The following is a 115,343-nucleotide window of genomic DNA, read 5'->3' as shown; positions in this document are numbered from 1 at the left end:
AAACCAGAACAGGGCACATTACCATATTTTCTTAGATCGAGATACCAGGCATAAACGGCTGGATCTAAATTAAAGGCCTTAATATTCTCTGCTAAAGTCTCATAATCGTCGATCCTTTGTGAACCACCAATAATCTCGCCATAACCTTCTGGCGCTATCATATCGGCACATAAAACGGTTTCTGGGTTGTCAGGATTGACTTTCATATAGAAAGGTTTGATAGAGCGTGGCCAGTTGACAATGAAGACTGGTTGTTCATGTTGGTTAGCAATAAAAGTCTCGTGTGGTGAACCGAAATCATCGCCCCACTCAATATCATCAAAACCATTATCTTTTAATAATTGAACGGCCTCAGTGTATTCAATACGTGGATAAGGAACTTGAGTATACTTTTCAAGCACATCAATATCACGCCCTAGTGTTTCCAAGGCCATGCTGCAGTTGTCAATCGTATTACGTACCAAGTAAGCCACATATTCTTCTTGGACTTTTAAGCTTTGTTCGTGGTCGGTAAAGGCCATTTCAGGCTCCATCATCCAGAACTCAATCAAGTGACGGCGAGTTTTAGATTTTTCCGCTCTAAAAGTTGGTCCGAATGAGAAGACTTTACCAAAGGACATAGCGGCTGCTTCCATATATAATTGACCAGATTGAGAAAGATAAGCATCTTCTTCAAAATACTTAGTGTGGAACAGTTCGGTGGTTCCTTCCGGTGCTGACCCAGTTAGAACGGGTGGGTCAATCTTAATGAAGCCACGGTCATTATAGAATTCATAAGTTGCACGGATAATTTCGTTACGAATTTGCATAATGGCATGCTGGCGACTAGAACGCAACCATAAATGACGGTGATCCATTAAAAAGTCTGTCCCGTGTTCTTTAGGTGTAATTGGATAGTCATGACTTTCGCCGATCACTTCCACTGAATGAACTAAAAGTTCATAGCCTAAAGCAGAACGGTCGTCAGCTTGAACAGTTCCGATTAGTTTTAGACTTGATTCCTGCCCCAAGCTCTTAACAGTATCAAATACTTCATCTCCCACTTCAGCTTTTAAGACGATTCCTTGGAAGTAAGTCTTGCCGTCACGTAGTTGTAAAAAGGCAATTTTACCGGAAGAGCGTTTGTTTGTTAACCAAGCGTTAATTTGTACTTTTTGGTTTAAGTGTGATGCCGCTTGGTTCATTGTGATAGTTTCCATTTTTTTCCTCCTACTTATATGTTTGATATGGTTTGAATCCACTTGCCGGTCTTGGCAGAGAGTAGAAAATAAGTGATGGTGTTGTTGTCATTCTTTAAAGTCATTTCCCAGACAGGTTCCGATTGATAAAGACCTAAGCGAGCTTGCATAATCTTTGGCTCTTCAATTTGGCTAGCTGTCACGGATTTTGCTTCTTCTTCAGTAAATAATTCGTTCACTGAATAGTAATGAATGTCTCCACCTTCTCGTTCAATAATAGCATAGTGTTGCTGATTATTCTCGTCAAAAAAATCAAGAGCAAAGGTTGCTTGATCAATGGTGGTCCAATAAAAATTATTAACCTTTTCTACCGCATAATCATATGTCACTAAAGCGATTGCTTCTTCTTGAGCCAAGTTATAAGCTGTCTGACTTTTCATAAAAACAGCTAATAAGGCTATCATGATTGACAAGGTGATGAATGTCAAGATTGAAACTGTCCGTTTACTCATAAGTTTCTATGCTTCCCCTCTAAAATATTCTATTCCTTATTGTAAATTAAATTCTACCAGATGTTCAAGCTTCTGTCTGATTTCTTTAGAATAATATTTGGTAAAGACACGATCGTCTAACAAACAGAAATTTTGACAGTTAAAGTGGCGGTCTAAATAGTCGAAAGCAATGGCAAAATCGACTAGCATTCGATCGATTAATAAGTGATCAAAGATTAGTTCGAACGGCAGATTCAAGTGGTCTGCTAATGCTAAAATATAAGCATCTTCTAACGATCTAAAAGGTAAGCGTAGCCAGAATATATGGCAAGGTCGCTTATCTAACAGCCAGTTTTCATTTAAGAGCGACTGCCATTGAATGACTAAAATGGTATCACAATCATCCATAGCCAACCGTCTGATTTTATTTAAGGATCCAGATACATGTTGACCCAACAATCGAACTTGTTCTTGATCTTTTAACTTGCCTTTTATTTGGCGATAAACATCAATAGCTTGCTGGCGATTGTTTACAATAATCAGACTTAAGGGTGGCAGCTGATCAGCTTCAATGCTTTCAAGCAAGTTTTCACCGATTAAGCGACCTTGCTCTTGATTTCTTTGAGAATCTTGACTTTTTTTAGCAATCCAATCGAATGGTACGTCAATGACTAACTTTTCCATTGGTTGTGGTAATTGCAAGTAGTTGTATAGATCGAGTCCTAACTGATAATAACTCCCGCTATTTAAGCGAAAATGCAGATCCCCTGGACTAAAGAGTAGGACTTGTTGAAAGCTTTCAAAGGCATGTTGATATTCTTGAACTAAACGAATGGGTTTCCATGTCAGTTGGAATTGATAATAACGATCTTCTATTTGGCTGACACGAATAGTTAAATAACCTTCGGACTGACTAATTTTAGCTTGAAAGTTGTCTAAATTATTTAAAAAGGCCTGTAGGTGCAGCATTTTTATCTTAAGATGATGTGGCTTGCTTGCTAAAAGATCTTTTAATGCTTGTTCTTGAAGCAGTGTTTTTAAAGCCTTATGCATTTGCTGTTGAATGCTTAAGATAGCTCGAGTAGTTGACAAGGACACCTTGACTTCTCTGCTGGACTCCCGCTCAACCGCTCGGAAGTGGTGATTTTGAATTTCACTTTCTAAAAGATTCAATACTTGCCGGATTAGATTAATTAAATGATCCATTCTTAAGATTGAAGCTTGAATAGCAGCATGCGTTCGATCCTGATGATATAAGATATCCAAGACTTGTTGGCACAAAATTAAGAGTTGACTATAAGCCAACTGTATTTGGTGGAAAAAGGACAATTGTCTGCTTAATAGACTGAGATTATCACACACTAGGAGCTGCTGTTTACTAAAACTGCCCTCTTGACTCGCTTCTTCCATCAAATAGCTGGTTTGAGTCAGTACGACTGCTTGTTTATCATGATTGGATAAAGCTTTTTGGTAAAAATAGGAGGCTCGATAATTGGGATAAAGCCCATGATTAAAGCGATTAATTTGATCGCTAATCTTCAATTCTTGGTTCATTTCCATCAGTAAGCCTGTTTGGGTCTCTTCTAGCCAGACTAAGGTTGAAGCAATCACTAAAATTTCTTGCTGATTTAATTGAGAAATCACCACTTGATCAAGGTAGCGTTTAAAATGATCTAAATGTAAATATTGACTCGGTCTCAATAAGTAAGAAAAAGGGATTTCTTCTTGCTTGAAGAAAGTAGCCCATTCTTCGAGAGCCGATTGACTAGAAACAGCTAATACCAGCGAAGACTTATTTTTAGCTAAAACTTCAAGCAACCAATATTTTACCACTAGTGGATCAATTGGCCGCCATTGTCCTTCTACTACTAATCGATTTGTAGTCTGCATTTTTTCTAACAACCAATTAATTTGAGCTTTTGCTTTCGTACTTAGAAGATTTTCTTGATCAAATGGTGGTTTTTTATCTAATTGAGTGTCTGCTGCTTGATTGAGTATGAATTGCTGCGGTTGTTGAAAGAAAATAATTTCCTGCTTATCTAAAGCCTGAGCTAAATCCAATAAGAGGGTTTGTGTCTTTTTAGGCAGTTGCATCCACTTGCTAGCCATCGCATTTAATATTTTTGCGGTTATTTTGGCATCTGCTAAAGCTTGATGTGCCTGGTTAAAGGGAATGTCTAAATAGAAGCTTAAATCTGTTAAATTGAATCCTGTGGCCTGAGGGAAGATAATTTTAGCTAACTTGACGGAATCGATGGCCAAAGGGTTAAAATCATAGCCACACGCTTGGAAATGGTGTTGCATAAAGGTCAAGTCATGGTTGAGATTATGCGCTACAAAAAGACAATCTTCTAAACGCTTGAACCATAAGTTTGCAACTGATTCAAAAAGAGGTGCTTGATCAACCTCTTCTTGTGAGATACCGGTTAATTGTTGGATGTTTTGTGGGACCTCACGTTCAGGATTAATCAGCATTTCATATTGACCAATGATTTGACCTTGATCAATAAGAACCGCCCCAATTTGAATAATTCGGTCTCCACTGTCTAGACGTGGTCCGGTTGATTCGAGGTCGACGATGGCATATTTCATGAAGTCCCTCCTCTCTTTTAATATATTTATTGGTCTTTGAGCCAGTCAATAATGGCAGCGGTTTGGTTAGTTAATTCTCCTCTAATAACCTTTGCTTCGATTTGATCGAGCAATTGTCCAATCACCGGCCCACCTTTTACCATTTTAAGTGCTTGCATAATTTGCTTACCATTAATGGCTAGTTCTTGCCGCTTTCTAATAGGTAAATTACTTATTAAAGCTTCTATTTCTTTTTTGGTAACCATTTGATCAGTGATTTCTAAATAAGTATTCATTTGATCAATCACTTCTTGAGCATAGCCATAGACGGTTTCGATGGTGAAGGTCTGCTGGCTAATTTCATGGTCAAGCTTTAAAAAAGCGACTACTTGATCCATTAAACGATTAGATAAGGTCCACTGCTTCATCAAGTGTCTTTGAGTCTTTTCATCATTAATTTCCATTCCCTTTAATAGCAAGGACCAAGTGATAAGTGGACTAAGGCCTGCTTGTCCTGTTGTTTGATTTACCAAGTAAGTCAAACCTTCTACATAATCAAATTGATTGGCTTGAGGGAAAGCTTGGTCTAGCTTAGCCTTTTTAAAGGATGAAATGGTTTGTGTTAAATAAGACCCTGCCATCATCTTTTCTAATTCAATGCGGATGCGTTCAATGGAAATTTTAGACAGATTGCTAGCTAATTGGCACATGGCTTGGAAAGTTTTTTCTTCTAATTGAAAGCCTAACTGAGAGGCAAAACGAATGCCACGCATGATTCTTAAGGCATCTTCTTGAAAACGTTCCAATGGCTCGCCGACAGCCCTCAGCAACTTATCTTTCAAATCTTGATAGCCCCCATGAAAATCATATAAATTGCCCTTGGCGTCTACTGCCATGGCGTTGATCGTGAAATCTCGTCTCAGAGTATCTAACTCAAGATTTCTGACAAATTCTACATGGTCGGGCCTTCGATAATCCGAATAAGTCGATTCGGTACGGAAAGTAGTTATTTCATAAGAGTTTCCTTGATATAAAACCACAATGGTGCCATGTTGGATGCCTACATCAAAGTGTTTGGGAAAGATGGTTTGAATTTCTTGAGGAAAGGCGGAAGTCGCAATGTCAATATCCCCTATTGATTTTTCTAATAGCACATCGCGAATGGCCCCTCCAACAAAATAAGCCTCATAGCCATGAGACTCAATTTTTTTTAATACAGGAATAGACGCTTGAAAAAGCGAATCCTCTAAAGATATTTGCATGCTATCACTCCAAACCGGATTGAAATTGATCAAGCCATTGCTCAATTTGATCGTAATTATTTGTTTCTAACGCACCGTCAATCTTTTCCATGATCATTTGTTTATAAGCTTGGCGACTAATTTGATGTAAGCTTTGATTGACTTGATCTAAAGCCTTCATTTGGATGGGGACAAATGGATTTTCTTTTAAAAGACCTCTTTGCATCGCCTCTAGTTGATAATCGGCTAAATCAAACTCTATGTAAAAGCTTTGACCCTTTTTAAGTGAGTTCAACCGGAAATCGTGAAAGGCTTGATCAATCTGATGGTAGATATAATCTTCTTTATAATAGACCAAGGGGGGCTCTTGCAAGGGGGGATAGGATATCTTTATTCCTCTTGGAGCATAGATGACATCATGCGAAAACTCAACCCATTGCAGCTCACTAGGCCTCATTTGTAAATAGGCTAAAAAGATCATTATCTCGCGATTGGGATGAGGATGGTTGAGAATCATCCAATTTAAAAATAAGTGTTTATCTTGAATATTTTCCATGGTCTTACCTCCCTCATGAGTTTTTAAGATTGACTAGAGATTGGACAATTGCTGGATCATGTCAGGTAAATCTTTAGCAAGAACTTGTTGATCCCATGCTAGATCTAAATAAGCCTTAGCTTGCTCTTTTTGTCCTTGATGAAATAAGATTTTGCCTTTTAAATAGGCCAAGAGTGACTCGTCAATGGCTTGTAAATCAAATTTTTCCATAAACAAGTTTGCCTGTTGATAGTCTTTTTGATCAAGATAATAAGCCACATAGGCCGAGAGAACTAAGAATTGATCCTCAGCATTATCCAATAAAGGGTAGTAATCCTCCAATAATTGAATGAGCTTGGCTGTAAAGACTCCCATTCGATCAGCCAAACGCAGGCAATCCATAACCACTCCATCATATGGAGGTAGGCTTTTTAATAGTTGATCTAACTGATTGGCAAATCGGCTAGTTTCTTGTAGATAGGTTAAATTTTCTAATTGTAAGAGTCTTAATTCAAAATGGTCGGGATCGATTTGAAGGCCTAACTCGCAGAAATGATTTGATCGATTGAAATTATTAATTTGGGCATAAAAATGCGCCAATAAATAACATTCATCAGCTGTTTCAATCGTCAAATCTTCATTATCTTGATCAAATAATGCACTGATTTTTTCAGTGTCGATTCTCTCACTACTTAAATAAAGGGCTAAGAGATCTGTTCGCCATTGGCGCCTTAAAGAATCATCCTCTGAGATAAAATATTCCATTAAGGTCTCAAGATAGTAGATTGCTTTTTCATTAATAGCCTGCATGCGATAGAATTCACTCATTTGATGATAAGCTCGATAATCTCTTGGATGGTCGTTAATGATAGCTTGTAATTCTTTGCGCGCTTCATTTAAATGTCCTAGCTTAAGATTGACATCCGCTAGCAATAAGCGACCTTCTAGGTCCAAGTCTTGCTTATCGACTTTATCCAACCATTGATAAGCCCTGTCATATTGACTAACTGCGGAATAACTATACCCTAAAAGAAAAGCTAACACTGAGGACGGAAATTTTTGATAAAGAGCTTCATAAGCTTGAATCTGCAGATGTCGGTAGCCTGATTGACCCCAAAAAGCCATTCGGTCTAATATTTGCGCTAAAAAAGCTTCATCCATTCCATCCATTCTTTTTAAATGGCGTTTAAAGAGCTTATATTGCTCCTCAATCTGATTAGTAGACTCCATTAAGCTGAAAAAATTATCCATTTTGGTTCCCTCCATGTCTAGCCTATTATACCATGCTAGACAAAGACAACCAAATAGATCATCCCTTTGAATCTATTTTCATATTACTATTAGAGGATAAAGACTGCTAAATAAAAAAGTGATGAAAGCCAGAAACTTTCATCACCAATCTAATGCTTAATTATTTAACTGCCTCTTTTAAAGCTTTACCAGCTTTGAAGCCAGGAACTTTAGTGGCTGCAATCTCAATTTCTTCACCAGTTTGTGGGTTGCGTCCTTTACGAGCTGCACGATCGCGAACTTCGAAAGTTCCGAAACCAATAATCTGAACTTTTTCACCTTCAGATAAAAATTCTTGAACTGATTCGAATAATGCTTCAACAGTGGCTGTTACATCTTTCTTTGTTAAGTTAGTTTTTCCAGCTACACGTTCTACTAATTCTGCTTTATTTGCCATTAATAAATCTCCTCCTTTATTTCTATAGATTGGAAAATAATCATCTGTTGATTATTTCTTGTATAGAATAACATAACATCAAGGTTAAGACAACGAATTGACCTTGATTTTACAACAAAATCTTCCTATCTCTTAATTTCGATTACGAATAATTAGATTGAGCGGTGTACCGTCAAAATAAAAGGAATCACGCATCCTGTTCTCTAAGAATCTTACATAAGAGAAGTGCATTAATTCTGTATCATTAACAAAGACGACAAAGGTTGGTGGATTGACAGCCACTTGAGTCATATAATAAATCTTAAGCCGACGTCCCTTATCAGTGGGTGTAGGGTTCATGGCAATCGCATCCATCAAAACATCATTCAAGACCGAAGATTGAATGCGACGATAGCGGTTTTCATAGATTTCTTCCAAAATAGCCGGTAGTTTCTCTAAGCGTTGGCCCGTCTTGGCAGAAACGAAAAGAATGGGCGCAAAAGATAAGTATTGGAATTCATTCCGGATATCATCGGTAAATTTCTCAAATAATTTGTCGGTCTTATCGACGGCATCCCATTTATTGACTAAAATAACCATGCCCTTATTGGCTTCAAAAGCGTATCCTGCTACCCTCTTATCCTGTTCACGAATGCCAGTCTCTGCATCGATTACTAGACAGACAATGTCTGAACGGTCAATGGCTGATAAGGCTCGCATGACAGAATATTTTTCGGTATTTTCATAAACCTTGCCTCGCTTACGAATACCTGCTGTGTCGATTGCTGTAAAATGGCGTCCAGATTGACTAACAAAATCGGTATCGACTGCTTCACGGGTTGTTCCCTCAATATTGGATACAATCACACGTTCTTCTTGTAATAAGGCATTAACCAGGCTAGACTTGCCGACATTTGGCCGTCCAATAAAAGAAAAACGAATGCGTTCGCGATCATCTGCATCCGGACTATCGGCTGGGAAGTGCGAAACTAATTGATCTAATAAATCCCCTGTTCCGGTTCCGTGCGAAGACGATATGGGATAGGGATCGCCATGACCTAAAGCATAAAATTCATAGACTTGCTGCCTTTGTTCTGGATTGTCCGCCTTATTGACTGCTAAAACCACCGGTTTATTGGTGCGGTGTAAATAATGGGCTATGGCTTCATCCGCATCGGTGACGCCTTCTCGACTTGAGGTCATAAAAATAATAACGTCGGCTTCTTCCATTGCAATTTCAGCTTGATATTTAATTTTATGCATGAGGGGTTCATCACTCATATCGATACCACCGGTATCAATCAGTCGAAATTCACGACCTAACCATGATCCTGTTGCATAAATTCGATCACGCGTCACCCCTTCATAATCGGCTACAATCGAAAGACGATCGCCAATTAAGCGATTAAATAAGGTGGACTTACCGACATTCGGTCGGCCCACAATAGCCACTACTGGTATTTCCATACTTTCACCTCCATAAATTAAAAACCAATTGTTTCTTCCATTAAGCTAATCAGCAAAATGGAAGAAACAATTGGAGTAAGTAATGTTATTAGAATCGATTACTCAGCATCGTCTTGTAAAGACTTGAATGCATCGCCTAACATGTCACCCAATGTGAAGCTTCCTTCATTGGCTGCATCATTAATTGAGTTAGTGTTTTGACGGGCTTGGTTAGAACGGTTAGCTGTTTGATTATTTGTATTACGGTTTCTTCTTGGACGACGTGGACGATCTGAATCATTTGATTCTTGACGTTCGCGACGAACTGGTTCTTCGTAACCTTCAGGCTTGTCTAATAAAGCTTTAATGGAAAGGGATAATCTTTGAGCTTCTGCATCTGTTGAAAGAACTTTCACTTCAACTTCTTGGCCTTCAGTTAAACGATCTTGAGGAGTTTCAATATGCTCATGAGCAATTTGAGAAATATGTACTAAACCTTCAACACCAGGGAATACTTCCACAAAGGCACCAAAGTTAGTTAAACGTTTAACAGTTCCTGTATGTACAGAACCTTCTGGTGCTTTTTCTTCAATATTTTCCCAAGGTCCTTCTAAGGTATCCTTGATTGAAAGTGAAATACGTCCTTCTTCCTTGTCGATTGACAAGATTTTAACTTCAATTGTTTCACCAACAGTTAATTTATCACTTGGATGTTTAACGTGTTCGTGAGCGATACGGCTGATGTGAACCAATCCGTCAACGCCACCTAAATCGATGAAAGCACCGAAGTTAGTTAGACGAGCTACTTTACCTTCTACAACTGTATTTTCTTCTAATTCTTCCATGCGTTGAGCACGTTCAGCTTCACGTTTTTCACGTGCAATTTCTTTATGAGATAAGATTAAACGGTTGTCGTTTTCATCAATTTCAATAATCTTGAACTCTAATGTTTGACCCTTATAAGGTGAGAAGTCATCCACAAAGAAATCTTCTACCATTGAAGCTGGTACAAATCCTCTAACGCCAGCGTCAACTACTAAACCACCCTTAACAACATCTTTAACAGGTGCTTCAATTGTTTCGCCATTTTCTGATTTTTCTTTTAATTCTGCCCACACTTTTTTAGCATCGACACGTTTTTTAGATAATAAGAAGTTACCATTTTCTTTATCTTGGATTGGCTTGATAACTACTAATTCGATTTCATCACCAATTGCTACAACTTCAGTAGGATCTTCAACGCGTGTTGCAGCTAGTTCGTTAGCTGGGATAACCCCTTCTAATCCACCACTGTTTTTAATTGCTACACGTACTTGATTATTTTCATCAAAAGCTAAAACATCACCGTAAACGGTATCGCCACTTTTAATATCTAAGACACTATCTAAAGCATCTTCCATTGTTTCAATAGTTTCTGAACCATTGCTTTCTTCTACTTGAGTAGTCTCAACCTCTTCCGTTGCTTCTACTTCTTCATTTACTTCATTATTCTCAACAAACTCTGACATTCTACCCGTTCCTCCTAAGCGTTACCTATAAAAATTGTTACTTACATAGAGTCTACTAATAGACACTATGCAAGCACTCTAAGAAACATTATAACAAAAGAAAGGGATATCGTCTAGCGAATATTGCGAATAAGGCCGATATTATCAATAAATTTATTATTACTGACTTTTATTCATTTAAACGAGATCTGATTATCTAGTTTCATCAAAATAAAAAAAGGCTCATCAGCCTCCTTTTTAAAATTATTTTATAGAATCGATATAGTCACTTAATTTTTCAACCACTTGATCAATGGATAAGTCTGAAGTATCCATTTCAATAGCATCTTCTGCTTTTTGCAAAGGACTGTGTTGACGATTGCTATCGTAGTGGTCGCGTTTAATAATCTCAGCTTCAATCTCTTCTAGGGATTGGGTCTCCATGCCCTTAGTTAGATTTTCTTCATAGCGTCTTTGAGCTCTTACTAGACTGGAAGCTACAAGATAAAACTTAAGACTGGCATCTGGTAGAACTACCGTGCCAATATCTCGTCCGTCCATCACCACTGCTTCTTCACTAGCTATAGCTTGTTGCTGCTTGACTAAGGCTTGTCTGACCCTTAGATTAGCAGAAACCTTAGAAACATTTTGTGTCACTTCCACCGAACGAATTTCTTGACTGACATCATGCCCATTGATTAAAACTTTTTGTTGGTCACCATCCATTTCAAAAGAAATTTTGACTGCTTGTAAAATTTCTCCTAAACGATGGGGATCATTAATATTTATTTTATTTAGCAAACAAGCTAGAGTGATTGCGCGATACATAGCGCCAGTATCGATATATGTCAGTTGGTATTTTTTTGCGATAAGTTTAGCGACGGTTGACTTACCAGAAGCCGCTGGGCCATCGATTGCAATTGAAAACATTGGTTAATTCCTTTCTCATAAAAAGGCTGAGAATTAACTCAGCCTTAACCTTCTTATTCTTTTATGGAATGACGATTTGTGAGCCTGGCATCAAAGTACCGTCAATTGTAGTTCCGTTGGCAGCAGCTAAGTCATAAACATCAACACCATAAGCTTGAGAGATTGACCACCATGATTCACCCGCACTTACGGTATGGTAAGTTGACGCTGCTTGTGGTTGAGCAGAAGTCTCAACTGGTGGTTGAGTCGGTACAGGCGCTTGAGTCGTAGTTGTTGCTTCGATTTCACGCGTAACAGCTTCAGTAGTTGTTGTCTTCTCTTCTTTGGTTGTCGTTGCTTCTTCAGTTGTGCTCTTACTTAGAACAACCTGTTCAGCCGTTTTACTTTCTAAAGGCTTATCACTCTTTTGTGAGTCGATATAAGCATACAATGCAAACGGGAAAATCAAAGTGAAAATTAAGAAGAATAGCAAAGCGTTTGATAAAACGGTTGCTTCCTGCTTCGGTTGATTTCTAGCCGAGCGTGAAAATTGACGATTCTTGAAATTTTCATCCTCACCAAACTTATTGTTCCATGGGGCAGTAAATTTTTTGGTTTTTGCTTTTTCATTTAAACCTTGATCCTTATCTTCAGGTTGATCAAAGCGTTCGTTATCCTTTGCCATCAAGCTTCCTCCTACACTAATCGATATTAAGATATCTATTCATAGCAACAAACCTAAAAAGGCTAGGTTAGCATATGAGTCCAATTTCTTATATTATAGCAAACTCTAAACTTGATGCAAACACAATTGACCTAAAAAAGTAAATTACTTATTGCTGTTGTAATATTCTAGTAGCAGAACGGTAACCTTTTCCTATGTAACCATCATAGAAGTTAATGCGGCGACCCAATATGGTCTTCATTGATTTAATGACAAAAATTTGACCGACAACCATGATTAAGCCCTTGATTAAATTGAATGGCACAATGACAGATAGGATATAAGTCATATAATCATCAATGGGAAAGTTCATGACTTTGACATAAATAGGTAAAGCCAGATAGTAATTAAAGCAAGCCATGGAGAGAGTTAAACTAAAGACAAGACTAAGAGAGATTAAAGAAAATTTAATAGCTTGCCCTTTTTCTTTTAAATACTTCAAAATGAAGTGGCTTGGTAAAAACATGGCTAAGGTCGCTGTCATACTCATTAACATCCCAATCGGAATACCAGCTTCCCCTCCCTTAAGGATATAATTAACCAAATCACGAATGAAGGCCACGGCAACTAGGCCTTGTGGTCCGTAAATTAACATACCAATTAAGGCCATAAGATCCGAAAAATCAACCTTAAGAAAAGGTGCAAATGGCAAGATTGGGAAGTCAAAAAAACGTAGAACGACTGCCCAAGCTCCTAAAATGGCTAAAAGTGTGACTTTCTGAACTTTTCGATTCTTCATAACGATTCTCCTTTTTTTACGTCTTTAGGAGGGTCCATTGATAAAAAAACCATCCACTCAAACTGAGAGGATGGTAGCCTAAATAAGCATAAACTTATCAATATCTTATCTTCTACCATCCAGACTTTACTGTCGGTACTGGAATTACACCAGTTCAACCTAGCCACAGCTAAGTTCGCGGACTCTACCGCCGGTCGGGAATTTCACCCTGCCCCGAAGACGTTATTTAATTTAAATGAATTATAGCATTTATCTCGGATTTAAGCAAGCTCTTATTCACTATCTAAAGCCATCTTACTTAATTTATCCACTTCAAAGGCAGTTAGCTCTCGCCACATACCCGGTTTCAAATTATCTAAGCCAAGAAAAGCAAAAGATTCGCGCTTCAATTTGAAGACGGGATATCCAATGGCTTCAAACATTTTCTTAACTTGATGGTTCCAGCCTTCATGGATGGTTAATTGGACAACGGCTGTACGATTATCTTGATTGCTAGAAATGAGACGAGCTCTAGCTTTGGAGGTCTTTTGACCATCAATCATTACGCCCTTTTCTAATTGTCTTAATTCCTTAGCTGTAGGAATGCCACCCAATTTCGCAATATATGTCTTATCAATCTGATGCTTAGGATGCATCATCTGATTGGCAAAGTCACCATCATTGGTTAATAAGAGTAAGCCTGTCGTATCAAAGTCTAATCTGCCAATCGGATAGATACGTTCTTCAATACCATGGATTAAATCGGTAACCACCGGACGGCCCTTGTCATCAGCCACAGCTGAAATATAGTTTTTTGGCTTGTAAAGTAAGATATAGCGCGGTTCTTCCTTATAAATAGGCACCTCGTCTACTTCAATACGGTCATTGCTGGTGACTTTGGTTCCTAATTCACGAACCACTTGACCATTTACTTTGACGCGACCTTCTTTAATCATGTCTTCACATTTGCGTCGACTGGCAACCCCTGCGTGAGCCATAACTTTTTGTAGTCTTTCCATAGTTCCTCCTTATTCTTCTTGATCAAATAAATTAATTTCCCATCTTTTTAATGAAAAAAGTTCTTCTGAAGCGGTTTGACTGTTGAGGGCTAAATCTTCAATAGGTGGTAGATCCTCTAAGGAAGATAGCGCAAAGTAATTGAGGAAGTAATCGGTGACTCCATAAAGTATGGGTCTACCAGGCGCTTCTAACTTACCTACCTCCTTAATGAGGTCTCGGCTGACTAATTTTTGTAGCATGGCTTGGGAAGAAACGCCCCGAATTTCATCAATGGTCATGCGTGTAATCGGTTGACGGTAAGCTACGATAGCCAAGGTCTCAATAGCCGGTCGACTTAACTTTTGTTGCAGTGGCGATTGAGCAAAATTTTCAATCAAGGGGTCTAAGTCTGCTTGGGTTACATACAAGAAGCGTTCGCCAAATTGGACCAAATCAATTGGCGATAGTGGATGGTCTTTTAAAGTTTGCTGGACTTCTTCAATCATAGGCTTAATTTCTGTTGGTGAGAGATTTAAAAGAGCGGCTAACTCATTCAAGGTCACGCCTTCTTCCCCGGCAACAAAAATAATGCCTGCTATTTTTCTAAGCATAACCTTCCTCCCTCAAACGCAGTTCAATGCTATCTAGATAACTTTCTTGTTGAAAAACCAGAACTTGCTTACGGACCATTTCTAAAACAGCAATAAATGTGGCAATAATTTCTGGTCGAGAGCCATTCGATAAAAGAGACGAAAAAGCAATGGATTGATTAGGCTTAATGGATTGAAATTGTTGCCGAATGAATTGCATTTTGTCCGTCACTGAAACTTGATCATGATGAACTTCTTTTTCTTTAGGTTGTCTTTGTTCTTGCGCTTGCAAAACGCTCTTCAAACTGGTTTGTAATTGCTCTAGCGAAAGCTCACCTTCTTCTAAGGGAATAAAAGCTATAAAGTTTGAAAGATCTGCCGCTGGTCTTGAATAGTGCTTACTACGATCCACTTGCATATCTTCTAAGGTGTCCGCTACTAGCTGAAATTGTTGATAAATGAGCAGTTGCTGAACCAGACCACTCCGCGGATCTTGGTCTTCTAAATCACCATCCAATTCATCCGGTTCAATGGGAATTAAGAGACGACTCTTGATCTCTAATAGAGTGGCCGCCATCACTAAATATTCTCCGACCTTATCGAGGTCTAATTCCTGCATCTGGTCAATATAAGCCAAATATTGGTCAGTAATTTCCGTCATGGGTATATCGTTAATATCGACTTCTAACTCTTTAATTAGGTGTAAAAGCAAATCAAACGGCCCTTGAAAGGCCGTTAATTTAAGGGTTAAGTCTTGATTGGTTCGATCCTCTTGCATTAATTGGCTTCCCCTTCACTATTTGCTTTTATCTGCTGACGATATTTCTCAGCAAACTGGGCAATCATATCTTGGGTTTCTGATTGAATGGAACCTGAGATTTGAATTTGTGGAAACATATCTTTAAGTTCTTTGAACAATTGATAATCCACGGACTCTCCTTCAAAGGAAGGAATAACCGATATAAGGTGAACGATTATTGTCGAAAGATTTTCTTGGGGATCCGTTTCAACTTTACGTTGCTCAATACCGATTAAACCAACGAAGTTGCTTGTTTCAGGATCTTTATATAAGTAAAGGTCGAAACCTTCTTGGTCGCGATATTTAGTTAAAATTTCGCCTGCTTGAGCCATTTGATCTTCACCTTCGCAAGTTAAACTTAAGAGTCCTAAGACAACTTTTTCATTCTTATGCGTTGAATGAACTAGCATTTTTTGCGACCTCCTATCTCTAATTAGATTTCCTTGAGATATTACCATGCAAAGACTGAAATTTCAACTTAAAGCTTTACAAAGTCCTATATTTGTTCAATCACTTGATAAATTAATTGCTTAAATCGTGGTTTCACTTCTCTAGAAACAGCCATCACTTCTTGGTGGTTAAGTGTCTCCTGCATACCGGCTGCATAGTTGGTAATACAAGACACTCCCAAGACTTCCAGCCCAGCATGTCTTGCTACAATAGCTTCGGGAACAGTAGACATTCCCACTGCATCGCCCCCCATCAAACGAATGGCTCTAATTTCAGCTGGGGTCTCATAAGAAGGACCGGTCATCCATGCATAAACTCCCTCTTGTAAACTAAAACCTAAACTTTTAGCTGTTTGATGTAGCAATTGAATGCCTCTTTTACTATAAGTTTGACTCATATCAACAAAGCGCGGACCTTGTGGATTGTTTTTACCAATCAAAGGATTTTCGCCTGTAAAATTAAGTTGATCCTTGATGACCATTAGATCTCCAGGTTTAAAACTATTATTAACCCCACCGGCTGCATTTGTAAGAATCAAACTTTCGACCCCTAATTCTTTAAAAATCCGAATCGGAAAGGTGATTGTTTCAAGGTCATAGCCTTCGTAATAGTGAAAACGTCCTTGTAATGCTATTACTTTTTGTCCAGCTAGGCTGCCATAGACCAATTGACCAGCATGACCTTCAACAGTTGATACTGGAAAACTTGGGATAGCTTCATAAGGGATTTTAACCGGATTTTTAATTTCATCTGCCAAATCTCCTAAACCAGAGCCTAGAATTAAACCAATTCGAGGGGCTACCATACCGTGGTCTTTTAAATATTCTAAGGTTTTTTGATACATAATCTTCTCCTATTTTAATTGTGCTAAAAACGACTGTCCTTGATCTGTCTGTTTAACACCAAAGTTATCAGAAATAGTGGCCGCGATATCAGCAAAGTGCTGCGCTTGTAGTTCACTTGCCGCTTTAAACTTTTTAGAATAGGCCAATAAAGGCACATATTCACGGGTATGATCGGTTCCCTTATAAGTCGGATCATTACCATGGTCGGCTGTGATTAATAACAAGTCCTCTTCATTCATGGCTTGAATTAGTTCAGGAATGCGGGCGTCGAAGTCTTCTAAGGCTTGACCATAGCCTTGAGGGTCACGACGGTGACCATATTTGGCATCGAAGTCCACTAAGTTGGTGAAGGATAGACCTTCAAAATCTTCCCCCATGACCTTGAGTAATTGATCGACACCGTCCATATTGGACTTAGTGCGAATCGCTTGAGTAATACCCGCTCCATTAAAGATGTCATTAATTTTGCCCACTGCAATGACCGATTTGCCGTCATCTTTTAAGAAATCAAGGGTCGTTTTGCCAAAGGGATCCAAGGCATAGTCATGACGATTGCTGGTTCTTTCGAAATTACCTATTTGACCGACATAAGGTCGGGCAATAATCCGACCAATCATGTAAGGATCTTCCAAAGTAATCTCACGGGCATATTCACAGACCTTGTAAAGTTCTTCTAAAGGAATGACTTCTTCGTGGGCAGCAATCTGTAAAACAGAATCGGCTGATGTATATACAATTAATGCCCCCGTTTCTAATTGCTCGGGTCCTAATTCTTTAATAATTTCGGTTCCAGAAGCCACCTTATTCCCAATTACCTTACGCTTAGCAAATTTTTCTAATTTTTCAATCAACTCTTGTGGGAAACCAGCTGGAAAGACTCTAAAGGGCTGGTCGATATAAAGACCCATCATTTCCCAGTGGCCAGTCATGGTGTCTTTACCAGCTGAACGTTCTTGTAATTTAGTCCAGTAGGCGGAAGTTTGATCGACGGCTTCTACCCCTTTGATGGTGTCAATTTTACCCAGACCCATTTGAGCCATATTTTTTAAGTTTAAATCAAAGTTTTCGGCAATGTGGCCTAAGGTGTGAACGTTAGAGTCTCCAAATTCTTCTGCATCGGGTGCTTGTCCAATTCCGACAGAGTCCATAACGATTAAGTGTATTCTTTTAAACATTTTATTTCCTCCTTTAATCGCATCAAGCGCGTGGAAAGTTCTTACGGTAAACTTCCTGTAAGCGGTGATGTGAAATATGTGTATAAATTTGAGTGGTCGATATGTCTGCATGACCCAACAGTTCTTGAACCATGCGTAAATCGGCACCATTTTCTAACAAATGAGTGGCAAAAGAGTGCCTCAACATGTGTGGTGAAACTCTTTGATTGACTCCTGCTTGTTGAACATACTTATTAAGATTTTTCCAGATGCCTTGGCGGGTGAAGGCCTTTCCTCTTTCTGTTAAGAAGAGAATCTGGCCTGCTTGAGCAGTCTTTTTACTAGCAAAAACACCTCGGGCATCTTGTAAGTATTGATCAACCCAATAGATGGCTTCATCCCCTAAGGGAATGATTCTTTCCTTATTGCCCTTACCTAAAGTTTGAACAAAACCCAAGTCTAAGTGTAAGTCAGCTAACTGAAGCTGAGTTAATTCACTCACACGTAGGCCACAAGCATAAAGGACTTCTAAGATGGCTCGGTCTCTTAAACCGGTTAAAGTGGCTATATTCGGTGCTTGAATAAGGGCTTCCACTTCTTCCATTGATAGAACTTTAGGTAGGCTTTTGGCTTGCTTGGGTCCTTGAACTAATTGCAAGGGGTTTTGCTGGATAACCCCTTCTTTTAACAAATAATGAAAAAACTGTTTCATAGCTGATAAAAGCCGTGAAGTAGAAGATGTGGCATAATTTTGCTGGTGTAAATGAGCTAAAAACCCTTGCATGTAGCTATAATCGATTTGGTCTAAGCTTTGTGTAGCATGGTCTTGATGGTAGTCTATAAACTTTTTTAAATCTCTTACATAGGCTTGGATTGTATTTTTTGATTTGACTTGATCAATTTGTAAATAGCGCTTAAAATCCGCTAAATAATTTTGTAACTGTTGATTGACCGCCTTATTCATTTTCTGACGTCACCAAGTAAATCCCCTGATTAGCCTCTTGACGAATTTGCTTATTCTTCATTAAGGAACCAACCGCGCGCTTAAATTGTCCCTTAGAAATACCAAATTCTCGCTTAATAGCTTCAGGATCAGACTTGTCGTGAAAAGGTAAGAAATGATTGGGCGTCTTTTCTAATAGACGTATTAACATAGTCGCATCATCGCTAATGGCTTCATGGGCTCTTGGTTTTAAGGACAAGTTTAAAGACCCATCACTTTGTACCTTGACTACCCGTCCCTTGATTTTTTGACCCAAACGCGGGGGTAACATCCATTCGCTCTCATGTATAAAGCTGCGGAAGTTCTCTTTAGAAATTGCCAAAGCTCCTACTAATTTCAATTGAAAAATGGTTACTTCTAAATCTTGATTCATCAAACGGTCAGCTGCCTTGATAAACAATTCTTCCATCTGGTCAAAACTTGCTAATTCGCCCCAAAAACGGTTCTTATTATCCACAGTCATTGTCAAGTAGAGCTGGTCCCCTTTTTGAGGCCATTGACTTTTATCATCTGGTAAATTATCCAAAGAAACTACTAGGTCCTTTTGATAAAGTCCAATATCCACAAACACACCCAAGTCTTTACGTACTTGAGTTACTGTGCCCCAATCATAGTGACCACTAGCTGCCTTAGGGATGTCTAATTGAATACGGGCCTCACGATTCATATCCTCATAAATAAGCCCTTTAATTTGGTCGCCTAAGTGATAACTTTGACCTTGGATTTGATCCTTGTCTAAGCGAAAGGTTATCCCTTCCACTTGCGCAAAATAACTGTTTTCATTCTCGTCACTTATCTTACATTCGGTAATTCTTCCTAATTTCATCTTTCATTCTCCTATCTGATCAAACTCTCTTCAAGCTGATTGAGCTATCCTAAAGTAAAGACCGACTCTATCCTAAGCAAAAGACAATTAATTCTAGTCGCTTAGTCTTCTATTAACAATTTTAACACATTCTGTAAGCAAAGAGAAAAGATGGCAAGCAAAAAGACATTTCTTCAGCCCATCAATAAATAAGCCAAGAAATGTCTTAAAATAAGTGTCTTAGATAGAACTCTGCTATACTAGATGGATACCGTTGCTCCGCGATAGATAATTCCACGACGAGCATCCACAGTAATCAGTTCATTTTGTTTAATAGCTTCCATAGCACCTTCTACTGCTACTACTACCGGTATGCCTCTTTCTAAGCCAAGAATAGCGGCATGGGAAGTAATACCTCCGCTTTCACAGATAATAGCGCCCACTCTTTCTAAGGCTGGAGTGTAATCACGGTCGGTCTGACTAGTGACTAATACAGTATCTTCTTTGACATAAGCATTAGCCTCTTCAGCGGTATGAGCAATCACTGCCTTACCAATGAAGTTACCACTGCCAACACCTTGTCCTTCAGCTAACTTGGTTCCAATTAATTGAATCTTCATAATGTTGGTCGTGCCTTTTTCACCAACTGGAACGCCCGCAGTAATGATAATCAAGTCGCCTTCTTTAGCAAAACCTTGCCTTACTGCCATGGCTGAAGCAGAATCTAACATCTCATCGGTTGAATCAGGCTTACCAATAACGAAAGGTTGAACCCCCCACACCAGTGTGAGTGAACGTTGTGCTTCTTCCTCAAAGGTAGCTGCTAAGATATTAGAAGACGGCCGGTATTTAGCAATCATGCGTGCCGTATAGCCAGAAGAGGTTGCTGCCACGATGGTTTGAATCCCCAGATTACGAGCAGTATGTCCCACCGCTTGACCAATAGCTTCAGTCAAGTCTGACTGATTGAATTTCTTCAAGGTAAAGGCATCCTGACCTAATAATTGTGATTCAGTCCGTTCACATATCTTAGCCATCATTTTCACAGCTTCTAAAGGATAATCCCCTGCCGCTGTTTCCCCAGAAAGCATGACAGCATCCGTTCCGTCAAAAATAGCATTGGCCACGTCTCCTGCTTCGGCTCGTGTAGGTCTAGGGTTTCTTTGCATAGAATCTAACATTTGTGTAGCTGTCACGACTGGAATACCTGCTCGATTACATTTCTTAATAATCATTTTTTGAATAAGGGGCACGTCTTCTGTTGGCACTTCGACCCCTAAATCTCCGCGGGCAACCATAATCCCATCCGATACTTCTATAATTTCATCAATATTATCGACACCCTGCCGGTTTTCAATTTTAGAGATAATCTTAATATTGGTCTTGTTTTCTTCTTCTAGAATAGCACGTATTTCCATCACATCATTTTGACGGCGCACAAAGGAGGCCGCTATAAAGTCAACATCTTGACGCGCGCCAAAACGAATATCTTGCTTGTCTTTTTCAGTGATACCCGCAATATTTAAAGAAATACCTGGTACATTAATACCCTTTTGTGATTTTAAGACACCTGAATTGACTACCACACAAGCAATTTCCTTGGCTTGATCATCAATGGCTTCAACTTCCAATTCAATTAAACCGTCATCGATTAGAATAAGCGAACCGATAGTCACATCATCAATTAAGCCTTCATAGGTGATAGAAAACTTATCAGCACTACCTAAAACCTCAGTCATCGCTATCCGGATTTTATGACCTTTTTCTAATAGAATGCCATTATTTTCCATCTTATGCGTTCTTATTTCAGGTCCCTTGGTATCTAATAAGATACCAGCTATAACACCGGCTTCTTGACGGGCCTCTTTAAATAAGTTGATATGGTTTAATTGCGATGCTTGATCACCGTGAGAAAAATTAAAACGGGCTACATTCATTCCTGCGTGAAGCAGATCGACCATTACTTTCTTTGATTGAGTTGCCGGCCCCATTGTGCCAACGATCTTTGTTTTCTTCATATTAACTCCTTTTCATGCTCAATAGCGATCCGTTAAGCTACGATTAATTTCGTACAAATCATCTCTTACTTTGTGCTTGGATTTGGTTAAGGTTTCAACGATGTCACAAACGGATAATTCTTCATTGGTAATGCCGACGAAAATACCCGATTGTCCGTGAAGAATTAAATCCACTGCCTTAGCACCCATTAATGTAGCAAAAACACGATCACGACCTGTTGGATTACCCCCTCTTTGAATGTGGGAGAGGTTAACCCCACGAACACTTTGATCAGGGGCTTCTTTTTTGTATTCTTTGATAAATTCTTCCACACCCATGACACCTTCAGCTAATACGATTAAAGCATGGTCTTTCCCATGACTAAGAGCCGTATTGACTCTGCGAGCAATGTCACCGATAAAGAAATCTTCTTCAGGAATAACAATGGCATCGGCTCCCACAGCCACTCCGGCCCATATAGCAATATCCCCCGCGTTACGTCCCATCACTTCGACTACAAAGGTACGGTTATGTGAGGCCGCTGTGTCAGAAATTTTATCGATGGCTTCAATCGCTGCCGACATGGCAGAGTCAAACCCTATCGTATATTCGGTCCCTGGAATATCATTATCAATGGTTCCTGGAATACCAATAGCTGGAAAACCTAATTTAGTAAGAGCTAGAGCTCCTTGGAAGGAGCCATCTCCTCCAATAACAATTAAGCCTTCAATTCCTAGGGATTCCATTTGTTGAATGGCTTTTTTTTGTACTTCTAACTGTTTAAATTCAGGGTACCTGGCTGAATAAAGGATGGTTCCTCCTCTACGAATGGCATGAGTGAGGTCGTTGATCCCTATTTTCCTATATTCACCTTCCACTAAACCTTTAAAACCGTGTTGAACACCTACTACCTCAATTTGATGATGGAGGCCCTGTTCAACAACAGCTCGAATAGCGGCGTTCATTCCGGGAGCGTCACCTCCACTTGTTAGCACTGCTAAACGTCTCATAAGTCACCTCTTCTTATTCATTAACTCTCTTAATAATATTTTAACATGAATTAAAAAGCCTGTCCGTTGATATGATTATCAGTCAGATTCATTATTTAAAATAGACATTATTTTCTCCAAAAAGAGCTTTTAACTCATCCACCACCCGATCTGCCATAGAAATATTATATAGAGCCTCTAATTTCCAAGCATTGCGGTTGGCATCGACCATGATTATTTCTAAAGGACCTGGGTTTTCTACTGCTAAAGCTTTTAATTTTTCCACTAATTGCTGACTAGAAGCCCCGGCTAGTAATTTAATAAATACTTGACGAATTGGTGATGAATGGGATTGCTTTTCATCTTCTGGTAAGGGCAGTAATTTATCCAAAACAATTTGTGGCTGACCTTGTCGATCTAGGCTTAGTTGGCCTTGCAAAGCCACCACTTGACCCTCTTTGAGCTGGTGGCCAAATCGTTGATAACTTTCAGGGAAACTAACCAGAGAAATATTTTGACTGCCATCATTGAGACGGTAAAAAGCCATCTGGTCTTTTTTCTTAGTTTCAATGACTTTCATGTGCTCGATATAGGCTAGAACTTTTACTTTTTTACCTTTAGGCATTTTTAAGGATTTTAAAGCTCCAATAGATAGAAAGCTTTGATCTCCTTCAATCAGTTTTAAAAACTCATCAATAGGATGGCCAGCTAATTGCAAGCCTAGTACTTCACGTTGACGCTTGAGTAAATGGGCTTTAGGCCACTCTCTGACCAAATTAATTTTAGGTTCAATCTCTTTTAATAAGTTAATATGATTGCCTGAAATCTTGCGAAATTGAATAAAATGTTCTAAGTTCTCGGTCAAGGTCGCTCGTGTGTAGCCAAAGGTGTCGAGTGCACCGGCATCTATTAGCGCTTGAATTAAATTGGTCTTTAGAAATTTAAGGGGCATCCGTGATAGAAAGTTTTGGAAATCGGTAAAAGGCCCAGCTAAATTGCGCTCATCTAAAATGACTTGACAAAAATCATGTCTGAGTCCATTGATAGCCATTAAACCAATTCGAATAGCCCCTTTTTCAATTTTAAAATTAGTATGTGAGCGATTGATATCCACCATTAAAAAGGGTCCTACCGTACGTTTGGCATCTAATAGGTATTCATCCAAACTTTGATGAATTGATCGCCCATGGTTTAAGAGGGCTGTAAAGAACTCTAATGGATAGTGAACCTTTAAATAAGCTAGTTGGTAGGCCAAAGTCGAATAAACAGCAGCGTGCGCCCGATTAAAACCATAATTGGCAAATTGATAAATATAATGGAAAACTTGCTGACTGGTTTGACTATCCAGTCCACGCTCTTGACAACCCTTTAGAAAAGCAACTTGTTGGTCTTTCATTAGGTCCATCTCTTTTTTACCCATGGCTCTTCTCAAGAGGTCGGCTTGCCCTAAACTAAAACCAGCCAACTTTTGGCAGATTTGCATAACTTGCTCTTGATAAACGATAATTCCGTAGGTTTTTTGTAAAATTCCTTCTAAAAGCGGATGGATATAATCAATTTTTTCCTTACCATGCTTGCGGTTGATAAAATGAGAAATTTGTTGCATAGGCCCCGGTCGGTATAAAGCATTGACTGCGATAATATCTTCAAAACTTTCCGGTTTTAATCTTCTTAAAACTTGGCGAATTCCTTCAGATTCAAACTGGAAGACTCCTTGGGTGTTAGCTTCTTGGAAAAGTCTTAAAGTGGCTGAATCCTCACGATCAATGGCATCGATGTCAATGGCTAAGCCTTGATTTTGCTTAATTAAATTCAAAATAGTATCTAGGATTTGTAAGTTTTTCAAGCCCAGAAAGTCCATTTTTAACAAACCTACTCGTTCGACATCTTCCATATCAAATTGCGTAAGCTGTATTTGGCCTTCTCTTGTTGTAACGGGCACCCAGCGACTCAAATCTTGATCGGCAATCACAACTCCTGAAGCATGGGTAGAAGTATGTCGTGGCAAGCCCTCAATGGTGAGAGCAGTTTTAAAAATTTGTTCATTTACAGAATCTTCAGCAATTAACTGTCTTAAAGCGCTAGACTTTTGATAAGCATCCTGCAAGCGGATGGACACTTCAGTTGGTATGGTCTTGGACCAGCGATCTTGCACCATTTTAGGATAGGACAAGACTCTGAGGGTGTCGCGTAGTGATTGCTTGGCCCCAAAACTACCGAAAGTCACCAATTGAGCTACCTGCTGGCTGCCATATTTTTGGGCGACATAACGAAGCACTTGGTCTCTTTTATCATCTGGAATATCGATATCAATATCGGGCATATTGTAGCGTTCAGGATTTAAAAAGCGTTCAAAGAGTAAATCATATTCTATCGGGTCTATCTTAGTAATTCCTAATAGATAGGCTACTAAAGAGCCAGCAGCAGACCCTCGCCCTGGACCCGTTCGGATATTATATTCATAACAAAAGGCCATAATTTCCCAAACAATTAAGAAATAATCATTGAAACCCATTTGATCGATGGTAGTTAATTCATGGTCTAAGCGTTCTTGATAAATGGGCACTTGATCAACTTTTAACTCTGCTAGCTTGTTTTGACATAGGTGTTTTAAATAGTCTTTAGCAGCTATATTATTTGGTGTTTTAAATTTAGGTAGGAGCGACTGATTAATGGGCAGCTGCACTTGCATACGTTCTTCCAAAGCATGACTATTGGTGACTACCTGCTCCAGTCCCTTTTGTAAATACAAGTCTTCTAATTCATTACGGCCGTATAAATAATGAGACGTCCGATAGGTCATAATTGAAGGATCCAAGCTTTCACCGCGATCAATCGCTTGTAAAATCCTTATAGCAAAACCTTCTTCACTGGTGAGACTTTCGACTGCTTGGTTACAAACCATCTTTAATTGGTGGTTTCGAGCAAATTGAGATAGCCATGAAACTTCTAATTCATTGAAGGGATAAATCGAAAGTCCTAGATAAAAATTGTCTTGCGGAAAAATATGAAGCCAAGACTGAAGAATCGCTTGTCCTGCTTCAAAATTCTCATGTAGAAGGGCTTGTTCTAATTCTCCCTTCTTGCCGGCAGTAATGATAACCAATGATTGGCTAGCTTCTTTCATCAGATGATCGATTTGCTGATAATCTGGATGGCTTTGGTTGATTAATTTAGAAAGTTGAATCAAAGCTAAATAGCCCTGGTAATTCAGGGCATAAAGAATTATAGGATAGCTTTGACTTTGGTCCAGGCGTCCCGGCAAGTTCAAGCTAAGCCCTATCATGGCATGAAGGTCTGCTTTTTGGCAGGCTAGGTAAAACTTAAGACTAGCATGTAAGACTCCTTGATCGGCTAAGCCAAGATGCGTGTAGCCTAGGGACTTAGCTTTAACTACATATTGATTTAAATCAAGGGTGGATTGCAATAAAGAATAAGAGCTACGAACATTGAATAGCATTTGCTTTTCTCACCTTCCACTGTGTTTATTTAGAGAATGAACATCGCATCTCCAAAACTAAAGAAACGATATTTATGATCCACTGCGTGTTGATAGGCTTGTAAAATTTTATCGCGATCATAAAAGGCTGAAACCAACATAACTAAGGTTGATTGCGGTAAGTGGAAATTAGTAATTAAATGGTCAACTGCTTGAAATTTAAAACCTGGCGTGATAAAAATATCCGTCCAACCAGAAGCTGGCACAATTTGCCCTTGATGGTCACGTGCAATTGTTTCCAAGGTGCGCACAGAGGTTGTACCGACTGCTGTGATCTTGCCACCTCTTTTACGAATGTTTTGAATTTTTTCAGCCGATTCTGGGCTGATTTGATAATATTCAGCGTGCATTTGGTGTTGGTCAATCTTTTCTACAAAAACAGGTCGGAAGGTTCCCAAGCCAACATGCAGCACAATCGGAATAATCTCAATGCCTTTATTTATTGCCTCTTGCATTAGTTCTTGAGTAAAGTGCAAGCCAGCTGTTGGAGCAGCGGCCGAACCATTTTGCTTGGCATAGACCGTTTGATAGCGATCTGGATCATCCAATTTTTCCTTTATATAAGGAGGTAAAGGCATTTGACCTAGGGATTCTAACACTTCTAGGAAAACACCTTGATAAGAAAACTCAATAACTCTTCCTCCGTCTTCCTTATGTTCGATAATTGTTCCCACTAATTGGGCTTGGTCGCCAAAATGTAAGACGGTCCCTAAACGAGCTCTTTTACCTGGTTTAACTAGACATTCCCATTGGTCACCTTGGGTGTTTTTTAATAAAAGGACCTCAATATGTCCCCCGGTATCCGGTTTAACACCAAATAAACGCGCGGGAATAACTCTGGTTTCATTAATTACTAAGCCATCCCCAGGCTTTAAATAGTCAAGCATATGTTTAAAGTCTGTATCGATTGTTTGCTGACTTTGACGGTCTAAGACCAACATACGCGATGATGAGCGGTCCTTTAAGGGAGTTTGAGCAATCAATTCTTCTGGTAAATGATAATCAAAATCTTTAGTTGTATAAGTCATCGTTTTCTTCTTTCTATTTTTCTTTCAGGGGATAATTTAAATGGCGATATGTTAATTCGGTAACCATCCGTCCTCGAGGCGTACGTTTAATAAAGCCTTGTTGGACAAGATAAGGTTCATACATATCTTCCAGGGTCACGATATCTTCTCCAATGTTGGCAGCAAGGGTGGCAATTCCAACCGGTCCTCCACCATAAAATTCAATCATCGTCTTTAAAAGTTTACGATCAAGCGGGTCTAAGCCTAAAGCATCAATTTGTAAGACTTTTAAAGCTTCTTTGGTATCTTTGATATGAATATTGCCATCGCCATGAACTTGTGCAAAATCGCGCACCCGTCTTAACATACGGTTAACTATTCTTGGCGTGCCACGACTTCTTACGGCCAATTCTTTACTGGCTTGATCATCGATGTCGATTTGAAAGACTCTGGCAGACCGTTTAACGATTTTTTCTAAATCTTTGACCTCATAGTACTGCATGTGGGCCATAATGCCAAAGCGATCACGCAGGGGTTGGGTAAGCATCCCCGCCCGTGTGGTTGCTCCTATTAAAGTAAAGGGTGGCAATTCAAAATGAATGGGCTGGGAACTAGCTCCTTGTCCAATAACAATATCGACATAATAATCTTCCATGGCTGAGTAAAGTACTTCTTCAACAATGCGAGGTAAGCGGTGAATTTCATCAATAAAAAGAATATCGCCAGCATCCAGTTCATTAAGAATGGCTAATAAATCACCCGGTCGCTCAATAGCTGGGCCTGAAGTTGTTTGAATTTTAACGTCTAACTCATTGGCAATCACCATGGCAAGAGTGGTTTTACCTAAGCCAGGAGGCCCATAGAGTAAGACATGATCGAGCGCTTCTGATCGCTTCAAGGCTGCTTGAATATAGACATTCAATTCGTTTTTAACCTTCGATTGACCGATATAATCTTTTAATAATTGGGGTCTCAAAGTGGTAAGCTGTTGATCATCTTCACTCAAGCTTTCACTTGATACAAATCTTTCTTGATCCATATTGATTCCTTTCTCTTGCTTATTTTATTAAGAGCTTAAAGGCTAAACTCAAACCTTCTTGGGTTGATTGGATGGCTTCTTTTTCTATTTTTGGCATGATGCGCTCAATCTCACGCTTAGAATAGCCTAAACCATCTAAGGCTTGTTTTACTTCTTCTAAATAACTATTTTTAGCTGTTGGTAAGTCTTCACTTTCTTTCATTTGACTCAAATCAAGCTTACCTTGTAAGTCTAAAATCATTTGCTGGGCTGTTTTTTTACCCACCCCTGGGAACTTCATTAAATACTTGGCATCAGCCGATTCAATAGCTTGCACCAAGCCCACTTGATCATCTAACGCTAGAATGGATAGAGCCGACTTGGGGCCAATACCGGAAACTTTATTCAATTGTAAAAAGAGGTTCTTTTCAGCCTCGTCCATAAAACCATATAGGAGCATTGCATCTTCTCTGACTACTAATTCGATAAAGAGTGTGATGCTTTCTTGCATCTTTTCTTGCCAACGGAAAGGATTAGCACACCAGATTTGGTAACCTATACCATTAGCTTCTAGAACTAAGTAAGTGGGTTGAATCTGCTTAACTTGTCCTTGAATGTATTGATACATTAACTATTCCACCCATTTCTTATAATCGCTATAACCTGCTTGGTCCATCTCCTCATAAGGAATAAAGCGTAAAGCGGCTGAGTTAATACAGTATCTCAAGCCTCCTTTATCCTTTGGCCCATCATTAAAGACATGGCCCAAATGAGAATCCGCTTGCTTGGAGCGAACTTCTGTTCGAGGTCTGGATAATTTATGGTCTTCTAATTCTTGCAATTCAGTTCCCTTAACTGGTTGAGTAAAGGATGGCCAGCCACAGCCAGCATCAAACTTATCCTTACTCGAAAATAAGGGCTCTCCTGACACAATATCAACGTAAATGCCTTTTTGGTCAAACTGGTCATATTTACCGCTAAAAGGTCTTTCAGTACCTGCTTCTTGTGTCACATGGTATTGAATGGGGTCTAAATTTTTAATTTTATCTTGATAATCTTTTTTAGTCATTTTCTCTTCCTCCTAAATGATGATCTTGAATACGTTTAAACAGTTTTTCAATAGTGGTCGGATCGAATTCGATAAATACTGGACGACCATGGGGACAATGCAATGGATCTTGCAAATCGTTCATTTCAGCAAGTAGATGAATGGCCTCACTGTCTGCTAGGCGATGGTTGGCCTTAATAGCACCACGACAAGACTGCATGATAATGCTCGCTTCTTTCAATTGATTAACTGAAAGATCTTCTTGCCGGCTCAAACGGTCTAATAAGTCTGGCACTATCTGGTCCAATTCATCGGCTTCTAACCAGGTGGGGTGACTTTGCATTTGATAGGATTTAGGACCAAAAGCTTGTAAGTGAATCCCTATTTCGGCCAAACGGTCGCTATATTCTTCTGCCATTTGCGCCGTTTTTAAATCAAAACTAAATAGCTTGGGCATCAAAAAATCCTGCTGCTGGTCAACATCCACTTGGTCAGCCATTAATTTTTCATAACGGACTCTCTCTTGGGCAGCGTGTTGATCAATTAAGTAGAAAGAAGAAGGACCTTCAGCAATTAAATAGGTGCCATGAATCTGACCTACATAGCGTAGCTGACTAAAATCAATCATCTTTGGTTTTTCTTGTTGATTCAATGCCTCTTTTTCTACTGCTTGAGAGCTTAATGCTTCCATCATCCCTTGAGTCTTTTCAGTTGGGAAGTCACTGACTTTTGTGTACTCATCCATTTTTATCTGGTTAGAATCAGGACGAGACAGCTCTATAGCTTGCTTATCTTCTGCTAGATGGGATGTTTGGCTGATCCAGTCTAATTGCCCCTTATTTTGTTGGTAGAAACGAGTAGGTCTAAATAGGCTGTCTCCTGCTTCAGGAATGGCGCGGTTTTGTAATAAGCTTGCTTGAACGGCTTGAGTTAATAGTTTAGCCAGTTCCGCTTCCTTACTTAAGCGAATAGTCTGTTTGGTAGGGTGCACATTGACATCTACCAAGCGAGGATCCGTTGTTATTTGAATAAAACTCAAAGGAAAACGACCGATCATTAACTGCTTGCCATAAGCCTTGATCAACACATTATTAAGAAAAGGACTCTTGACTGTTCGACCATTGACCATCCAGTGAATATAATTGCGACTAGTTCGAGTCAAGGTGGGTGGTGAGATCAATCCTTCTAGGCCAAACTCTATGTCCGATTGCTTGAAGGCTAGCATTTCTCTTGCTTGCTGGGGTGAGTACAGTTGAGCAATGGTTTGCTTCAAATCCCCCTTACCGACCGTTTGTAGCAAACGATCTCCATCTGAAATTAAAGTAAAAGAAATACTTGGATAGGCTATAGCTAAATTCTGGATTACCTTAAGAATATGACGCATTTCAGTTTGCAGACTGGCTAAATGCTTGAGTCGGGCTGGTGTATTATAAAAAATTGAATCCACTTGCACGGTAGTCCCATTACGGGGCGGGCAAGAACCTTGATTGATTATTTTTGAATTTTCAACTTCAATAAAATGACCACTTTGACTGGCTTGGTTTGCTTCATTCCAAGTCGACTCAATTCTGATTTTGGCTACTGAAGCTATAGAAGCTAGGGCCTCTCCTCTAAATCCTAAAGAAGTAATCTGAAAAAGGTCTGGTAGGGAATATATTTTACTGGTCGCATGAGCTAAAACGGATTGGTGAAGATCTTCTTCCACCATTCCTTGACCATTATCAATCACTATAATTTGTTGAATACCCGCTTCTTTTACTTCCACTTGAATCTGATCTGCTTTGGCATCAATGGCGTTTTCACACAATTCTTTAACGACTGAAGCCGGTCTTTCAACCACTTCTCCGGCTGCAATCTGATTGGCTAGAGCGATATCCATTTGTTTAATAATTCCCATTGTGGCCTCCTTTCTTTATTTCAATTCTTGTTTTAATTGGGCTAAGAAATTTAAAGCATCTAGGGGGGTCATTTGATTAACATCTACTGCTTCAAGAGCCATTTCAATCTTCGAAGAGCTTTCTTTAGTTTGCTCTTCTTCAGGGATTGGCAAGAGATCTATTGGATCAACTTGATGGTTGCGTAAATGCTTGGCATTAGCTTCTAACTCATCCAACACCACTTGACTTTGTCGCAAGACTGATTCCGGCAGGCCTGCTAAGCGTCCTACATGAATGCCGTAGGACTTATCCGCTGGTCCAGCTAAGATCTTATAGAGAAAGACTAAATGACCGGCTTCTTCCACTGCTCCAACATGAATGTTTTTTATTTGAGAAAGTGTTTGGTCAAGGTCCGTTAATTCATGATAATGGGTAGAGAAGATGGTAGCAGCCCCCACTTTTTGAGCAATATGGTAAAGAATCGCTTCCGCTAGGGCAATACCGTCGAAGGTGGCGGTTCCTCTACCAATCTCATCAAAGAGGATAAGACTGCGGTCTGTGGCGTTTTGTAAGGCATAATTGGTCTCTATCATTTCTACCATAAAGGTGGATTGCCCACTGGTTAAATCATCAGAAGATCCAATCCGAGTAAAGATTTGATCGACCAAGGGCAGTCTCGCCTCTTTAGCAGGGACAAAACAACCGATTTGATTAAGAATCACACTGTAGGCGATTTGACGCATATAAGTCGACTTGCCCGACATATTAGGTCCGGTTAATAGTAGAACAAATTGATCTTGGTCTAAGTCAAAGTCATTGGCGATAAACTTAGCGCGTCCGATTAACTTCTCCAAAACGGGATGACGACTTTCTTTTATTTCAAAATCTTTTCTTTGATCAGACAGATGAGCTTGGGTGAAGTTTTCTTCCTCACTTAATTCAGCAAAAGAACATAAAACATCTAGAGTGGCTACCGCTTGTGCCAATTCTTGCAGTTGGCTAGAATAGGTATTTAAACGATTGCGTAATTCAATAAAGAGATGGTACTCCAACTTTTCAGCCTTTTCCTGGGCCCCCAGAATGGTACTTTCTATTTGTTTAAGTTCGTCTGTAATATAGCGTTCATTGTTAGCTAACGTTTGCTTGCGGACATAAGTCGGATCGTCAAAGTCTTGTGCTTGCAGACGGCTCATCTCTAGGTAATAGCCAAAGACTTTATTATAGCCTACTTTCAGGGTTTTTAGGCCGGTTCTTTGACGTTCACGCTCTTGATAATCAATTAGCCAACTTTCACCATTATCTAAAGCATCACGATAACCATCCAACTGCTTATGATAGCGGTCTTTAATGATTCTACCTTCTGTTAATGAAATCGGTGGATTATCGACCAAAGCTTCATTAATAATAGCCAAAAGCTCATTAAATTCAGGCAAGGCTTGAAATTGATCCACTGAATCCATGCTTTCGTTCAATTGTTGGAGATACTGATTAAGAAGGGGTATTTGTTTTAAAGACTGGCGCAATTGGTCAACTTCTCTAGCATTGGCAGTCTGTAAAGATAGTTTTGTTACCAAGCGTTCAAGGTCATAGATATTTTTTAAAATATTGATTAATTCAAGGCGAAGAAAGTAATGATTAATTAAACCGGCTACCTTTTGATGGCGGCTAATTAAAGCTTGTTTTTGTAATAAGGGTTTATCCAACCACTGATGTAATAGTCTTCCTCCCATGGCCGTTTGCGTGCGGTCTATCAGCCACAATAAAGACCCCTTACGCTTTTGCGTTCTTAAAGATTCGGTTAATTCTAATTGCACCTTAGTGTATTGATTCATCTGTAAATAGGCAGATAGGGTGTATTCTTCTACCTCTTTTAAATAATCAAAAGCATGGGGTTGTATCGATTGGAGATAAGCTGATAAGTATTTTAAAAGTTCTGTTTGAACAGGGCTTGCCTCTTTTAGCTTAAAGAAATTTTCTGTTAAAGCGGCAGGTGTAAAGGTTGATTTAAAAGCCGTAATCCTTTCTTGCAGTAGGCTCAGTTCTTCTTGGCTAAAACCTGATCTTCCTTCCTCATCGATAATCCACTCACTGGGTTTAATCGTTTGAATTTCACTGACAAATTGATTCCAATCTTCTGTTTGAGTCATCCGACTTTGACCCGTTGAAATATCAACATAAACCAAATGGTAAGTGTTTTTTGCTTTTAAAAAAGCGGCTAGGTAATTATTTTCTTTGTGTTTGAGTGCTTGGTCGACCAAAATGGTTCCTGGTGTAATGATTTGAACAACATCTCTTTTGACCATCCCTTTGGTGAGTCGTGGTTCTTCTAATTGTTCACAAATAGCCACTTTATAGCCTTCTTGGATTAAACGACGGATATATTCGGTGGCTGAATGATAAGGAACCCCACACATGGGCACTGGATCTTGGGCTTTTTTATTACGGGAAGTCAGCGTGATTTCTAATACTCTTGCAGCAGTAATAGCATCTTCATAAAACATTTCATAAAAATCGCCTAAACGAAAAAACAAGATGGAATCTTGATGCTTGGCTTTAATGGATAGATATTGTTGCATCATAGGGGTTTCTTTACTTGACATGGCTACTCATCCTCTAGTTCATTTAATCGTTGATTGGTTTTGAATTGATATCATAATAATGACATAAGCCAAATAAGCTTTCTTTCTACTTGCTTGTTAATAATTAATTAATAACAATTTGAGATTTAAGCAAACGTTCTCTTAGAAGTAAAGGTTTTGACTAGTTCTATTTTAGCAAAAGCTCTCATCATTATCATGATATAAAAAGCACAACTCCAAAAGGGGTTGTGCCTTGTCTTTATTTCGCATACTCTACGGCTCGTATTTCGCGTATCACCGTTACTTTAATATTTCCTGGATATTTCATTTCATTTTCAATGCGTTGTTTCACACTTCTTGCTAAAGCAGCCGCTTTAGCATCATTGATCTTGTCTGGAGCGACAATCACACGTACTTCTCGACCTGCTTGGATAGCATAGGATTGAGTAACGCCTTCATTTTCATTGGCGATTTCTTCCAATTGTTTCAAGCGACGAATGTAGTTTTCTAAGGATTCACTTCGTGCACCTGGTCTTGCAGCAGATAAGGCATCAGCCGCTGCGACTAGTTCTGAAATAACAGAAGTTGCTTTAGTATCGCCATGGTGAGAAGCAATTGCATTAATAACTACCTCATTTTCTTTATAACGATTAGCAATTTCTGCACCAATTTCAACGTGAGAACCTTCAATTTCTTGGTCTAATGCTTTACCAATATCATGAAGTAAGCCCGCTCTTTTGGCTAAGACTACATCTTCATTCAATTCACCGGCCATTACCCCTGCTAACTTTGCAACTTCAACAGAGTGTTTTAAGACATTTTGACCATAGGAAGTCCGGTAAGCTAAACGACCGATAATTTTAATTAGATCAGGATGAATAGCGTGAATACCAACATCAAAGGCAGCTTCTTCACCGACTTCGCGGATGCGCTCATCCATTTCCTTACGTGCCCGCTCAACCATTTCTTCAATCCTAGCAGGATGAATTCGGCCATCTTGAATTAAATGTTCAAGAGCGAGCTTAGCAATTTCTCGACGAATTGGATCAAAGCCACTTAAAACGACTGTTTCAGGTGTATCATCTACAATTAAATCGATACCTGTTAGACTTTCTAAGGTACGAATATTCCGTCCTTCTCGACCAATAATCCGACCCTTCATATCATCATTTGGCAAGTGCACAACCGATACAGAATTATCTGTGACTAGGTCTGTTGCCGAACGTTGAATAGCTTGAAGAATGATTTCTTTCGCATTACGGTCCGCTTCTTCTTTAGCTTTTTGATCAGCATCACGTATCATGACAGCCATTTCGTTAGAAAGTGTCTCTTCTGTCTCTTTAAGAATGATTTCTTTTGCATCATCTCTTGACATCATAGCAATTCTTTCTAATTCTTCTTGGCCTTTTAAGATAAGTTGTTCAATTTCACTTTCCTTTTCAACCAATTCATCTTTACGTTTTAAATAATCTGCTTCTTTATTTTCTAATAGAGATTCACGATTATCTAAAGTATTGCTTTTCTTATCCAGGTTTTCTTCTTTTTGAATTAAACGATTTTCAAATTTTGTCGCTTCTTGGCGACGATCTTTCAGCTCGTTTTCAATCTCATTACGGTATTTGATATTTTCTTCCTTCGCTTCAAAAAGCGCTTCGCGTTTTAAAGTTTGGGCTTGATTTATCGCATCATCAATAATTGCTTCGGCATTTGCTTTTGCACCCGCAATATTTTTTTCATCTGATTTTTGTTTAACGATATAACCAATAACAAAACCAGCAATTAAAGCAACGATAGCGAAGGCGAGTGGAATCAAATTTTCCATAAGAGTCACCTCCGTATCTATTTAGTTTTTTCATTAATTAATATGGTGTAAAAATTAATCGTGGCTTTCCACAACTTTTATAATACTTTTAATCGCAGCCATAGTCAAATAATTCAAAGGATCATTATGACTATTTAGCCTCATATTTTCTGACGCTTTTTTATAAAAAAGAAGACCCTCATTGGATTGAGGGGCCTTTTTAAGCTTTATAATTTGCGTTTTGCTAGTTTTAAAAAAATATCTCAAAAAATTATTTTTTAATTTCTTTAATTTTTTCTAGTGCTTCTTCATCGGCTTCTTCAGAAGTTACTGCCGAATGTCCACCAATTTGATAATGCTGTCTAACTTGTTGATCAATCTCTTCAAAGATGTGTGGGTTATCTTCTAAGAATTGTTTAGCACTTTCGCGTCCTTGACCAATTCTTTCTTCTTTATATGAATACCAAGAACCTGCCTTGTTAATAATATCCAAATCAGATGCCATGTCTACAAGCTCTCCAATTTGCGAAATACCGTAACCATAAACAATGTCGACCATGGCTTCTTTAAACGGTGGTGCCAGTTTATTTTTAACGACTTTAATTCGTGTCCGGTTACCATACACATCACCGCCTTGCTTAAGGCTTTCAGTTCTTCTGACTTCAAGACGAATAGAAGAATAAAACTTCAAGGCACGACCACCAGGGGTTACTTCTGGGTTACCGAACATTACACCCACCTTTTCACGAATCTGGTTAATAAAGAAAGCAATCGTATTGGTTTTGTTAATTGAGCCGGACAATTTACGCATGGCTTGCGACATCAAACGCGCTTGCAAACCAATGTGCGAATCTCCCATCTCTCCTTCAATCTCAGCTCGTGGTACTAAGGCTGCTACAGAGTCAACCACTACAATATCGACTGCTCCTGATGAGACCAAGGCATCTGCTATTTCTAAAGCTTGTTCTCCTGTATCTGGTTGAGAGAGTAATAATTCGTTAATATCAACTCCTAATTTCTCAGCGTAAACAGGATCTAAAGCATGCTCAGCATCGATAAAGGCAGCCAAGCCCCCCTTCTTTTGGACAGATGCAATGGCATGTAGGGCAACAGTAGTCTTACCAGAAGATTCCGGTCCATAACATTCAATGACCCGTCCTCTTGGATAACCACCAATTCCAAGGGCCACATCTAGGGCGAGGGAGCCTGAAGGAACTGTATCAATTTCAACGCTTGTTCGATCACCCAAACGCATGATTGCACCTTTTCCATAACTTTTTTCTATATTTTTTAGCGCTTGATCTAAGGCTTTTTGTCTGTTGGCATCTACCATATTATTTCCTCCGTTCATCAAGGTAATCTTATCTTAACAATTATTTAGTCCAAACTCAAGTTTTTTGCGAACTTTTGTTCGACTACTCTCTTAATTAATTCATAACCATAATTAGTGGCCAAGTCCCGTACATAGTCGCGCCCTCGATTGGGAAGCATGAGTTTCTGCCATTCGGTCGGACGATTTTTACTTGCACAAGCCAGATAGACTTCTCCAGCTGGATGTCCTTGATCAGAGCCCGGACCCGCTACTCCGCTTAAAGCCAGAGCGAGGTCACTGCCACTTAATTTTAAGCATTGTTCGGCCATAGCACAAGCGCATTGCTCACTATAGACTGAATATTCTTCAATTATCATAGGATCAACCGATAACAAATCTACCTTGGTTTGCGCTTGATAGACCACAAAGCCACCCTTTATGACTGTTGAAGCACCTGGAATCTGAGTGAGGCGACTGAGCATTTTACCTCCTGTTAAACTCTCAGCACCAGAAAGAGTGAGATTCAGCTGCTTCAATCGATCAATCAAATAAGCTTCTATAGTATGTTCTCTTCCTTCACCTATGTAATAGTCTTTTAATTTAGCGATTATTTGCTGGGCTGTTTTATCTAATAATTGGTTATTGTCAGCTGTTTTTTCTTGCTTTTGATTCAAGACTAGGCGAATATGTCTAGGCTTAGCATAAATCGCGATTTCCAGCTCTTTTGTTTTTTTAATAATTGGATCTAATATATGGGCCACTTGCGACTCGCCAATCCCATAAAAATTTAAATAGATGGATTTAATTGCTATGGTCTGGTCAATTTTTTCTTTAAAATAAGGTAAAACTTCTTTTTCAAGCATGGCCTTTAACTCACTAGGTGGGCCTGGTAAACATAGGTAATATTGATTAGCATCAGCAGCAAAATATAAGCTGCCACAGGCTAAGCCATCTTCTGTATGAAAACAATACCCCTCTTTAAAGGTTAAAGCTTGTTTATACTCTAAGGGTGAAAGTTGACGATTTTGTTTTTTAAAATAATCTTGAATGTATTGCCATTGTTGAAAATCAACAATTAATTCTTGACCAAGAAAGTGGGCTAAACTTTCTTTGGTTAAATCATCATGGGTCGGCCCTATCCCACCAGCTAAAACAATTAGTTCTGCTCTAGTCGCAGCGATTCTAATTGCTTCTTCAAGTCGCGTTGGATTGTCGTCTACCACTTGTTGGTTGAAAGACAAAATACCTATTGAAGCAAATGCTTGAGCTAGTAGTGCTGCGTTGGTATTAATGGTCTGTCCTTGAACCAATTCGGTCCCCACTGTGATAATTTCTAACTTCATTGCAGGCCCTCCATTTTATATATACCTATTAAAATTAAAAAAGGTGTTTTCTTTAAAAAAAAGCCATCAAAACGATGACTTTTAATGAAAATAATCTACTTAATATCGGTAAAAAGATGTCTCGCTTTATAAAAATATTCTACACCTGAATATACAGTAAAGAATAAAGCAACTCCCATTAAAAAATGTGCCAATGAGAAAGGCAACCATGTAAAGCCAGCATTATTCCAAAGAAAGAACAAAATGGCAAACATTTGACTGAAGGTTTTAACTTTTCCAGGCCAGGCCGCTGCCATTACTTTACCATTAGATTGAGCGAGTAGAACTCTTAAACCGGTCACTAATAACTCACGACTAATAATAATAATAACGATCCAAGCTGGGATGAATTGGTGTTCAACCAACAGGATAAGTGCTGCAATGACTAACAGCTTGTCTGCCATTGGATCCGCAAAGACACCAAAGGAAGTGACTAAATGTAATTTTCGCGCTAAGTAACCATCCAAATAGTCCGTAAAGGATGCTATGGCAAATACGAGCCCCCCAATAAAGTAAGGGGTAGCAAGAGTCGTTCCTAACAGTGTTAGATTGCCCCAATCCAAAGGTAAAGTTAAAAGACAAACAAAGATAGGGATTAAGAATATTCTAAAAACAGTTAAACGATTAGCAATGTTCATAATTTACTCTCCTGATGAATAATTGGGGTCTAATACCGCTGGACCCTCATAAGAAGTTTCTTCATTCTTTTCTCCCAGCTCATTAATGGCTAGCTCTTCAGTTGAAGAGGCGGTTTCATCTTTAACTTTAAAGATAATAACGCCAGGAACACTCGGATCAGGCTCAACTGTTTTACCGTTGACTATAAATTGAGCCCCTTCTGGATAACCTAATTCCATCCGCACAGTCTTGGTTGTATCATTGGCTTGATGTTCTAAAACTTCATCTTTAGAAATCGTTTGGTCAACTACCATACTTCCTTCTTCATAAATACCGACCCAAACAAAGGCATTTCCTTTGGCACCAAATTGATAATTTTCAATTGGACCTTCTAATTGGTAGGTTTTAATCTCGCCAGCTTGAGAGATTTCAGTAATTACTTCTTTTCCAACTAAAAGCTGGTTTTCCGCTAAGTCTTTTTTGTTATTAGCTTTTTCAGTCACCTCTGGCTCTTTTGTCGATCCATCGACTGGATTAGCCGACGGCTTAACAATTTCTAAGACATCAGCATTATTATTGGTTTGAGCGACTTGATTATCTTCCGTTGAAATCTGACGAATGGTATAAATTAAGATGCCGATAATACAGATAATAATTGCTGATAGAATAGCCATGGGAATATAAGAGAGGATTTTCTCCATCCGATTCGATTCATCATTTAAATGACGGCTACGTAACCGACTTGGCATTTCAGCCTCTTCTTCTCTTATCGGACTGCTTTCATTGTTTTGCACTTCCAACTCATTAGCATATTCCTTTAAAAGAGTATCTCCATCTAAACCTACCATATCGGCATACTGTTTCACAAAGGCTCGGGCATAGAAGTTTCCCGGTAGTTCTTCCAGTTGGCCTTCTTCGATCGCTTGTAAATATTTTTTTTGAATTTTAGTCATTTGTTGCAGGGTATTAAGTGTATACCCTTTATTTACGCGTGCTTCACGTAATCTTGTTCCTAATTCACTCATAATTATGACCCCTTCTATCTCTATCATTCACATTATAGCACAGTTAAAAGCCTTGGGTCAGATAAAAGTCCCTAATTAAGTTTAGTTGGCTTCTTTCTCAAGTAACTCACGAATAAGCGTATACATATATTTCTCAGCGTCAAAAGCTTGTAGGTCACTCGCTTGTTCACCCAAACCAATATATTTAACTGGAATATCTAATTCATGGCGAATAGAAAGAATGACGCCCCCCTTAGCTGTCCCATCTAATTTTGTTAAGACTAGTCCACTGATCTCGGTTGCTTCATTAAATTGTTTCGCTTGAATTAAGGCGTTTTGTCCGGTTGTTGCATCTAAAACCAAGAGAACTTCTTGTACGCCATTCGGATTTTCTCTTTCGATAATCCGTTTCATTTTAGCTAATTCAGCCATGAGATTTGCTTTAGTTTGTAAACGCCCTGCTGTATCAACTAAAAGGTAATCGTACTCTTCCGCATTGGCTTTTTTCACAGCGTCGAAAACTACAGAAGCAGGGTCTCCTTGGTCCGCTCCGGTCACTACTGGTATTCCTAAGCGCTCTCCCCAAACATTTAGTTGCTCAACTGCACCTGCTCTAAAAGTATCGGCAGCAGCCATTAAAACCTTATGTCCGGATTGTTTTAAATTATAAGCAATTTTACCGACAGAAGTCGTCTTGCCTACCCCGTTGACCCCCACAAATAAGACTACGGTTGGCCCGTTTGGATTTTCAATTAAATCAGGATTGACTGGTTGGTCTTTTTCATAAATTGCCACCATTTGTTCTAACATAACACGCTTAACATCTTGAGCTTTATGAACATTTTCAGCTTCTACTGCATCACGAATAGCATCCGTTAAAGCTAGAGTCATTTTGAAGCCAACATCGGCTGAAATTAAGATTTCTTCTAGATCATCGTAGAATTCATCATCTAATTCGCGCCAAGAAGTAAATAAATCCGTGATGCGGTCAGAAAAGGATTTACGTGTTTTTTCCATCCCCTTATCATACTTCTCAAAGACAATCTGTTCTTCTTGGTCTAAAATTTCTTCTTTTACAACCTTATCTTCACCTGTGAAAGCACGTTTGATGCGATCAAATAATCCCATATGACTTCCTCCATTCTATTGAATAAATTGATAAATTGCATGAGCGACACCTTCTTGATCATTGGATAAAGTAATGAAATCAGCCCTCTGCTTTAAAGTCTCTGCGCCGTTTCCCATCACCACTCCAAGACCAGCAAATTCAATCATGCGCTCATCATTCATCTGATCTCCTATTGCCATTATAGCAGAAGGTTGAATATTTAACTGATCAGACAACTTTTTTAAAGCATTTCCTTTATTGACTCCCGCTTTCATAATTTCTAATTGGAAAGGATGGGATCTTGATAGGGTATATTGACTGACAAGTTCTTTATTTAACAGTGGAATTTGCCGCGATAAATGGGCTTCATCAATCGTGACCACAAATTTCATAAAACGATGGGCTTCATCAAAATCATTAAAATCAATTTTGGTATGGGGGGCTGTAGAAACATTGCCCACATAAAAACTTTCATAACCTTTTGGGTAAGTTAAGGGTTCATAAACTAAATCCTGGTCTAGAACGTTTAAAGGTAAATTTAAAGTTGTTAACTCTCGATACCATGAGTGAAGATCTTGGCTACTTAACTCTTCTTGTATTAAGACTTGCCCATCACTAATTCTTTGAACAAAGGCACCGTTATATAGAATTAAATAATCATCCTCACTTTTTAAGCCGATTTGATCGATTAAATGATGCATGGTTGAATAAGGTCTACCTGTACATATTACGACTTTAACACCTCGCTCTTGAGCGTAATCAAGTGCTTCAAGGTTTTTAGCTGTAACTTCTTTGGAACTATTTAATAAGGTTCCATCTAAATCGATGGCTAGTAATTGAATCATTTTATCTACTCCTGATGGTCTAATGCTACAAAATCATTCATTTTCACCGCTGCTAGTTTAGAAATACCGGTTTGTTCCATAGTCACTCCATATAGAATATCGGCATATTCCATGGTCCCTTTGCGGTGGGTAATGACAATAAATTGCGTTTCTTGGGTAAAGTTTTGAATGTATTCCCCATAACGGTAAACATTGGCATCATCTAAAGCTGCCTCCACTTCGTCTAGAACCACAAATGGAACGGTCTTTGTTTCCAAAATAGCAAATAATAAAGCAATGGCCGTTAAAGCTCTTTCGCCTCCTGATAAGAGGGCTAAGTTTTGCTTACGCTTACCGGGTGGTTGAGCAATAATATCGACACCGGTAGTTAATAAATCGGTCGGGTCGGTTAATTCTAACTTGGCCTTACCGCCAGCAAATAAACGAGTGAAGGTCTTTTGAAATTGATGGTTAATAGCTTGAAAGGCTTCTTTAAAGCGACTACCCACTTCTGAATCCATTTCATCAATGGTATTATTTAGCTGCTCCATAGCTGTTAACAGGTCATTTTCTTGCTCAAATAACAATTGATAACGTTCATCCACTTCTTGATAGTCTTGAATTGCTGCTAAGTTGATAGGTCCTAATTGATCAATTTCCTTACGCAACTTTTTAACCACTTCTTTTACCTGAGCAACAGATTCTACAGGCTGGGCTAATTGAGTAGCTGCTTCGAACGACAAGGCGTAGGTTTCATTAAGATAGAGTAAATCTTGATCCATCTGATCTTCATATCTTTCAATCTTGGCTTGGCATTTGGCCTCTGCTTGGTATTGATATTGAAGCTGATCTTCGCTATTTTTTAAGGCCTGCTGATGACTCCTTAAACTTTCATTTAAACTCTGGCGGTCTTGGCGTAGAACGCTTAAATCAGCGTTGACTTGGTCTAAATCGCCTTCTGCTTGGCTTAAATCCATTTTAAATTGACTGATTGAATTTTCTAAGTTTTGAACTTCATTCCAGTCACTTTCTTCTAACTGTTGACTGGAAGCAATTAATTCTTCTAAATTTTGTGCTTGCTTAATTTCATTTTGCAGGCTTTCTCTTTTTTGTTTGGTTTCCATTTCCAAAAGCGCTAAATTGGTTTTGCTTTCATTCAAGTCGGCTTGAAGTTGTCCAATCTTCAGTTGTTTTTCCGATTGAGACAATTGCATGGATTGAATGGTTTGATGGACTTCTTCAATTTTAGCCTTTAGAGCTTGTAAGTCTTGCTCAGCTGCTTGAAAATCTTGGTGAGAAGCCTCAAAATCTTGAGTCATTTGCTTGAATTCATCGGTTAAAATCAATAGATGTTTATTTTTTTGATCTCGCTGTGACTGTATATTTTCAATTAAATTCAGCAATTTTTGGTGGTCTTGACTAAGTTGTTGGTGATCTGATAAAGCTTTTTGATAAGCCGTTTGAAATTGCGAAACCTTCTGATCACAACTTTCAAAAGTTGCCACTTGTTCTTTTTGACTCTTTTTTAGTTCTTTCAACTCTTTTTCAAGGCTTGCAATCTCTTGAGAGCGCCCCATTACAGATTGTGACTTATGCTTATTTCTTCCCCCTGTAACAGAGCCTCCAGGAAGGATCAAGTCGCCTTCAAGTGTTACGATTTTTAACTGTTGATGGCTAGCCTTAGCAAGTGACTGGGCATTTTCAAGTGTATCAACAATCACTGTAGACCCTAATAACTGCTGAATCACTAACTGATTTTCTGCTTTATAAGAAACTCGTTCACTAGCAATCCCCACCACACCTTGGTTTTGTTGGAGTAGCTCTTGGTGATGGGCCTTTAGGGTCCGAGCTTTCATATTACTTCTTGGTAAAAAGGTGGCTCGTCCGGCTCTTTTATTTTTTAAAAGTGATATGGCTTGCTTAGCAGCTTGGTCATTTTCTACAACAATATTTTGCAAACCAGCTCCTAAAGCAATGTCGATAGCAACTTGATCGTTTTTTTCAACTTCGATTAATTCGGCTACCGTTCCAATGATTCCTTGTAGTTGATCACGGTGGTTCATCACGACTCGGACTCCTTGGTAATAGCCGGCATATTCCACTTGCATTTGTAGCAAGCTTTGATACTTGGAGTGGAGCATTTGGATTTGGTGGTCTGCTTGGTAGATTACTTTCCTTAATTGATCACGATTGGCTTGGGCTTGATCCAATGCTTGGTGGGCCTTTTCCCCTTCAGTTTGAAGGCTTTCTAAGTCTGCTTTCACTTGTTTTATTTGATCGTGATAGCTAACTTCTTGGTCTTCAAGAGCTTGGATTTGAATTTGATTTTCCTTGATTTGGTCTTGATAGCTTTCCTTGCGTTGATCGAATTGTTGGCTAAATTTATCAAATTGTTGCAAGCGATTCTTTATAGCCGACTCTTGACGATAATAGTCAATCAATTCTCCCCTTAACTGATCTAACTCTTCATTCTTTAGCGCTTGAAAGTCATTAAGTTGTTGATTATATGCTTTTACTTCTTCTTTTGCTTTTCGAATACCTTCTTCTAATGAGTTTAAATTTTGATTAAGGGCCTCTTGTTGTTTTTGGTGGTCAACCCATTGATTTTGGTAGCGATCTTGATTTAGTTTTCTTTCTTGACTGGATTGATTGGCATAAAGCGTTTTTTGCTGAAACACTTCAATTTGGCCCTTTAATCTCTCAATCAATTGGATAAGTTTTCGACTTTCCATCTCTTCTTGATCAATGCTTTGATTTATCAAGTCTAATTGGTTCTGTTTATCATCGATTGATTGCGAAAAAGTTTTTTGATCATTCTTAACTCGGTCTAATTCAGCTTTTATTTGTTGGTAGTGGTCCTTGGCTTGTTGCCATTTAGCTTTAAAGTCTTGTATTTGAAAGGTATATAAGGATATTTCTTCTTCTTTCAATTGGGCCGCTTTCTCTTGGTAGGTCAAAGCCTTTTCTCTTTGTTCTTTAAGTGGCTGCAGTTGATTTTTTAATTCATGTAAAATATCCCTGACACGGTTCAAATGGTCTTGTGACCGCAGCAATTTTCTTTGAGCTTCTTGTTTGCGGTATTGATATTTTTGTACACCAGCTGCTTCTTCAAAAATTCCTCGTCTTTCTTCTGGTTTACTTAAAAAGATGGACTCGACTTTACCTTGGGAAATCATGGCGAAAGAATTTTTACCTAAGCCTGTATCCAACAGCAAATCAGTGATATCTTTTAAGCGAACATTTTTTTGATTGATAAAAAAATAACTCTCACCATTACGGTTATATTGACGCGTTATCGTAATCGTTTTGGGGTCCATATCAATATAACGATCCTCATTATTTAAAACCAAGGATACTTTAGCAATATTGACTGGCTTTCGATCGAGTGAACCATTAAAGATAACATCTTCCATCTTGTTACCACGCAAGGATTTAGCCGATTGTTCTCCTAAGACCCAACGAATGGCTTCAGATAAATTCGATTTACCTGAACCGTTGGGACCGACTATTGCTGTCATGCCCTGATCAAAATTAATGACTGTTTTATCAGCAAAAGATTTGAAACCAGTCATTTCGATTCTTTCTAAATACAAACAGCTACACTCCTTTTTGAAGATGGTGAATGGCTTTTTTAGCGGCCTTCATTTCTGCTTCTTTTTTACTTTTGCCACTGGCCTTAGCTATTAAGTCGTTTTCTAAATACAGCCCAATGGTAAAGGTTTGTGCATGAGAAGGTCCTTGAGTTGCTAGAAGACGGTATTCAATCTTAACTGTTCCCTTGACTTGAACCATTTCTTGGAACTTGGTCTTATAATCTTGCACGGTTAGTGTCAAAATTTCTTGATGGTGATCAAAGAGGACTCTACTCAGAAAGTTTTCAACCATATCCATACCAGTATCCAAATAAACTGCCCCCAAAAAGGCTTCAAATGTATCTGCTAAAATGGAATCTCTTTCTTTACCTCCCGACAATCTTTCCCCCTTACCTAATTGGATAAATTGAGGAAAGTCTACTTGTCTAGCTAAATAAGCCAGGCTTGGTTCCCTGACGAGCTGAGCTCGCATGCGTGAAAGATCTCCTTCAGGCTTATGGGGGTATTGTCCATATAAAAATTGACTAACCAGAATCTCAAGCACAGCATCGCCTAAAAATTCTAATCGTTCATTGGACTGAATTAAGTTCTCACCTTGCTCATTAATATATGACCGATGGTAGAAAGCTTGCTGAATAATCTTCTGGTTAGTAACTTTAATTTTTAATTCTTTTTCGATGTGTTCTATTAACTGATGCATGGCTTCGACTCCTATCAAATATACACTGATTTTACCAAAAATCCCTTGATTACACAAAGTCATTCAGCAATACAAAAATGAAATACCGTATATAAATAAAAAGATCAAGCAAAGCTATGCTTGATCTTCATCTTTTAAAATTTTAAATTATTCAGCAATTGGACTTTCAGCAGTTAAGCCTACTTGTGTCCAATCAAGATTTGCTCCAATTTCAACATCCCAATTCGTCACACGCTTATTAACGGCTGTTAATTCATATCTCCAAAGCGTTGGAATAACAGGAAGCTCTTCATGCATAAATTCTTGCCAAGCGTAGAAGGCTTTTTGACGGTAGTCATCATCAAACGATTCGTCTGATTCAATATCCGCTAATAATTGGTTATGTTCTTCATTCACATAGCGACTGTAGTTGAATTGTGCTCGTTCACCAAATAATCCATTTGGATTTGGATCGCCACCAGTACCAAAAGCAGCTTGGAAAATATGTATTTCTGGATCATCCTTCTTAATACGTTCATAGAAAGAATTAAACTCTAGTAATTGTCCATCTAATAGCTCTACAGGAATACCGACTGCGTTCCATGCTTGTACATAGTACTGAGCCAATGGAGCAGCTGTTTCACCACCTGACATTGAAGCGAAGTTCAAGGTGAATTTCTCGCCATTAGGATCTTCCACTAGACCATCACCATCCACATCCTTAAAGCCAGCTTCTGCTAGAATTTCCTTAGCTTTTTCTGGATTGTATTCATAGGCCTTAACGTCAGGATTTAAGTATTCTACAAAGTTCGGTGTAATCATTGAGTCTGCAGCACGACGCAATCCTTGATAGAATTCACGGCCGACTGAATCATTATCCATGGCATAAGCCATCGCTTGACGAAGAGCTTTATTGGATGTAACTAATTCAGGATCAAATTCGTTTTTACCTTCTTCTTCATTCCATTTACCCATCTTGAAGCCAATGTATGTATAAGCATTCTGCTCATAACCAATGGTAGTAAAGTTCGTTGCATCTTTATAAGTATCATACTTATCAGTTGGTAAGGTTGCAATATCAAAATTACCAGCCTTTAATTCAGCAACAATTGAATTAGGGTTGATGACATTCATTGTCATTCCATCTAATTTAGGACGCCCCTTATAATAATTTTCATTTACAGTATAAGTGACTGCTTCACCTGGTGTCATTGATTCCACCTTAAAAGGTCCAAAGCCTACTGGTTTCTCACGTACAGGTGCAGAGTCTTCCATATCAGCTACTTCGATACCTTCAAAGACATGCTCAGGTTCGATATAAGAAGAAATTCCTCCACCAGCTTGAACCATTGAGTTCGGAAAAGCCTTATAAGTAACGGTTAGGGTATAATCATCGACACGTTCCAACCCAGAAATTTCCTCGGCTTCGCCGTTATGATACTCGTCCATTCCTACCACATTCTCAAAATCGCTACCATAACGAATGCCGGTATAATCAGGGTGTCCTACTACATAGTAAGGAAAAATAACGTCATCTATCGTAATCGGTTCGCCATCATCCCACTTAACTCCTTCTGGGATTGTGATAGTTACTTGTTTATTTTCAACATCCATTTCCACTTTGGCAAAACCGGAATCATCGATCTTGAAGTTATTGTCGTAGCCGTATAGGCCAGGGTTAAAGTAAGCAATTACGGTTGCATCTGGGTTTCCTGTGTAAAACATATTATTGAAGACACCTGCAAATGCGGTATCGGAAACAAAGGCTACCTTAAGTGTTCCACCCTCCATGACTTCACCTTCATGCTCTACAGAAGTCGAAATGTCCGGTGCGGGGGCTCCTTCTCCATCTGCTTCCTCAGCTTGGACCATAGGTAGGGAACTCAATACCAAGGAACCGATTGTCATTGTTGTCATAAACTGTATAAGATGTTTTTCTAATGATTTTCTCATACTAAGCCTCCTCTAAATGTGATAATCCTATCATATAGAAATTATATGATTAAATCAAGTCTTTTCTAATTTTTTTTTAATATTTTTATCTTTTTCTAATAAAAACAAGCTTTATTAGGGGTTTATTTATGAAAAGTTTCCAAAGCTCACTTGTCTTAAAGGTTTTTCATGAAAATGTCTTTTCATTATTTTAAAGCTTATGACCCAACTAGTAATTTCTAGCAGAAAATCTTTTGATTTTTATTTAGCACTTACAAGATATAATAAAATTTCAAAACGAAAACTTTTCTGTAAGATTAAAATTTTCTCATAAAAAAAGAGCCCCACTTCTTACTCATCGCTTAACGCTAAAGTAAATAAAGGGTAAAGCTCTTAAAATTTTTATCCTCTTCTTTGTTTTGAATCTGCTACACGTTGGAAAGCTTGTCCGATATAGTTAATTGATAACATCATGATCAATACTAACAAGGCAGCTGGCAACCAAACCCACCATTTGTTTTCAATAATATCTGGTGTTCTAGCGTAACCAATTAGCGTTCCTAAAGAAGGTGTTCCAACAGGCAAACCAAAGCCCAAGAAAGAAAGTCCTGTTTCTAAACCAATATTACCGGCAAAGGATAGGGTTAAGTTGGTGATCATTAGCGAAGAAAGATTCGGTAATAAGGAGCCGAGCATAATTTTCCAATCTCTAGTCCCCATGGTTTTTGATGCCTTGATATAATCCTTGGATGCTTCTGATAAAGAAGCTGTTCGAATCAAACGGGTCTGCCCCATCCAACCAAATAAAGATATAATCCAAATCAAAGTCCAAGGGTCGAAGCGTTTAACGATTGTTACGACCGCAATAATAATCATGATTCTCGGTAAAACGATTAAAAAGTCTACCACACGCATAATAAAATCATCCACTCGACCCCCATAATAACCGGCAATCAAACCAATAATCGTCCCAAAACCTGCTGTTAATATAGTGACAGCCCAAGCGATAATTAAGGAATTTTTTGTTCCTAGTAAAAGCTGTTCAAAAATACCTTTTCCACCCTCATCGGTACCTAAAAGATAGCCTTTTTCGCCTGGCGGTGTAAAGCGGTCAAAAATGTTAACTATGCCTGCAGCATCGGAATCAATAAAGAATGCTGATAAGACCGCCGCTACGACAATAATTAATAAAAGAATTAATGATAAAACAGCAATTTTATCACGTGCAAACTCTCGACGAATAACTTCCCAACCCATCGGTGGAGTGGAAACTTGGTCTTGCAATAGTTCTTCATTTACTGTTACCTGTGTATTATTTTCAGCCATTATTCCACCTCCTATTTAATTCGAATTCTAGGGTCAACAAAAACCATAATGATGTCTGATAATAACGAACCTAAAAGGGTTGTAAATCCGTAGATCAATGTAATAGCTATCATTACAGAAAAATCACGTAAAGCGATTGATTCGACAAATAATTTTCCCATTCCTGGATAATTAAAGACTGTCTCAGTGAAGACAGATCCGCCTAACAAACCAGTGATGGTAAAGCCTAAAAAGGCAGCAATTGGTAGGATTGAATTCCGGAAGATGTGCTTGCGATAAACAACATTTTCTGGAACGCCTTTAGCCTTAGCTGTGCGAACATAATCTTCCGTTTTAGCATCAATGACTCCTGTTCTTAAGTATTGAATAGTAGAGGTTGTTGATAAAAGTGCCATTGTAATAGCTGGTAAAATAATGTGTTTAAATCTTGACAAAGCAAAATCAAGCGTTCCAGGCTCAAGACCCGGGTCTACTGTTCCAGTTGTAGGGAACCAGCCAAGAATATAACCAAATAACCAAATCATAAATAAACCCAATACGAAAGATGGAATAGCATAAGTTACAAAGGTATATAAGTTAACGGTTTTATCAAAAACGGAATTTTGATAACGACCAGAAAACAGACCTAATGGTAAAGCGATTCCGTACGAAATGATCACTGTTAATAAAGATAATTGTAAGGTGGGCCAAACTCTTTGACCAATAATCTTTAGAGTCGGTTGACGGTGATGCCAAGACCGTCCCCAATCACCTTGAAAGATACCAGTAATCCAATCAACATAACGCTCTGGCCACGGTTTATCTAGTCCTAGTTGCTCCCGCATGGCTGCTATTTGAGCAGGGTCCACATTTGGATCTTGTAAACCCGTCAACGCATCCCCTGGCATCAAAGCAGCCAAAACAAAGACAATGATACTTAAAAGAAAAATTTGAGGAATCATCAAAATGACCCTTCTTAAAATCGTCTTCCACATTTATTTCACTTCCTCTCTTTGAGCAAAGCCGACTTCTTTTAAAGCCACTTGGTGGTGATCATTAATCTTCTTCAGATCATAAACCCGTCCACTTTCCTCAAAATATTGACTGGCATTTTCATGATATTCTTTCTCCACTCGGAGACGCTCTATATGGTGCTCTCTTCGATTGTTTGGATCAACATGCGGTATAGCTGATAAAAGCCTTTTAGTATATATGTGTTGAGGATTTTTATAAATTTCATAATTAGAGCCATATTCAGTAAATCTTCCACGATACATAATGGCCAATTCGTCAGACATGTGTTTCACCACGCCTAAATCATGCGAAATAAACAAGTAAGAAACATTAAATTCTTCTTGAATACGTTTCATAAAGTTTAAGACTTGAGCTTGAACCGATAAGTCTAAAGCTGAAACCGGTTCGTCAGCAATGACTAATTTAGGGTTCAGCGCAACAGCTCTAGCTACCCCAATTCTTTGTCTTTGTCCTCCTGAAAATTCATGCGGATACTTGACTAAAGCTTCTGAAGTCAAACCGACTATTTCTAAGAGTTCACTTGCTTTTCTCTTTTCTTCTTCAATCGTTAAATGGGTGAAATTACGCAAGGGCTCCGCCATAATATCTAGAATCCTCTTCTTCGGATTAAAAGAAGAATATGAATCTTGGAAGATCATCTGAACATTGCGCCGATAATTTGACCTGCGACTGGATGCAGCATTCGAAACGTCTTCCCCTTCATAGATAATTTTACCCTCGGTCAATTTTTCTAAACCGATAATAGCTTTTCCAATAGTTGATTTACCTGAGCCTGATTCACCCACCAGGCCATAAGTTTTTCCTGCCTCAAAACTTAAGTCCACACCATCCACTGCGTAGACATGGTCAGTGATACGGTTAAAGAAACCGGATCGAATTGGATAGTGAACCTTTAAGTTTTCAATTGTAAGAAATTCTGACATTAGTCCACCTCCTCAGTGAAATAAAAGTGTTCATGACAAGTACAACGTACCCAATGTTCTGGTTTTACTTCATGGAGAACTGGATGCTCTTCATGATGTTCTTCAGGAATCCAAGGAATGCGAGGAGCAAAACGACAGCCTTTGCGTTCTAAACGGTTTAATGGAGGTACAACCCCATGTATTACATGTAGATCGCCCTTTTCATCAACTAAATCATTGGATTGCGGAATGGACTTTAAGAGTGAGCGGGTATAAGGATGTCTCGGATCATTGAAGAGTTCTTCGACACTTGCAACTTCAACAAATTGTCCTGCATACATAACTGCTACTCGATCAGCCGTCTCTGCAACTACTCCTAAATCGTGAGTAATCAAAATAATTCCTGATTCGGTTTCCTCTTGAATTTCATTCAAAAGATCCAAAATTTGTGCTTGAATAGTTACATCTAAAGCAGTTGTCGGCTCATCTGCAATAATTATTGGTGGTTTACAAGATAATGCAATGGCAATGATTACTCTCTGACGCATTCCACCTGATAATTCATGTGGATATTGCTTGGTCATTCTTTGAGGGTTTTCAATACCTACTTGGTCGAGTAATTCAAGTACGCGCTGAGTTCGTTGTTGTCCATCTAACTTGGTATGATAATACAAAGCTTCTTCAATCTGCTCACCTACTGTCATTAAAGGGTTTAATGACGCTAAAGGGTCTTGGAAGATCATGCCAATATCATTCCCGCGAATTTTGTCATAATCTGATTCATCATAATTAACGAGATTATCACCCTTGTAATTAATTTCCCCGGTAATTTTTGTATTCATGCGATTGTGTAAGCCTATGATTGAAGTGGCCAGGGTTGATTTTCCACAGCCTGACTCCCCAACAATGGCTAACTTTTCATTACGCGCTAGGGTAAAAGAAACCCCATCGACAGCATCGAAATACTGGTCTTTAATGCGAAAACCAGTGTGCAAATCTTTCACTTCTAATAATATCTCTTTTGATTCCATTTGAGGCCTCCTTTATCAATGACTATGACATCCATTTATTTTTCTGATCGTAATTGGTCGATATAAGAAACGGCGTCCTTAATATCTGAGAGCTTTTCAATTTTTTCATCTTCGAATTCTATATCAAATTCTTCCTCAATCTCCATCACGAATTCCACCATATCTAAAGAATCGGCGCCTAGGTCTTCAAAGGTTAGATTTTCAGTTACTTGATCTTCAGTAAGATCAAAATGCTCTACTAATAAAGTTTTAACTTTTTCAAATGTTTCTGTCTTCAAATTTTCCACTCCTTAATTAAAAAGTTATACCACAATGCCGGTTATATTATAATAACGATTATTTTCTAATCTGTCTATCATTTTTGTCACTATTTTCAAAAAAAGTGCTTATTTCTTCGGAAAAACCTGATAAAACGATTTCACGAGCTTGTCGAATAGCATGATAAATGGCGATGTCATTTGCTGATCCATGCGCTTTAATTACTGGCTTTTTAACCCCTAAAAGGACTGCTCCTCCTTGCTTGCTATCATCAAAATTTTCAGCCATCTTTTTTAATGAGGGTTTAATGAGAAGGCCACCAATTTTATTGGTGATACTACTCTCACTTAGAGTTCGTTTGAGTAATTTGAAGATGGATTTTAGGCTTCCTTCCAATGTTTTTAGGATAGCATTACCGGTAAAGCCATCTGTCACCGCAATATCTACCTGCCCATTTAAAAGATCTTTGGCTTCAATATTGCCTACAAAATTTAAACCACTCGCTTGATTGAGGAGTTGGTAAGCTTGTTTACGCAATTCATCTCCCTTTCCAGCCTCTGTTCCATTATTAACAAGCCCTACTCTTGCTTGCTCTATTTTTAAAACACTCTCAGCATAATAGCTAGCTAGTTGAGCATATTGTAAGAGGTGCTCTGCTTTTGATTCCGCATTGGCTCCGGCATCCATTAAAATTAAATGAGGAGATTTCTCATTAATAGTTGGGATGACCGGCATCAATCCCGGTCGATCGACACCTTTAATTCTACCAACCACCAATAAGCCGGTTGTTAATAAGGCACCTGTATTCCCAGCCGAAAGCAGTACATCTGCTTTACCTTCTCTTACCGCCTTGGCAGCAACCACCATTGAAGCATCTTTCTTGCGGCGAACAGCTTTTACCGGTTCATCTTCTCCTTTGATAACCTCAGTAGTCGGTATTCGGATTAAACGGTCATCAAACATATCTGGAAGATTTTTAAGGGCTTTCTCGTCGCCATAAAGATGAATTTCGATGTCCTTATAAGCATCTAAAGCTCTTAGAACTCCGTCAAATACGGCTTGTGGTGCATTGTCGCCACCCATTGCATCAATCGCTATTTTTATCATAAATTCCACTCCTAAATTTCTAATTTAATTAATTGGGTATATTTTTCAATTGTTTTTGTTTCTTTCTCAGTCACTATATCTGGTTGTCTCATTAAATGGTCGACTGCTTGATAAGCCGCTGTCATAATGGCTTCGTCTTGTAAGGGATGTCCATATGTAAATTGGGCAATTCCACTTTGATTTCGTCCTAGGACATCTCCCATGCCACGAATTTCCATATCCGCTTTTGATAGTTCAAAGCCATCTTGACTTTCGACCATCTTAATCAGACGTTCTTTTCCTTGTTGGGTCGTTGGGTTGGCAATTAAAAAGCAGTAAGAGGGTAATGGGCTTCGCCCTACCCGCCCTCTTAACTGATGGAGCTGGGCTAAACCAAAACGTTCGGCTGATTGAATGACCATGACCGTTGCATTCGGTACATCCACACCGACTTCAACCATAGTGGTTGCTACTAAAATTTGAATTGCTTGAGCCTTAAAAGCTTTCATCACTTCTTTTTGTTCTTCTTTACTCAATTGACCATGCAAACTATCGATTGTAACTCGTGGAAATTTTTCTCTTAAACGTTGACAAGTCTCTTGTACATTTTCAACTTGTTCCATAAATTCACTGGCTTCAATTAAAGGCAATACATAATAGATTTGATGACCCTTATCTAATTCTTTTTGCATACGGTCATAGACTGTGGCAATGTGCTTATCACTAACGGCTTGTGTCTTAATTTCAACCCTTCCACGCGGTAGACCTTCCATGGTTGAGACGCAAAGGTCGGCATAAAGGGTCTGAGCCAAACTTCTGGGTATGGGAGTTGCTGTCATTTGCAGGACATTGGCTTCTTGACCAGCCAGACCTTTTTCTAATAAGTTCTGTCTTTGGCCAACACCAAAGCGGTGTTGCTCATCTATAACGATATAGCCGAGTGATTTAAAATCTACTCCCTCTTGAATTAAAGCATGGGTACCGATAATCAATCGGATGCGTCCTGTTTTTAGACCTTGTAAAACAGCTTTTTTTTCTGAAACTTGCCTCTCAGAAGTTAATATTTCTGCATGAAAACCACTCTTTTCAAAATATTGATTAAAAGATTGATAATGCTGCTGAGCTAATATTTCTGTTGGAGCCATCAAGGCTGTTTGATAACCTGCTTGCACACTAGCAATCATGGTCAAGAAGGCAACTAAGGTCTTACCGCTACCTACATCTCCTTGCAATAAACGGTTCATTGGATAAGGTGATAAAAGATCGCGACAAATTTCATTAACCGCTTTTTTTTGTGAATCCGTTAATTCAAAAGGGATGCTTTGGATAATTTGTCGTAATTCTTCAACTTGATAGTGGATTTGAATACCCTTAGTTTTTAAGCGGTTAAATTTGGCGCTTTGTAAGCGCCATTGGTAAAGAAAGAACTCCTGGAAGATGATCTTTCGCTGGGCCTGTCTTTTCGCATTATCTTTCTTAGGAAAATGCATGGCCCAAAGTGCTTCCTTCAGATTTATTAAGTTAAATTGTTGATTTAAATAAGTCGGAATGATTTCTTCAATACTTTCTTGATAATCAACAAAGGCTTGCTTGATGGCTTTGACAATCTGGCCCTGACTCAGTCCCTTGCTAGTATGGTAAATGGGTGCATAGTCCTCACCTGCTGACGGATTAATTAATTTCATGGCCATTAGCGACTGGTTACTTTCATGCCATTTACCATAGATAGCTCGCGTTTGACCTAATTCAATTTGTTTCTTTAAGTAGGGCTGGTTAAAAAAAGAGACGGTTATCACTTGATGGCCATCTACAGCCAATTTAAAACTTAAGCGACTTTTCTTTCTACCAAAATAGTTGACCACAGCTGGACTAACAACTTTTCCCATCAAGACAACTTTTTCCTGGTCAAGAATAGTTTCTAACTGGCGTGCTTGGATATCCTCAAAACGAAATGGAAAATGAAACATTAAATCCTTTACTGTTTCAATTCCTAATTGTTTAAATAAAAGACTGGTCTTGGGGCCAACACCTTTGAGCTGATCGATAGGATCTAACCAAGACTTTCCCATCTTCTTCCTCCTCTTTGAGCAAAAAAATAAATCACCACCTAGAAACTAAGTGGTGATCAGCTATTTTCTAACAATCTAATCCACCGTTACAAAATAATTGTAGACTGGTTGGTCTCCTTGAATAAGTTCAAATTCTATCTCAGAGTTAGTTTGTTCAAAATGGTCAGCAACTTCTTGGGCTAATGAATGATCACCCTCTTCGCCAATAATAACCGTTACTAACTCACTTGATTCATCCACCATTCGATTAACCAATTGGATCAGAGTTTCTTTTAAATCAGTGTGGGTTAAGATTATATCGCCATCTAAAATACCCATAAAATCGTTTTCTTTAATGGATAGGCCATTAATTTCTGTATCTCGAATAGCATGAGTAATTTGTCCAGAAGCAACGCTTAGCGCATACTCTTCCATAGCTAGTCTGTTCTCTTCAATGGCAACTGAAGGATCATACATCAACATGGCTGAGATTCCTTGGGTGATTGACTTTGTGCCCACAACTACCGTTGGTACTTCACTGACTTCAGCCGCTTGTTGAGCCGCCATAATAATATTCTTATTATTCGGTAACAAGATAATATTTTTGGCGTTAACTCGCTCGATTGCTTTAATGAAGTCTTCGGTAGAAGGATTCATTGTCTGACCTCCAGAAAGGACTTCCTTTACTCCAATAGAATGGAAGAGCTCTGTCAAGCCTTTACCTGAAGCTACAGCAATCACTGCGTAATCTTCTTGAGTTTGAGGGACAGCTTGTTGACGCAGCGTAGTCTCTTTGTCTTCTAAGTCTCTAACTTGCTCACGCATATTATCGACTTTAATTTTAATTAACTCACCAAATTCTTGACCCAATTGCATAATCTCGCCTGGATCTTCCGTATGGATGTGAACCTTAACAATTTCATCATCAGCAACAACCAGCAAAGAATCACCTTTTTTATCAAGCGTTTGTCTAAACTCTTCATAATCAAAAGCTTTCTTAACAGTCTGTCCTTGTCCAATTCTTACCATAATTTCGGTACAGAAACCATAGGTAATCTCATCCATAGACATTGGGTGTTCATTCATTTCTTCGAAGATTGCGTGGGCATGGTCATTAGATTGGTCTTCAACTTCATCGATAATGACTTCCCCTGAAAGATTGGCAAGGAAGCCTTCATAGATACATAAAAGCCCCTTACCACCCGAATCGACTACACCCACCTGTTTTAAAACTGGTAGTAATTCAGGTGTTCGATCCAATGATTCTTTTGCCTCTGCTACGATCGTGCGCATCACTTGTAGGATGTCTTCTGTTTGCTTAGCTTCTTGTTCACCTTTTACAGCAGATTCTCTAGCAACAGTTAAAATGGTTCCTTCAACTGGCTTCATCACTGCCTTATAAGCTGATTCCACACCACCAATAAAAGCCTTAGCAAAGTCTTTGGCATTTAATTCTTCACAATCTTTAATTGCCATTGAGAAGCCACGGAAAACTTGTGACAAGATAACGCCTGAATTTCCTCGAGCCCCCATTAACAGTCCTTTGGCCACGGCATTTGCTAATTCTCCAACATGATGACTAGTAGAATTACGCATATTCTCAACACCTGATTGGAAAGTCATATTCATATTAGTTCCTGTATCTCCATCAGGCACGGGAAAGACATTTAACGAATTCACTAAGTCAACATTTTCAGCCAGGCGCTCGGCACCTGCTATAAACATCTGTTTAAAGTCAGATGCTTTGATTGTTTTCAGTTCCACACTTTACCTCCTAAACGATCCTAGTCGATAGTCACACCCTGGACATGGACATGAACAAAGTCCAATTCAAAGCCCAAGAGTTGCTCGACATTGTATTTAACAGCTTGTTGAATATTTTGACAAATCACAGAGATTTTTGTCCCGTAAGAAACGACAATATAGACATCTACTGAAATATTGTCTCCTTCTTGAGAAATTAAAACACCACGTGAATAGTTTTCTTTCTTAAGAATGTCTGTTAAATTATCACGGAAGAAATGTTTACTTACCATTCCTACAACACCGTAGTTGTCAGTAACTGCTGCACCGACAATGGTTGCAATCACTTCATTTTCTAAGGATATCTCTCCATTTGGAGTTTGGATATTAATAGCCATAAAGTACCTCCTTTTTGTTGTCCACCATAGTTTAGCATAAATTTTTTAGCTTAGCACCTATTTTAATAGTTTTAGTAACGAGATATTTAAGATTAGTAGTTAATTTCATCATAATTCACTTGCTTCAAAAGTCAAATTATGGTAAATTAATTTGGTATGAAATGTAACTTTTAAATTGTTACAAGGAAAAGGAGGCAGAACCATGGCTAAAGAATGTTATTTCACAGGGCGTAAAGCTGTATCTGGTAACAATCGCTCTCATGCAATGAATAAATCAAAACGTCGTTTTGGCGCTAACTTACAAAAAGTACGTGTTATGATCGATGGCAAACCTCAAAAAGTTTGGGTTTCAGCGCGAGCATTAAAATCAGGTAAAGTTGAACGTGCTTAATCAATACATTAAAACCTCCTAGCCAATCATCATCAAGATGAAGCGCTAGGAGGCTTTTTTGTTTTGTTTAATCTTTTTCTTTTAGCATAAATTGATTGCCCTCTTCATCCACCAAATTAGATTCTTCATTTAGTTCAAAGCTGAAAAGTTCTTTATCCGCAAAAGAAATGGTTAGTTTTTGATCTTTTATTCTGTAGGTTGGATTATGTACGATAATTTCAACTGCCATAGGAACTTCATCAGAAAAGCGCAAGTTAATATATTGTTGATTTTTTAAAGATTCTGCTGCTTCATCTGTTTTTACCATCATTAAACGCCCATCCTGATTAATGCTCTCGGTATATAATTGTAGTAATGCGTCCGAATAATCACCTTCCAAAGCTGCTTGTCCAAAGTAAGACCGGCCTAAAATTACTTTCAATAAGTCTTCTTCTATTTCGAACCCCATAATATTTGAGTTTTCTTCAGTCAAATAGCGTCCCTCAAAATCAACTATCTCCTCTTGAGCAGATATAGCTGGCGGTAGCATGAGTATCATAATCATTATTAAAGCAAAAAGCTTTTTCATCCCATCAACTTCCTTTCCTAATAAAAACTTGATTAAATAAACTTCGAATATCATTTATTAAGCAAATTTTAACACAATAATGAAAGTGCTTCAATTTTATATCCCTATCTTCTATTTTTAAACTCAAGCCTTTATTTTCCTTTTTCCCAAATAACCATCAAGAGACCTTCAGTAAAAGAAAGATTTACTTTATGCTGATCGACATACTCATTAGACACCAAGGCTCGAGGAAAAGCATAATCTGTTAGACCTAGTTCATATTTGGCCTGCTTAATCTGCAGCTGCTTAACAGCCGTCATTGAAATAATGGATAAGTAGCGGCAATTGTTCAAGTCTTGTAGAAAATAATTGCCTGGTTTAAAAAATCGCACCACTTGATCTTTTTCAATAAAGCTTAAACGGGGGATAATTGCAAAATAGCGTTCTTGAAAGACGAGCCAAAGGTTAGCAATTAAATGATCTAAACGTCCCTCTCCATTACCTATTGCGCCATATACTTCCACCGGACATCGACTGTCTTGTTTAAGAGCGAATTCAAGGCCCAACTCCATATCGGTATCATCTTTGGCAGCTGGATATTTTAAAACCTCTTGACTAGCCGCTTCAATCTTACTAAATTGGGTGGGAGTGACCGAGTCAAAGTCTCCAATTGCAACGTTCAATCGGTAGCCTGCCTTCACCAATTGGAGGGCCCCTTCGTCAACTCCAATGAGATAAGTCTGATCTGTCACCTCAGACAAATGGCTGAGGGCTGGATTAGGAGCCCCAGCACAGATAATAATCTTATCCACCATACTAATTGGCCTTAGGGTCTTAAGGAAGCGATAGCTGCAGCCAGATCCATTTGCTTAAAGATGTAGGAACCAGCTACTAAAACATCTGCACCAGCTGCTATACAACTTTTAGCTGTTTGATCATTGACCCCACCGTCTACTTCAATCTCATAGTGATAATGATCATTTTCTTGACGTAATTTGGCTAGTTTTTCTACCTTCTTCATGGTTGATTCAATAAAAGCCTGACCACCAAAGCCTGGATTAACAGTCATCACCAAGACTAAATCCGCTAATTCCAATAAAGGATAAACCGCTTCGACTGGAGTTCCTGGATTAATAGCCACTCCCGCTTTTTTTCCTAAGGCTTTTATCTTTTGTAAGGCTGAATGAATATGTTGGGTCGCTTCCACATGCACGGTGATAATATCCGCTCCCGCATCAGCAACCATTTCCAAATACCGCTCCGGTTGATCCACCATCATGTGACAATCAAAAACCATATGGCTATGAGATCTTAATCCTTTAAAAATCATGGGACCAAATGAAATATTCGGTACAAAGCTGCCATCCATAATATCAATATGTAGATAATCTGCTCCACCCTTTTCAATGGTCTGGATATCTTCTAACAAGTGATTAAAATCAGCGCTCAACATTGAAGGTGCAATTTTCATGACTATTCTCCTTTAATAATAAATTTTTTTGTTTTCAATTTTTTCTAAAATCTGCAAATAATTTTGATAACGGCTGTTACTTATTATGCTACTTGCCACCAACTCTTTCACTTGGCAATTAGGTTCGTTCTTATGGATACAAGATCTAAACCGACACTTTGCACCTGCTTGGTGAATTTCTGGGAAACAAGCGGCCAGTTCTTCTTTTTCTAAATGGTCGAAATCAATAGCTGAAAAACCGGGTGTATCGGCTAAGAGTCCTTGACCAAAACGATAAAGAGTAACTTCTCGAGTGGTATGCTTACCGCGGTTTAAATGGCTGGATATCTGGTTGGTCTTAATTTCAGCTTGAGGTAGCAGTTTGTTTAAAAGGGTCGATTTTCCCACTCCCGATTGACCGGTCATTACATATATTCCTTGTTGGAAAATGGTTTGAATAGCTTGCATCTTTTCATTGGATTGGTCAAAGAGAAAAACATCATAACCAATTACTTCATAGATTGCTCTGATTTCTGCTACTAAGTCATTGGCTGCATCCCGTCCCTGATGCTCGATTAAAAGGTCATATTTACTCAAGATAATAATGGGTTGGATGCGATGAGACTCCATCGAAACAAGGAAATAATCTAATAAATTATAGGAAAACTCAGGTTCAACTAAGGACATGACAATGAGAGCATAGTCGACATTAGCAACAGCCGGTCGAATCAAAAAGTTATCTCGTTCGAAGATCTCTTCTAATCTGCCCACTTGACTTTCATCTTGTTGATCCATGACAAATCGTACGCGATCTCCCACTAAGGGATTGGTCTTCAAGTGACGAAAGTTACCTCTTGCTTTTGTTACAAAAGATTCTCCTTGCGACCATACATAATAGAAGCCACTAACTGCTTGATAGATGATCCCTTCATGTGAGGTAATAAGCTGTTTCAAATAATTTCCTCCTTTGGTCAGTATTTATTCAGAAAAAAAGTTAAGAGTCAGTAATGCTGCTCTTAACTCTTCAAATTCTTAATTAGGATAAACGGCTGAGGACTGTGCGACAATTTCGCCGTCTCTTAAGACACGGTACTGTCCGGATCCTCCTTCGGGAATATAGAGGACGATTTGAATTTCACGCGATTCGGTGATTTCAATTTCACGCGCAACTTGAGTGATATTATTACGGTCATCTCCTATAAAAACTTGGATTTTATTCGGTAATGGCTTGCTTTGTTCGTAGTCATTTTCAGCATACTTAGGGACATAATCAAGGTATACCGTTTCTGTGGCAGTCGACACTTCTGCTTTTTCTTCACCTTGAGAAACCGTCACCTTAATGGTGTCTCCTTGAGCAATGGGTGAGCCTGAAAGTGGGTCTTGATCAATGACAATCCCTTCAGGTAGATAATCATGATATTGATAAGCTTCTTCTACATAGAGACCATAAGTGTCTGCAAACTTATAGACCATATCAATTGATAAATTAGTAAAATCTTGCATGGTCGTTTGCTCAGAATAGGATCCGATTACTAAAATAATTGAACTTTCACCAGGAACGACTTCCGTACCCGGTGCAATACTCTGTTCTAAAATTTTACCTGCTTCTGACTGACTAGCTGCTAAATACCTTAAGTCAACTATAAAACCTGCATCAATTAGTTTACGACGGACCGGCTCATAGTTTTGATTGAGGTAATCACCGATTTTGACTCTCGGCTTGCCGTCAGAGAAGGTTAAATTAACTTTAGAGCCACGATTTATGCGGTCCCCTGATTGGGGATCACTTTCAATAATTTGGCCGCGCGGAATAAGATCATCCCAAACAACAGTACTTTCGCCTAGCATTAAATCATTCTCTTCTAGTAATTCAATGGCTTGTTTTTGGTCTAGGCCAGCCAATTCAGGAACGATTACACTGGCAACGAATAAGCGATAGGCGAAAAAGACAGCTAAAGATAGTAAGGACAATATCGTAGCAAAGAAGAGAATTTTAAAAATCTTGGACCCTAAATGGCTAGTTTTTTTATCTGGTAAATCAAAAGTTGGAAACTCCTCTTCATTTAAAGGCTCAGGCCCTTCGATTGTTTCCGTCAACACACGATCAGCGGCTGGAATGGGCTGAATGGATTTAAATTGTTCTGATTCATCCAACTGACTGCTAGGAATAAAGGGTTTTTCATCAATACGTCCGACACTAAGAGAAGAAGATAAGTCGTTAAACATCTCTTGAGCCGTACGATAACGATCCTTCGCTTGCTTAGCCGTCGCTTTTAAGACGACATTCTCTAAGCTTTGAGGAACATATTCTAAGCGCTCTCGAATAGTTGGAAAGGGTTCTTGAAAATGTTTAAGTGCAATCGAAACTGCGGATTCACCATCATGTGGGACAGAACCCGTGATTAGCTCATATAAAACTACACCCATGGCATAAATATCTGATTTAGTGGTTGCACTATTGCCCTTGGCTTGCTCGGGCGATAGGTAATGAACTGAGCCTAGCAAGGTGTTGGTTTGAGTAATCGAAGTATCTGATAAAGCCACAGCAATACCAAAGTCCGTAATCTTAACCACATTATTTGCAGTAATTAAAATGTTTTGTGGTTTTATATCGCGGTGAATAATACGATTTTTGTGGGCCACATCGATAGCCGCTACAATTTGTCCCATAATGGAAACAACTAGTTCTAGCGGGACAGGTGCATTCTTTTTGATAAAAGTTTTAAGGTCTTGACCTTTTACATATTCCATCACAATATATTGCTGTTTTTCATGTTCATCGACATCATAAACTTCTACAATATTGGGATGTAGAAGTTGACTGGCTGAAATGGCTTCTCTTTGGAAACGACGAATCGCATCTTGATTATCCTGGAAGTCATAGCGTAACACCTTCACAGCTACGTCTCGATCCAAAATTAAATCATGAGCTAAAAAGACATTTGCCATGCCGCCTTGACCAATGACAGAAGTTAGGACATAACGATCGGATAGTTTATCCCCTATTTCCATGAATAATGTCACCTCCTTCGTCCTCCAAATTAAAATCGCTGGCTAGAATAATAGTAATATTATCGAGACCCCCAGCATTATTAGCCGCTGCGACTAGTTCATCACCTAAGCGGTCTAAATCTGTTTGATTATTAATTATTTGTTCAATTTCTTCATTTTTAAGCATGCCGTTTAAACCATCCGAGCAAAGCAAGAGAAGTTCCACTTTATCAAGAGAAATCTCTGAAAAAGCTGGTTCTAAAACCATTGGTGTTCCAATGGATTGGGTGACCACATTACGACGTGGGTGATCAATACTCTCTTCTACTGTTATTTCACCTGTACGAATTAACTCATTGACTAAAGAATGGTCTTCGGTTAATTGCTTTAATTGGCCCGCTCCGTATGCATAAGCCCGCGAATCACCGACATGACAAATAAGAATGGTCTGCTCGACAATTGTTGCAAGTACAATTGTCGTTCCCATTCCTTCATAATCTGGATTAAGGTCTGCTTGATTCAAAATGAAAGTATTCACTTGATTGGTCATTTGGGTCATCCAAGCATGCGCTTGGGTGATGGTCATAGGGTAATCAATTGTTTCGAATGCCCGACCAACAAACTCTGTCGTTTGTTGACTAGCAATATCTCCTGCCAAGTTGCCTCCCACGCCATCACATAGAATAAAAAGGATTTGTTGGTTTTGAGAATAAAAATAATCCGCATAATCTTGGTTAGAACTTCTCTTTCTCCCTATGTTTGAATGTATAGTGATTTTCATAACTCACCTCAATCTATTTTTTTAAGAAAACGACTGATAAAAAAGCCATCTGTTCCATGCTGTTGGGGCCAAATGCGAAGAAAGCCTTGGGAAGTTATTACATTATCTGTTAAAACTTCTTCAGCTAGGATGGACTCCACTTGCCACTCACTATTTTCCTTTAAGATTTCTTCAATTAATTGTTCATTTTCCTCATAAGTCAGGGTGCAAGTAGAATAGACTAAGCGACCACCTGGCTTGAGCAAAGAAAGCATATGATTAAATAATTGCTTTTGTAATTTAACCAGTTCTTGAATAGCGACAGGCGACTTCTGATATTTGATTTCAGGTTTACGACGCATCAAACCGATACCCGAACAGGGTGCATCTAAGTATATCACATCAAAAGCAGTTTGAGAAAGTGGTTGGAAGTCCAAGGCATCGGTTACTATTGAATCTATCTTATGACTTAAGCCTAACCGCTCGGCATGATCTTTTAAGATACTTAACTTATGCTTAGAAATATCTAAAGCTGTTAAGTGTCCGTCAGTTAGAAGTGAAGCAATATGGCTAGCTTTTCCTCCTGGAGCTGCACATGCATCCAAAACATTTTCAGAACCTGTCAATTTACCTAAAGGTGCAACCAGCATGGATGATTCATCCTGAATGGTAAACAAACCTTCCTGATAAGCTTGACTATTAAAGACATCCCCTGCTGTGATTCGAAAACCAAAAGGAGAAACTTGACTGCTAGTAACCGCCAACCCTTGCTCTTTTAATTGGTCCATGATATGTGATCGTTTGGCTGTTGGACCATTGATTCTAGCACTCAAATTAGGAACTTGATTCAAACTAGAAAGAAATGCTTTGAGCTGATGTTCTGGTAAGTGCTGGTCAAAGTATTTGACCAACCAAAGCGGAACGGAATGCTCAATCGATAGTCTCTCCAAGGGTTCTGTGATTACCGTCAATGACTGAGGCTCTTGGCGGAAAAAGTTACGTAAAATAGCATTAACTAATTTTCCAATGCCTTGGTGGCCGTTTACTTTGGCTATCTCGACTGCTTCATTTACAATAGCGTGCTGAGGCACGCGGTCTAAATAAACAGCTTGATAGATAGATAATCGCAATAGGCTGCGTACCCAATCTTCTATTTTACCTTTTACTAAATCCTGTAAATAGAAATCCAAGGTCAAGCGACGTTGGACACTACCGTAAACCACCTTAACCACTAAATTTTTATCTTGACTGCTTCGATTACTAGAAGCCAGATAATTATCTATCACGATATTAGAATATTGGTCTTGGTTATCAATTTGATCTAACAATCTCAGCATGTCCCAGCGGAGATTGTTTTTCAATTTTGTTTGGCTTCTTTGTTTAATTTTCATTATTTATTAGTCCTTTTCACTGTCGAATATCTTACCAATTAAACTTTCTGCCGGTGTCCCTTTTAAGTATTCTTTAACCATCATCCTTTTTTTTCCAGCGGGTTGGTATTCACTAACTGCTAAGTAGGAATCTTGACCACATCGAACATAGAAGTGTTCTTCATCAGCAGCAACAATTTGGCCCGGAATTTCTTCTGTTAATATTCTTTCAATGTTATCATCCAGTTCTTTTAAGGGTTGAGCTTGCCAGATTTTTACTCTTTGACCATCTAGTAGGGTATAGGTTGTTGGAAAAGGTCTAAAGGCGCGTATATGACGGTCAATGACACGCGCACTTTGCAACCAATTTAACTGCTCTTCATGCTTTTTGATGGTTGGAGAATATAGTACTTGGCTATATTCTTGTGGAGTCGCTTCATACTCCCCATTAAAAAATTTCGGCAAGAAATTCAATAATAATTCTTTACCAACGACAGCCAGTTTTTCAAACAGTATGCCCACATCATCCTTCTCAGAAATCGGTAAAACTGTTTGAATGAGAATATCCCCAGCATCCATTTCTTCAGTCATTTTCATAATTGTTACACCCGTCTCTTCTTCACCCCGCCAAATTGCATAATGAATTGGAGCCCCTCCACGATATTTAGGTAAGAGTGAAGCATGAACATTAATAGACCCTTGACTGGGTGCTTCTAATAAAGCAAGTGGTATTTTCTGTCCGTAAGCAGCCGTTATGATTAAATCGGCTTCTGTATTCAATAGAGTCTGATAGTCCTTTGAATCGGCTAACTTTTCCGGTTGAAAGACTGGAATATTAGCTTCTAAAGCTGTTTTTTTAACTGGAGGTAGTGTTAGAATACGTTTTCGACCAACTGGACGATCTGGTTGAGTCACTACTGCAATCACTTCATACTCTACTTGTTGAATTAATCCTTTCAGAATGGTTGCCGCAAAAGGAGGGGTTCCCATAAAAATTATTTTTTTCATTCAATAACCTCTTTCTAAATAAAATACTGGGGTTCATGGTCTATTTGAACAAAGACTCCCTTGGCCTGGCTTTCTTGACTAGCAAGAAGAATAGTTTGTAGCTGATCTTTAACTAAGTCTACTTCTTTATATTTTAAGAGCAAATGGAATTGATAATAATCATTGATTCTTTCAATTCCTCCTGTTGAGGGACCTAATATCATTAATTGGGTATTCACTTTGTCCATCAATTGATCCTTGAGTTGATAGATCATTTTTTGAGCCTTGCCTCGGTTTTTAGAAGACACCTTAATTAATGTTGTATAAAAATAAGGAGGATAATGGCTCATATGGCGTCTTCGCATTTCGTAATAAAAAAAATTGTCATAATCATGTTTTTTGGCTAGCTGAATCACATAATGGTTAGGATTATAGGTTTGAATGACCACTTCGCCTTTTAGCTTGCCTCGCCCTGTTCTTCCGGCTACTTGAGTCAGCAACTGAAAGGTTTTTTCAGCAGCTCTAAAGTCTGGTAAGTTCAAACCAGTGTCTGCATTAATAACACCAACCAGGGTTACCTGTTCATAGTCGAGACCTTTAGCAATCATCTGTGTTCCTAAAAGGATTGAACCTGCTTGACTGGCAAATGCTTTTAATAATTTTTTGTGAGCGCCCTTGCGTCGAGTGGTGTCATTATCCATACGGATAATGGGTGTTTGAGGAAAGCGTTGCTTTAAACTTTCGGCTACCTTTTGAGTGCCAATGCCTTGTTTTCTCAAATGCTTAGAACCACACTGAGGACAATTGGTTGGCAGTCCTACTTGGTAATCACAATAATGACATTTAAGCTTTTCTCCAGTCTTATGGTAAGTTAAAGAGATGTCACAATGTGGGCATTGAATGACATGACCACATTCACGGCATAAGACATAAGAGGCATAGCCTCTGCGATTTAAAAGCAAAACAACCTGTTCTTTAGACGCTAATTTTTCGGCAATTTTATCTTCTAAAAGTTGAGAAAGTTCCAGTGTTTCTTGATCCAATAAATGCTGAGTCATATCCACTATGGTTACGGGTGGTAAGGGTTGTTGATTAACACGTTGGTCCATTCTTAATAATTGATACTTACCAACTTCAGCCCGAGCACGTGATTCTAAAGAAGGTGTGGCTGAACCTAAAACTAAGGGACACTGATGGTATTTTGATCGCCATTTAGCAACTTCTCTTGCATGATAACGTGGATTGTCTCCTTGTTTATAGGTCGTTTCATGTTCTTCATCAATAATAATGATGCCGATATTTTTTAACGGAGCAAAAATAGAAGAACGCGCTCCGACGACCACTTTCGCTTCTTGCCGAATGATTCTGCGCCATTCATCATATTTTTCGGTCAATGATAAAGCTGAATGCAAAACGGCAACGCCTTTGCCAAAGCGACCAATCACCTGGTCTACCATTTGTGGTGTTAAGGCAATCTCTGGCACTAATAGAATCGCTGATTTACCAGCTTTAAGGGCTTCAGCTATTAATTGTAAATAAACTTCGGTTTTACCTGATCCGGTGACTCCTTGCAATAAAAAGGTTTGGGCTTCTTCAGCTGTCATGTGATTTTTTATAGTCTCAAATGCTGTTTGTTGCTGTGCTAATAAGGCTTTGGCTGAGGAAGGAAGTGCTTGATCTACTTGATAAGCTGGCCGATAAACTTCCCTTTCTTCCAGCGTCAACCACCCCTTTTTAATCATGGTATTAAGGGTGGCCTTAGAAACTTGAGCCAGCTTTGCTAATTGATCGAACTCTATGGCTTGAGTCCATTGATGGTCGATGAGGACTGATAAAACTTGACCTTGTTTATGACTGCGTTTATCTAAATGATCGAGTAAGTCTTGGTATTCTGCCTGTGAACGATTAGGCAAGATATACTTAAGGGTCTTATGCGTTTTTTTATCAATTAACTGATAAGATAATTGAATGATTTCTTCATCTAATAATGAACGAATTTGACTAGCTGTCAACCTTTCTTCCAACCATTGGCGCGTGACACCAAGCTGATTTAACTTTGCAGGTGAACAATCGAGCACTTCAGCTAATTTTTCAGACTGTTTAACTGTAACAACCGTTTGATACTTGACTCGTAAAATACTTGGCAACATGGCTTGTAGGACTGAAATCCTAAAAGCATAAAGTTGGTCGGCAAACACTTGAGAAAGTTCAACTAGTTCCTGACTCAAAAAAGATTCGTAATCAATCAAGCGTCTAATCGCCTTTAATTCCCCTTGATAGTCACTATTATCTTTTAAATGAACAACAAAAGCCATTAGGTTACGATATCCAAAAGGAACTTCCACTCGCATACCCACTTTTATTAAAGCTTGCATTTCAGCACTTACTTTGTAATCAAAGCTATGATTGACTTGTGCAGTAGGTATATCAATGATAACTTCAGCGATCATTCGCTCACCTCCTATTAAAAAGCTACTATGAAATCATTAAAAATGATCTGCATAGTAGCCTTCTTATTCGCCCTCTTATTTTTTAATGGATAATACGCCCGCAACAACTTCTTCTAAAGCCTTGCCTACAGGTTTATCTGATTGATAGTCTTGTAATTGCATAATTTTATAATCTTCCATTTCTTTAGCACGTTTACTTGCCAAAGTTATTAAAGAATACTTAGATGGTTCTTTTTTCAATAATTCGTCAATTGATGGATATAGCATCATGATTGCTTAGCCTCCTCTTCAAAATATGCATTAATATCTGCCTGGATCGAATGCATGACTCTTTCAACCCTTAGATGTTCACTTTTAATTATAGCATTAATTTCATCGACCGCCTCAGAAATTTCATCATTAACTACCACGTAATCATAGTGACGCATTAATTCAATTTCCTCTTTAGCTTTATTCATACGGCGAGCGATTACTTCTTGGGAATCCGTTCCACGATCGGTTAGACGGGACTCCAACTCATTCAGACTTGGAGGCGCTAAGAAAATGAAAATTCCCTCAGGAATCTTCTCTCTCACCTTACGGGCACCTTGAACTTCAATTTCAAGAAATACATCGCGTCCTTGCGCTAAATTTTCTTCAATAGATGCTAGCGGCGTCCCGTAGTAATTTCCAACATATTCCGCGTACTCTAACAAGGCTTCTTGGGAAATTAAGTCCTCAAATGATTCTCTACTCATAAAGAAGTAGTCTACCCCTTCTAATTCACCTGGTCGACGCTCTCGAGTAGTTGCTGAAACAGAATAAACATAGTCACAATTTGAATCTTCAAAAATCGCGCTGCGAACTGTTCCTTTTCCGACACCCGAAGGGCCTGATAAAACGATTAATAATCCCCTTTGTTTTAACATGACTTCCCTCCATTACTTCATGTTCTATATAGTACCACAATTCACTCTCTACATAAAGATAAGCTGAAAAATAAATAAAATACAGCCATTATGAAATGCGAAAATTTGTTCGTAAAAAGGTTGACAAAAAGAACCTTTGTTCGTATAATATAATTACAAACAAACGTTCGATATTAAAGGAGAGGTTTTTATGGAATTACCCATCAAAAGACAAACTAACTGGCTTGGCCGTGTAAGCCAATCCCTTTTTCAACCTTTCTTTCAACCCACTCCACTTATCAAAGAATCTATTGAAATGATGCCCCTTGCACAAGTTGAAAGAATCCTTCATCAAGCTTATATCAAGCAAGTTCCTTTAAACATACTCATTGAATATTATTTACCCGATCAAACAATGGATATGACCGAAATGGAAGCATATGTACTGGCTCCAATTGGTTCACAAAACAGCGTTAGCCTGCAAGTAGGAGCCAATCACTTCCTTTTAAATTTGAATCAAATTATTAATGTGACTGCCATCACAGAAACTTTAATTGCTTAAGTCCATTAATCGATTAAAGATTTGATTAAAACAGCATCCTCCCCGCTGTTTTTTTAAAAGCCCTCATCATTAAGATGGGGGCTTTAATTAATTTTGTTAATCATTTAATAAACTAGAAGTTTCTTTGCGTGAAAGATATTTACTGCGTTTGGGAATAATTGTTTGTGGCATAAATCGCGCAAGCAGCACTAGGACACTTGCTGATAGCAGCCAGGATAATAAAAGACCTAGCCAATGGTTAAGATTATTGAACTCAAATAAGACTTCTTCACCCAAGGCAAATGGCACAATCAGTTGGCGAATAGCAATAAATAATATTAACGCTAAAAAACTGCCAGTGAAGATATTCAAATAAGTAGAAGAGTAACGTTTATTGTTCAAGGTCTTTTGTGTATATTTCGCAAATAAACCGGTTACTCCTACTGCTAAGATGGGAGCAATCCATTGAACGATTAAGACTAACCCATCATCTAATCCCCCGTTAAGCACTCCTTGGATAATTCCTACCAAAAGTCCGCTAATAATAGCTGATGGGGCGCCATGGCGCAATGCCAACCACATTAAAGGAATTAAGGCAATAATTAGCTCAAGCCCAAAAAAATTAATGGCTACTTCATCAGACACAAAAAACAAGATTAGGGATAGGACAAGAGCAATCACCATGTCCCAAAACTGTCTAATACTGCGTTTATTCATAATTATTTATCACCTTTTTTTACTTGATAATTTGAAGCTTCCATAATAATCGGTAGGATAACCGGACGACGTTTAGTCTCCTTATATAGATACTTACCAATTTTTTCACGCAGATCGCCCTTAAGATTATTCCAATCAAAATCATCTGAAACAATGTGTTTTTCTAAAACATCTAGCGTAATATCTGAACAAGCTTCAATTAAATCAATGGAAGTTTTCATAAAGACGAAACCACGCGAGGTAATTTGTGGGCCAACTAGAATTTTCTTCAAACGACGTGAAATAGTCGCGACTACAACGAAAATTCCGTCTTCACTTAAAATACGACGGTCTCTTAAAACCACATTCCCAATATCGCCTACGCCACTTCCATCGACTAAGACATCCCCTGCTGTCACCTGACCTGCTTGGATAACTTTTCCGTTTTCAAAGCTTAATACATCTCCAATAGATGGGATAATAATTTGATCTTCAGACATTCCCACTTGCAAGGCTAGATCACCGTGGGCTCTTAACATACGGTATTCCCCACTGACTGGAAGTAAAAAGTCCGGTTGAATAAAGTTTAACATTAATTTTAAATCATTGGGTGTAGCATGACCCGATGTCTTAAAGTGGTCTGTCACACTCATAACCCGAGCACCGGCTCTATAAATCATATCTTTGGTACGAGTCACACTCTTTTCCATTGAAACAGATGGAGTGGTTGCAATATAAACCGTATCATCTTCCTTTATGGTGACTGTTTTATGCTTACCTTGAGCCATGGCTTGGATAGTTTGAATCGGTTCGCCCACATCGCCAGTAGCCAGAATAACAATTTGATCCTCTTGATATTTATCGATATTTTTAAAATTACCAAAGACATCACGACTTGGAATAGAAATTTTATCTAACTTTAAAGCGACATCGACAATTTCGTAAAGGTCTTTGGTTGGGAAGAAAATGGTTCGTCTTGAATGGTGAGCTGCTTCTAAGACTTGCTGAATACGCATAATGTTCGAGCCAATCGTCCCTACTATCACTCTTCCTCGCGCATTGCGGAAGACTTCTGTTATTTCTTCTGTAATAACACGATCATTCACATTTTCCACTGGTGATTCTGCCTCAGCAGAGTCACTCAATAAGGCAAGAACCTTTTTCTTACCTAAGTCTGTCAACCGACCAAAATCAGTGCGGTAAGCTTGAGAAGCTGAAGGATCAAAGCGGAAATCGCCTGTGAAGACAATCGCCCCATCTTTAGTATCTATCACGATTCCGACTGAATCTGGAATGGTGTGAGTGGTAGGGAAGAAAGAAACATTGACATCACCAAATTCAATTTCAGTTTCTGAATCAATCACATGGAAATTTTCAAGGCGGTCATCGTGTCCTTGTCTACGAGCAGAAATAGAAGCCAATTCAATCGTTAACTGGGTTCCAAAAACCGGGGCATCAATCTTATCTAATAAATAAGGTAAGGCACCTACTGCATCGGCATGCCCATGTGACAAGAAAATCCCCACTACACGCTCAGCATTTTCTTCTAAATAGGTGAAGTCTGGAATCACCATATCAATTCCTAATAAATCATCTTGTGGATACAATAGCCCACAATCTAGCACAAATATGGCTTGATCGACTTCGACCAAATACATATTCTTGCCTTCTTCGCGAACACCACCTAAGGGAATAACTTTAATCTCACTCATAATACACCTCTATTATTATTTTTTCATATTTTATTAAACGCTTAGCAGCTTGATCTCCGTTAAGGGGTCAAATTCTGGCTTATCTCAGTTATTATAACATAGACCACCTTAAATTAAAATTTGAGCCTCTTTCCACCTCAACGACTACTGATTAAAGACTAATGAATTAGAATAAGCCCCCTTCATTTATAGGAGGGGGCTAAGACTTATTAAATTTATCGTTAATAATTATTCTGGCTTTTGCATTAACACTTTACGTGATAAATCAATCCGACCTTTTTCATCGATACTGGTTACTTTGACTGTTACAGTATCCCCAATATCAAAGACATCTTCGACCTTTTCAATGCGACGATGATCAATTTGAGAGATGTGAAGCAAACCTGATTTACCAGGTAGGACTTCCACAAAGCAACCATACTTCTCAATTCTAATAACTTTACCTTCGTATATTTTATTGACTTCCACATCTTCAACTAAGCTAAGCACAATCTCTTTTGCCTTTTTAATCATAGCTAAGTCTGAAGAAGCAATGCTAACTTGTCCTTCTTGAGAAATATCCATCTTAACGCCAGTTTGGTCAATAATGGAGTTAATGGTGTCACCACCCTTACCAATAACCACCTTAATTTTTTCAGGATCAATTTGAACCATTTCAATCTTCGGTGCATAAGGACTTAATTCTGGTCGTGGTTGAGCTAATTCACGAGTGATATTATCTAGGATTTCGAGACGGGCTTTTTTAGCTTGGGCTAAAGCTTCTTCTAAAATGGCCTTAGTAATTCCTTTTATCTTAATATCCATTTGTAAGGCCGTAATGCCTTCGGCAGTCCCCGCCACTTTAAAGTCCATATCGCCTAAGTGGTCTTCTAAGCCTTGGATATCGGTTAGGACAGTGTAGTTATCACCGTCCATCACTAAGCCCATAGCAATTCCTGCCACCGGTGCTTTAATCGGAACACCGGCATCCATTAATGCCAGCGTACCGGCACAAATGGATGCTTGTGAAGAAGAACCGTTGGATTCTAATACTTCAGCCACTAAACGAATAACGTATGGAAATTCTTCTTCTGAAGGAATCACTTGGGTTAAAGCTTTCTCACCTAGCGCACCGTGACCAATTTCACGACGACCTGGTGAACCCACTCGTCCGGTTTCTCCTACTGAGAAGTTAGGGAAGTTATAATGATGCATGAAGCGTTTGCCTTCTTCTAATCCAAGACCATCAATAATTTGATGTTCGGATAAAGGAGCCAAGGTAGCTACTGATAAAGCTTGCGTTTGTCCACGGGTGAAGAGTCCTGAACCATGGGTACGTGGTAAAATGCCAGCCAAAGATTCCAAAGGACGAATTTCATCTATTTGACGACCATCTGGACGAATACGGTCATGGGTAATCAACCGACGAACGACTTCTTTTTCTAAGTCCTGCATAGCCGAAGAAACATCTTTCAGTTTCTCTTCTAAATCTTCTGCTTCGGCATACTTTTCACTAAAGAAAACTTCAGCTTCTTCACTCAATTGATTAACCGCTTCATCGCGGGCTTGTTTTTCCTGTGTTTTAACAGCTGTAACCATTTTTTCATTGTATAAGCTCTTGACTTGCTCAGTGATTTCTTGATCGATTTGAACTAATTCAAATTCAAATTTTTCTTTTCCAACTGCTTGGACAATCTCTTTTTGAAAGGCCACTAATTCTTGAATATTAGCGTGTCCAAACAATAAGGCTTCCAGCATATCCTCTTCTGATGCTTCCTTAGCAGAAGATTCTACCATGTTGATCGCGGTCGCAGTCCCTGCTACGGTTAAATCAATCTCAGAAACTTCTTTTTGGTCGGGTGTAGGGTTGATAACAAATTCACCATCGACACGTCCCACATCCACTCCAGCAATCGGTCCATCAAATGGTATATCTGAAATAGCCAATGCTAGCGAAGAACCAAACATAGCTGCCATCTCTGGTGAGCAATCTTGTTGAACTGAAAGGACTGTATTAGTAATTTGAATTTCATTCCGCACTCCTTCAGGAAACATTGGGCGGATTGGACGGTCAATTAAGCGGGCAGTCAGGGTCGCGTTATCAGAAGGTCTACCCTCACGTTTTAAGAAACCACCCGGCACCTTACCAACCGCATACATTTTTTCAATGTAGTGAACCGTTAAGGGGAAGAAATTCATCGGTGAAGGGGATTTGGAAGCGACAGCAGCAGTCAAAACGACTGTATCGCCATAACGTACTAAAACTGCTCCATTGGCTTGTTTAGCCATTTGTCCTACTTCAACAATTAAGGGACGGCCTCCCCAATTTGTTTCAAATACTTGTTTAGTTGTCATAACATAACTCCTTTTAAATTTTTAATCATTCGGAGTAGCACTAAACAAAAATCAACCGTTTAAAGTTTAAACGACTCATTTTTGTATAGTGTGAAACTCCGAACAAATCTACTAGTAATATAACAAAAAGGATGGCTAATTGCCATCCTTTAGTCGCAGGATTAACGACGTAATCCTAATCTTTTAATTAAATCACGGTAACGAGTAACGTCCTTGTTACGTAGGTAAGCAAGAAGGTTACGACGGTGACCAATTTTCTTCATTAATCCACGATAAGAGTGAAAATCTTTCTTATGTGTTTTAATATGGTCGTTTAAATTGTTGATGTCTTCTGTTAAGACAGCAACTTGAACCTCAACAGAACCGGTATCACCTTCGTGACGTGCGTATTCTTTCATGATTTCAGTTTTACGTTCTTGTGTTAATGCCATATTATTCACCTCTTTCTATTTTATTTCCACTAGCTAAGTAAAGCGTTGGTGATGCGCTAAACCGAGCGAGGGCATTGTTCTGAATTTTCATACAGAACAATGATTAATTATAGTTTAAAGCAGTCTCATAATCAAGGGGTTTTCTTAATTAATTGGAAATAGGGCTGAAATTCGTCTGGAGCTTGATCTTCTGCTAATAAGTGAACAGCCAATTCTGATTGAGCGCTTTGTTTAGTGGTCCCTTGGAAGTAGTACCTAAAATCTAGATGATAATGAGCCCCTTCGCCTTTTTGTGGGTTAGCGGGGATGGCAAATAGATTAAGGTCTACTAATTCGGACTGAGTAAGGGAGGTGAATTTTAAACCCGTTTCTTCGTATAGCTCACGCAAGGCTGTTGTTTGAGGGGTCTCCCCTATTTCCACGTGTCCTGCGGGTAATAAAGTTTTATGTAAATAAGGATGATGAATAAAAACTAAAGACTGATCTTGAAAAACCAAGGCTGAAGCTGATAAGTGCAATGGACTTTTGCGGTCCAAGAGATTGCTTGCAGGATATTGATCCATTATTTCTTGGAGCCTTAAAAACTTCTTCTGATTAAAGAAGGGTGAGACTTTAATCAATTCTTGCGCATTATTCAAAAGCTCTGCTGCATTAATTTGTTGCAAACAAATCCCTCACTTTTTTTATCAGATGGAAAGATCCCACAACCATAATAGGATCGTCTTGGTCTTCCATCAGTTGTTTTAAGCCTGCACGACTATCCGGATAAGAAATCACTGAGCTTCCTTTTTGTTCAAAAAGTTTTGCTAGCTCTTTGGTATCCATCGCTCGATCTGGAAAATCGGGCTGGGTCACATAAAAATCAGCAGTTAATTTTAATAATTCATCTAGAATAGCCGGTATATCTTTGTCTTTGAGAAAACCACACAAAATGCTCAACTTTTGACCAGCATATAATGATTGGATGCTAGAGATTAATTCTTGAATGGCATCTAAATTATGAGCAGCATCTAGGATAATGTCGGGAGTGCTTTGCACTTTTTCAAAACGTCCTACCATTCTTAAGTCTTTAAAAGCTTTTGTCATGTCAGTCTCTATAGGAGAAGGTTGTTCACTTTCCAACCATACTTGATACCATTTAAAGACGGTCTTTAAATTTTCATTTTGGAAAGTCCCTAATAAGGGCAAGTAGAGTTCAAAACTTTTTTGATTTAGTTCCACTTGAAAATAATGTGGACGCTTGTAAACAATCTTTTGGTCAGAGCTATCATGGAAAGAACTTTTTTGCTCCGAGCTTATTTGTTTAAGGCGCTCAACCACTCCGTTCTTTTGGTTCGGCGCCACAATGACTTGTTGATTTGAACGGATAATACCAGCTTTAGTCTCTACGATAGCTTGCAAAGAATCCCCCAGTAAATTTAAATGATCCATACCAATTTTAGTAAAGATGGCATATTCAGAGTGGCTAATTGCATTGGTCGCATCAAGGCCCCCACCTACACCACATTCTAAAACTAGATAATCACAGGCTAAATGGGCATAATAAAGGATCCCAATCAAAAAGGTGGTCTCAAATTGTGACAAATCTTTTTGTGGGTCTAAGCCTAACACAATCGCCGCTCGGTGAACTTCCGCCATGATACAGCTAAAATCTGACTGACTAATCATTTGGTCATTGACTTTAATACTTTCACATTCTGAATATAAATGAGGACTGGTAAATAGTCCTGTGCGATATCCATGAGCAAGTAATAAATGAGAAATCATATTAGCAGTTGACCCCTTACCATTAGTTCCCGCAATATGGATGATTTTAACGGTTTGGTCCGGTTGGCCCAATTGTTTCAACATGGCTTTTAAAACACTTAGACGGTCTCCTTCACCATAAAGAATAGTTGGTAAATCATCGGTCAAACTGTTAATCATAAGGCGTTCACCTTAGGTAAAGACTGCAGAAATTCATTCCGCAACTGAACATCTTCATCAAAGGCGCCTAAATAATAATTGGTACGGGTAATGGAGTTGACTTTTTGGACCCCGCGCATTTCCACACACATATGACGGGCATCAACCACCACAGCTACTCCCTTAGCATGGGTAATCTCCATCAAAACCTCAGCGACTTCACGCGTAATATTTTCTTGCACATTTAACTTTCTTGCAGCATAGTTTACCAATCTTGGTATTTTTGACAGGCCAATAATTTGTCCATCTTGTGGAAGATAGCCTACATGAACATTCCCAAAAAAGGGTAACATATGATGTTCACACATAGAATAAAAAGGGATATTATTGACTGCCACCATTTGTTGATTAGGACTGGCATCGGTTGGGAACATTTTTCCTTCCGTAAATTCTTCTAAGCGAGTAGAAGCTGTAATTTCCTTTAGCGACTTGGCAACACGTTTAGGTGTTTCAATGAGCCCCTCACGATCTGGGTCTTCTCCGATTTCGATTAAAAGCTCACGAACTAATTCTTCTATACGATTCAAATTAATTTCTTTCATTTTCTACCACTCTTTCTATTCTTTGGTCTTGTGTCTTTTCTAAATGTTCAATGGCTTGATTAATTTGACAATAAGCATAAAAATTGGTGTCAATAATTTCTTTTAAAGGAATTAACACAAACAAACGGTTCATTATTTCGGGATGCGGTAAAGTTAGCTGAGGGTCTTCACTTTCTAGATGGCCAAAATATAAGATATCCATATCTAAAGTTCTAGGTCCCCAAACGATCAATCGCTTTCTTAGTAACTTGGCTTCTATTTCATGAAGGTAGTCCAATAAGTCATAAGGATCTAAGTCTGTTTCAATGGCGAGAGCTTGATTAATGAAGTCATCTTGCACGACTCCTCCTACTGGAGAAGTCTGATAATAGGCCGAGGCTTTTAAGACTTCAATTTGTGGATGAGTCGCTAACAGCTCTTGCCCCTTTCGCAGATTAGCCATCCGATCTCCTAAGTTAGATCCGACACTCAGATAAACAGTTGCCATCCTCTATCCCTCCAATTCAATTTCGGCAGAATCTAAAATACCATCGATGGGTAATTGTAATTTGCGAACATTGACTTTGACCTGACTAATTAGTTGTGGATTGGATTGTTTTATTAAATCTAAAAGGTCAAAAGCAACTGTTTCAATCAAGTCGACCCGTGTTTTTTTTATATATTCAGCAACTAGATCATAAAAATGCGCATAAGAGACTGTTTCATTTAAATCATCTCGCGTGAGACTGGCCTTCATGGTCACCGTCAGATCAACAGCGATATTTTGACCTAATTTCTTCTCTTCAGGAAAATAGCCAATATGCGAATAAAAACGCATGTTATTTAATTTTATCTTAAACATAACTCCTCCTATTTAAGTGGATAAGCAGCAAAATTTGTATCCTCTAAGCCATCAGATAAGCGCAAGTGGTTACCAATTAACGAAGCAATCCGGTGAGAGCTTCCCACATGAACCCTAAGCATTTCGATACCCATAAAAGCAGCGATAGCGGATAAGGCAGCAGAGCCTTCGTCTCTTTGTTTGAATCCTTCTTCGGTTTCAACATCTACATTAAAGCCAGCTTCTTGCAGGGTGTTTTGAATAAAGCGTTTACGAGAAACCCCTAAGAAGCAGGTAAAGCCTTTTTGGTGAATCCGATTGGCTTGATGGATTAATTGGTAGTTCTCACGTTTAGTTAAACCAAAGCCGATTCCTGGGTCAAGTGCGATGCGGTCTTTTTTGATACCCGCTTCAGCCGCATACTTTAAAGACTTATCAAAATACTTATCCATCAATTCAACAGCGTCCATTTTGGCAAAAGCGTCCAATTCTGCTTTGCTAAAGACGCCTTCTGCTCCAAACTGCGGAAAGACCTTGGCGGAAGGATGGTCTGGACGGACAATTACTGGATTAGCCATCACAATGACACCAGCTTGAGTTGGTGCAATCACTGAGGCCATGCGCGGGTCACCTAAAAGTCCAGTAATATCGTTGATAATATCGGCTCCGGCTGCAAGCGCTGCTTGAGCAACCTCAGCTTTCCAAGTATCAACTGAGATTATTACATCAGATTGCGCTCTTAGGGCCTTGATAACTGGGACGACACGTTGGATTTCTTCTTCTACGGCCACATAAGTCGACCCCGGACGGGTAGATTCTCCTCCGATATCAATCATTTGACAACCTTGCTTAATCAATTCCATCGCTCGCTTACAGGCCACTTCTAGACCAAACCATTTTCCTCCATCTGAAAAAGAATCTGGGGTCACATTGACGATTCCACAGAGAATGGTCGGGTCGCCATGCTTAATCTCACGATGGTTAAAGCGAAAGACTGGCTGTTTTTTTGGATTTACTTGCATGTTTTACTCTCCCCACTTAGATAGTTTGACTCAAAAAAAGAGCACTCTTCAAAAGAGTGCCCTCCACAAGATGAAAACAGCGGAGGCGATTATCTATCGCGTGAGAATCACTTCGTCTTCTAGCGACATCCCATCTAGAAGCACTTTACGTAAATAACCTACTCTGTTTTTGAATTCCCTTATATTGTAAGAGAATACATTAAAAATTACAATGTTAGATTTTTATTACTTATTTTATCTTGAAATGCGCTTTCAACTCCATCATTAAATCACGCGTCTCGGCTGCTTTTTCAAAATTCATTTCTTTAGCATAAGCTTTCATCAACATGGTTAAACGCTCCAGCTCTTCCTCTCTTTGCATCCGAGATAGTTGTTTGAAATCTAGTAAGACATTTTCTTGACGATCTTCTGCTTCCACATCGTGAGTGATACGAATTAAGTCGCGAATATCTTTTTTGATAGTCGTCGGTGTGATACCATGCTCTTTATTATAAGCTGTTTGAATTTGGCGTCGTCTTTCTGTCTCATCAATCGCTTTTTGCATAGAATTAGTGATGCGGTCTGCATACATAATTACGCGACCGTTTTGGTTTCGAGCGGCTCGACCAATTGTTTGTACCAAGGCACGTTCTGACCTTAAAAAGCCTTCCTTGTCCGCATCTAAAATCGTCACCAGTGATACCTCAGGGACATCTAGTCCCTCTCTTAATAAGTTAATCCCGATTAAGACGTCAAAAACACCTAATCTGAGATCACGGATGATTTCCGTTCGCTCCAAAGTCACAATATCTGAATGCAGATATTTGACCTTAATATCCAATTCCCTTAGATAATCGGTTAAGTCTTCAGACATTTTTTTGGTTAAAGTCGTTACAAAGACACGTTCATTTCTTTCCACTCTTAAACTAATTTCGGAAACTAAATCATCAATTTGTCCCTTAATCGGTCGAACCTCTATAACAGGATCCAAAAGACCTGTTGGACGAATAATTTGTTCGACATATTCATGGTTGGTATGTTCTAATTCATAAGGGCCTGGTGTGGCTGAGATATAAACAATCTGATTAATATGGTCTTCAAACTCATTGAGTTTAAGTGGACGATTATCCACAGCTGAAGGTAGACGAAAGCCGTATTCAACCAACTGCTCCTTACGCGCCCGGTCACCATTATACATCCCACGAATCTGCGGCATGGTAATGTGGGATTCGTCAGCAACGATTAGAAAATCATCAGGAAAGAAATCTAATAGCGTATAAGGTGGCTCTCCTGGTGCACGCCCATCCAGATGGCGCGAATAGTTTTCAATGCCTGAACAATAGCCCATTTCCAATAACATTTCAATATCATAGTTAGTTCTTTGCTCTAGTCGCTGAGCTTCTAATAGTTTATTCTCAGAGCGTAAGACTTCTAATCTTTCCTCTAATTCTTGACGAATACTTTCAACTGCTCTTTGCGTTTGTTTTTGATTAGCTACGAAGTGGGTAGCCGGATAAATGGGATAGTGTTCGACATCCTTTTTGATTTCACCTGTTAAAACATCTACTTCACGGATACGGTCGATTTCATCACCGAAAAACTCAATCCGAATGACTTCTTTATCTCTTGAAGCTAAAAAGATTTCTAGGACATCGCCACGGGCTCTAAAGGTTCCACGTTGAAAATCAATATCATTGCGAACAAATTGCATGTCGACTAAACGAGCCATCACTTGGTCACGGGCAATTTCTTGACCTTGACGTAAAGAAAGTACATGCTCACGATACATGTCCGGATCAACCAAACCATAAATACACGACACTGAGGCGACTACTATCACATCGTCTCTTTCTAATAAAGAAGAAGAAGCTGAATGACGCAACTTATCAATTTCGTCATTGACACTGGATTCCTTTTCGATATAGGTATCAGAAGATGGCACATAGGCTTCTGGCTGATAATAATCATAGTAGGAGACAAAATATTCGACCGCATTATCAGGGAAAAATTCTAATAATTCGGAATATAATTGACCCGCTAGTGTTTTATTATGAGCTAGGACCAATGTTGGTTTATTGACTTCTTCAATTACCTTAGCCACTGTATATGTTTTACCCGTACCAGTAGCCCCAAGTAAAATCTGCTCTTTTTTCCCTGCTCTTAAACCAGCCGCTAACTCTTTAATTGCCTGGGGTTGGTCACCAGCTGGTTCATAAGGTGATACCACCCTAAATTTATTACTCTTCAAAAACTCGCCTCCATTTATGCTTTTGCTCTTAATAAATTACACAACTTTTGCTTGTCTCACAAGTTCAATGCTTATTAAATAATCTGACTTATTTTTATTGCAAGTTGACATTGTCTTCTGTATAATATTTCTTGTTGACTAAGTTTTCAGACTTAGACTAGATTTATTGAAAAGAGGTGACCATTCATGGCCAATACAGCATCAGCAAAAAAACGTACACGTCAAACTGAAAAAGTTTCTAGCCGTAAACGCACTCAAGTTTCTGCTTTAAGAACTGCAATGAAAAAAGTTCGCGTAGCAGTTGAAACGGGCGAAGGTGATGTTCAAGCATTATACCAAGCCGCAGTTAAAGCTATTGACTCTGCCGCAACTAAAGGCTTAATTCATCACAACAAAGCAGCACGTGATAAATCTCGTTTAGCTAAATTAATTGCATCTGCTAAATAATAATTGAGCTTCCATTGGGAGCTTTTTTGTTTTACTGATTAATCAGACCAAGCATCCTCGTCAATCCTTGTTTGATTAGGGGCCTAACAACAAGCCGATAAATCTTGTTACAGACCCTAATCGAAAGGTTTTAAGAAGGATGCTTTTTATGTTGAACTTCATTTTATAGATACTGATTAAGTAGTTCTTGTCGACTGTGCTTGCTTAAATAAGACACTGGAACATCTAATTGTGTTAAGGCTCCTGATTTTCCTTCACTAGCTAAACGGTAAACCGCTCTGGCATAGGCCAGCAGTAAATGGGCTTGATTAAATCGAGGGTGATTAAAACTTAAGCTCAAATCATAAGTAGTAAGCTCTTGATTGTCTGAAAGGGTCCGAATCAGCCGACCCGCTTTGGCTTCCTTTGAAAGCTTGGTCATCTGATCACTCGAAACAAAATTTATATTCCTTTCAACTTGAGAAAGATAATTAGGTAAGGCCTGTACTTGATCATGAATCCTGTCAGGATTCACTCCCTCTTCCAAAACTAGGTAAGCCACTCTTTCTTGATAGTCAGAAAAACGCAAATCAGCACCTTCCCCTTTTAAAATGGCTTGTATACTTTGAGGAGAGGCTTTGATATATACACTTGCTTGGGCTACTCCTTCTATGCCAGCCAGTGTTTCACTCATTTTTTGACTCCATTCATTTTCGATAAAACGATAATTAGTTGCTTGAGGCATCACAGCTTCTGCCAATAATTGATTGATTGTATAAATACCAGGATTCCACCCTACACCTATCACGGCTAATTTATGGTGAACCTGACTGATAGAATCGATCGATTTTAATAAAAGAGCTGGCTTAGCATAAAAATTATATGTATCCACTAAATTAAAATGAGCCGCATATTCCGTTAGATTATCAGGATTATCCTCAGTAGTACCCCTACAGACTAGCAAGACATCAATAGACTCTTTAAAGTGAAGTGCTTGTTCCATGGGATGAATAGGCAAAGACTGCAAGGCTTGTGGGAAGTCCTGCTTACTTTGCCGGCTAAAGATATGTTGGATAATTAAGTCTTGGTGTTGATCCATAACTTCCATAATAGCTTGACCCACTTGATCGAAACCTGCGATGGCTAAGCGAATTTTTTGCATAGGAACCTCCTTTAATTAAAGTTGCATGATTTTGGTCAGGATCAGATAGAAAGACGTATCCTTATTGCCTAAACCGGTTTTCATTTGGTAATCAGCTTGAATGAGTTGTAAATAAAGCTGACTAAGTTCTCCTATTTGCATGGGTCGACTGGCTTGAAGGGCTAATTTCACTCGATAAGGATGGACAGAGAGTGTTTGAGCTATTTCATCTTGCTTTATTCCTTGCATTTGTAAGAGTTTAACTTGTAAAAATAAGCGAAACTGCGAAACGATTAAGGCATGTAGTTGAATGGGATCGTGCTTCATTAATATTAAGTCTTGATAAATTTGAATCGAGCGATCAAGCTTGCGGGCTAGTATAGCATTGGTCAATTCAAAGACATCTGAAGCTAGGCTGCGTGTGACTAAAGAATTTACCACTTCCAGGGTAACCTTTTGACCACTTTGAGCAAATTGTTTCAACTTCTCCAATTCAGCCACTGCTTGACTCAATTGATAATCTACACGTTGTAACAAAGCCTTTTGAGCTTCTGTAGTCATCTCAAAATCAGCACTTTGAATATAACTTTGAATAAAGGACTGAACAGCCGCTTCTCCTAGAGGAGAAATATTAATATAAGTCGTCTCTTTCAGGAATGCCTTAGTTAATTTTCGCCTTTTATCCACTTGATCATGAGGGACGATAAAAAGAATACAAGTAGCGGGATTAGGATCCTTCAAATAATCCAACAAGCGCTTTGTTTGACCATCAGTCATTTTTTGTTGAGCTTGGCTGTTTAGAAAATCTACTTGGTCCACTATAATGAGGCGTTGGTCGACAAAAAACGAATAACTTTCTGCTTCATCTAAAACAGTGTCAATGGATACTTCATTAGCATCAAAGCTAGAAAGGTCTAGTTCGCCGGCCAAATTTTCAATTTTTTGAGCCAGAGCTTGTCGAAAATTTTGTTGAAGATAGACTTCACTGCCTTGAAGACAGTAAACATTATCAATCTTACCCTGAACTAAAGCCTGTTTTGCCTTTTGAAAGTCCATAATGCCCCTCCTCATCCTCTCTCATTAGTGTACCAAATATTTTATGCTTTGTATGCTATAAAGCCTTTTAACTTGCAGGCACTTTCTTGTATAATAGGAATATCATTATAGTCGCAGAAAGGAATTTATTATGCAACCAATCATCGCAATTACTGGTAGTATTACACCCATTCAAAACGACCCTCGATATGCAGCCTTCGATGCTACTTACACCCCTCACTTTTTTGTAGAAGCTATTATTGAAGCGGGAGGGATTCCACTCGTTCTACCCATCAATAACCAATATCCAATTGAAGCCATTATTGACCGTATAGACGGTCTGATCCTAACTGGTGGACAAGATGTGGATCCACGTTTTTATCAAGAAGAACCTCATTTAAAATTAGGATCTTTAAATATCGACCGTGACCACCATGAATTAAAATTAATTAAACATTTTATGCAAGCTGGCAAGCCAATCCTTGGTATCTGTCGTGGTATGCAATTAATTAATGTTCTTCAAGGTGGGAACCTCTATCAAGACCTCAGCTTGTATCCAGAATGGGCTATTCAACACGTGCAAAAATCAGAATTAAACCGTATGACCCACCGGGTTAAAATTGATCCCAATTCCCGTTTAAGTAATTGGATGGGAACTGGTGATTACGTCAACAGTCTTCACCATCAAGCCATTAAAGAGCTGGGTAAAGACTTAAAAGCCATTGCCTGGTCAGGTGACCATCTGGTTGAAGCCATTGAATCCACTGATCCAAATGTGGATATTTTAGCTGTCCAATGGCACCCTGAACTCACTTACAAACATCAAGAAAGCAGTCGAGCTATCTTTAAAGATTTGGTAGAACGGGCTAAAAATAAGCAGTAATTTTTAATTAATCAAACAAAAACGAATCCTGCATAGGATTCGTTTTTGTTTTAGTATTGCTTACGATCACCGTACATATAAGGGTCAGCTTCTGAGAACATATAGGATCGGTGATGGTAACGCATAGAGAGTATCAGACCCACTCCGACCATATTAGACAGTATGGCCGATCCCCCTTGAGAGATAAAGGGTAATGGTACTCCCGTAATTGGCAGTAAACCGATAGTCATGCCCACATTCTCTAGAACGTGGAAAAGAATCATGGTAATAACTCCTGCAGAAATATAAGTATAATACTCATTTTGAGTCTCAAAACAAGTTTGAACCATTTGATAAATCAAAACAAAATAAATCACCAGAATAATCGCCGCACCAAAAAAACCAAAATTTTCACCAATAGTCGTAAAAATAAAGTCTGATTCACGAACCGGAACTGGCACTTCGGAAATGCCAAAGCCCTTACCATAGAGTTGACCAGATCCAATCGCTAAGATCGATTGAACCAGTTGGTAAGATTCACCTCTGGTGTCTGAGAAGGGTTCTAACCAAGTAGTGATCCGGCCTAACTGATAAGGTTGGAAGCCGATTTTCAGTAAGGCATCTGGGAATAAGACGGCCAGTAAGATTAATCCCCCACCAACAATGAAAACAACTGAAAAAGCTGGAAATAAAATTTTCCATGAAACACCGGATAAAAGAATCAATCCAGCGATAATAGACAGCATGACCAAGTTAGTTCCCAAGTCATTTTGCATTTGCACTAATATTAATACAGGTGCGGAAGCCAATAAGAGTTTACCAATCAAGATAAAGTCGCTTTGAATCGTTCGATTAGTATTTTGATTATTGTGTTCGGTTACCAATCGTGACAGATAAACTATCAAGGCTGGTTTCATCAACTCTGAAGGTTGAAAAGATAAAGAACCTAATTTGAACCAAGATTTAGCTCCCGTCATGATTGCTGTTTGGCGATCATGGAAAAAAAGGACGAGCACCAGTAAAAACAGACCAATACCGTAAAAGTAAATAGATAATTTCCAATACTGTTCACTATCAAACTGCATAACGATAATAACGACCAGAGAACCTAAGGCGTACCACAAGGCTTGTTGTAAGGTCGGCCCGATTCCTTGGTTGGAAATCATTGCGGTAGTTGCATATACAACGGCTAAGCCCACTAAACATAACAACAAAACAGTTAAAACAATGCCATAATCAATTCGATTTTCTTGATAACTAGCAATTCTTCTATTTATTTGCATTAATATTTCTTCCTCCTTAAGGATAAGACTTAATCGATGGATTTGATAGATCGAATCATTTCATTAAAGTCTCTTATTAACAGCCTTAAAATCTAAAGTTAAAACATTTATAAAAGCGCCGATAAAAAATATGAGACAATTTAGATAAATCCAAAACATGATGACTAAAATTGCACCCAAGGCAGTGTTACTATTAAGTGATTGATTAAATTGAATAATGGTTCCAAATAATTTACCTAAAAGAGTAAACGTTAATACAGAGAATAAGGATCCTGGAATAGCTTTAGTATATTTTAATTGATGATGCGGTAAATAGGTATAAACAATCACTAGAAAAATAAAGAGGAAAAATAAAGACCCCCAACTTCCCCCTCTTAACCAAGTAAACAAAAAGCTCAAATCACTTCTTAAATACTGGTCAATCCAAGTCAGTAAATACTCACCGAAAGTAAAAATAAAAGTTGAAACTAAAATAACTAAGACGCTGACTAAGGTAAAAAGATAGGCAAATAAGCGTTGAATCAAAAAGTGTCTCTTACTCTTTACCCTATATATTTGATTGAGCACTCTTTGCAAGGCATTAAACACATTGGAAGCAGGCCATAAAGCTAAGACTAAACCAATTGGCACCCAGCTAGTAGAAGCTGTTTGATAGTACTGTTGAATCATTGGGATTAAGGACTTAGCCACTTGTCCAGGCAAAGAAGTTCTCAAAAAGACAATGACCTCTTCATAAGAATAAGGTAAGAGCACAATCAAGTTGGAAAAGGCTAAGAGAATAGGAACAACGGCTAAGAGAATAAAGTAAGAAACTTCCGCCGCGTATGAGCCAAAAGAAAGCCCATCAAGCTGCTTTTTTATTTTGACAACTAAGCTTTTGATTTGGTCTTTAGACTTGGTATTTAACAACCCCATTTAGGCTACTCTCCCTTCTTATAACTTCTATAGATTACCATAATCATTGAGTAATTGCACTTGAATGTCTAAGCAAAATCGATAAATTCAATCGGATTGCTTAGACAATAATTGGCAATAAGGTTATAATTAAAGAGAATAAAGAACGGAGGGAATTTATGTCTAACGGTGTTACTTTTTACTTTATGCGGCACGGTGAAACGATATTTAATCACAATGGTCAAGTGCAAGGTTGGTCCGATGCCCCCCTAACTGCTAAAGGAATTGAGCAAGCAAGAGCTTCTGGTCGTGGCATTGCAGATATCCATTTTGATGCGGTTTATTCCAGCGATTTACACAGAACGCAAGAAACTCTCCGCTATGTTCTGGATGAAAACCATCACAAAGACCACTACGAAATCCAATTAATGAAGGAATTACGGGAAGTCTTCTTTGGTTCATTTGAAGGTCAACCTGCTTCCAATCTGTATGATGCAGTGGATGAGCATTTATTGGCCGGTGGTATTGACGTAAAAAAAATGGATAAACCAATTGAAATGCCTAAATTTCTAAAGCTAGTAAAACATTTAGACCCTGAACATTGGGCTGAAAATTATGTTGAATTTTGGGATCGGATTGAATCAGGACTTTTAATTCTATTAAATAAGCATGCGGGAACTAATCAAAAAATATTGATTATGAGCCATGGCATGGCCATTAGCAATCTAATTCACGGTTTAGTGGCAGATTTCGAGAGTGGACAACCCCTATCTAATTGTTCCCTATCCATTGTTGAATATCGTGACGGACAATTTCGTTTAAACGCCTTTAATCAAACTGAGCATTTTATCTACGATAAATAAGTCAGCCATTTTATAAATTAATCCTAAGCAATAAAAACACCGGGGCATTTACCCGGTGTTTTTGCTTGAGAATTTAGAAACTAGGAAACCTTAGCCTGCATCCGATACATTTCGGCATACTGTCCATTTAAAGCCATCAATTCATGATGGTTGCCTTTTTCTTTAATTTCGCCATTATCCATCAAAATAATTTGATCGGCATGCTGAATAGTCGATAGGCGGTGCGCAATGATAAAAGTTGTCCGACCTTTTTGTAGCACTTTCATGGCTGCTTGAATGATCGTTTCAGTCTCAGTGTCAATATGTGAAGTTGCTTCGTCTAAAATTAGAATCTTAGGATCAGCAGCCAGGGTACGCGCAAAGGAAATTAACTGCCGTTCCCCGGAAGAAAGGGATTGACCTTTTTCAACCACTACTTCATCGATCCCCTTTTCTAATTTAGCCATCATTTCTTTGGCCCCAACTTGTTCGATAGCCTGCATGATCTTTTCTTGGCTGATCTCCGGATCATTCATAGAGATATTACTAGCAATGGTTCCTGAGAAAAGGTAGGGCTCTTGTAGGACGATGCCCATATCGGCTCGAACACTCTCACGCGAAAAGTCTTGAATATCCTGGCCGTCAATCAGAATCGTTCCATCTTGTGGATCATAGAAACGGAAAATTAAATTAATTATCGAAGATTTTCCTGAACCGGTATGACCGACTAAACCAATTGTCTGACCAGGCTCAACTTCAAAATTAATATTTTTTAAGACTTTTTGATCGCCTTTATAGGCAAAGTTCACATTTTGAAAGCTAACACGCCCCTCACCCATTTCAAAGACTGCTGCTTGATCTTTTTCACTGGGGTGATCCATCAAGGAAAAGACCCTAGAGCCTGAAACTAAAGATTGTTGCAACATAGTCATTAAACGCACAATTTGTGTAATCGGATCAAAAAGGCGCGATACATAATTAATTAACACATATAATTTACCGACAGAAATACCTAAGATGCCCTCTAAGTATTGAGTTCCTAAATAGGTCACTACCAATAAAATACCCATATTTTTTAATAAATCAGCCAAGGACCAAGAGAGTCTAGAATCAATCTTTTGGGATTGGAGTCTTGATTGATACCATTCTTCATTGGTTGCTTCAAATTCATCATTGAGCATTTCTTCTTGTCCAAAGGCTTGAACAATTGTTACCCCTTGAATAATCTCAGCCGTTTTGCTGTTTAATTCAGAGATACTTTCACGCCATTTAGTATTGACTGGCGCAATTTTACGCATATAAATAACTTGCCAAACGATAAAAAGTGGGATGAATAAAAGAAAGGCTAAACCAATTTTTAAATTGACGTAGAGTAAGGCGGCATAAATACCAATGACCGTCATTAAGTTAATCAACATACGGTTACAAAAGTTTTGATAAAAGGACTGACGCAAAACTTCCGTGTCATTGACAATTCGAGCCGCAATTTTTCCAGCCGGTTTATCATCAAAGTATGAAACTGGTAGGGTTTGCATATGCTGATGGGCTTGATCCCTCACCTTTTTACTCAACTGATTGGCCACAAAAGCCATTAAAATATATGCAGAGTAAGAAAGGACTGCCGAAGAAACCAAAATCAAGACATAGCGAATGAAGAAGCTAATTACCTTGCCTTGTTCAATGATTTGATTATTACTGACTTGATTGGCTGCATAATCAATTAAATCTTTAGCTAATAAAGGAGCATAAACAGAAAGGCCGACCGAAGCAATTAGGAAGAAAACACCTAATAAAAATTTCCATTTAGCATACTTCAAATAGGACAATAAACGTTTAAAAGTTTCCATTTTCGCCCTCCTCCATTAGTTGATTACGATACTGTTGGTAATACCAACCTTTAGTTTTTAATAGTTCTTCAGGTTTTCCTCTTTCAATGATGCGCCCATCTTCTAAGACTAAAACTAAGTCTGCATGCGAAACAGCTGAAAGACGATGGGTAATGATAATATTGGTTTTATCTTGACGTGCTGCTTGAATATTTTTAATGATAGCCGTTTCGGTTTTAGCATCTACTGCAGACAAGGAGTCATCCATAATTAAAAGCTCCGGCTTACGAATTAAAGCACGGGCAATCGCAATTCTTTGTTTTTGTCCACCTGAAATGGCTACCCCTTTTTCACCGATTAAGGTTTCTAAGCCCTTATTCATATGGGCCATATCCTTAGTAAAATCAGCTGCTTCAATGGCCTCGTTCAGCTCCGCTTCTGTCGCATCAGACTTTCCAAAAAGAATATTGTCTTTGACTGAGCGAGAGAAAAGCACATGGTCTTGAGGAACATAACCAATCAAACTAGCTAATTGTTCAAAATGATAATCAGCAATCGGATGGCCGTTAATCTTTAAGGATTCAGGATCTTCAACAGGATACTGGCGTAAGAGTTGTCGCACTAAGGTCGACTTACCTGAACCGGTTTTGCCAACAATTCCTAAAGTTTGACCCGCCTTTAAAGAAAAATTGATGGCTTGAATAACTGGCTCTTGATCATCAGGATAGGCAAACTGAAAATCTTTGAAATCAATTTGTTCAATCTGACTAATCGATCGGTCGCCTTCTTTGCCAAAGAGATCATCAGCCTCTTCGATTTCTTGAATCTTACGGTGTGAAACTTGACCCTGTTGATAGATCGCAATCAAATCAGACATCCCCCAAATCACTTCATTAAACATACCGAGATAAATTTGGAAGGTAATCAATTGACCAATTGATAATTGGCCTTGGTTGACGTAGTATGCCCCTAAGGCCAGACCAATCCCTGTGGAAAGGCCAGAAAAGATACGAGCAGAAGGTCCAAAAAAACCAAATAAGAAGTTCATCACATTGGTTTGTTTGACAACATCTTTGGTTCTTTCTTGAAAACGCACCTGCTCTAAGTCTTTCTTTCCATAGGCACGGATTACGCGTACCCCATCAACTGTTTCAAGCACTTCGTTAGACAATTTAGCTACCGCATCGCGGCTGGCTTCATAGCGTTTATCGGCTTCTTGTCCTAGGAAATGAATGATCACCCCAAAAAGAATTAAAGGAATAATTGATATTAAGGTCAATTTCCAGGAAATAGTAATAAACATGACTAAAAGAATTGAAATCAGCCAAGATCCATCTGAAATGATAATTAGAAAACCATAAGCTAATGTTTCCCCCAAACGATCTATATCTGAAGTCATCCGCGTCATTAAATCACCCGAGCGGTAATTTTCATAAAAAGGTAATTTTAAATAAGTGAGTCGGCGAAATAATTTTTGACGGACTTGCTTGGTGAAAAGTGATGAACGACCAAAAAGAATCACCAACCAAGAAGCCTCTACGATATAATTTGATACAGCCGCTACTGAGAAAACGGCTAAATAAAAAATTAAAGTCTTTGAATCTAAAGATTTTTTGACAATGGCATCAATGAATAATTGAATAATATAATTGGGAACGATAGCTAATAAGCCTGATAAAATGGCTAGTAGGCCGCCAATGAAATAAGCCATTTTATGTTCCTTAATAAATTGATATAATGCTGCTAACATCTCTCTCCTTCTTCCTAGATCCTTTCATAATAAGTAAGCATAAAAGACACCTATTTAAGGTGCTCCTTAAATAGGTGTCTTTTTGCATAATGACAGACTCCTAGATCAATTAGCTAGTGAGTCTTCCTATTTATTATGAAAGGAGTTTTTGTGATAATTAAATGAAAGACAAATAAGTTCATAGTGTTCATTGTTTTAACTCCTTTCTAAATTTAATGAATCTATTGTATACCTTTTCATATAATCTGTAAACACTGATTTCATTTTATTTGCAATTAATTGTCAATAGCGTATCGTATAATTAGAGTTACTATTTAATTAGGAGGTTTATTTATGAAAATTGTTGTTCTAGAAAACTTAAAAGTCCCCCAAGAACGGATTGAAGAACTGGCAAAACCTTTAATAGAAGCAGGCCATGAATTTAAATATTACCCTGAAAAAACGACCCATCCAGAAGAATTGATTGAACGCAGTCAAGGGGCAGATATTCTTACCTTAGCTAACAATCCTTTGCCTGAAGAAGTTTTAGACCAGCTAGATCAGGTGAAATATATCAATGTGGCTTTTACTGGCGTCGACCATATTCCTTTAATCAAAGCCAAAGATCGCGACATTTTAGTTTCGAATGCCGCTGGCTATGCCAATACAGCCGTCGCTGAATTAGTCCTAGGGATGACGCTTAATTTATTCCGTCAACTCAAGGCTAGCGACCAAGAAGTAAGAATGACCGAAGACTTTCCTGGTATTCGGCAAGGCTCTGAAATTAAAGGCAAGACGGTAGGAATTATTGGAACTGGAAAAATTGGTAAAGAAACGGCTAAATTATTCAAGGCCTTTGGCGCTAACTTAATGGGATTCAATCGCAGTCGTGATCAGGAATTAATCAATATGGGAATGGATTACTCCTCCTTAGAAGAATTACTAGCCAAGAGTGATATCATCACTATCCACCTTCCACTTAACCGCGAAACCCAGCAATTCTTTGGAAAAGATCAATTACAAGCTATGAAAAAATCAGCCGTTTTGATTAATTGCGCTCGCGGTCCAATCATTGATAGTGATGCCCTAGCCCAAGCCTTAAAGGATGGAGAGATTGCTGGAGCCGGAATTGATGTCTTTGATAGCGAGGCACCTCTTCGTGAAGACCACCCGTTGCTAACCGCACCAAACATCCTACTGTCTCCTCATGTTGGTTACTTTACCCATGAAGCGATGGATTTAAGAGCTCAAATCGCTTTTGAAAACATCTATCGTTATCTTGAAAATCAACCACAAAACTTAGTTTAATACTCCTTATAAAAAAGCACCCTAAAAAATAGGATGCTTTTTCTCTTTCAATTTGAACCAGTTAAATAGCTTAGTATAATTCATAGATTACATCGAATAAGTCTTTATCTTTTTCAATTTTCGCCTTATTACCAATAACTGCTAAAGTGTAATCTTGAAGTGCGTTTTCTAATCCATCTGCTAAATCATTTAGTTGCTCATTCGTTACTGCAATCATCTCTTCTTTTAACTGACTAATCATTCGATAATCTAAGCCAGTTAAATGCAAGGTGAAGGCTTCTACTCCTTTTTCGTGTGCTGATTTAGGACGTTCTAATGGTGAAAGACTGCCAATGATATTCTTAAGTAGCTCGCTTTCTGAAAGCTCTAATTGGCGCACATAAGCAGGAATCGCTAAATAACTTTCTACTGATTGGCGGATATTAGGATCACGATAGGACATCATATATAAAGAACCTAACCGATCATGACCATAACCAGAACCGTAGGCTCCACCTTGTACACGAATGGTATTCCAAAGATAGCCTAAATTCAATTCATTGCTCAGGACCTTAGAAGCACCTGAATACTGTAGGTGGTCACTAGCATCAGCCGCAAGACCAACATAGTTGACATCTTGAGCGGTGACAAAGGCTTCATTTTGTTTCTTGCCAGTTGGATAAGTTTGCAAAGGTCCTAAATCTTTTGATGGAAGCTGATTAAACGCTTTAAGCACCTTATTTTTAACCAAACTTGCTCGCTCTTGATTACCGGTATATAAAATGTTTAGACGGTTAAAGTTAAGAATTTTTTGATAGCTAGTCTTTAATTGGTCTAATAATCGATCGCCTTTTCCTTCTTTGAGTAAGTCACGGCATTCTTTTAAATAATTAAAGAAATCAATGCCTGAAGTCATTTGTTCTAATTTAAGAGCTGGCTTATACTGGCTCAGTGCGCGTTTAAGGGCTAAAACATGAGCCCCAAAGTTTATACGGTTTTCAAAACCGGCAATTAATTCTTGGATGATGCGTAAGATTTCTTGCTGATCTTCAATCAAGGTCGAAGTCATAATTTCTTGCATTAAGTCGATCAAATGATCGGATGAAGCTTCCAGTGCTTTTCCATTTAAGGCAAAATAGGTTTGAATACTACCGTCTAATTTGGGAACGATATCTACTGAGGCTAAGATGCCACCGGTGTGGGTATCCATTTGCCGTTGTAATTGATCAGAAGAATAGTTTTTTGTAGCAAGGCCTGACATCAACTTGGCTAATAATGAAAGGCGTGAGTATTCTTCGACTTCAAGATCACGAATATCCCAATAAAGCGATAAGTAATCAATGCCTGAGGTGAATTGGTCTGCATGATAAAACTTACCTTGACTCTTTTCAAGCGGATTAATTGTCAAAGGTAATTCTTCTGTTTCTGTTGTTAAGTCTTCCTTAGTTAACATAGGGATTTTAGCTAAATCTTCTGGTTTATCGACCGATACTTGACGTTCAATTAAGGCTTGAGTGGAAGCTACCAAATCTTCTACCTCTTGTTGAGAGAGTTGAGACTTGTATGCTTGTAGTTCTTGATCTTGCTTGGCTTCTTTTTGATCACTTAGTCCTGGACTTGCCTCAAGCGTGATTGCCACACGGTGGTTATTGTTTAACAATTTTTCTTCAATTAATTTTTCAAAGTAGCCCTCTTTGGCAAGCTTTCGCAATTCTGTTAACCTCTCAGAGAAGGAAAGAATGTCAAAAGGTGAAAAGTCGTACAACCAGGTTTGGTAAGCCGATAAGGTATAAAAAAGGCCGCGAGGACGTGATTCTGAAATGACTCTTTCTTTCAAACGGAAGCTAATTTTATTAATGGAAGCTTGAATAATTGCTGGATCAATTCCTTCATCAACCAATTTAGCTAAGGTTTCTTTAACAACCTTTTTAAAGTCCTCCATCTTATTAGCAGACGAGTACTTAGCTAGAATCATAAAAACTTCAGTATAACCAGGTAAATCATGACCTCCACTGATGTCGCCACCTATTTCCGCATCAAGGAGTGCTTTCTTCAAGGGAGACTGGTTATTACCGAATAAAATTTCTTCCAAAATTTCAAAGGCCATGGCTTCTAGTAATCTGTCAGCAGTCGAAACATGCCAAGCTAAACATAGATAGTCTTTGTCAGCTGGGTCATCTCCTTCAGTGATCGAATAGTGTTTATTTATTTCTTTTTGACTTGGCTCTTGGATATTAAATTTTAAATCTACAGCTGGTGTTTTGCCTTTTCCTGAAAAGTATTCTTCTAACCTCTCAAAAGCATGGTTGATATCTAAGTCACCATAAAGAACGGTTAATGAATTGCTTGGATGGTAATATTCTTGATGGTAGTCCACAAATTCTTTTTGGGTTAAATCTGTAATAGCTGATGGTAGACCACCTGATTCATATTGATAAATAGAGTCTGGATATAAGGATTGACTCATGGCATGATACATTTGATCATCCGGTGAAGCCATCGCCCCTTTCATTTCATTATAGACGACCCCTTTATAAATCAGCTCATCCTCAGCCTTTTCTAAATGATAATGCCAACCCTCTTGCGCTAAAATTTGAGGATTTTGACGGAAATTCGGTTCGAAAACGGCATCTAAATAAACGCTCATCAAGTTGCTAAAGTCTTGGTCATTCGTTGAAGCGACAGGATAAATGGTTTTATCGGCAAAGGTCATAGCGTTTACAAAGGTATTCATCGATCCTTTGATAATCTCTACGAAAGGTTCTTTAGACGGATATTTTTTAGACCCATTGAGAACTGAATGTTCGATAATATGCGTAATTCCATTGTCACTATATGGCGGTGTTTTAAAACCAATGGTGAAAGATTTATTCTTATCTTCATTTTCGAGATATAGAACTTGAGCCCCCGTTTCTTCATGGACATATAAATGTCCTACCGAGTGAATATCTGGAATGTTTTGACTTTCTATTTTGTTAAATGTCATTATATGACCTCCTAATTAATTGTTTACTTTCTCATTATGGCATAATTGTAAGCCCTTTAAAAGAATTTAGAAGTATTTAGAAGCGATAATTTCTGCTATAATATTATAAAAGGAGTGATTGAATGAAAAATATTTTAACAACAACTTTAGTGGTTCTTGTTTTAAGTTACATAATCCCTGGGATTGTTGTCACTAGTTTATTGTCTGTCATTATTTTTTCTATTTTATTGGGATTAGTAAGTGGAACTCTAGGACGTTTATTAAAGTTTGCAGGCTGTGCCATTAATTTACTGACCTTTGGTTTCTTCAACCTTGCTATTAATGCTTTTATGATTCAATTAGTAGACAGTATGTTGGATGGTATTCAAGTTGAAAACTTCTGGTACGCAGCTTTACTGTCAATCGTTATTAGCCTCTTCTCTACTTTCAATCAGAACGAAGATATAAAACACAATAGAATCTAGTTCCATTTTAAAAACAAAAAGACAAGGTTTGCCATGGCAGACCTTGTCTTTTTTGAAGCATGTATCTTTTCGATTAGTTACCGCGATTAGCCATAATCACTTCGACTTCATCTGGGTTCAAGCCGACCATGGCTTCACCCAAATCTTCTGACACTTCGGCGATGACTTTAGGATCTTGATAGTTTTCAACAGCTCGAACAATTGCTTTGGCTCTTTTTTCAGGGTTACCTGATTTGAAAATACCAGACCCAACAAAGACCCCTTGAGCACCTAATTGCATCATTAAAGCTGCATCAGCAGGAGTCGCTACCCCACCAGCAGAAAAGTTAACTACTGGTAATTCACCCGTTTCATGCACTTTTTTAAGTAAATCATAAGGTACCTTTAAGTCACGGGCTTCGACATATAGTTCATCTTCATCCATGGCTTGAATACGTTTAATGCCCGCTTGGATCGACCGCATATGGGTCACAGCTTGAACCACATCTCCTGTTCCCGCTTCTCCTTTGGTCCGAATCAGGGAAGCTCCTTCTTGAATACGACGGAGAGCTTCGCCAATATTTCTAGCTCCACATACAAAAGGTATTTGGAAATTTGTCTTATTTATATGATGGTCATTATCAGCTGGTGATAAAACTTCAGATTCATCAATAAAATCAACGTCAATAGCTTGTAAGATTTGCGCTTCGACAAAATGACCAATACGCACTTTAGCCATAACCGGGATAGAAACAGCTTCTTGAATCGACTTGATTAAGGCTGGATCGGACATCCGGCTAACGCCACCTGCTTGGCGAATATCTGCTGGAATACGTTCTAGAGCCATAACAGCCACTGCACCCGCCGCTTCAGCAATTTTAGCTTGCTCTGGATTCATAACATCCATAATCACGCCACCGACAAAAGTTTTTGGATCAATAATTTCTTTAGACATAAAATCATTCCCTTCTATAGCTATATGATAAAAGATTTTGGTACTATATAAAGTACCAAAACAAAAGAATGTGAGGGTACCAGATTGTTATACTTACAATTATATAATGAAATCAAACAAAGAATCCTACAAGGTCAATTAAATCCCGGTGAAAAGCTAGCTAGTAAAAGACAAATGGCTAAAGACCGTGGGGTCAGCCTTAATACTATAACAGCTAGTTTGGATCAGTTAGCCGCAGAAGGCTATATTGAAGCTATTCAGCGAAAGGGATATTTCGTTCTCAGCCAAAAGTTAAGTTTAAAAGAACCCAATCAATGGCAGCTAAGTGAAATAGAAGCAGAAAGTCAGCCAGCTATTGATTGGCGTTACAAGGGAGTGGATCCTGAATTTCCAGTAGCCACTTGGAAAAAAATTACTATGGAGTGTCTCAATCAAGATGCAAGATATTTGACTGAAAAAGGCTCTAAACTCGGTGAACATCATTTACGTGAAACGATCGCTACCTACTTATGGAATGCCAAAGGAATTAAGGCTTCTCCTAGTCACATTATTATTGGCTCCTCAACTGAAAACTTACTTTTACTCTTAGTTAAATTGATTGGTAAGGCTAAAATCGGTGTTGAAGATCCTGGTTTTCATCGTTGGGGTGATTTTTTAAAAGCCAATCAAATTGAACAGATACCGATTGAATTAGATCAAGAAGGTGCAAATCCTAGTCCCACTGATAAAAAAGAAATGGACTTACTCTATGTTACCCCCTCTTACCAGTTTCCGACGGGCTCGATTATGACAATCGGACGCAAACAAGAATTATTAGAGTGGGCCAATCAAGACGATAAATGGATAATTGAAGATGAATACAATGGTGAATTTCGCTATCAAGGTAAGCCTATTCCCCCTTTAAAGGCGATCGACTCACATGACCATGTTATCTACTTACAGTCTTTTTCATCATTAATTAGTCCCGCTTTAAGAATATCTTTTATACTTTTACCAGACTCGCTCTTACAAAAATTTAAAGAATACCCTTATTATTTTTCTTGTCCCGTTCCACGATTGACCCAAAATGTCTTAGCACAATTCATGGCTGGTGGACATTTTACGCGTCATGTTAACCGCATGCGACGAAAATATGCTAAGAAAAGACAATTATTAGAAGAATGGGCTAAAAACTTCGATAATCTCAAAATTGTTGGTACAAACGCGGGGCTCCACCTATTATTGGAAATTCACGCTACTACTCTTAGTGAAAGTAAAATTGTTGAGATAGCAAAAAAAAGCAGCATGGCTCTATCCCCTTTAGCAGACTATGAATTAAATAAAAAAAGAAGACCCGCTAGTTTAGTAGTTGGATATGCTAGAGCTGATTTTAATGAATTAGAAGCCGGAATGAAGCTTTTGGAGGAAATATTAAATCTTAAAAAGAGAGAGCTTTCAGATCATAATGATTGACATTGGAAAGGATTGCTTTAAAATAGTTCTCATGGTAACTAATATGAAAGGAGACTTCCATGCTCTATCATTTAAAACATACAATCCACCAGGCCGAACAACTTAAAATGCGTTATGCAAATGATTATGATATACAACATTTAGACGGTCCACAAGGACACACTATTATGTACCTATACTGCCATCAAGACTCAGACGTTTTTCAAAAGGATATTGAAGACCACTTAAACATTTCTAAATCTGTGGCCAGCCATTTAATTCAACGGATGAAACGTAATGGTTTTATTGAAACTTTTCCCTATGCGGAAGATAAACGTCATAAAGTCATACAATTAACAAAATTAGGTCTTGAAAAATCGAGTAAAATTGAAGCGTTTATTATCATGATCAAACAAACCCTTCTGAATGGAATCTCACAAGAAGAAATTAATTGCTTGCATAAAATTTTTCTGCGAATAGACCAAAATATTATAAGGGCCAATAAATTATTGGATCAAAAGGAGGATACTCATGTTTAAAATATTTAAAAGACTAACCGCTAAACAAGTTGCCACGATGATAACTGCTATTATCTTAATCATTGCTAGCGTTTGGATTGAATTGCAAGTACCTGGCTATATGTCAGAAATTACACAAAGACTGCAAAATCCGGGAGTAGCTGTTTCAGATCTCTATCATCCAGGATCTAAGATGGTTGGTCTATCGATTATTGGTCTCGTCTTATCGCTGATAGTTGTCTTCCTATCAGCACGAGTGGCAGCTAGTTTTGCCTCGGGATTGAGACGTGACGTTTTTGATTCTGTTATGGATTATTCAACAAAAGAATTGCAAGATTTCTCCATTCCTAGCTTATTAACGCGAACAACCAATGACATCGTTCAAATTCAAGTCTTCTTGGCTATGGGCCTACAAATTATTGTTAGAGGACCGATGATGGCTATTTTAGCTATTGGTAAAATTTCTACAAAAAATGTGGAATGGATGTGGGTAACCTTTACTGCTGTTGGCTTAATGTTAACAACCATTATTATCCTCTTATCCATCGTTTTACCTAGACAAAAGCTAGTCCAAAGCTTAACCGACCGCTTGAACCGTATCATGCGAGAAACCCTATCCGGTATGCGCGTAATTCGTGCTTATAATGCGGAAGACTATCAAACCGAAAAATTCTCAGACGCTAACCAAGAACTAACCGGTTTAAACTTAGTCATTTACCGAACAATGAGTTTTATGAACCCTCTAATGATGCTTGTTTCTAACGGTTTGACTTTAGGTGTTTATTGGGTAGGCGCCTATTTGATTGCAGCTGCTGCCTTTCAAGAAAAAATCGTTCTTTTTTCAGATATGATTGTCTTTTCATCTTATGCCATGCAAGTAGTGATTGGTTTTATGATGATGACTATGATCTTCATTATAACGCCTCGTACCATGGTTTCTGCTAAAAGAGTCGGTGAAGTACTAGATACTAAATCGAGTCTCATCTATCCAGAAAATGCCCCACAAGAAAAAGATAAAGGGTCGCTGGTATTCCAAGATGTTAGCTTTACTTATCCAGGTGCTTCTAAGCCTGTACTGGAGGATATATCCTTTGAAGCAAAAGCTGGTCAAACCCTCGCCTTTATCGGGTCAACTGGATCTGGTAAATCCACCTTGATCAACTTGATTCCACGTTTATTCGATACCACTGAAGGAGAAATTTTGATTAATGGCAATTCGATCAAAGACTATCCTCGTGAACGCCTAAACGAAATTATTGGCTATGTCCCCCAAAGGTCTGTCTTATTTTCAGGAAGCATTGAATCTAATATTGCTTTTGGCGATTCCAGCCAAAGCCCACTCAGTGAAGCCGAAATATGGGAGGCCATCGATATCGCCCAAGCAAAAGATTTCGTCACTGAAAAAGAAGAACAATTACAAAGTTATGTGGCTCAAGACGGTACCAACTTCTCAGGTGGGCAAAAGCAACGTTTAGCCATCGCCCGAGCTATCGGTCGAAAACCGCAAATTCTTATCTTTGATGATTCCTTCTCAGCCCTTGACTATCAAACCGATCGTAAATTGCGCCACATTCTAGCTGAAAAAACCAAAGAAATGACTAAAGTCATTGTCGGTCAAAGAATTTCAACCATCATGGATGCTGATTTGATTATGGTCATAGAAAAGGGACGAATTGTTGGTAAAGGAACCCACCAAGAATTATTAACATCCAACAAAATCTATCAAGAAATCGCTTATTCACAATTAAACAAGGAGGAACTTGACAATGGAAAATAAAGATAAAACTGTTACTTTAAGAACCTATAGCAAGGGCTTCCGTCTAATTTTTGCATTGGCTCTTCTTTTCTCAATAGCTGGTTCTTATATTTCAGTAATCGGACCGGATCGAATTCGCCAAATTACCGACTTAATTGCTCAAGGCATGATGAATGAAATGAATTTAGAAAAGATCAGTCAACAAGCCACTTATTTAGCTATGTTGTTTGCTTTGGGGGCTGTTGCCAACTACGGTGCTTCCTTTATCATGGCAACTATCTCACAACGTTTAACGCAAAATTTGCGTGAAGGGATTGGTCACAAGGTCAACCGCATGCCTCTTAATTATTTTGACCAACATTCGCAAGGCGATACCCTGTCACGAGTGACCAATGACTTAGACACTTTAGGACAAACACTCAACCAAAGTATGTCTACCCTTGTTTCTGCTACCACTATGTTAATCGGAACACTTATTATGATGTTTCGCACAGATGTTACTTTGACCTTTGTTTCTATCGCAACCGTTGTAGTTGGTTTTGGAATCACTATTTTTCTAATGATAAAATCCAGAAGCTTTTTTAAGCAACAACAAAACCACTTAGCCGACATTAACGGCCATATAGAAGAAATGTATACTGGCCATGCTATTGTACGTTCATATAATGCCATCGAATTCGCCAAGGAAACCTTTCGGACGATTAATGAAGATTTAGAAAGCAGCATTTGGAAAGCCCAATTTCTCTCAGGTATTGCCATGCCTTTAATGATTTTTATTGGTAACTTTGGTTATGTATTGGTGTGTATCTTCGGTGCAGCCTTAGTAATCGAAGGTCAGATAACGATTGGAGTCATTGTCGCCTTTATGATGTATATTCGGATGTTCTCTCGGCCGATTCAACAGTTGGCTCAATCCAGCCAAGCTTTAGCTCAGGCTCGCGCTGCTATGGCTCGTGTGTTTGATTTTCTTAATGAAGCAGAATTAGAAGATGAAAACCATAAGACGCGTCAATTAGAAGACGTTAAGGGTTTAATTGAATTCGACCATGTTCATTTTGGCTACGATCCTGAAGAAATGATTATTCACGACTTCTCTGCCTATGCCAAGCCAGGCAAAAAGATTGCCATTGTTGGGCCAACCGGTGCGGGGAAAACCACAATTGTGAACTTATTAATGCGCTTTTATGAAATTGATAGGGGTGAGATTCGTCTAGACGGTAAAAATATCCAAAAAATGAAACGCAGTGAAATTCATGATTACTTCTCTATGGTTTTACAAGATACTTGGCTATTTGAAGGAAGCATTCGTGAAAACTTACTCTTTAATAAAAAAGATGTGGGAGAAGCTGAAATGATTGCGGCTTGTCAAGCTGTCGGCATTGACCATTTTATTAATACCCTCCCCCATACTTATGACACTGTCCTAGATGAAAAAGTTACCCTATCAGTTGGGCAAAAACAATTACTAACCATTGCCCGTGCGCTCATTAAGGACGCGCCATTATTAATTCTAGATGAGGCAACATCTTCAGTAGATACACGAACAGAAGTGCTTATCCAAGAAGCCATGGATAAATTAACTGAGGGTCGAACTTCCTTTATCATTGCCCACCGCTTATCAACTATTCGTAATGCTGATTTAATCTTAGTCCTAAAAGATGGTAATATCATAGAACAAGGTAACCATGACCAATTAATTCAAGCACAAGGATTCTACGCCGACCTCTATAATAGTCAGTTTGAAGCTGCCTAATCTAGGTTTACTCACACAAAAGCTCGCCCTAGCAGGCGAGCTTTTTAGCTATTGGCTCACTTGTCGTCTAAATTCAAAGTGATAGTATTGATAGTGACAATGATAGTTCAAGACAGCCCCTACAGCAGCTGATAAGCTGAAGTCGATAGAAAGCTAGATTCCAACTGCATGATGGTCAGGATGCTTTGAAGAAGGATCCAAAACCATCCTGCTCCACAATATTTTTATAATCTTTATTAAGAAATTCCCTCTTATTGTATCTTGTCTGTGTTTTAGCAAGACCCCAATTAAATTCGCTTTTTATTGATAGTTATTTTAAGTATTTAAAAAAACTTCAATAATTGAAGGCATAAGTTACTTATCTTTTAAGTTTATCTACTCGTATGTCTCATCGGTATATCATACACAATTAAAATTGATCAGACCTGTTCGTCTGTAGCAGCTGGATTTACCAAGTTGAAGCGGTAATCGCCTTCCAACCCTTTGGCAATTTCATTATAAGCAGCTTTTAGTTCTTTCTTCATCTTCTGCCATGCTGGCAAAACATCTGGATGGCCTGCCCCTAATAAATTAATTGAAGCTTTGAAATCTTCATCTGTAAGAGTAATAGTAAAAGTTTTATCTCCTTCCTCAAAATCAGCCCTTAGAAAACCTTCATAATTATCTCTTAAAACGAGTAAGTCCGTCTGCTCCTTCAGCAAATTACTTAGATGTTGTTCGCTCTCTGCGCTAGTGATTAGCGTGGTTTCCAACTTTTCTAGCGAAGAAAATGCCTGTGTTTTCTGATTAATAGTCCTATCTTGTATAGTTATCATGTTCGTAAATATAGACAAAGAGATGAAGAACAAATGCTTAAAAGGATAACTAGCCCTAAAAGCATTTCCAACAGCCGGCTTAATTTTTTGAAGTTTGAGTGTTTCTCATAGAAATAGCTCCTTTAATAAAACAATCAGAAAATTTGAAGCAGCGTAATTTTAGAAGAGAAGTGTAACATTTTTCTTCACGCTTTATTATCTGTTCAACAAAATCTTTCTATCGCACGTAAACTTGTGGAACATAAATTTTATATGCGAACAAGTCAGCTCCACCTGTAATTATACCGAATTACAATAAGCTTCAGCTAGCTCTTTATCATTAGGTTGAAGAAAGCCGGTTCGATAAGCATCTATCAAGTGAAGAGAGTTAATTATTTGATGATAGTCATTGCGTTTATCAATTATGCGCTTATATTCAGTATCAATTGGAAGTCCCTTATAATCAAAATCTGTTAGCTAATAATCATTGTTTTGTAACATATGTGTATAGCCTAATTAATTAATAAAAAACCTAATCGTCAGTAAGTCTACTAACCATTAGGCTTATTAGAAAAAAGAGGCTCTATAATAAATAGGATGGAAGGAAGTGTTTTTTCTTCCATCCACCCTATTTGACATAGAGCCAAAAAAGATAAGTATCCTTAAATTAAAAACATACTTTCAGTAGTAGTCAAAAGACTATTCGCTTATATGTAAGAAATCCCATGCGAATTGCGCATGTAGGGCTGCACCAAACTTCAAATAGTCTTCATCAATATTGAATTTTTCATGGTGAGGGAAATAAATTGTATCTTTCTCTTCATTGCTATAACCCATCATTGCATAAGCTCCAGGTGCTTCTTGGAAATAATATGGCATGTCTTCTGATCCCATCATGATTGGGCCGTGAACGTTCTTTCCAGGTCCAAAAACTTTTTCAGCTGCTTTAGCAGCAATTTCAGTGATTCTTTCATCATTATACAAACTAATTGTACTTTCTTCAATTTCAACATTGATTGAAATATCATAGATTTTTTCTAAGCCAGCAGCCAAATCTTTAATCTTATTATGAATAATTTTTCTTGTCTCTTCATGTAAATAACGCATAGAGATATCTAGTTTAGTATATTTAGAAATAACGTTTGCTTTAGTTCCTCCGTTAAATTTACCTACCGTTAGCACAATCGGAGACTGTGAATTCACAAATTTAGTGATCATTGCATTGAGTTGAGTCACAAACTCTGCAGCAGGTAAAATCGTATCTTTTGCTTTATGAGGCATGGATCCATGTCCAGAAACCCCTTCAAAGCTCACGTAGATTGTATCGCACCCTGCCATCCGATAACCAGATGTTATGTCATATGTTCCTACTTCGATAGGCATACCATGCATTCCAAAGACCGCATCGACACCCTCCATTCCTCCATCAGCTACAACCCTTCTTGCTCCTGTAAAGGTTTCTTCCGCTTCTTGAAATAATAAGCGAACTTCTCCTGGTAATTCTTCTTTAATATCTGTCAACATTTTTGCAGCACCTAATAGCATCGACATATGACCGTCATGCCCACAAGCGTGCATTTTTCCATCTTCTTTAGAAGAGTATTCAGCTCCCGATTGTTCTAGAATAGGCAAGGCATCAATATCCGAACGCAATGCAACCGTCTTACCGGGCTTCCCACCTTTAATATGGGCAACCAAAGAAGTTATACCAACCTTTTCATAAGGTATCCCTAACTCCTCCAAACGCTTCATAAGGTACTTTTGAGTCTCAAACTCATGTTCACTTAATTCTGGATACTGATGTAAGTATCTTCTCGTTTCGATTATTTGAGTTTCTAATTCTTTGGCTTTCTCAATAAAGTTCATTATTTATCCTCCTTAAAATCTAACTAATTATTAAAATGTCAATTAAAATCTTTTATTCCTTATTGTTTGACTCTACATCATTTTTGGCCCTATACAAGGAATAAGCAATTCCTAATAAAGCGACTATACCTACATCAGCTGATGAAATTAATTTATATATACTTTCTGGTAAAAAATTTGGTGAGAATTTAATGAAAATCATAGTTGATACAGCAATTAAGACTAAAACCATTAAATTATTTTTCTTAACCTTGGAACCTAACGTTATCATCATTGCTCCTAATACTCCTGGTAAGGCAAAATCAAAAGAAGCTAAGATGGTAGGTGGTAAGCTATTGATAATCGTTTGACCAGCTACCATGACAATGCCCAAGATGAAAAGATTTGTAAGTGTTGAAGAAATAATAGCAAATATCCCAGCTACTTCAGCCTGTTCAGATCCTGGTTTTAAATCAAGAGCGTCTTGTGTAGCAGCGATGACTGGCATACGCATATTCCCAATATTACCAGATAAAAATGACATATAAGTACCCGCTGGACCAAGAGTGGGGAAATAGGATATCGGCTCTACGAACCAAATAACTCCCACGAACCCAACAATCGAAATTAATCCAGAAATGATATCTGCAATGTCAGGATAATGACCTAATACAAAGGTTAAGTAGGAGGGAATCATTAAAGTTGAAATTAATGCAATTGCGATTGTTACCCTTCCCCAAAAATGTATGGACTTTTGAAAATTACTTGATAAATTTTTATTATTTTCCATTTTTCTCTCCTTAACTTAATATGCTTCCAACAATCATTGCAGCAATAACTGAAAAACCCATAGACCATTCCTTCAACCACTTTTTAGAACGATCTTTTTCAACGATTTTATTAATAGCAACAGTGGCTAAACCTCCGGCAATTAATGCCGCCATAGGAGCAATCGAAGAGTTTTCTTGTAAAATTCCCTTATTGATGACTTCTTTATAACCTAGGGTGAAAAAGATAATAAAAGGTGCAAAGACAGACATGTAAGCGATGGTTAAAGGGTTGGCTTTTTTCATTTTTTCTTGGATACCATCTATTCTTTTAGTAGCAAAGAAGACCACAACCAGCCAGCCTGCTCCTCCTAAAGTCATAACCCAAGCAGCAGCAGATAACATCTTAGGCATAAACTCTGCTGTACCAGCAGTTCCCCCACTACCTATCTGAGCTGAAATAATTTCAAAAGCAGCCGATCCGATAATTCCTATTCTTGCGAAGGTAATTGGTCCTCCAATCCGAGAAATTAAGGCGATGGCTACCGCAAAAACAGCAAAAGCTGGACCAATCGTTCCTATAATTCCAATTTTAAATGATTTCTTTACCTCTTCATTACTTAATAAATTAGTGTTTTTAACGTGATTCTTTGCAAGACGATAAAAAATAAAGGATTGAATGATTACAGTTGATACAATAATAATCGCTAAAATCCACATCACCAAACTATTGGCAATTTGCATTGTTTCATTCATGTGTATTCTCCGTTTCTAATAAAATTTTAACTTTAAAGCGCTTTATAAAGTAAATAAAGTATAACATTTACACTTTTATAAAACAACAATAAATTACATGAAACGAAGTCCGGATAGTTGTGCAGAATCAACAAAACTCTGATTGATAGCGTTTGTTTTTGATAGTTTGCTAAGGTGTTTTGAATCAAAATTGCTATTTTTTATTTCAACGCTCATAAAATATTTATTTGCCATCAGCATTGCTCAAAAAGCAGTGAGATGCCTACGTCAGCTGTACTTCTCCCATTTGAAGAAAGCTATTGGCCTTATTTGATGACAATCACTATTTTACCCTTAGCATGGTGGCTTTCACTGATTTTATGAGCCTCACTTAAGCCATGAGCCGTCAATGGGAATTCATGCCCGATATAAGGTTTAACTTGGCCCTTTTCAATTAACTCAGCTAGTTTGGCTAAGTGGTTTCCATTCGATTTGGCCGCAAGAGCTTCAACCGTAATGTTTCTTGCTTTAGCTTTTTCCTGGTCGGCTTGACCCACGGTAGAAACAATTCGTCCGCCGTCCTTTACGAGAGCCAAACTTTTAGCTAGTGTTTCGCCACCCAAGGTATCTAAGACTAAGTCTAAGTCTTTAGCCACCTCAGCAAAATCAGTGGTTTTATAATTAATGAAGCGATCAACGCCCAGCTTTTTAAGCATGTCTTCATTCTTACCACTGGCTGTTGAATAAACATATGCACCAAAACTTTTAGCGATTTGAATAGCAAAGCTGCCTACACCACCCGAACCGGCATGAATCAGCACGTGGTCACCTTCTTTAACTCGACCAAACTCCACCATGGCTTGCCAAGCAGTTAGACCCACCATTGGAACAGCGGCCGCTTCTTTAAATGTTATATTTTTCGGCTTATGGGCAACTAAACTCTCCTTAACCGCCACATACTCAGTGTAGGTTCCACTTTTTAAAGAGGAATTGGCAAAGACTTCATCCCCCACTTTGAATTGAGTAACATCTTTACCTACCTCCACCACTACTCCGGCAGCATCCAGTCCCAAAATAATGGGAAAGTCAAAAGAAATTACTTCAGCCATCTCACCTCTTCGCACCTTGGTATCAAAGCGGTTGATGGATGTGGCATGCAATTCAATTAAAACTTGATTGTCTTTAAGCTGCGGTTGAGGTAGATTGGCTTCTACAAATTGATCGGTATCGCCGTATTGATTGATAACAATGGCTTTCATATCAAACACTCCTTCTATTTTCTAGTACTGGAAAGATTCCATCTCTCTTTAGTAATAGTTTAGCACAGGACTGTTTGAACCCCCTAAAGGGATGCTTACAGACCATAAAAATTGAGCATCTAGCGTTTAATCCAGTCCAGAATTTTGTGTAAAATAATGAAAACAATCTTAGAATTATATAAAACTTAATGTAAGATAAATAAATAGGGCTGAAGATAAAGTTGTCTTATCCTCAGCCCTATTTATTTAACTTTTAAACCACCAGACTTTTATTGTTTAAACCGTCGCATCAATCGTTCCAATTAACGACTGCATTGATTTGAAGAATTAGGGTCTATTATATGCCTCAAAGGTCTGCACATTAATGATTTTATCATTTTCAGTAATCAATGTTGTGTGTTCATTTCTTATAATTTCAATGGCTTCTTCTTTCGAAATTTCTTGATTATGAATGGGAGTTCCCATCCCTTCCCAATGGGTGAAACGAATAGGTTTAGTGGCTTGTTTGATTTGATCAATCACTTCTTCTTCTGAAACATTGGTCCCTAAATCTGTTGACGTATAATGAATCATTTGAACAACCTCCTTTTTAAGATAGTATATCACAGAGTGCAAACAAAACGTATAGTTAATGGTTTAAATTTTAATTATTTTGTGCCCTAACTGATCCTTGATATTGAATGACACTCTTTATTATTGACCGAACACTAACAATGGAGTTGGTTAACCTATTACTTATGATTTGAGTTGAAATCTTTATATTAGACAATACCTGCGTCCTATTAAGAAGACTCAAATTCTTGAGCCCCCCAACGGTCAAACATAGATTAAAAATCTGTTTTAAGATTATTTAACATTCAATTGCCCTAATAAGACGACCTTTATTTTTTAATAAGGTCTCCTTTTAGAATTTATGAAACAAATATGCAAGAAAAGGAAGAAAAGCGAGTAAATTAATTATTATTAAAATAATACTGATACGCTTATTAATTGTTCTCTTGTAAGGATCTTTTTCTTTATACCATTGATAAATCGCAACCATCATTAAAACTAAAAGAAATATTAAGAAAACAACAAACAATTTTGTAGAAAGCATCCCATTCCCCCAGAAAAATATTTTTAACTGAGTTATTCGCATGCAATACACAATCATACTAAATTTCTAACGCTAATTAAGTATATAAAATTGTGAGAACGCTTTCAACTTTTTTAAAATAACCTTAAAAGAACATCCTTTTTGACAGTCTTTTTCTATTAAAACCTTTCATTTTATAAGCAAACCAGCTTATTTTTTTGAGCGAACTCAATCAGATTGATCGTCCTCTCCACAGCTTTGGTTAACAGTTGTTGACTCAATTCCATTGCTCGGTCCAATTCCATAGGGCGATCAACAATAGGTATTAAGGCGAATAAGTTTTCTTCAGGAAGGGCAACTTGTTGACTATCAATCTGTCCAGCAAATAACAAGACGGGTACCTGATACTTTTTAGCCAAGCGACTGATACCAATAGGTACTTTGCCACTGAGGGACTGATCATCGAATCTACCTTCACCAGTTATAATCAGATCGGCTTCTTTAATCAATGCGTCAAGGTTCCCTTTTTCAGCTAATAAGAAAAGCCCATTTCTAAATTTGGCTCCAAAAAAGGTCGATAAGGCAAAACCTATCCCTCCTGCTGCTCCGGCCCCTTCTAAATGTCGATAGTCTTTTTTTGTGGCCTCTAACAATAGGTCGGCGTAATTTTTCATCGAAGCATCATAAGTAGGAAGGTCTTTAGTAGCTAAGCCTTTTTGTGGCCCAAAGACATAGCTTGCTCCTTTAGGACCTATTAAGGGATTATTTACATCAGAGGCAAGTATTAAATCAACCTGCTTCATCCGTCGATCGATACCTGACGGATCCATACTTGCTACTCGATTCAACTCTACAGGTAAAATGGGCAACTCTTGCTGGTGGCTATCAAAAAATTTTAAGCCTAGCGCTTGAAGTAAGCCCATTCCTCCGTCAACGGTCGCACTACCACCTAAACCAAGAATAATCCTTTCAGCACCAAAATCAAGTGCTTGTATCAGTTGTTGTCCTACCCCATAGCTAGTATGGCGCGTAGGGTCTAAGTTTTTAGGGTCGGCATGAATAATACCTGCTCCTTGTGCTACTTCTATAATGGCTAATTTTTCCTGCTCAATCCATCCCCATTTTCCATTAAATGCCTTACCATCAACACCCTTGATGGTTTGTGTAATATATTCCCCTTTTAATACCGATACAAAGGCATCCACTGTTCCCTCACCGCCGTCTGCGATTGGAAAGCAGGTGACTGAATGATTAGGTAAAGCATCTTTAACGCATAAATTGGCTTGTTCACTAGTCATTGATCCTTTAAAGGAATCGATTGCTGCTAATATCTTCATTAAACACCTTCTCCTTATTTAGAAAAACGACGTAAGCATAACTCTTACGTCGTATCCCTCTTTATTTTAAAGTCGGCCAATATTCTTTGTTGGCTTCAATCAAAGCATCCAAGACTTGACGCGCCTTTTTGGCATCGACAACCGTACGATTTAAAGTAAGTGCTTGTAAGGCCTTATCATAAGATTCTTCAAGGTAGGCTTCGACCGTTAATTGTTCAAAGGCGTGTTGCCCTTCGATCATGCCTTTATAGAATGTGCCTACTTTTCCTACTGCGTAAGGTCGTGGACCATTGACTCCTAGTGAAGCAGCGACCTCAATCATGCAATCATCCGGTAAGTTCGCAACAATTCCTTCGTTACGGACTATAACTACAAAAGTCTTCCTTAAATTGTTGGCAATCGAAGCAGCGACTTCAACAATCATGTCTCCGTGCGCATCATTATGCACGATATCTGAATCTTTTGCTGTGCCATTCTTAATAATACGGCGACATTCAGTAAAGACTTTTTTCTCGCGCCCATTTCGCACCTCATCACTACGAGTCCAATTTGGATCTAGTTTAGCTAATTTAGCGTCTGGATAGAGGTAATATTGTAAATAGGTGTTGGGTAGATAATCTGGGAAGTCTCGCAACATATCTTCCACCATTGCATAGGTATCCAACCATGATTGGTCACGCTGTTCGGCATCCACTGGTCGAAAGCCCCCATTAAGAATCATTTCTTTTAGTTCTGGTGCGCGATCCTTACCAAATTCATCGTAAAGATGGGTAAACCAACCAAAGTGATTAAGACCAAAATAAACCGGTTCAAATTTATCTGCATCGTAGTCTAAGAGCTTACCGAAAGAACGTAAGAGGTTGACGGGTTGATCACAAATATTTAGAATTTTATCCTCTTCTGGGAAGATTTTATCTAGTGCTAGAGCTACAATTGCCGCTGGGTTTGTATAGTTAAGGATCCATGCATCCGGACTGTAATGGCGCACATCATTTACCATTTCTTCCATATCTCTAATTGATCGCATACCATAGGCAAATCCACCCGGCCCACACGTTTCTTGGCCAATGACACCGAGTTGAAGTGGAATTTTTTCATCGCGATCACGCATATCGTAGCCACCTGTCCGCATTTGACAGAAGACAAAATCCACATTTGAATACGCTTCTTTTTTATCTGTCGTATAGCTAAAGTCTACCTCTGGAGCTTCTTCTCTAAAGAGTATTTTGCCAAATTCCCCAATCACTGCTTGCCGTTTCTCATCAATATCATAAAGCACCAATTTGTTAATCGGAAACTTATCCAGATGTTTAGTCATTGCTTTTAAAATACCCGGTGTCCAAGTAGATCCGCCACCGACAACCACTATATTATTTTTTTTCATTTTCTGCGGTCTCCTTTTGTATTTTTTGATCTTTACGATTATAAATGTAATCGTCAACGATGTTACGCATTTGTGTAATTCTTCCGCCGTAAACCACATGGATGGTATGGTCATCTGGTTTGATAATACCATTGGGTTGGGTCCGGTTAAGTAAACTTTCATCAATTAACGAACTGTCTTTGACTTCCACACGTAAACGACTGATGCAATTATCAACATCAGTAATATTATCAACGCCTCCTAAGCCATTGACAATATTTTGCGCGGTTAAACGATTCGCTTCTGTAATATCTACCTCCGCATTACCGTCAACTTCTTCTTCAACAAAATCACTGGCTTGACGACCTAAGGTCATGATATTAAGTCGGGTGATAATAAATTTGAAAGTGAAATAATAAACGGCGAAGAAGATGGGTCCGGCAATGAGATAAATATACCATTTCGTTTCAGCACCTTGCAGTACCCCAAAGACGAACCAATCGATGATTCCCCCCTGAACATTTCCGATAGCCACATCTAATAAGGCTGGAATTAAGAAGGCAATTCCTGCAAATATTGAATTCACTACCCACAAGATTGGTGAAATAAAGATAAATGAGAATTCAATCGGTTCGGTAATCCCAGTTAAAATCACCGCAGTGACACCTGGAATAAAGAATTTCAATAAACGGTCTCTTTTTTCTGGTAGAGCCATATGATACATCGCTAAAACAGCTGCCGGCATACCGAATACCATCTGCAAGATCTTACCTTGAGCGAGGAAGGCTGTTGCATCCGTTGAAAAAGGAAGACCGTTGTCTAATTGATAGAGATAAATTTGAAGGGCTCCGACCAGTGATTCACCGTTGATATTTTCAATCCCACCCAAGGCGGTGAAACGGAAAGTCTGGTTGAGTACATGGTGCAACCCCGTTGGAATCATCAGTTTTTCGATCATTCCGTATAAAAAGATTCCCAAAGAGCCTGTTTCGCTGATAAGTCCACCTAAAGCAATAATAAGTTGATTTACCAAAGGCCATACGATGGTTAACAAGGCACCGACTATCGCCATCACGATGGCTACGACAATTGGTACAAAACGTTTCCCACTATAGAAAGTAAGGGATTGATGTAATTCAGTGTTACGGTATTTATTATGTAAGAAGACACCCATTAAACCGGCAATAATACCACCGATAACATTGGTATTATATACAAAGAGGCCTAGCGTACTAGTAAATAAGGAATTCTGTAAAGTAGCATCGACTTGAGACAAGCCCTCTGTTTCCATTAAATAATTAATTGACGTTGTGTCCGGAGTTAAGCCTTGAAGTTGTAATACATACGTCATCCCAATCAGCATGGCAATATATCCTACTGCCCCTGAATAAACGGCTACTTCCTTATCTCTTCTAACCATTCCTAATGGAATCGACATAGCGAATAAAATAGGTAAGTACCCAAATGGTAACGCGGATAACTTACGAATCATGCCAAAAATGTTTTGTAAAATCTCGTTCCCTAAAAAAGGCACGTAACGGATTATATTTTCGTTTTGTAAAGCAGCTGATAGCCCCAGAAAGATTGCCATGAATGAAAGCAAACTAATTGGGAATAACAGAGATTTGCCAAAACTTTGAAAATTCTTTCTAAAATTTTTCAATTGACAACATCCTCTCTTTTATAGTTTCTAGTGTTACCGATCGTGTCTTGCAGTAGAAACCCTGTCTCTTTTCTACCTAATGATTCATTCTTCCTCCTCTCTTATATTCTTAATTTACTTCTTTTGTATTATAGCGCTTACATAAGACGGATGGCTCCAAGTGGACGGATAATTATCCACAAATGGCCACTTTGTTAAAGAACTTATTTAACTAACTTCAAATAGTTTGATTTGAGGTAGTTAATTGTTTCATTGACCATTAAAATCATATGCACTTGCTGTTCCCTTGACAAACCGTCCAATAAATTCACTTGAACGTCATGATAAAAGCTTAATTTACTGGCCTTCATGACTGAAGAATCCTTTTTGGTTATCGCAAAGACCGTCATTTTTTTTGCTTTGGCTTTCTCAATAACTTGCAAGCAGCGCTGTGTTTCACCTGAAGATGAAAGTACTAATAGGCTATAATTGTGAAAATGCTCCAACATTTTGATTTCAGAAATAATCACCACCGGAATGCCTAAATAAATCAACTGCCTTGCCATGTAGCGTGCGGTGACCCCGGAAGCCCCTAGACCAAAGAGCATTAAGTGGTGGCGATGGGTATAGATAGCCCCTGCTAAATCAGCCAAACTTGCAAAGTCAATCAGATCCACAGCACTTTCAGTAGTGGTCAATCCTGAATGTGCTTTACGTTTTTGTAAATTGATGTCTGCTTGTACCGCATATTTAAGTTCACTGAACCCTTTAAAGCCTAACAACTTACACGTTCGGTTTATTGTCGCTTGTGAGGTATAAGTCTCTTGGGCAATTTTTAACACGGTTTGATTGGGAATTGATGCAAAATGATTCTCTAAATAATCCAGTACAACTTTTTCACTTTGACTTATTTTCTTAGCAAAATTCCTCTCTTGCAATTGGTTGATTACTTGGTACATAGATTTATGATCTCCTTTTTTGTATCTCATCAAGTTATAAGTGGTCTAAATGCATACTTATTGAGTATGTATACCCTTTCATTATAAAGGATTATATTCTTTCATACTAATTCAGTTTTACAAGAGTCACAACTAGATGTTTGTTGCAAAGGATTAAAAAAGCCGTTAATAAATAAAAGCCGATCATTTTTCAATGAACTCGCAACAAACAAGTCCAAACAAAAAGAGCCAAAATATCAAATGATTTTGACTCTTTATTTGAATAAAGTTCCATCTTAATTTCTAAGATCAGATCGCTACAATATAAATTTAGATTTGATAATTACTTTCTTTTCAAAAGCATAACGGTTCCAATTGCCATAACTATAAATGAGAGCATTCCTAAGACAGTCTTTTCTTCACCTGTTGGTGGTAAATGGTTGGATGTATCTTCAGGAGATGGAGTTTCTGAGGAAGTTTCATCGGTTGTTTCAACAGTTGTTGGTTCTTCGGTTGTCTCCACTGTAGTCGTCACTTCACTGGTTTCAACAGTTGTTAGTTCTTCGGTCGTCTCCACTGTAGTGGTCGCTTCACTGGTTTCAACAGTTGTTGG

At 38.5% G+C, this 115,343-nt stretch carries 98 protein-coding genes, 1 pseudogene and 2 riboswitches (1 of these 101 running past the window's edge); of the genes and pseudogenes, 11 read left to right on the top strand and 88 right to left on the bottom strand.

Features of this window, described 5'->3' with window-relative positions:
* The 48 genes from asnS to ACQV18_RS01225 form a co-directional block, all read right to left on the bottom strand.
* Positions 1-1,199, bottom strand: the 5' portion of a protein-coding gene (gene asnS / locus ACQV18_RS01460) for an asparagine--tRNA ligase (RefSeq protein ID WP_428874784.1). Its footprint begins 100 nt before the window's first position; the window shows 1,199 of its 1,299 coding nt (coding positions 1-1,199); the start codon lies at positions 1,197-1,199; the stop codon falls past the left edge of the window.
* Between the two features lie 14 nt (positions 1,200-1,213).
* Positions 1,214-1,690 carry a hypothetical protein gene (locus tag ACQV18_RS01455; protein WP_428873705.1) on the bottom strand — a complete coding sequence of 159 codons (477 nt, stop codon included), beginning with the start codon at positions 1,688-1,690 and terminating at the stop codon, positions 1,214-1,216.
* Between the two features lie 36 nt (positions 1,691-1,726).
* On the bottom strand, positions 1,727-4,261 hold the full coding sequence (locus ACQV18_RS01450) for a 3'-5' exonuclease (RefSeq protein WP_428892423.1): 2,535 nt from the start codon (positions 4,259-4,261) through the stop codon (positions 1,727-1,729).
* A 26-nt stretch (positions 4,262-4,287) separates the two neighbouring features.
* Positions 4,288-5,502 carry a CCA tRNA nucleotidyltransferase gene (locus ACQV18_RS01445; RefSeq protein ID WP_428892422.1) on the bottom strand — a complete coding sequence of 405 codons (1,215 nt, stop codon included), beginning with the start codon at positions 5,500-5,502 and terminating at the stop codon, positions 4,288-4,290.
* Between the two features lie 4 nt (positions 5,503-5,506).
* Complete coding sequence (locus ACQV18_RS01440; RefSeq protein ID WP_428873708.1) at positions 5,507-6,037, bottom strand: YpiB family protein; 531 nt, start codon at positions 6,035-6,037, stop codon at positions 5,507-5,509.
* Positions 6,038-6,070: 33 nt separating this feature from the next.
* Complete coding sequence (locus ACQV18_RS01435) at positions 6,071-7,267, bottom strand: tetratricopeptide repeat protein (protein ID WP_428892421.1); 1,197 nt, start codon at positions 7,265-7,267, stop codon at positions 6,071-6,073.
* A 160-nt stretch (positions 7,268-7,427) separates the two neighbouring features.
* Positions 7,428-7,703, bottom strand: a complete 276-nt coding sequence (locus tag ACQV18_RS01430) for an HU family DNA-binding protein (RefSeq protein ID WP_428873710.1) — start codon at positions 7,701-7,703, stop codon at positions 7,428-7,430.
* A gap of 132 nt (positions 7,704-7,835) precedes the next feature.
* Positions 7,836-9,149: a ribosome biogenesis GTPase Der gene (gene der, locus ACQV18_RS01425; RefSeq protein WP_428873711.1), complete on the bottom strand. Its 1,314-nt coding sequence runs from the start codon at positions 9,147-9,149 to the stop codon at positions 7,836-7,838.
* A gap of 98 nt (positions 9,150-9,247) precedes the next feature.
* Positions 9,248-10,528: a 30S ribosomal protein S1 gene (gene rpsA, locus ACQV18_RS01420; protein WP_428873767.1), complete on the bottom strand. Its 1,281-nt coding sequence runs from the start codon at positions 10,526-10,528 to the stop codon at positions 9,248-9,250.
* 351 nt (positions 10,529-10,879) lie between these two features.
* The gene (cmk, locus tag ACQV18_RS01415) at positions 10,880-11,545 is read right to left on the bottom strand and encodes a (d)CMP kinase (protein ID WP_428873712.1); all 666 of its coding nucleotides are present in this window, start codon (positions 11,543-11,545) and stop codon (positions 10,880-10,882) included.
* A 61-nt stretch (positions 11,546-11,606) separates the two neighbouring features.
* Positions 11,607-12,209 carry a LysM peptidoglycan-binding domain-containing protein gene (locus ACQV18_RS01410; protein WP_428881866.1) on the bottom strand — a complete coding sequence of 201 codons (603 nt, stop codon included), beginning with the start codon at positions 12,207-12,209 and terminating at the stop codon, positions 11,607-11,609.
* 148 nt (positions 12,210-12,357) lie between these two features.
* Positions 12,358-12,987, bottom strand: coding sequence for an ECF transporter S component (locus tag ACQV18_RS01405; protein WP_428876360.1), 630 nt, complete (start codon positions 12,985-12,987; stop codon positions 12,358-12,360).
* A gap of 103 nt (positions 12,988-13,090) precedes the next feature.
* A riboswitch (FMN riboswitch) is annotated at positions 13,091-13,212 on the bottom strand.
* 47 nt (positions 13,213-13,259) lie between these two features.
* Positions 13,260-13,985 carry a pseudouridine synthase gene (locus ACQV18_RS01400; protein WP_428873716.1) on the bottom strand — a complete coding sequence of 242 codons (726 nt, stop codon included), beginning with the start codon at positions 13,983-13,985 and terminating at the stop codon, positions 13,260-13,262.
* 9 nt (positions 13,986-13,994) lie between these two features.
* The gene (gene scpB, locus ACQV18_RS01395) at positions 13,995-14,576 is read right to left on the bottom strand and encodes an SMC-Scp complex subunit ScpB (RefSeq protein ID WP_428873717.1); all 582 of its coding nucleotides are present in this window, start codon (positions 14,574-14,576) and stop codon (positions 13,995-13,997) included.
* Positions 14,569-15,333 carry a segregation and condensation protein A gene (locus tag ACQV18_RS01390; protein ID WP_428881868.1) on the bottom strand — a complete coding sequence of 255 codons (765 nt, stop codon included), beginning with the start codon at positions 15,331-15,333 and terminating at the stop codon, positions 14,569-14,571. Before ACQV18_RS01390 ends, scpB begins: the two co-directional genes overlap by 8 nt.
* Entirely contained in the window at positions 15,333-15,764 is a 432-nt protein-coding gene (locus tag ACQV18_RS01385; RefSeq protein ID WP_428873719.1) for a hypothetical protein, read from the bottom strand. The genes ACQV18_RS01390 and ACQV18_RS01385 overlap by 1 nt, the downstream gene beginning before the upstream one ends.
* Before the next feature lie 86 nt (positions 15,765-15,850).
* Positions 15,851-16,648, bottom strand: coding sequence for a purine-nucleoside phosphorylase (locus tag ACQV18_RS01380; protein ID WP_428874794.1), 798 nt, complete (start codon positions 16,646-16,648; stop codon positions 15,851-15,853).
* A 9-nt stretch (positions 16,649-16,657) separates the two neighbouring features.
* The gene (gene deoB, locus ACQV18_RS01375) at positions 16,658-17,824 is read right to left on the bottom strand and encodes a phosphopentomutase (RefSeq protein ID WP_428873721.1); all 1,167 of its coding nucleotides are present in this window, start codon (positions 17,822-17,824) and stop codon (positions 16,658-16,660) included.
* Positions 17,825-17,846: 22 nt separating this feature from the next.
* A complete protein-coding gene (gene xerD / locus ACQV18_RS01370) occupies positions 17,847-18,767 on the bottom strand; it encodes a site-specific tyrosine recombinase XerD (protein WP_428874795.1) in 921 nt (306 codons plus the stop codon).
* Positions 18,760-19,632, bottom strand: a complete 873-nt coding sequence (locus ACQV18_RS01365; protein WP_428892420.1) for a CvfB family protein — start codon at positions 19,630-19,632, stop codon at positions 18,760-18,762. Before ACQV18_RS01365 ends, xerD begins: the two co-directional genes overlap by 8 nt.
* A gap of 239 nt (positions 19,633-19,871) precedes the next feature.
* Complete coding sequence (gene pyk, locus ACQV18_RS01360; RefSeq protein WP_428873725.1) at positions 19,872-21,629, bottom strand: pyruvate kinase; 1,758 nt, start codon at positions 21,627-21,629, stop codon at positions 19,872-19,874.
* Positions 21,630-21,647: 18 nt separating this feature from the next.
* On the bottom strand, positions 21,648-22,619 hold the full coding sequence (locus ACQV18_RS01355; protein ID WP_428873726.1) for an ATP-dependent 6-phosphofructokinase: 972 nt from the start codon (positions 22,617-22,619) through the stop codon (positions 21,648-21,650).
* A 91-nt stretch (positions 22,620-22,710) separates the two neighbouring features.
* Positions 22,711-26,058 (bottom strand): DNA polymerase III subunit alpha, encoded by a 3,348-nt coding sequence (gene dnaE, locus ACQV18_RS01350; RefSeq protein ID WP_428892419.1) that lies wholly within the window; start codon positions 26,056-26,058, stop codon positions 22,711-22,713.
* A gap of 29 nt (positions 26,059-26,087) precedes the next feature.
* Entirely contained in the window at positions 26,088-27,125 is a 1,038-nt protein-coding gene (gene queA, locus ACQV18_RS01345; RefSeq protein WP_428873728.1) for a tRNA preQ1(34) S-adenosylmethionine ribosyltransferase-isomerase QueA, read from the bottom strand.
* Between the two features lie 13 nt (positions 27,126-27,138).
* The gene (gene ruvB / locus ACQV18_RS01340; RefSeq protein WP_428873729.1) at positions 27,139-28,143 is read right to left on the bottom strand and encodes a Holliday junction branch migration DNA helicase RuvB; all 1,005 of its coding nucleotides are present in this window, start codon (positions 28,141-28,143) and stop codon (positions 27,139-27,141) included.
* A gap of 19 nt (positions 28,144-28,162) precedes the next feature.
* Positions 28,163-28,750, bottom strand: coding sequence for a Holliday junction branch migration protein RuvA (gene ruvA / locus ACQV18_RS01335; protein ID WP_428873730.1), 588 nt, complete (start codon positions 28,748-28,750; stop codon positions 28,163-28,165).
* Between the two features lie 3 nt (positions 28,751-28,753).
* Complete coding sequence (gene msrB, locus ACQV18_RS01330; protein WP_428873731.1) at positions 28,754-29,191, bottom strand: peptide-methionine (R)-S-oxide reductase MsrB; 438 nt, start codon at positions 29,189-29,191, stop codon at positions 28,754-28,756.
* Complete coding sequence (gene mutL, locus ACQV18_RS01325) at positions 29,184-31,067, bottom strand: DNA mismatch repair endonuclease MutL (RefSeq protein WP_428874799.1); 1,884 nt, start codon at positions 31,065-31,067, stop codon at positions 29,184-29,186. Before mutL ends, msrB begins: the two co-directional genes overlap by 8 nt.
* A gap of 15 nt (positions 31,068-31,082) precedes the next feature.
* Positions 31,083-33,647 (bottom strand): DNA mismatch repair protein MutS, encoded by a 2,565-nt coding sequence (mutS, locus tag ACQV18_RS01320; RefSeq protein ID WP_428892418.1) that lies wholly within the window; start codon positions 33,645-33,647, stop codon positions 31,083-31,085.
* Between the two features lie 238 nt (positions 33,648-33,885).
* The gene (rny, locus tag ACQV18_RS01315) at positions 33,886-35,448 is read right to left on the bottom strand and encodes a ribonuclease Y (protein ID WP_428892417.1); all 1,563 of its coding nucleotides are present in this window, start codon (positions 35,446-35,448) and stop codon (positions 33,886-33,888) included.
* Between the two features lie 250 nt (positions 35,449-35,698).
* Positions 35,699-36,760, bottom strand: a complete 1,062-nt coding sequence (gene recA / locus ACQV18_RS01310) for a recombinase RecA (RefSeq protein ID WP_428874803.1) — start codon at positions 36,758-36,760, stop codon at positions 35,699-35,701.
* A gap of 44 nt (positions 36,761-36,804) precedes the next feature.
* Positions 36,805-38,082: a competence/damage-inducible protein A gene (locus tag ACQV18_RS01305; protein WP_428874805.1), complete on the bottom strand. Its 1,278-nt coding sequence runs from the start codon at positions 38,080-38,082 to the stop codon at positions 36,805-36,807.
* A gap of 95 nt (positions 38,083-38,177) precedes the next feature.
* Entirely contained in the window at positions 38,178-38,759 is a 582-nt protein-coding gene (gene pgsA, locus ACQV18_RS01300; protein WP_428873737.1) for a CDP-diacylglycerol--glycerol-3-phosphate 3-phosphatidyltransferase, read from the bottom strand.
* Positions 38,760-38,762: 3 nt separating this feature from the next.
* On the bottom strand, positions 38,763-39,764 hold the full coding sequence (locus ACQV18_RS01295) for a helix-turn-helix domain-containing protein (RefSeq protein WP_428892416.1): 1,002 nt from the start codon (positions 39,762-39,764) through the stop codon (positions 38,763-38,765).
* A gap of 81 nt (positions 39,765-39,845) precedes the next feature.
* Positions 39,846-40,871: a signal recognition particle-docking protein FtsY gene (gene ftsY, locus ACQV18_RS01290; protein WP_428892415.1), complete on the bottom strand. Its 1,026-nt coding sequence runs from the start codon at positions 40,869-40,871 to the stop codon at positions 39,846-39,848.
* Positions 40,872-40,886: 15 nt separating this feature from the next.
* Positions 40,887-41,696, bottom strand: coding sequence for a Cof-type HAD-IIB family hydrolase (locus ACQV18_RS01285; RefSeq protein ID WP_428873740.1), 810 nt, complete (start codon positions 41,694-41,696; stop codon positions 40,887-40,889).
* A 5-nt stretch (positions 41,697-41,701) separates the two neighbouring features.
* Positions 41,702-45,268 (bottom strand): chromosome segregation protein SMC, encoded by a 3,567-nt coding sequence (gene smc, locus ACQV18_RS01280; RefSeq protein ID WP_428892414.1) that lies wholly within the window; start codon positions 45,266-45,268, stop codon positions 41,702-41,704.
* Positions 45,269-45,272: 4 nt separating this feature from the next.
* On the bottom strand, positions 45,273-45,968 hold the full coding sequence (gene rnc, locus ACQV18_RS01275; RefSeq protein WP_428876370.1) for a ribonuclease III: 696 nt from the start codon (positions 45,966-45,968) through the stop codon (positions 45,273-45,275).
* A 147-nt stretch (positions 45,969-46,115) separates the two neighbouring features.
* Entirely contained in the window at positions 46,116-47,900 is a 1,785-nt protein-coding gene (locus ACQV18_RS01270; protein WP_428874813.1) for an oligopeptide ABC transporter substrate-binding protein, read from the bottom strand.
* A 381-nt stretch (positions 47,901-48,281) separates the two neighbouring features.
* A complete protein-coding gene (locus tag ACQV18_RS01265; RefSeq protein ID WP_428873744.1) occupies positions 48,282-49,205 on the bottom strand; it encodes an ABC transporter permease in 924 nt (307 codons plus the stop codon).
* Positions 49,206-49,216: 11 nt separating this feature from the next.
* Positions 49,217-50,179, bottom strand: a complete 963-nt coding sequence (gene opp4B, locus ACQV18_RS01260) for an oligopeptide ABC transporter permease (protein WP_428873745.1) — start codon at positions 50,177-50,179, stop codon at positions 49,217-49,219.
* Positions 50,180-51,142, bottom strand: coding sequence for an ATP-binding cassette domain-containing protein (locus tag ACQV18_RS01255; protein ID WP_428873747.1), 963 nt, complete (start codon positions 51,140-51,142; stop codon positions 50,180-50,182). It abuts the gene before it with no gap.
* Positions 51,142-52,152, bottom strand: coding sequence for an ABC transporter ATP-binding protein (locus ACQV18_RS01250; RefSeq protein ID WP_428874815.1), 1,011 nt, complete (start codon positions 52,150-52,152; stop codon positions 51,142-51,144). The genes ACQV18_RS01255 and ACQV18_RS01250 overlap by 1 nt, the downstream gene beginning before the upstream one ends.
* A 35-nt stretch (positions 52,153-52,187) precedes the next feature.
* On the bottom strand, positions 52,188-52,430 hold the full coding sequence (gene acpP / locus ACQV18_RS01245) for an acyl carrier protein (protein WP_428892413.1): 243 nt from the start codon (positions 52,428-52,430) through the stop codon (positions 52,188-52,190).
* A 58-nt stretch (positions 52,431-52,488) separates the two neighbouring features.
* Entirely contained in the window at positions 52,489-53,514 is a 1,026-nt protein-coding gene (plsX, locus tag ACQV18_RS01240; RefSeq protein WP_428874829.1) for a phosphate acyltransferase PlsX, read from the bottom strand.
* Positions 53,515-53,528: 14 nt separating this feature from the next.
* Positions 53,529-55,565, bottom strand: coding sequence for an ATP-dependent DNA helicase RecG (gene recG / locus ACQV18_RS01235; protein WP_428892412.1), 2,037 nt, complete (start codon positions 55,563-55,565; stop codon positions 53,529-53,531).
* 75 nt (positions 55,566-55,640) lie between these two features.
* On the bottom strand, positions 55,641-57,308 hold the full coding sequence (locus ACQV18_RS01230) for a DAK2 domain-containing protein (RefSeq protein ID WP_428874819.1): 1,668 nt from the start codon (positions 57,306-57,308) through the stop codon (positions 55,641-55,643).
* A 20-nt stretch (positions 57,309-57,328) separates the two neighbouring features.
* Entirely contained in the window at positions 57,329-57,685 is a 357-nt protein-coding gene (locus tag ACQV18_RS01225) for an Asp23/Gls24 family envelope stress response protein (protein WP_428873752.1), read from the bottom strand.
* Between the two features lie 202 nt (positions 57,686-57,887).
* On the opposite strand from ACQV18_RS01225, the gene rpmB reads away from it, so the two are divergent.
* Positions 57,888-58,076 (top strand): 50S ribosomal protein L28, encoded by a 189-nt coding sequence (gene rpmB / locus ACQV18_RS01220; RefSeq protein ID WP_258436016.1) that lies wholly within the window; start codon positions 57,888-57,890, stop codon positions 58,074-58,076.
* A gap of 67 nt (positions 58,077-58,143) precedes the next feature.
* Here rpmB and ACQV18_RS01215 read toward each other — a convergent pair whose 3' ends face one another.
* From ACQV18_RS01215 to gmk, 11 genes are all read right to left on the bottom strand, one after another.
* Positions 58,144-58,644, bottom strand: coding sequence for a hypothetical protein (locus ACQV18_RS01215; RefSeq protein ID WP_428873753.1), 501 nt, complete (start codon positions 58,642-58,644; stop codon positions 58,144-58,146).
* Positions 58,645-58,775: 131 nt separating this feature from the next.
* Positions 58,776-59,438, bottom strand: a complete 663-nt coding sequence (locus ACQV18_RS01210) for a thiamine diphosphokinase (RefSeq protein ID WP_428876397.1) — start codon at positions 59,436-59,438, stop codon at positions 58,776-58,778.
* A gap of 11 nt (positions 59,439-59,449) precedes the next feature.
* Entirely contained in the window at positions 59,450-60,094 is a 645-nt protein-coding gene (gene rpe, locus ACQV18_RS01205) for a ribulose-phosphate 3-epimerase (RefSeq protein ID WP_428873755.1), read from the bottom strand.
* 12 nt (positions 60,095-60,106) lie between these two features.
* On the bottom strand, positions 60,107-61,027 hold the full coding sequence (gene rsgA, locus ACQV18_RS01200) for a ribosome small subunit-dependent GTPase A (protein ID WP_428873756.1): 921 nt from the start codon (positions 61,025-61,027) through the stop codon (positions 60,107-60,109).
* 78 nt (positions 61,028-61,105) lie between these two features.
* On the bottom strand, positions 61,106-63,085 hold the full coding sequence (gene pknB / locus ACQV18_RS01195; protein WP_428873757.1) for a Stk1 family PASTA domain-containing Ser/Thr kinase: 1,980 nt from the start codon (positions 63,083-63,085) through the stop codon (positions 61,106-61,108).
* Positions 63,069-63,845, bottom strand: coding sequence for a Stp1/IreP family PP2C-type Ser/Thr phosphatase (locus ACQV18_RS01190; RefSeq protein WP_428873758.1), 777 nt, complete (start codon positions 63,843-63,845; stop codon positions 63,069-63,071). Before ACQV18_RS01190 ends, pknB begins: the two co-directional genes overlap by 17 nt.
* A gap of 8 nt (positions 63,846-63,853) precedes the next feature.
* Entirely contained in the window at positions 63,854-65,215 is a 1,362-nt protein-coding gene (rsmB, locus tag ACQV18_RS01185; RefSeq protein WP_428873759.1) for a 16S rRNA (cytosine(967)-C(5))-methyltransferase RsmB, read from the bottom strand.
* A gap of 6 nt (positions 65,216-65,221) precedes the next feature.
* Positions 65,222-66,202 (bottom strand): methionyl-tRNA formyltransferase, encoded by a 981-nt coding sequence (fmt, locus tag ACQV18_RS01180; RefSeq protein ID WP_428873760.1) that lies wholly within the window; start codon positions 66,200-66,202, stop codon positions 65,222-65,224.
* A gap of 14 nt (positions 66,203-66,216) precedes the next feature.
* Entirely contained in the window at positions 66,217-68,631 is a 2,415-nt protein-coding gene (gene priA / locus ACQV18_RS01175; RefSeq protein ID WP_428892411.1) for a primosomal protein N', read from the bottom strand.
* A 75-nt stretch (positions 68,632-68,706) separates the two neighbouring features.
* Positions 68,707-68,901 carry a DNA-directed RNA polymerase subunit omega gene (gene rpoZ / locus ACQV18_RS01170; RefSeq protein WP_428873762.1) on the bottom strand — a complete coding sequence of 65 codons (195 nt, stop codon included), beginning with the start codon at positions 68,899-68,901 and terminating at the stop codon, positions 68,707-68,709.
* A complete protein-coding gene (gmk, locus tag ACQV18_RS01165; protein ID WP_428873763.1) occupies positions 68,898-69,539 on the bottom strand; it encodes a guanylate kinase in 642 nt (213 codons plus the stop codon). The genes rpoZ and gmk overlap by 4 nt, the downstream gene beginning before the upstream one ends.
* A 190-nt stretch (positions 69,540-69,729) precedes the next feature.
* On the opposite strand from gmk, the gene ACQV18_RS01160 reads away from it, so the two are divergent.
* Positions 69,730-70,080 (top strand): hypothetical protein, encoded by a 351-nt coding sequence (locus ACQV18_RS01160; RefSeq protein WP_428874824.1) that lies wholly within the window; start codon positions 69,730-69,732, stop codon positions 70,078-70,080.
* 96 nt (positions 70,081-70,176) lie between these two features.
* Here the strand turns inward: ACQV18_RS01160 and ACQV18_RS01155 are convergent, their stop codons facing one another.
* The 10 genes and pseudogenes from ACQV18_RS01155 to uvrB all read right to left on the bottom strand — a co-directional run bounded on the left by ACQV18_RS01155 (position 70,177) and on the right by uvrB (position 81,808).
* Positions 70,177-70,776, bottom strand: coding sequence for an energy-coupled thiamine transporter ThiT (locus tag ACQV18_RS01155; RefSeq protein ID WP_428892410.1), 600 nt, complete (start codon positions 70,774-70,776; stop codon positions 70,177-70,179).
* Positions 70,777-70,778: 2 nt separating this feature from the next.
* Complete coding sequence (locus tag ACQV18_RS01150; protein WP_428873766.1) at positions 70,779-72,467, bottom strand: ribonuclease J; 1,689 nt, start codon at positions 72,465-72,467, stop codon at positions 70,779-70,781.
* A 228-nt stretch (positions 72,468-72,695) separates the two neighbouring features.
* Complete coding sequence (pnp, locus tag ACQV18_RS01145) at positions 72,696-74,801, bottom strand: polyribonucleotide nucleotidyltransferase (protein ID WP_428874121.1); 2,106 nt, start codon at positions 74,799-74,801, stop codon at positions 72,696-72,698.
* A gap of 161 nt (positions 74,802-74,962) precedes the next feature.
* Entirely contained in the window at positions 74,963-75,232 is a 270-nt protein-coding gene (gene rpsO, locus ACQV18_RS01140) for a 30S ribosomal protein S15 (protein ID WP_428874122.1), read from the bottom strand.
* Positions 75,233-75,363: 131 nt separating this feature from the next.
* On the bottom strand, positions 75,364-75,897 hold the full coding sequence (locus ACQV18_RS01135) for an NUDIX hydrolase (RefSeq protein ID WP_428874123.1): 534 nt from the start codon (positions 75,895-75,897) through the stop codon (positions 75,364-75,366).
* Positions 75,884-77,158 (bottom strand): bifunctional folylpolyglutamate synthase/dihydrofolate synthase, encoded by a 1,275-nt coding sequence (locus ACQV18_RS01130; protein WP_428892409.1) that lies wholly within the window; start codon positions 77,156-77,158, stop codon positions 75,884-75,886. Before ACQV18_RS01130 ends, ACQV18_RS01135 begins: the two co-directional genes overlap by 14 nt.
* Positions 77,155-78,226, bottom strand: a pseudogene (folE, locus tag ACQV18_RS01125) (GTP cyclohydrolase I FolE). Before folE ends, ACQV18_RS01130 begins: the two are co-directional and overlap by 4 nt.
* A gap of 3 nt (positions 78,227-78,229) precedes the next feature.
* A complete protein-coding gene (gene folB, locus ACQV18_RS01120) occupies positions 78,230-78,580 on the bottom strand; it encodes a dihydroneopterin aldolase (RefSeq protein ID WP_428874125.1) in 351 nt (116 codons plus the stop codon).
* A gap of 8 nt (positions 78,581-78,588) precedes the next feature.
* Positions 78,589-79,581: a dihydropteroate synthase gene (folP, locus tag ACQV18_RS01115; RefSeq protein ID WP_428891840.1), complete on the bottom strand. Its 993-nt coding sequence runs from the start codon at positions 79,579-79,581 to the stop codon at positions 78,589-78,591.
* A gap of 75 nt (positions 79,582-79,656) precedes the next feature.
* A riboswitch (THF riboswitch) is annotated at positions 79,657-79,749 on the bottom strand.
* 61 nt (positions 79,750-79,810) lie between these two features.
* On the bottom strand, positions 79,811-81,808 hold the full coding sequence (uvrB, locus tag ACQV18_RS01110; RefSeq protein WP_428892408.1) for an excinuclease ABC subunit UvrB: 1,998 nt from the start codon (positions 81,806-81,808) through the stop codon (positions 79,811-79,813).
* Between the two features lie 186 nt (positions 81,809-81,994).
* On the opposite strand from uvrB, the gene rpsT reads away from it, so the two are divergent.
* Positions 81,995-82,255 carry a 30S ribosomal protein S20 gene (gene rpsT / locus ACQV18_RS01105; protein ID WP_428874128.1) on the top strand — a complete coding sequence of 87 codons (261 nt, stop codon included), beginning with the start codon at positions 81,995-81,997 and terminating at the stop codon, positions 82,253-82,255.
* A gap of 163 nt (positions 82,256-82,418) precedes the next feature.
* Here rpsT and ACQV18_RS01100 read toward each other — a convergent pair whose 3' ends face one another.
* The gene (locus ACQV18_RS01100; RefSeq protein WP_428892407.1) at positions 82,419-83,396 is read right to left on the bottom strand and encodes a diaminopimelate dehydrogenase; all 978 of its coding nucleotides are present in this window, start codon (positions 83,394-83,396) and stop codon (positions 82,419-82,421) included.
* Between the two features lie 15 nt (positions 83,397-83,411).
* On the bottom strand, positions 83,412-84,431 hold the full coding sequence (holA, locus tag ACQV18_RS01095) for a DNA polymerase III subunit delta (protein WP_428874130.1): 1,020 nt from the start codon (positions 84,429-84,431) through the stop codon (positions 83,412-83,414).
* 130 nt (positions 84,432-84,561) lie between these two features.
* On the opposite strand from holA, the gene ACQV18_RS01090 reads away from it, so the two are divergent.
* Positions 84,562-85,293, top strand: a complete 732-nt coding sequence (locus tag ACQV18_RS01090) for a gamma-glutamyl-gamma-aminobutyrate hydrolase family protein (protein ID WP_428874132.1) — start codon at positions 84,562-84,564, stop codon at positions 85,291-85,293.
* Positions 85,294-85,343: 50 nt separating this feature from the next.
* Here ACQV18_RS01090 and ACQV18_RS01085 read toward each other — a convergent pair whose 3' ends face one another.
* Complete coding sequence (locus ACQV18_RS01085) at positions 85,344-86,555, bottom strand: FtsW/RodA/SpoVE family cell cycle protein (protein WP_428874133.1); 1,212 nt, start codon at positions 86,553-86,555, stop codon at positions 85,344-85,346.
* Positions 86,556-86,618: 63 nt separating this feature from the next.
* Positions 86,619-87,470: a YihY/virulence factor BrkB family protein gene (locus ACQV18_RS01080; RefSeq protein ID WP_428875498.1), complete on the bottom strand. Its 852-nt coding sequence runs from the start codon at positions 87,468-87,470 to the stop codon at positions 86,619-86,621.
* A 158-nt stretch (positions 87,471-87,628) separates the two neighbouring features.
* Here ACQV18_RS01080 and ACQV18_RS01075 point away from each other — a divergent pair, with 158 nt between their 5' ends.
* A complete protein-coding gene (locus ACQV18_RS01075) occupies positions 87,629-88,312 on the top strand; it encodes a histidine phosphatase family protein (protein WP_428874135.1) in 684 nt (227 codons plus the stop codon).
* An 80-nt stretch (positions 88,313-88,392) separates the two neighbouring features.
* On the opposite strand, the gene ACQV18_RS01070 is transcribed toward ACQV18_RS01075, so the two are convergent.
* Together ACQV18_RS01070 and ACQV18_RS01065 are read right to left on the bottom strand one after the other, a co-directional pair.
* Complete coding sequence (locus ACQV18_RS01070) at positions 88,393-90,138, bottom strand: ABC transporter ATP-binding protein (protein ID WP_428874137.1); 1,746 nt, start codon at positions 90,136-90,138, stop codon at positions 88,393-88,395.
* The gene (locus ACQV18_RS01065) at positions 90,125-91,867 is read right to left on the bottom strand and encodes an ABC transporter ATP-binding protein (protein WP_428881909.1); all 1,743 of its coding nucleotides are present in this window, start codon (positions 91,865-91,867) and stop codon (positions 90,125-90,127) included. The genes ACQV18_RS01070 and ACQV18_RS01065 overlap by 14 nt, the downstream gene beginning before the upstream one ends.
* A gap of 333 nt (positions 91,868-92,200) precedes the next feature.
* Here ACQV18_RS01065 and ACQV18_RS01060 point away from each other — a divergent pair, with 333 nt between their 5' ends.
* Entirely contained in the window at positions 92,201-93,154 is a 954-nt protein-coding gene (locus ACQV18_RS01060; RefSeq protein ID WP_428874139.1) for an NAD(P)-dependent oxidoreductase, read from the top strand.
* A 70-nt stretch (positions 93,155-93,224) separates the two neighbouring features.
* On the opposite strand, the gene ACQV18_RS01055 is transcribed toward ACQV18_RS01060, so the two are convergent.
* On the bottom strand, positions 93,225-96,119 hold the full coding sequence (locus tag ACQV18_RS01055) for an insulinase family protein (RefSeq protein WP_428875495.1): 2,895 nt from the start codon (positions 96,117-96,119) through the stop codon (positions 93,225-93,227).
* 122 nt (positions 96,120-96,241) lie between these two features.
* Between ACQV18_RS01055 and ACQV18_RS01050 the strand changes: the two genes are divergently transcribed.
* Complete coding sequence (locus ACQV18_RS01050) at positions 96,242-96,583, top strand: phage holin family protein (protein ID WP_428874141.1); 342 nt, start codon at positions 96,242-96,244, stop codon at positions 96,581-96,583.
* A gap of 73 nt (positions 96,584-96,656) precedes the next feature.
* On the opposite strand, the gene pdxS is transcribed toward ACQV18_RS01050, so the two are convergent.
* Positions 96,657-97,517 (bottom strand): pyridoxal 5'-phosphate synthase lyase subunit PdxS, encoded by an 861-nt coding sequence (pdxS, locus tag ACQV18_RS01045; RefSeq protein ID WP_428892406.1) that lies wholly within the window; start codon positions 97,515-97,517, stop codon positions 96,657-96,659.
* Positions 97,518-97,601: 84 nt separating this feature from the next.
* Here pdxS and ACQV18_RS01040 point away from each other — a divergent pair, with 84 nt between their 5' ends.
* The 4 genes from ACQV18_RS01040 to ACQV18_RS01025 are packed head-to-tail and all read left to right on the top strand — an operon-like array spanning position 97,602 to position 102,975.
* Positions 97,602-98,969: a PLP-dependent aminotransferase family protein gene (locus ACQV18_RS01040; RefSeq protein ID WP_428875373.1), complete on the top strand. Its 1,368-nt coding sequence runs from the start codon at positions 97,602-97,604 to the stop codon at positions 98,967-98,969.
* 59 nt (positions 98,970-99,028) lie between these two features.
* Positions 99,029-99,487 carry a MarR family winged helix-turn-helix transcriptional regulator gene (locus ACQV18_RS01035; RefSeq protein WP_428875374.1) on the top strand — a complete coding sequence of 153 codons (459 nt, stop codon included), beginning with the start codon at positions 99,029-99,031 and terminating at the stop codon, positions 99,485-99,487.
* Positions 99,480-101,243: an ABC transporter ATP-binding protein gene (locus tag ACQV18_RS01030; RefSeq protein WP_428875375.1), complete on the top strand. Its 1,764-nt coding sequence runs from the start codon at positions 99,480-99,482 to the stop codon at positions 101,241-101,243. The genes ACQV18_RS01035 and ACQV18_RS01030 overlap by 8 nt, the downstream gene beginning before the upstream one ends.
* Positions 101,233-102,975, top strand: coding sequence for an ABC transporter ATP-binding protein (locus ACQV18_RS01025; protein ID WP_428876414.1), 1,743 nt, complete (start codon positions 101,233-101,235; stop codon positions 102,973-102,975). The genes ACQV18_RS01030 and ACQV18_RS01025 overlap by 11 nt, the downstream gene beginning before the upstream one ends.
* A 419-nt stretch (positions 102,976-103,394) precedes the next feature.
* Here the strand turns inward: ACQV18_RS01025 and ACQV18_RS01020 are convergent, their stop codons facing one another.
* From ACQV18_RS01020 to ACQV18_RS00970, 11 genes are all read right to left on the bottom strand, one after another.
* Complete coding sequence (locus ACQV18_RS01020; RefSeq protein WP_428892405.1) at positions 103,395-103,790, bottom strand: hypothetical protein; 396 nt, start codon at positions 103,788-103,790, stop codon at positions 103,395-103,397.
* Between the two features lie 678 nt (positions 103,791-104,468).
* Positions 104,469-105,635, bottom strand: coding sequence for an amidohydrolase (locus tag ACQV18_RS01015; protein ID WP_428874150.1), 1,167 nt, complete (start codon positions 105,633-105,635; stop codon positions 104,469-104,471).
* 52 nt (positions 105,636-105,687) lie between these two features.
* Positions 105,688-106,404, bottom strand: coding sequence for a hypothetical protein (locus ACQV18_RS01010; RefSeq protein ID WP_428892404.1), 717 nt, complete (start codon positions 106,402-106,404; stop codon positions 105,688-105,690).
* 10 nt (positions 106,405-106,414) lie between these two features.
* The gene (locus ACQV18_RS01005) at positions 106,415-107,137 is read right to left on the bottom strand and encodes a DUF5058 family protein (RefSeq protein WP_428874153.1); all 723 of its coding nucleotides are present in this window, start codon (positions 107,135-107,137) and stop codon (positions 106,415-106,417) included.
* A 305-nt stretch (positions 107,138-107,442) separates the two neighbouring features.
* Positions 107,443-108,375 carry an NADP-dependent oxidoreductase gene (locus tag ACQV18_RS01000; protein WP_428892403.1) on the bottom strand — a complete coding sequence of 311 codons (933 nt, stop codon included), beginning with the start codon at positions 108,373-108,375 and terminating at the stop codon, positions 107,443-107,445.
* A 327-nt stretch (positions 108,376-108,702) separates the two neighbouring features.
* Entirely contained in the window at positions 108,703-108,948 is a 246-nt protein-coding gene (locus tag ACQV18_RS00995; RefSeq protein ID WP_428874155.1) for a hypothetical protein, read from the bottom strand.
* A gap of 696 nt (positions 108,949-109,644) precedes the next feature.
* On the bottom strand, positions 109,645-110,787 hold the full coding sequence (locus ACQV18_RS00990; protein WP_428892402.1) for a glycerate kinase family protein: 1,143 nt from the start codon (positions 110,785-110,787) through the stop codon (positions 109,645-109,647).
* 61 nt (positions 110,788-110,848) lie between these two features.
* Positions 110,849-112,171, bottom strand: a complete 1,323-nt coding sequence (locus tag ACQV18_RS00985; RefSeq protein ID WP_428874158.1) for a 6-phospho-alpha-glucosidase — start codon at positions 112,169-112,171, stop codon at positions 110,849-110,851.
* Positions 112,158-113,813 (bottom strand): PTS transporter subunit EIIC, encoded by a 1,656-nt coding sequence (locus tag ACQV18_RS00980; protein ID WP_428892401.1) that lies wholly within the window; start codon positions 113,811-113,813, stop codon positions 112,158-112,160. The genes ACQV18_RS00985 and ACQV18_RS00980 overlap by 14 nt, the downstream gene beginning before the upstream one ends.
* Before the next feature lie 203 nt (positions 113,814-114,016).
* The gene (locus ACQV18_RS00975) at positions 114,017-114,751 is read right to left on the bottom strand and encodes a MurR/RpiR family transcriptional regulator (RefSeq protein ID WP_428874160.1); all 735 of its coding nucleotides are present in this window, start codon (positions 114,749-114,751) and stop codon (positions 114,017-114,019) included.
* Between the two features lie 322 nt (positions 114,752-115,073).
* The coding region (locus ACQV18_RS00970) for a hypothetical protein (protein WP_428874162.1) at positions 115,074-115,343 on the bottom strand (270 nt) is incomplete at its 5' end.

The organism is Facklamia sp. P9177, assembly GCF_050409585.1.
Lineage (GTDB): Bacteria > Bacillota > Bacilli > Lactobacillales > Aerococcaceae > Facklamia.
Note: the sequence above shows the minus strand (reverse complement) of the source record. Positions and strands in the feature narration are given on the sequence as shown.

What these genes read in the sequence shown, in the direction of transcription:
- ACQV18_RS01455 (WP_428873705.1), bottom strand. Translation starts at nt 1,690, where the DNA reads ATGAGTAAACGGACAGTTTCAATCTTGACATTCATCACCTTGTCAATC.
- ACQV18_RS01450 (WP_428892423.1), bottom strand. Translation starts at nt 4,261, where the DNA reads ATGAAATATGCCATCGTCGACCTCGAATCAACCGGACCACGTCTAGAC.
- ACQV18_RS01445 (WP_428892422.1), bottom strand. Translation starts at nt 5,502, where the DNA reads ATGCAAATATCTTTAGAGGATTCGCTTTTTCAAGCGTCTATTCCTGTA.
- ACQV18_RS01440 (WP_428873708.1), bottom strand. Translation starts at nt 6,037, where the DNA reads ATGGAAAATATTCAAGATAAACACTTATTTTTAAATTGGATGATTCTC.
- ACQV18_RS01435 (WP_428892421.1), bottom strand. Translation starts at nt 7,267, where the DNA reads ATGGATAATTTTTTCAGCTTAATGGAGTCTACTAATCAGATTGAGGAG.
- ACQV18_RS01430 (WP_428873710.1), bottom strand. Translation starts at nt 7,703, where the DNA reads ATGGCAAATAAAGCAGAATTAGTAGAACGTGTAGCTGGAAAAACTAAC.
- der (WP_428873711.1), bottom strand. Translation starts at nt 9,149, where the DNA reads ATGGAAATACCAGTAGTGGCTATTGTGGGCCGACCGAATGTCGGTAAG.
- rpsA (WP_428873767.1), bottom strand. Translation starts at nt 10,528, where the DNA reads ATGGAAGATGCTTTAGATAGTGTCTTAGATATTAAAAGTGGCGATACC.
- cmk (WP_428873712.1), bottom strand. Translation starts at nt 11,545, where the DNA reads ATGTTTTCAATTGCAATCGATGGCCCAGCGGCTTCTGGTAAGTCAACC.
- ACQV18_RS01410 (WP_428881866.1), bottom strand. Translation starts at nt 12,209, where the DNA reads ATGGCAAAGGATAACGAACGCTTTGATCAACCTGAAGATAAGGATCAA.
- ACQV18_RS01405 (WP_428876360.1), bottom strand. Translation starts at nt 12,987, where the DNA reads ATGAAGAATCGAAAAGTTCAGAAAGTCACACTTTTAGCCATTTTAGGA.
- ACQV18_RS01400 (WP_428873716.1), bottom strand. Translation starts at nt 13,985, where the DNA reads ATGGAAAGACTACAAAAAGTTATGGCTCACGCAGGGGTTGCCAGTCGA.
- scpB (WP_428873717.1), bottom strand. Translation starts at nt 14,576, where the DNA reads ATGCTTAGAAAAATAGCAGGCATTATTTTTGTTGCCGGGGAAGAAGGC.
- ACQV18_RS01390 (WP_428881868.1), bottom strand. Translation starts at nt 15,333, where the DNA reads ATGCAAGAGGATCGAACCAATCAAGACTTAACCCTTAAATTAACGGCC.
- ACQV18_RS01385 (WP_428873719.1), bottom strand. Translation starts at nt 15,764, where the DNA reads ATGCTAGTTCATTCAACGCATAAGAATGAAAAAGTTGTCTTAGGACTC.
- ACQV18_RS01380 (WP_428874794.1), bottom strand. Translation starts at nt 16,648, where the DNA reads ATGTATCAAAAAACCTTAGAATATTTAAAAGACCACGGTATGGTAGCC.
- deoB (WP_428873721.1), bottom strand. Translation starts at nt 17,824, where the DNA reads ATGTTTAAAAGAATACACTTAATCGTTATGGACTCTGTCGGAATTGGA.
- xerD (WP_428874795.1), bottom strand. Translation starts at nt 18,767, where the DNA reads ATGAATAAGGCGGTCAATCAACAGTTACAAAATTATTTAGCGGATTTT.
- ACQV18_RS01365 (WP_428892420.1), bottom strand. Translation starts at nt 19,632, where the DNA reads ATGAAATTAGGAAGAATTACCGAATGTAAGATAAGTGACGAGAATGAA.
- pyk (WP_428873725.1), bottom strand. Translation starts at nt 21,629, where the DNA reads ATGAAGAAAACAAAGATCGTTGGCACAATGGGGCCGGCAACTCAATCA.
- ACQV18_RS01355 (WP_428873726.1), bottom strand. Translation starts at nt 22,619, where the DNA reads ATGAGACGTTTAGCAGTGCTAACAAGTGGAGGTGACGCTCCCGGAATG.
- dnaE (WP_428892419.1), bottom strand. Translation starts at nt 26,058, where the DNA reads ATGCTATTCAATGTTCGTAGCTCTTATTCTTTATTGCAATCCACCCTT.
- queA (WP_428873728.1), bottom strand. Translation starts at nt 27,125, where the DNA reads ATGACTTATACAACTAAAGATTTTGATTATCATTTACCAGAAGAATTG.
- ruvB (WP_428873729.1), bottom strand. Translation starts at nt 28,143, where the DNA reads ATGGATCAAGAAAGATTTGTATCAAGTGAAAGCTTGAGTGAAGATGAT.
- ruvA (WP_428873730.1), bottom strand. Translation starts at nt 28,750, where the DNA reads ATGTATCAATACATTCAAGGACAAGTTAAGCAGATTCAACCCACTTAC.
- msrB (WP_428873731.1), bottom strand. Translation starts at nt 29,191, where the DNA reads ATGACTAAAAAAGATTATCAAGATAAAATTAAAAATTTAGACCCCATT.
- mutL (WP_428874799.1), bottom strand. Translation starts at nt 31,067, where the DNA reads ATGGGAATTATTAAACAAATGGATATCGCTCTAGCCAATCAGATTGCA.
- mutS (WP_428892418.1), bottom strand. Translation starts at nt 33,647, where the DNA reads ATGTCAAGTAAAGAAACCCCTATGATGCAACAATATCTATCCATTAAA.
- rny (WP_428892417.1), bottom strand. Translation starts at nt 35,448, where the DNA reads ATGGAAAATTTGATTCCACTCGCCTTCGCTATCGTTGCTTTAATTGCT.
- recA (WP_428874803.1), bottom strand. Translation starts at nt 36,760, where the DNA reads ATGGTAGATGCCAACAGACAAAAAGCCTTAGATCAAGCGCTAAAAAAT.
- ACQV18_RS01305 (WP_428874805.1), bottom strand. Translation starts at nt 38,082, where the DNA reads ATGAAGTTAGAAATTATCACAGTGGGGACCGAATTGGTTCAAGGACAG.
- pgsA (WP_428873737.1), bottom strand. Translation starts at nt 38,759, where the DNA reads ATGAACATTGCTAATCGTTTAACTGTTTTTAGAATATTCTTAATCCCT.
- ACQV18_RS01295 (WP_428892416.1), bottom strand. Translation starts at nt 39,764, where the DNA reads ATGAGTGAATTAGGAACAAGATTACGTGAAGCACGCGTAAATAAAGGG.
- ftsY (WP_428892415.1), bottom strand. Translation starts at nt 40,871, where the DNA reads ATGGGATTATTTGATCGCATCAAACGTGCTTTCACAGGTGAAGATAAG.
- ACQV18_RS01285 (WP_428873740.1), bottom strand. Translation starts at nt 41,696, where the DNA reads ATGATTCAATTACTAGCCATCGATTTAGATGGAACCTTATTAAATAGT.
- rnc (WP_428876370.1), bottom strand. Translation starts at nt 45,968, where the DNA reads ATGCATCAGTTAATAGAACACATCGAAAAAGAATTAAAAATTAAAGTT.
- ACQV18_RS01270 (WP_428874813.1), bottom strand. Translation starts at nt 47,900, where the DNA reads ATGAGAAAATCATTAGAAAAACATCTTATACAGTTTATGACAACAATG.
- ACQV18_RS01265 (WP_428873744.1), bottom strand. Translation starts at nt 49,205, where the DNA reads ATGGCTGAAAATAATACACAGGTAACAGTAAATGAAGAACTATTGCAA.
- opp4B (WP_428873745.1), bottom strand. Translation starts at nt 50,179, where the DNA reads ATGTGGAAGACGATTTTAAGAAGGGTCATTTTGATGATTCCTCAAATT.
- ACQV18_RS01255 (WP_428873747.1), bottom strand. Translation starts at nt 51,142, where the DNA reads ATGTCAGAATTTCTTACAATTGAAAACTTAAAGGTTCACTATCCAATT.
- ACQV18_RS01250 (WP_428874815.1), bottom strand. Translation starts at nt 52,152, where the DNA reads ATGGAATCAAAAGAGATATTATTAGAAGTGAAAGATTTGCACACTGGT.
- recG (WP_428892412.1), bottom strand. Translation starts at nt 55,565, where the DNA reads ATGGGAAAGTCTTGGTTAGATCCTATCGATCAGCTCAAAGGTGTTGGC.
- ACQV18_RS01225 (WP_428873752.1), bottom strand. Translation starts at nt 57,685, where the DNA reads ATGGCTATTAATATCCAAACTCCAAATGGAGAGATATCCTTAGAAAAT.
- rpmB (WP_258436016.1), top strand. Translation starts at nt 57,888, where the DNA reads ATGGCTAAAGAATGTTATTTCACAGGGCGTAAAGCTGTATCTGGTAAC.
- ACQV18_RS01215 (WP_428873753.1), bottom strand. Translation starts at nt 58,644, where the DNA reads ATGAAAAAGCTTTTTGCTTTAATAATGATTATGATACTCATGCTACCG.
- ACQV18_RS01210 (WP_428876397.1), bottom strand. Translation starts at nt 59,438, where the DNA reads ATGGTGGATAAGATTATTATCTGTGCTGGGGCTCCTAATCCAGCCCTC.
- rpe (WP_428873755.1), bottom strand. Translation starts at nt 60,094, where the DNA reads ATGAAAATTGCACCTTCAATGTTGAGCGCTGATTTTAATCACTTGTTA.
- pknB (WP_428873757.1), bottom strand. Translation starts at nt 63,085, where the DNA reads ATGGAAATAGGGGATAAACTATCCGATCGTTATGTCCTAACTTCTGTC.
- ACQV18_RS01190 (WP_428873758.1), bottom strand. Translation starts at nt 63,845, where the DNA reads ATGAAAATCACTATACATTCAAACATAGGGAGAAAGAGAAGTTCTAAC.
- rsmB (WP_428873759.1), bottom strand. Translation starts at nt 65,215, where the DNA reads ATGAAAATTAAACAAAGAAGCCAAACAAAATTGAAAAACAATCTCCGC.
- fmt (WP_428873760.1), bottom strand. Translation starts at nt 66,202, where the DNA reads ATGAAAAAAATAATTTTTATGGGAACCCCTCCTTTTGCGGCAACCATT.
- priA (WP_428892411.1), bottom strand. Translation starts at nt 68,631, where the DNA reads ATGATCGCTGAAGTTATCATTGATATACCTACTGCACAAGTCAATCAT.
- rpoZ (WP_428873762.1), bottom strand. Translation starts at nt 68,901, where the DNA reads ATGATGCTATATCCATCAATTGACGAATTATTGAAAAAAGAACCATCT.
- gmk (WP_428873763.1), bottom strand. Translation starts at nt 69,539, where the DNA reads ATGTTAAAACAAAGGGGATTATTAATCGTTTTATCAGGCCCTTCGGGT.
- ACQV18_RS01160 (WP_428874824.1), top strand. Translation starts at nt 69,730, where the DNA reads ATGGAATTACCCATCAAAAGACAAACTAACTGGCTTGGCCGTGTAAGC.
- ACQV18_RS01155 (WP_428892410.1), bottom strand. Translation starts at nt 70,776, where the DNA reads ATGAATAAACGCAGTATTAGACAGTTTTGGGACATGGTGATTGCTCTT.
- ACQV18_RS01150 (WP_428873766.1), bottom strand. Translation starts at nt 72,467, where the DNA reads ATGAGTGAGATTAAAGTTATTCCCTTAGGTGGTGTTCGCGAAGAAGGC.
- pnp (WP_428874121.1), bottom strand. Translation starts at nt 74,801, where the DNA reads ATGACAACTAAACAAGTATTTGAAACAAATTGGGGAGGCCGTCCCTTA.
- rpsO (WP_428874122.1), bottom strand. Translation starts at nt 75,232, where the DNA reads ATGGCATTAACACAAGAACGTAAAACTGAAATCATGAAAGAATACGCA.
- ACQV18_RS01130 (WP_428892409.1), bottom strand. Translation starts at nt 77,158, where the DNA reads ATGATTAACAGTTTGACCGATGATTTACCAACTATTCTTTATGGTGAA.
- folB (WP_428874125.1), bottom strand. Translation starts at nt 78,580, where the DNA reads ATGTTTAAGATAAAATTAAATAACATGCGTTTTTATTCGCATATTGGC.
- folP (WP_428891840.1), bottom strand. Translation starts at nt 79,581, where the DNA reads ATGCAAGTAAATCCAAAAAAACAGCCAGTCTTTCGCTTTAACCATCGT.
- rpsT (WP_428874128.1), top strand. Translation starts at nt 81,995, where the DNA reads ATGGCCAATACAGCATCAGCAAAAAAACGTACACGTCAAACTGAAAAA.
- ACQV18_RS01100 (WP_428892407.1), bottom strand. Translation starts at nt 83,396, where the DNA reads ATGCAAAAAATTCGCTTAGCCATCGCAGGTTTCGATCAAGTGGGTCAA.
- holA (WP_428874130.1), bottom strand. Translation starts at nt 84,431, where the DNA reads ATGGACTTTCAAAAGGCAAAACAGGCTTTAGTTCAGGGTAAGATTGAT.
- ACQV18_RS01090 (WP_428874132.1), top strand. Translation starts at nt 84,562, where the DNA reads ATGCAACCAATCATCGCAATTACTGGTAGTATTACACCCATTCAAAAC.
- ACQV18_RS01085 (WP_428874133.1), bottom strand. Translation starts at nt 86,555, where the DNA reads ATGCAAATAAATAGAAGAATTGCTAGTTATCAAGAAAATCGAATTGAT.
- ACQV18_RS01080 (WP_428875498.1), bottom strand. Translation starts at nt 87,470, where the DNA reads ATGGGGTTGTTAAATACCAAGTCTAAAGACCAAATCAAAAGCTTAGTT.
- ACQV18_RS01075 (WP_428874135.1), top strand. Translation starts at nt 87,629, where the DNA reads ATGTCTAACGGTGTTACTTTTTACTTTATGCGGCACGGTGAAACGATA.
- ACQV18_RS01070 (WP_428874137.1), bottom strand. Translation starts at nt 90,138, where the DNA reads ATGGAAACTTTTAAACGTTTATTGTCCTATTTGAAGTATGCTAAATGG.
- ACQV18_RS01065 (WP_428881909.1), bottom strand. Translation starts at nt 91,867, where the DNA reads ATGTTAGCAGCATTATATCAATTTATTAAGGAACATAAAATGGCTTAT.
- ACQV18_RS01060 (WP_428874139.1), top strand. Translation starts at nt 92,201, where the DNA reads ATGAAAATTGTTGTTCTAGAAAACTTAAAAGTCCCCCAAGAACGGATT.
- ACQV18_RS01055 (WP_428875495.1), bottom strand. Translation starts at nt 96,119, where the DNA reads ATGACATTTAACAAAATAGAAAGTCAAAACATTCCAGATATTCACTCG.
- ACQV18_RS01050 (WP_428874141.1), top strand. Translation starts at nt 96,242, where the DNA reads ATGAAAAATATTTTAACAACAACTTTAGTGGTTCTTGTTTTAAGTTAC.
- pdxS (WP_428892406.1), bottom strand. Translation starts at nt 97,517, where the DNA reads ATGTCTAAAGAAATTATTGATCCAAAAACTTTTGTCGGTGGCGTGATT.
- ACQV18_RS01035 (WP_428875374.1), top strand. Translation starts at nt 99,029, where the DNA reads ATGCTCTATCATTTAAAACATACAATCCACCAGGCCGAACAACTTAAA.
- ACQV18_RS01030 (WP_428875375.1), top strand. Translation starts at nt 99,480, where the DNA reads ATGTTTAAAATATTTAAAAGACTAACCGCTAAACAAGTTGCCACGATG.
- ACQV18_RS01025 (WP_428876414.1), top strand. Translation starts at nt 101,233, where the DNA reads ATGGAAAATAAAGATAAAACTGTTACTTTAAGAACCTATAGCAAGGGC.
- ACQV18_RS01020 (WP_428892405.1), bottom strand. Translation starts at nt 103,790, where the DNA reads ATGATAACTATACAAGATAGGACTATTAATCAGAAAACACAGGCATTT.
- ACQV18_RS01015 (WP_428874150.1), bottom strand. Translation starts at nt 105,635, where the DNA reads ATGAACTTTATTGAGAAAGCCAAAGAATTAGAAACTCAAATAATCGAA.
- ACQV18_RS01010 (WP_428892404.1), bottom strand. Translation starts at nt 106,404, where the DNA reads ATGGAAAATAATAAAAATTTATCAAGTAATTTTCAAAAGTCCATACAT.
- ACQV18_RS01005 (WP_428874153.1), bottom strand. Translation starts at nt 107,137, where the DNA reads ATGAATGAAACAATGCAAATTGCCAATAGTTTGGTGATGTGGATTTTA.
- ACQV18_RS01000 (WP_428892403.1), bottom strand. Translation starts at nt 108,375, where the DNA reads ATGAAAGCCATTGTTATCAATCAATACGGCGATACCGATCAATTTGTA.
- ACQV18_RS00995 (WP_428874155.1), bottom strand. Translation starts at nt 108,948, where the DNA reads ATGATTCATTATACGTCAACAGATTTAGGGACCAATGTTTCAGAAGAA.
- ACQV18_RS00990 (WP_428892402.1), bottom strand. Translation starts at nt 110,787, where the DNA reads ATGAAGATATTAGCAGCAATCGATTCCTTTAAAGGATCAATGACTAGT.
- ACQV18_RS00985 (WP_428874158.1), bottom strand. Translation starts at nt 112,171, where the DNA reads ATGAAAAAAAATAATATAGTGGTTGTCGGTGGCGGATCTACTTGGACA.
- ACQV18_RS00975 (WP_428874160.1), bottom strand. Translation starts at nt 114,751, where the DNA reads ATGTACCAAGTAATCAACCAATTGCAAGAGAGGAATTTTGCTAAGAAA.